Raw genomic sequence first — 84,442 nt, forward strand, 5'->3', positions numbered from 1 at the left:
AAAAGTCAACAAACATAGTCCAGCACAGTGAGGAGTGAAAGGGGATAGCTGAGTTGGGAAACCGCCGGAGAGAGGACCTAGGGCGGGGATCCAGGAGGTCTCCCTCCCCCTTGTGGCTGCATCCTCTGCTGAAAAAGCACCTCATCGACAATCGGGGCACCATCGCGGATTTTCTGCAGGCCGCTCAGCACAATTGGCTCATTGGCCTCCAAACCCTCCAGCACCTCATAGCTGTTTCCGTAGATGGATCCCAGCTGCACCGGCCTTTGCACCGCCACCGCCCCCGGGGGCATGCCCTCTGCTGGCGGCTCCGTTGTCTGCACCGTGTAGACAAAGGTTTGCGCCCCCAAGCGGGCCACCGCCGTCACCGGCACCAGCAAGGCCGGCCGCTCCTCCCAGATGACCCGAGTCCGCACAAACTGGGCCGAGCGCAACTGGCCGGCAGGGTTCTCCAGAAGAGCCTTGGCCAGCACCGATTGCGTGGCGGCGTTGGCTTCGGGAGCAATGAAAGAGATTTGGCTGCTGCCGATCACCTCGCCGCGGCTATCCAGGATCTGCACCGGCGTGCCAATGCGCAGCTGGGGGGCCCGCTGCAACGGGATGTTGAGGTTGAGCTCCAGCGCCTGGGTTTGGGTCAAGGTGGTCAAAACCGTCTGAGGCGTCACGTAGTCCCCTTGCCGCACCAAAACATCCCCCACAATGCCGGCAAAGGGAGCTGTAACCTGGAAAAACTGCAGTTGCACCTGTTGCCGCTCCGCCTCGGCCTGGGCTTGCTGCACCTCCCGCTCTGCCCGCAAGATCGCGGCCTCCTGAGCGCGGATCTGCTCCTGTTGCGCCGCCAAAGCCGCCTCCGCCTGGCGCAGGTCGCGGCTGGATTGATCCGCTTGCGCCTGGCTGATGGCCCCCTCGGCCAAGAGGCGCAGGTTGCGCTCGTGCTGCTCCCGGGCAAACTCCGCCGCTGCCTCCAGCCGCAGCCGATCCGCCCGCAACTGGCTGAGCACGGCCCGGCCGCTCTCCAGGTTGGCTTGGGCTGCGGCAATCCCCGCCGTTTGGCCGGCCACCGCCGCCTGTTGCTGCCGGCTGTCGATCTCAAAGAGAGGGGCTCCGGCAGCCACCTGGGATCCCAGCTGCACCAACACCCGAGTCACCTGTCCGCTCACCTGGGGCCGGATACTGGCCACCTGCTGGGATCCGAGGCTGGCCATGAACTCTGAAGTCTCTTCGATTTGCTGTTCCTCTACCCTGCCGACGGCCACTGGTGTGGGTTGGCCTTCTCCGCCCCCTTCACCCCCCATGCTGCGAGGTGGCCCGCCGGACCGGCAAGCAGCTACCAAGAGAGAAAGGCACAACAGCGGCAGAGCTGTTCGCAGTTGCATCGTGAACCTGCCTCCCTAACGGCTATCCCAACAGAGGGATCCCACCTCTGCATTGACTCAATCAACCAGGGTACTGAGACTGTGCCCTGCTGCGCCTGTGCAAAAGCGCTGGCCATCCTTCCCAATCCAGAGCTAGGGTGGATGCGTGACATCCTCCCGGCGCTCGTCCTGTGGATAGAGCGCGGGCCACCCTTCCCGTCAGCAGGACGGAGTCCTTACCTCGCGGTCGGGCATTCCTGCCCCACGCCACTTGTCTGGGTCTACAACCCCCGACAGACCGACTGAACAGGCAGTTTCCCTTCCCCAGCCTCCCTGGCTACTGCCAGCTTGCAAAACAAGTCTAATCCACAGGGAACGGTGCATCGGCAGGCAGGATGGACTCCTGCACCCAGGAACCCCTGTCCACCGGCCAAGAGCAAGATGCTATCCACTCGTTGATTTCCGGCAAAGTGTAGTTGTATACGTCCCGGCCAATCTCCAGCCACGCCAACAGCAAGGCCTCCGTCCCGCTGACGCGAGCGGCTTGTTGGCAGGCATCTGGATCAATCCGGTGCTTGTAGGTTACACCAGCATAAGTAGGTTTTGCTACAGATTTCGCTCAGAGGTATGGCGGGGATCCCTGTATCCCGGTGCTCACCCTGCGGGTAGAGTGCAGGACTGATTGCCCCTGCACCTCCGTTAGTTAGCAGATGCGGGATCCTCACCAGTGCGCCGTTGGCCACAGTCTACGGCCCGCTTTGCGAATAGCCGTTTGGGCCATCCCAATCCCAAAGGATCCCATCTCTGCACCCCAAAGTTGCCAAAGTTGAATGAAGCTTATGATTCAAGCCGAGCCAAAAAGATTCGGCACAATGGGGAGAGCCATTTCACCAAGCTGTTGAGGACATCGCTATGGCCTACAAACTCTGGATCGACGGCCAATGGGTCGATAGCCAAGGGGGGGGCCTGATGACCATCGAGAACCCGGCCACCGGCGAGAAACTGGCAGAGGCGGTGGATGCCAGCCCTGCCGATGTGGATCGGGCGGTGCAGGCCGCCCAAACAGCCTTCTACGATGGCCGTTGGTCGAAACTCACCCCCGGCGAGCGATCCCTGGCCCTCTGGAAATTGGCAGATCTGATCGAGGCTCGTGCCCCAGAACTGGCTCGTGTGGAATCGGAAAACACCGGCAAGCCCTACGAGTTCCTCAGCTTAGGGGGAGATTTGCCGTTTGCGGTGGATAATCTGCGTTTCTTCGCCGCTGCCGCCCGCGACATCCATGGCTTTAGCGCCGGGGAATATGCCAAGGGCTACACCTCCCTCTTTCGCAAAGAGCCGGTGGGGGTGTGCGCTCAAATTACCCCCTGGAACTATCCGCTGATGATGGCCGTCTGGAAGATCGGCCCCGCCCTGGCCGCCGGCTGTACGGTGGTGCTCAAGCCCGCTCCTGCCACCCCCCTGACCACCCTGATGCTGGGAGAACTGATCGCCGAGGCTGGGATCCCGCCCGGGGTAGTCAACATCGTTACCGGAGGCAATGCCACCGGCCAAGCCCTGGTGGAGCACCCCCAGGTGCGCATGGTCAGCCTTACCGGCTCTACCGCCACCGGCAAGCAGGTGATGCGGACAGCGGCAGATACCCTGAAGCGGGTGCATTTGGAACTGGGGGGCAAAGCGCCGTTTATCGTCTTCGAGGATGCGGACGTAGAGACCGTTGCTGCCAAGGCCACATTTGCTGCCACCGTCAATACCGGCCAAGACTGTACGGCAGCCACCCGCGTCTATGTGCACGAGAGCAAGCTGGCGCAGGCGCAAGAGGCCATTGTAGAAGCCATGCGCAAAGTAACGGTGGGATCCCCTTTCGAGGCGGGAGTGGAGATGGGGCCTTTGGTCTCAGCAGCCCAGCGGGAGCGGGTGATGGGATTTGTGGAGCGGGCCAAAGCAGAGGGAGCCAAGGTGCTGACCGGCGGTCGGATCCCTTCCCAGCTTGCCCAGGGCTACTACTATGAACCCACGGTGATTGCCAATGTCGATCAAAAAGCGGAGATCGTACAGAGTGAGGTTTTTGGGCCGGTTCTCACGCTCGGCTCGTTTCGCGAAGAAGCGGAAGCGCTACGCTTGGGCAATGACGTCCTATACGGGCTGGCGGCTTCTGTGTGGACTCAAGACATCGGACGAGCGATGAGGTTGGCCGCCGATCTGGAGTTCGGCACCGTCTGGATCAACGACCATATTCCCATTGCCTCTGAGGCCCCCCATGGCGGCTTTAAGCAATCGGGATTTGGCAAAGATCTCTCGGCAGAAGCGGTGCGCGACTACCAAATCACCAAACACGTGATGATTGCAACCCGCTGAAGTGATGCCCATTTTGAACAGAAGATGACCACCAAACAGCGGCGGCTCACCAGGGGTATTCCCAGTCGCCGTAGGCCATTGGTGGCCTTGATTCCGACCTACCCCTTCCCCTTGGGAGAGGGCTTGGGGAACTGTCTGGAGCCGGTTTGGAACCTCCCCAGAAAATCTCAGTTGCAAAGGCGGTGCGGAGCACTCAAGCGATAGACTGGGGTGTACAGCTCCCGCTCCGCTGCGAATCTGCTCGATTGAACCGTTGCTCGCCAAGCCTACCCGCCAACCATGGGATCCGCAACTCTATCCGCTCCTTGTACCTTTCCCCTCACCGCTGTAGTGGGGCAACAGGCGGCCAAGCTGGCTCTGCTGCTGGCAGCAGTGGATCCCAGCCTAAGGGGTGTGGTGCTGGTGGGGCCTCGCGGCACCGCCAAGTCGGTTTTGGCCAGAGGGATCCACGCCTTGCTACCGCCCATCGAGGTGATTGCGGGATCCTATTGCAACGACGATCCAGCGCAGCCGGATACCTGGTCCGACTGGGCCAAGGCTCGCTACCCAGCCGGAGAGGTGCCGCCCACCCAAGTGATATCGCCCCCCTTTGTCCAGGTTCCCCTGGGCGTCACCGAAGATCGGCTGCTGGGATCCGTCGATGTGGAGGCCTCCATCAGGCAGGGGGAAACGGTCTTCCAGCCAGGGCTCTTGGCTGCTGCCCACCGGGGCGTGCTCTATGTGGATGACATCAACCTCTTGGACGACGCCATCGTCAACTTGTTGCTGACGGTGGTGGGGGATGGGGTCAACCGCCTGGAACGGGAGGGGCTGAGTCTGCAACACCCCTGCCGGCCTCTCTTGGTGGCCACCTACAACCCCGAAGAGGGATCCCTGCGCCCCCACCTGCTGGATCGCCTGGCACTGGTGGTGCCGGTGGGGCAGGAGCTGAGCCTAGAAGAGCGAGGGGAAATTGTCCAACGGGCAACGCAATTTGTCGATGCTCCCGAGCCCTTCCTGGCCGAGCACCAGGCGGAACTGGAGGAAATCCGCACCCGCATCCTCCTGGCGCGGGAGTGGCTGCCCCAGGTCAAGCCGCAGCGGGAACAGCTCCTCTACCTGGTGCAGGAGGCCATCCGCGGCAACGTCCAAGGGCACCGGGGAGAACAATTTGCCCTGCGAGCCGCCTGTGCCCTGGCGGCGCTGGAGGGGCGGGATCGCCTCCTGGCCGAGGATCTGCAGCAGGCCGTGCAGCTGGTGCTGCTGCCCCGCGCCCGTTACGACCCCGACCAGCCCCCGCCTCCCCCCCCATCCCAATCCCAACAGCCCGATCCTTCCCCAAGCAATTCCGACGACACCGGCGAGGACCAGGAGGAGACGGATCCCCAGCCGGAAAGCCTCAGCCTGCCGCAGGAGTTTTTTTTCGATCCTGAGCAGGTGGCCCTGGACCCGCGCCTGCTGGCCTTTGCCCAGTCCCTCAACCAGCAGGGAAAAACGGGATCCCGCAGCCTGGTGTTCAGCGCCGACCGAGGCCGCTACGTCAAGCCCATCCTGCCCCAGGGATCCAACCCCCGCGTTGCCGTCGATGCCACCTTGCGAGCTGCTGCCCCCTATCAGAAAAGCCGCCGCCAGCGGCAACCGGGACGTAGCGTGATTGTGGAGCCGAGCGATATCCGCGCCAAAAAGCTGGTTCGCAAGGCCGGAGCCCTGGTGATCTTTGTGGTGGACGCCTCCGGCTCCATGGCCCTCAACCGCATGCAAGCGGCCAAAGGTGCCGCCCTGCGCCTGCTCACCGAGGCTTACCAAAACCGTGACAAGGTGGCCCTCATCGCCTTTCGTGGGGAAACTGCCGAAGTGTTGCTGCCCCCCACCCGCTCCATCGAGCTGGCCCGCCGCCGTCTGGAATCCCTGCCCTGTGGCGGGGGATCCCCTCTTGCCCATGCCCTCACCCAAGCCGTGCGCATGGGAGTCAATGCCCGCACCGCTGGCGATGTAGGTCAGGTGATGCTGGTGGCCCTCACCGATGGCCGGGCCAACATTCCCCTCAGCCGCTCCTTGGGACGGAGCGACAGCAAAAGCCAGTTGGGAGCGGATCCCATCGACCTCAAGCAAGAGCTGCGGGAGATCGCCCTGCGCATCCGCGCCCTGGGGTTGAAGCTGCTTTTGATCGATTCCCAAAGCCGCTTTGTAACCACCGGCTTCAGCGCCGAGCTGGCGGAATTGGCGGGCGGACGGTACTTTCATCTGCCCCGTGCCACCGACCAGGGGATCGCAGCCGTGGCCCGCTCGGCCATGCAGGAAGGACGCACCTACTCCTGAGAGAACAGCCTCTCTGTCGGCGGAGGTTGTAACTTTTCTTAATGGTTGGTTATGATCCCTGTAGGCGAACTTCACCTTGTCCCATGGCTACAGGACTCCTGCCCCAACTTTCCCTCCAGAATCCCATGGCTGTCGATTGGGTTAGCCGAGGGGTAGGTGCAGCCATTCGTGCCCTCTTTAAGCAGGCAGAGCGACTAGAAGCGCGCGTGCGAGTGGAGCCTGTTGCCAAATTGTTGCAGGGTCGTATCGACAGCTTTGAACTGTTGGGCCAGCATCTGCAGATGTACAACGGCCTGAGGCTTTCGGCTCTGGAGCTATTCTGCAATGCGGTGGCCATCGATTTCAGCCAAATTTGGCAGGGGAAGATCAAGCTGCGCCAGCCAGTACAGGCCACAATGCGCGTGGTGCTGAGCGAAGACGATCTGGTGCAATCGTTTAACACACCTTTTGTGCTGAACAGGCTGGCCCTGGTGGGACAGGATGGCAGCCCCCTATCCTTCCATCACGTCCATATCAGCATCACCCCGGCGCGGCGACTGCAATTCCAGGCAAATGTACAGCAGGGAGAAGCCAGGGCTTTCCGCGTCGGTTTTTCCGCCCAGGTTGAGGTGCTGGAGCGGCGTCGCATCCGCTTTACAGATCCAGTGTTTGAAAGCGGTACAGAAGAGGAGCTAGCCTTGAGCCAAGCTTTGGTACGCTGCCTGAATGAGCTTCTGGATTTGGATCGGCTGGCCTTGCGCGGCACTGAGCTGCGGGTCGATCGGGTGAACTTACAGCCCCAGCAGATGATCCTGTACGGCAGTGCCACCCTAGCGCAATTTCCCACACGCCAACCCCAATGGGAAAGTGCTTGACAGCCTTTGGAAGGGCGGCTACGCTCAATAGTGGTGAGGAGTGAAGAGAAGAAGCCTCTGGGGTCGAAACACGGACAGACGCCCAGGGGTTTTTTCATGTCCTAGGAGCTTAAGTGCTCTGCATTATAGTCATCTTGAATAGGAATAAAACATTTTCGTTCATTGCTCTCTAACTCCCCTCTCCCAAAAAGAGAGGGGCTTGGGGTGGTCGCGGAAGCGGCGCAGAGCGCTTGGGGAGTGTCTCAATCTAGTTTGAAATGGCTATAAGATGGCCATAATTGCTCGACGTTGGTCATGCCCGGGGATCAAGCTGCCTTTGCTGTGATGTCCGCAGCTTTGCCAACCGGAATACGGCGCGGCTTCTCTAGCTCTAAAGAGTGGGGCAGTTGGGTATCCTAAAAGCTGGGGCTACAGCATCCCTCCTGTTCAGAAGGATGAAGTGGCTCAAAACACAAGGGTCGTTCTGGGATCAAAGAACTCTTCAGCCTTGACCGTGAGGGGATGTTCATTCTTCCGTACCATTGGTTCATTATTTAAGCAGGTCTTGTCAAAGCGAGCGCACCGAGTTTGAAACAGCAACCACTCCGCGTACTTGAGTTTTGGCGCCGCCGCTTTCCCCACAGCTTGCGCACCCAGGTGGCATTGGTCATTGCCAGCCTTTCGTTCGTCCCCAACTTGGTTTTCATCCTGTCGGTGCAGTGGATCTGGCCCGACACGCAGTTCAGCACTGAAGGGATCCTCCTGCTGCTGCTGTGGATCCCGTTGCTGGCGGTGCTATCGGCGGTGGTGGGCTATGCTCTGTCCTCCATGATTTTGCGCCCCCTCACCCTGCTGGCCCGCGAGTTGGCTCATTTGGAAACCTTGATTAACCAGCCCGCCCGTTGGAATCTGCTGCTCCGCCCCGGGGATCCCCAGGAAGCCCTGATCTTGCGGCAGGCTTTTGCCCAGTTGCTGCGCCAGATCCAGATCGATCAAATGCGGCGAGAAGCCTTTACCGCTACCCTCGTTCACGACCTCAAAACCCCCCTCATCGCCTTTGGGCACCTGCTGAGCGCCTTTAAACAGGATCAACAGCTCGAGCCGGAGCAACGTCGCGCTCTGCTGGATCGCATCCTGCAGGAAAATCAACACAATCTCTCTCTGGTGCAGAAAATGGTGGAGGCTCACCGCCTGGAGCGGGGAGAGATCGAGTTGCATCCTCGGCCTTGTGATCTGGGATCCCTGGCCAGAAAGGTGGCCGAGCGCATGGGATCCCTGGCCCAGGAGCGGGGGATCGATCTGCGAGTCGAAGGAGAAGGGTGGGGCAACGCCGATGAGGCAGAGCTGGAGCGGGCGCTGGTGAATCTGGTGGACAACGCCTTGCGCTACGCACGCCATGCGGTGGTGTTAATCGTCAGCCCCCACCAGATCCAGGTGCAGGATGATGGCCCCGGCTTGCCGGCTCCCCTAGAAGAGTTGGCCCAACCCTACGTGACCCAGCCCATTCACATTGCCGGCCACCACTACCCAACCGGCTCAGGAGGTCTGGGGCTATATATCGCCAGGCGCATCCTGCAGGCCCACGGGGGGGACTTGCGGTTGGTCGAGACGGGATCCCAAGGGACTGCTCTAGCCCTGGTGTTGCGCTAACCCAATAGATTGGTGCTGAACAAGACTGGTGTAGTCATTTTAAGTGACATACTCCCGCACTCATGTTGATGCAAAGCGCTCCGCGCCGCTAAAGCGAGAGAGTGCGGGCTTCCCAGTGACTCCGGTTAGCGCTCCGCGCCGCTAGCGCGAAAAGGACATTTCCTGGGCTTAAGGACTACGTCCCGCTAACGCGAAAAGGACGGGATGCCCCGCCCCTGTACTTGATGTCTATAGCGGCAGTGTATAAAACCCCGCTACTTTTTATGGCACCAGTAAGGACAAAACATCATGTCCCCGCCTTTCATCCCGACCCTCACCCTGGATAGTGAATAGTGGATAGTGGTTAGTGGATAGTGACTATTCACTATTCACTAGCCACTAACTAATAGAGGGCGGGGCTTCCCGGCGGTGTAGCTAGCGGTAACTAACGGGGGTGCAGGGGCAATCAGTCCTGCACTCTACCCGCAGGGTAAGCACCGGGATACAGGGATCCCCGCCATACCTCTGAGCGAAATCTGTTGAGCGAAATCTGTAGTAAAACCTACTTATGCTGGCGGTAACCTACAAGTACCGGATTGATCCAGATGCCTCTTGCTCTTGTCCGGTGGACAGGGGTTCCTGGGTGCAGGAGTCCATCCTGCCTGCCGATGCACCGTTCCCTGTGGATTAGACTTGTTTTGCAAGCTGGCAGTAGCCAGGGAGGCTGGGGAAGGGGAACCACCTGTCCAGTCGTTTTGTCGGGGGTTGTAGACCCAGACAAGTGGCGTGGGGCAGGAATGCCCAGCCGCGAGGTAAGGACTCCGTCCTGCTGACGGGAAGGGTGGCCCGCGCTCTGTCCGTAGGACGAGCGCCGGGAGGATGTCACGGTGCATGAAGGGTGGGATCCTCTGCACAAGCGTTCGTGAGGTTGGGTTCATGTCTTCCGTGCTGTGGCAAGCGATTGGGTATGCCTGTGGGATCTCGCTGGGGCTCCTAGGCTTGGTTGCCCTGGTCAACGTTCTTGTGGGGTGGCTGGATCGGCAGACCTCAGAGACTCCGGAGGAGCCGACCGAGTCGCCAGAACCCTGCAGCACAACGGAGGGATCCCCGTCGGCATGAGTGACAGGGTTCGCGTTCACGTCTGGGTACGGGGGCGGGTTCAGGGGGTGGGGTTTCGCGCCCACACCGAAGCCATGGCCCGCAATGCCGGTGTTGGCGGCTGGGTGCGCAACTTGCGGGATGGTCGCGTCGAGGCCGTTTTTGAAGGATCCCCTGCTGCGGTGGAGGCCATGCTGCGCTGGTGCCAACAGGGCAGCCCCGGTTCGGTTGTGGAGGCCATTGAGCAACGTTCCGAGCCGCCGGAAGGTCTACCCACTTTTGAGATTCGCCCTACCGTTTGAGGAAGTTTCGCTGTTCTGAGGATCTGCTTCAAGCTGGGCTGCTCCGGCCTCGTCCTGGGTTCTGGGCTGCCGTCCCCAGAAACTGTCTGTGAGCTGGGATCCCCAAGGTCGCACTAGAATGGTTACACCGCCAGTTTTTCCTATCCCATGACTGTTGCTGCCCCCGCCAAAGTGCAATACGAAGCTGTGATTGGGCTGGAAGTTCACTGCCAGCTCAGCACTCGCTCCAAGATCTTCTCCAGCAGCGCGACAGCCTTTGGCGCTCCCCCCAACACCCAGATTGACCCCATCTGCATGGGCCTGCCCGGCACCCTGCCGGTGCTCAACGAAAAGGTGCTGGAGTACGCGGTCAAAGCGGGTTTGGCCTTGAATTGCACCATTGCCCCCTACAGCAAGTTCGACCGCAAGCAGTACTTTTACCCCGACTTGCCCAAAAACTACCAAATCTCCCAATACGACCTGCCGATTGCTACCCACGGCTGGATTGAGATCCAGCTCAGCGACGGTCGTACCAAGCGCATCGGCATCACCCGTCTGCACATGGAAGAAGATGCGGGCAAGCTGGTCCACGCTGGCAGCGACCGCCTATCGGGATCCAGCTACTCTTTGGTGGATTTCAACCGGGCGGGGGTTCCCCTCATCGAGATCGTCAGCGAGCCGGACATCCGCAGCGGGGAAGAGGCAGCCGAGTATGTGCAAGAGCTGCGCCGCATCCTGCGCTATGCCGGGCTGTGCGATGGCAACCTGCAGGAGGGATCCCTGCGCTGTGATGTGAACATCTCGGTGCGTCCGCTGGGATCCCAGACCTTTGGCACGAAGGTGGAAATTAAAAACATGAACTCCTTCAACGCCATCCAACGGGCCATCGAGTACGAGTTCAACCGCCAAGTCAAGGCTGTGGAGGCAGGCGAGCGGATCGTGCAAGAGACCCGCCTCTGGGAAGAAAACAGCCAGCGCACCATCAGCATGCGCAAGAAAGAGGGATCCAGCGACTATCGCTATTTCCCCGAGCCCGATCTGCCGCCCATTCGCGTTACCGAAGCGCAGAAAACCCGCTGGCAGGCAGAGCTGCCGGAATTGCCCGGTGTGAAGCGGCGACGTTATCAGGAGGTGTACGGCCTCTCGGTGTACGATGCCCGCTACCTCAGCGATGAACGCAACACCGCCGAATACTTTGAAGCCGTGATCGCCGCCGGTGCCGACCCGAAAGCAGCCGCCAACTGGATGATGAGCGACATCGCCAGCTACCTCAACACCCACAAGCTGGACTATCCCGACATTGCCCTGAAGCCGGAAACCCTGGCCGAGCTGATTGGCCTCATCGAGCAGGGCACCATCTCCAGCAAAATCGCCAAGGAGATCCTGCCGGAACTGCTGGAAAAAGGGGGATCGGCCCGCGCCCTGGTGGAAGCTAAGGGCATGACCCAAATCTCGGATAGCGCTCTGCTGGGGCAGATGATCGCCGAGGTGCTGGCAGAAAACCCCGAGCAACTGCAGCAGTATCGGGGGGGCAAAACCAAGCTCTTCGGCTACTTTGTCGGGCAATTGATGAAAAAAACTCAGGGACGGGCAGATCCAAAGCTGGCCAACGACCTGCTCAAGCAACACCTCGACGGCTAGCTCCAAGCATCGGTGAGGGAATAGCCCAACTCCTGCATCATGCGCCGCAGCAGGGGCAAGCTCAGCCCGATAACATTGCCGGGGCACCCCTCGATCCGCTCCACAAACAGGCTGCCGCGGCCATCGATGGCAAAACAGCCAGCACAATTGAGCGGCTCACCGGTGGCCACATAGGCGCGGATTTCCTCGTCGCTGGGCTTGGCAAAAAACACCCGCGTCACCGCATAGTGGGTGAGGCGGCGGTTCTGCTTCGTGTCAATCAAGGCATGGCCTGTGTAGAGCTCTCCCACTTCGCCCCGCATTTGCCGCAGGCGCCGTTCCGCCTCCAGAGCATTGGCCGGCTTGCCCAGGATCTCGCCATCTAGGTAGAGCACGGAGTCGGCCCCCACGACCAAGACGGGCTCCCGTTGCTGGGCCGCCACCACTTCTGCTTTTGCCGAGGCCAGCTTCTGGACCAGCTCCACGGGATCTGAGCTTTTGATTTGGCTTTCGTCAAAATAGCTGGGCTGAACGCGAAAAGGGATCCCGGCAGCCTTTAACAATTGGCGGCGGGCAGGGGATTGCGAGGCCAGTACGATAGGAGGCAACATCGACTCAACACCTAATTAACACCCAAAGCCTGGACGTTTGCTTAGGGGAAGTTCGCTCTGTGAGCTAGTTTCCATTAGCTTAGTTAGTATGCGCCTGATGGGCGTTGAAAGGAAACTCTCTCGATATCTTCCCAGCTGGATCCCGTTTGTGACCACTCTCCCCACCCAAGCTGATCTCGATCTTGCCCGTTCCGGGATCCTCCAGCGCTATTGGGGGGATCAAGACACTCCGGAAAGCCGCTGGGTGAACTTGCTGGTGGCGGCGCTGGTTTTCTGTTCGTCCACCTTCTTTGTGGTGGAAACCTATCCCATTCCCCCTGAGGTGCGTCTTGGGCTGGAGCGGGTGGATCGCCTCATTCTCGGCTTGTTTGTGGTGGAATATCTGCTCCGCCTGGCGGCGGCCCCGCAAAAGCTGCGCTACGTCTTCAGCCTCTATTCACTCATCGATTTGCTGGCCATTTTGCCCTTTTTTGCCGGGCTAACCGATATTCGCTTCATCCGCCTCTTGCGCTGGTTTCGCATCCTGCGGCTGCTGCGCTTGGTGGAGGGCAAAACCCTGTTTGGGCAAGTGATCTCCGCCGATAGCCGCATTTTGCTGCGCATTTTCTTCACCCTCTTTGCCATTGTTTTCGTCTACTCTGGGCTGATCTACCAGGTAGAACATCCAGTGAATCCTGGCGCTTTTGCCACCTTTTTGGATGCTTTCTACTTTTCCGTCGTTACCATGACCACGGTGGGGTTTGGGGATCTCACCCCCACTTCTGAGCTGGGCCGGCTGCTGACAGTGTTGATGATCTTGACGGGCATAGCCCTGATCCCTTGGCAAGTGGGGGAGTTGATCAAGCAACTGGTAAAAAGCGGCAACTCGGTACAGTGGGCCTGCCCAGGCTGTGGCCTCTCCCAGCACGATGGGGATGCCCAATTCTGCAAGCGCTGCGGCACACTGCTCTATCCAAGGGATTGAGGCTGTTGGCCAATTTGGGGCAAAGACAGGATAGGCTAGGACGGGTTGCAGGAGGATCTGCGATGTTGGCCCACCCCGAGCTAACCATCCCCGGCAAGCTGAACGTGAAGGCGGGCGTGGCGATGCTGGTTGCCGCCATTGTCCTCGGCTGGATCCTCAGCCAAGTTCAGCCGTTGCCGCTCGCCCCCCAGGAGGCTTCGGGGATCCCTGCCGAGCCCCTCCTCTGGCAGGAGGTGCCCAAACAAAAGTACGCCTGGCACATTTGCTACGCCTTTTTGGGCAACATGGGGTTGATCAACATCGGCGGCGGACTGGCCCTGGTGGTGCTGGGATCCCGCTTTACGGCTGGGCAAATGCTCTCGCAAATTCTCCTGTTGGGGGGAATGCTGCACCCGGCTTCTTGGGCTTTGGTGGCCCTGACGGGGCTGGAAGGGTGGGGCTGGCTGGGTAATGCCGGAGCCGCAGCGGTGGCGGTGGTGGTGATGGTGTTGTTTGTTTACCTGGTCTTGGCCACCTGCCGTTCCCTACAAGCCGTCCGAAGGCTGACCCAATCCCGAACCTGCCGTTAGCCCCAGTTGGGGAAAGCTGAGAAATCGTTTAAGATCGTTAACGGCAACACTCTAAACAACCGGACGGTGCTCTGCATGGCGGTGCAAGAGGAGGTTTTTTTTGAGGGCGGCCCCCACAGTGGCGATTTGGTGTTGAACTCCTTCATTGGGGCTACACTTGTCGGCTTGCCTCTGTTTGTGGGGGCACTGGTGCGTAAGCTGTGGGTACACTATCGGATTACCAATCGTCGCATCACCGTGATTGGGGGATGGGGCGGCAAGGAGCGCTCAGATGTAATCTACGGCGAGATTGCCAAGGTGGTTATGGTGCCCCGTGGCTTGGGCGTGTGGGGAGACATGGTGCTCACCCTCAAGGACGGCAGTCGCCTGGAGATGCGGGCCCTGCCTCGCTTCCGCGAGATCTACAACTACATCAATGAGCGGATCGACGAGAAAGCCAAGCAGGTGAGCGGCCCAATTGGCAAAAAGCGCCGCTCTGCCAAGTCCTGACAGTGCCTGAGCCTTGGGGATCCCTTCCTGTGGCCTTTCCCCCTCTCCCGGGCCAGCATTCGCTTGGCCTGGGTGCCTGGCGTTGGTGCATGAGTACCTGATCTGGCCGGGGGGATCGGAAAAGGTTCTGCAGGAGCTGGTGGCCTTTGCCCCCCAGGCCCCCCTTTACGTCAGTCTCTTCTCCGCTCACACCCTGCCGCCGAGCTGGCAGGAGCTGACAATTCACACCTCCTTTTTGCAAGGCTGGGCCAAGTGGCTGGGGGTGCTGCGCCCTGATTACCATGCCCGCCTCAAGTATCTGCTGCCCTGGATGCCGTTGGCCTATGAGAGCTTCGACCTCTCCGGCTATGACTGTGTGATCTCCAGCAGCCACGCCTTTGCCAAAGGGATCCTGACGGGAGCCTCTACCCTGCACCTGAGCTACATCCACAGCCCCACCCGTTACCTCTGGGAGAACCGGGAGCTGTATCTGCAGCGAGAAGGGCTGGGGAGAAGCGGGCCTGTTGGCGCAATTGGCCAATGGCTGCTGCACCGCTTGCGCCAATGGGATTTTCTGGCAGCTCAACGTCCAGATCTGTTGATCGCCAACTCCCAGCACATTCGCCGCCGCATTGCCAAGCTCTATCGCCGCGAGGCTGTGGTCATTTATCCGCCCGTTCCGCTGCAGGGGTTGGAGCCGGTGGCGGATCCCAGCGCCGATTATGACCTGGTGGCAGGCCGACTGGTGCCCTACAAACGGGTGGATCTGGCGATTGCCGCCTGTGAACGGCTGGGTCGTCGGCTGCTGGTTGTGGGCGAAGGGCCGGAGCTGGCTCGGCTCAAGCGACTGGCGGGGCCGCAGGTGGAGTTTTTGCCCCATCAGCCCCCCGATCGTTTCCGGGAACTGCTAGCCAATTGCCGGCTGCTGCTGTTCCCCTGGGAGGAGGATTTTGGCCTAGTGGCAGTGGAGGCCCAGGCCTGCGGCCGCCCCGTGGTTGCCCTCAACCGGGGAGGTGCCCAAGAGACGGTCATCCACGGCCAAACCGGCATCCTCATTCCCGAGGCCAGTGTGGAAGCGCTGGTGGAAGCGCTGCGGCAGGCGGATCGACAGGAATGGGATCCGCAGCGGATTCGGGCCCATGCTCTGCAATTTGCCCCAGAGCGGTTTCATGCCCAGCTGGGAGCCCTGTTGCGCTGGGCTTGGCCTCGTTTTCAAGCTGGAGAACGGTTGGATCCCCGAGAATGGAGCGCTCAGTAGGGCCGCCGCTGCACAAAAGTCGGCAACTCAATCCGGTTGCGACTGCCCGTTTCCCCTCCTGCCCGTGAAGCGGCCAAAGCGGAGCGTTTCAGGAGCCTTTCTGTCCGTTGGCGCCAGCCGAGCGGGGCACTTTCTTCCCGCTCGTCCAGGGTGAGCGGCGGGATCCCTGGGGTGGGTGTTCTCCAGGTGGTGGCCGGGGAAGGAGCAGACTCGTCAGCCGCGGCAGGAATCCGTTCCTGGGCCCGATGATTCGACCTGGGCTCGACAACCGCTGGCTGAGGGGAAGCGGAGGCCGACTGACGCAGTGTGGCCAGTTGCTCTTCCAGTTCTTGATTGCGCTGCTGCAGCAGGGCCACTTCCTTTTCTTGGGTTTGCGCGTAGGCGTGGGCCTGCACACACTCGGTTTTCAAAGCCATCACCTGCTGCTGCAACTTCTCGATCTGCTTTTGGCTGACCAGATGATGGGCCTCGGCCAGTTCTCGCCCCCGCCGGGCTGCTTCCAGGCTTTCTCGGGTGTCCTGCACCTGCTGCTGAACTTCCTGCCACTGGGCAAGGGTGGGACGCTGGGCCAACTCTTGCATGAGCTGATCCCGCTCGGCTCGCAAAGCACCAAGCTCGCGGGTCAAAGCCTGCACCTGCTCCTCCAGGGCAAGGATTCGCTGCGCCTGTGAGGACTCTGTTTCCCTGAGGTGGGCGGCCTGGGCTGCTTCCGCTTCCAGCTTGGCAATCTGTTGGGCTTGCTCGGCCTGCTGCCGCTGACTCTGCTGCAGCTCTTCCAGCAAGGTGGCCCGCTCGGCCTTGGCAAAAGAGGCCTGTTGGCGCAGATGATCCAGCTCCGCCTGCAAGCGTGCCCATTGCTCTGGGGTAGGACGCTCTTCCAGTTCGCGAATACGTTGCCGGGCGGTGTTCAGGTCAGCTTCCATGTGTGCCTTTTCGGTTTCCAGATGGGTCTTCAAACGCTGCCATTCGGCTTCCGCTTGGCGGTGGGCAGCCTCTAGCTCCGCCCGTAGGGTTTCCAGTTCTTGGGCAGAAGGTCGAGCAGCCAACTCTTGGATTTGCGCTTGCAATTGTGCTTTTTCCTCCTCTAGCTGCTGTACACGGAGCTGCAGTTGGGCTTGCAAAAGCTGCACCTGCGGCAACTTGACGGCGTATTCTCCCAATTGGTTGGCCTGCTGTTTCAGCTCCAGGAGCTCCTGCTGCAGTTGGTAAAATCGGGCCGGATCGACGCGCCGCTGCAATTCCGCCTTGAGGGTTTCAATTTCCGTCTGACTGGTTTGCAACTGCTGCTGCAGAATGTGGTAGTGCTCCAGCGTTGGACGGCGCTCCATTTCCCACAGGAGATTCTGCAGTTCTTCGATGTGCTGTTGCTGAAGCTGAAAAGCCTCTGGGGTAGGGCGCTGGGCCAGCCGCGCTTTCTCCTCTTGACACGCTTGCAAAGCTTGATCCCGCTCTTGAATCTGGGCCTGTGCTTCCAGCAGTTGATGTTCCAGGCGATGGATGCACTCAATCTGCTGCAATGACAGCGCTTCCGATTCGGCGAGGGATCGCTCTAGGTTGCGCACCCGCGCCCGCAAGGCTTTTAGCTCCTCTTCCCCTTCCATATCCAGGCTGCTCGACAGGTTATGGGCCTTACTGTAGCAGATGGTTTGGGCAAAAATCCAGCTTGCCACTATATGTGGCGTGAATTTTTAGTTTTTCTCGAAAAGGACGCTAAGCCTGTTATCCCCACCCTCTATACTGAGAAGGTGAGTTTTCAGATTGAACCCTGTGATGAAGCTGGGATCCAAACCTTGGGGATGGGTGCTGGGCCTGCTGGGTGTGGCCTTGGTCGGTTGTGGTGCCGATGCGCTGACGGCCAGTACTCCGCTGCCGCCTTTGATCACCAGCAGCGATATTCCTTCTGTGGTGAATCGGAACGGCTTTTTGGAGCTGGGGGTCTCGGTATCGGTGCCGGGGCGGATCCCGGCGGAGCTGGCGTTTCAGGTGTCGTGGTCGGGGATTGAGGTGCAGACGCTATCGGCAGCCCAGGTGAATTGTGTGTCTGGAGAGGTGTTCTGTACAACCCGCTTCCGCATTCGTCCTCCCCTGAGCTTGGTGCCCGGCTCCTACCTAGTCAGTTTGCGGGTCTTCGACCGGTTGGGCCAAAGCGCTGTGGTGACCGGGACGGTGCTGGTGAGGGATCCCTGAGGTCGCCCTATCCTTGCCCAGCCTTGAGAAAGCGGTGCGGTTCCCGTTCCCATAAGCATTGCGTAGTAGTAGGTAGCAGTATGAGGTGCCGTAGGCATAGCACCTGATACATTTACGCTGAACACTGCTGAACATCACTGTTCAACTATGCAGCGATAGCATTCTGTTTGTTTCCAAACAGAATGGCGGTATCCCGCGAAGCTTTGAGTAGAATACCCAAAGCGCAGTTTCCGTGTCGTCTTACTACCAATTTTCTGCTTTGCTTTGGCTACCATGTTGGCAGACTCGAAAGTAAACAGAAAGATCAACTGGTAGTAATCCGTACTGAACATATTATACATTATTTTCAGTATAGTTGAGCTTATTATTGACTAGAGTCATGCTCTGCCCAAGCTTTGAATGGGTAAGGGATCCCTTCAGCGCGGGGGAAATACTTTTTGGCGAACATCGTCGGCGAAAGCTTCCACTGCTTCTCGGATCGCCTGTCTCAAATTGGTATAGGCCTTGGCAAAAGGGGGGAGCCGCTCGCTCAGCCCCAGCAGATCGTGGGTGACCAAAATCTGACCATCGCAAGCCGGGCCGGCCCCAATGCCCAAGGTTGGGATCCCCACCTGGGCTGAGATTTGGGCAGCCAATTCCGCCGGCATGTGCTCCAGAACCAGGGCAAATGCCCCTGCTTGTTCCAGGCTGAGGGCCTCTTGTCGCAGACGCTCCGCCTCCGGAGTGGTTTTTCCCTGCTGGCGATAGCCTCCCAGTTGATGTTTGGCCTGCGGAGTAAGGCCGATATGACCCAAAACCGGGATCCCCCGCTGCACCAGAAAGGCCACCGTTTCCACCATGTCGGGGTAGCCCCCCTCCAGCTTGACCCCGTTGACTCCTGCCTCCTTCATCAACCGCCCTGCTGAGAGGAGAGCTTGTTCTTTGTGGACTTGATAAGTCAAGAAGGGCAAGTCGGCCACCAAAAAGGCCCGTTCTACCCCGCGGCGCACCGCCTGGGCGTGATGGAGCATCTGTTCCAGCGTCAGGGGCAGGGTGCTGGTATACCCCAAGTGGGTCATGGCCAAGCTGTCGCCCACCAGGATCAAGTCGATCCCAGCCTGATCCAAAATCTGAGCGGTGGCGTAGTCGGCAGCCGTGAGGGCCACCAAAGGTTGACCCGCCTGTTTGGCCTGGCGAAAGTGGTGAATGGATAGAGCAGCCATATCCCTATGATCTCATCTGGGCGTTCCCGCCAGCGGTGCGGAGCACTTTCCCATCAACCGCATCCCGTGGGGGAAGCAAGCTTGGCTTTGAGGCTGGGAAGAAGCAGGAGACTCGGTTTGCCGTTAAGATAGTAAAGCCCTACAGCAGACTGGAAGGGTGACAGAGTGGTTGATTGTGACGCTCTCGAAAAGCGTTGTGACTGCAAGGTCACCGTGGGTTCGAATCCCACCCCTTCCGTCTTCAGGCATACAGTTTTAGAACGCCTTGCCCAGCTAGGGCCTCTGGGATTTTTGGGGATCCCACCCAAGCCCTTCGCATCAGCGGTGCGGTTCCCCCATAACACTTTGGCATGGAGCCAAGGTCAAGGTTGGATGGGGTTCTTGGCCTTTCTTCTAGAGTCTTATGTTCACCGCTCCTGCTCTCTCTGCCCAACTGCATCCGCTCATTCAGGGCTTATCTGAGGCAATCCTGAACGTTTGGGGATCTACCCTCACCCTAGCCCCCTATCCTCTGCCTGAAGATCTGGGCTACGTGGAAGGCCGCCTAGAGGGTGAGAAATTGCAAATTGAAAACCGCTGCTACCAAGGGGATCCCTTTCGCAAACTGCACCTGGAGCTGGCCCAGGCCGGGCAGAGCCTGGATATCCTCCATTGCGTTATGTTTCCGCAGCCGCAGTACCCGCTGCCGCTGTTCGGTTGCGACATTGTGGTCGGTCGCGGACAGGTGAGCGCCGCCATTGTCGATCTCTCGCCGGTGACCCCCAGCTTGCCCGATCTCTATATCCAGGAGCTGGAAGCGTTGGGATCCCATCTCGTCCCTTTCCAACACCGGCGCCGGTTGCCGGAGTGGGGCACGATTTTTTCTCCCTACTGTCTGTTCGTGCGTCCTGCCGACGAAGCAGAGGCCGAGCGCTTTTTACACTTTGCCTGCCGTTTCCTGGAAATTCACTGCCGGCTGGCGCAGCAGATCCCCCCACAGACGGATCCCGGCCAGATTTTGGCCCACTACCAGGGGCAGCAGCGCTATTGCAGCCAGCAACAGCAGAACGACCGCACCCGCCGCGTTTTGGAAAAAGCTTTTGGCCCCGCCTGGGCAGAGCGCTACATGAACACCGTCCTTTTTGACTTGCCTCCCAGTCCCGTGCAGATCTAGGCGGGATCCCCTTGCAGCCGCTGCTGGATGCTCAACGCCAATTTTTGCCCTAAGAACTCCGGCATGGTTGGAGTTGAATCCGGCCCTAGCAAGTAAAAAATGAAGCGCGTTTGCTTGCGGCGGAGCATCAAATTGAGGTTAACAACGGTCAAATCCTCCTGCGCGAGGGCCGTCATCACCCGGTAGAACACGCCCGGCTGGTTGTCCACATCCACCAAAAGTGTGGGCAAATGAAACACTGGGTCAAAGTAAAAAGAAACCTGCGCCTCTTTCAGGCCGGCCTTGAGATCAAACTCCAGTGCCAAGGTTTCGTGAACGCGAAACACACCCGCCAGGCATTCGTGAATGGCCCGTTCTAGGCTGAGCTTGGTTTGGGAAGAAAGGCTGTGGCCATCGCGGGAGACGATGGTGCGGATAAACACCAGGTGCGGTGAGTAGATCTGCCCATAGAGATGGATGCCGTGCACCGAGAGATTAAAAGCGGTGAACACCCCAAACAGATCGCTGAGCAGAGAAGGTCGGTTGCGGTAGGCCAGACAGACCACCGTCTTGCGACCTTCGTCCTGCATCTGTACCACCGCCTTGCGGGTTTGGTAGAGGGCGTAGGCCAAGCGCAGATTTTGGGCCTGCACCTCGCTGCTGACAAACTGGCTGTAAAAAGGCGGAAAGCTCTGGTTAAAACGCCGCATCAGAGCGGATCGCGTCAGCGGGACGGAGTCCTTGCGGGTGCTGACTTTGAGCGGCTGAAGATCTTCATGGGCAGCCCTCTTCCGCGCTTCCCGATCCCCGGCAACTCCTAGAGAAGCCACCTTGGGCTGGGGAGTGCCCTGCTGTGCTGATTGCTCATCAGTTGACATCGACCTCGCCACCTGCGTTGCTCCTTCTCCATCGTTGCTCAGTACGCCCCAGCCAAACCTCATTTATCCGCAAAATCACTGAGGCTCGAAACGAATGTTGACGCTGTATCCAATTCTTGTCCAATGCTTTTCAGTTCAATTTATCTCATAGGGCTAAGCTGGGCATCTGAGGAGCCAGTGGGGGCATCCCCCAATTGGGGGGATCCTTCCCTTCTTCGCTGCTGAACCGACGCTGTGAGCCTTTCAATCCCAGAATAGCCAGAATAAGCCTAAACTATGAATTGAGCAGAGCGCTGCAATTTTTGATATAAAGTGCCGCATTGAGTGCTGGCCGGCTGGGTGACATGAAGCGCTATCTTGTTGGCCATCACTTTGGTTTTTCCCTAGGTTTGTGAAGAGATCCCTGTGAGCAGGACTGTTGCCGATCCCACCCCATTTTCGCCCGCACAAGCGCCGGATCCCGGTGGAGCCTGGTGGGATCTCAGTCTCATCACTTCCCCTGCCCAAGAAGACCTGATCTTTTGGCGGCTGGAGAGTTTTGGCTGTCGGGGCATGACCAGCCAAGCCTATGGCGAAGATCAGATTTGCATTCACGCCTATTTGCCTTGGCCTCACGTCAGCCTCCTGGATTTGGCAGCCCTCTCCCTGCGCCTGCAGCAAGATGCCCTCATTGCCGGTCAGCGGGTTCCGAAGCTGCGCTGGGAACGCATAGAGGCGGAAGATTGGAGCAGCAGTTGGAAGCAGCACTGGCAGCCCCAATGGGTCGGGGATAAGTTGCTCATTTGTCCGGCCTGGCTGGATCCGCCCCCTCACCCCGGTCGGCACCTGTTGCGGCTGGATCCCGGTATGGCCTTCGGCACGGGCACTCACCCCACCACGCAGCTCTGTCTGGAGTCGCTGGAGATGCGCCTGGAGGGCGGCGGGGGTGCCGAGGGAGTGACTGTGGCCGATGTGGGCTGTGGATCCGGGATTCTGTCGTTGGCGGCGGCCCTGTTGGGGGTGAAGCGGGTGTTTGCGGTGGACATCGACCCCCTGGCGGTGCAAGCCACGATGCACAACCGCGATCTCAACGGCCTGACGGATCGCATTGTGGTCGCTCAGGGCAGCCTGGAGCAGATTCCCGAAATGGTGGATGGGTTGGTGTGCAACATCCTGGCAGATGTGATCCTGGATATGATCCCGGAGTTTCGGCTGGTGGTAAAGGAGGGGGGATGGCTGATCCTCAGCGGCATCCTCATCGAGCAGGCCAAGTTGGTGGCGGAGATGCTGGAGGCCAACGAATGGGTGGTGGCAGCCCTCTGGCGACGGGGGGAGTGGTGTTGTCTGAACGCACGCATGACCTGAGCGCTTTGCCCCGATTGGCGATTGACCCAGCGCAGCGGGATCCCAGCGGTGTTCTCCATTTAACTGGTCTGCAACAGCACTACTTGCAGCGGGTGCGCCGCCTCAGGCCAGGGGATCTCTTTTTGGTTTTGGACGGCTCAGGCAAGCTGTGGGCGGCCCGTTGGCAAGCCCAGGGATCCCAAATTGTGGGCGAGGTGGAGACGCTGCCGCGGGAATTGCCTGTTTTTTTGCATCTGGGCTTGGCGGTGGTCAAAGGGCAGGGGTTTGACGAGGTGCTCCGCCAGGTTACCGAGCTGGGGGCGGCGCGCATTACTCCCCTGCTGACGGAGCGCACCGTGTTGGAACCGGGATCTGGGCGGCAGGAACGCTGGCAAAAAATTGTGCGGGAGGCCGCAGAACAATGTGAGCGGTTGCGCTGGCCTCAGGTCGATCCCCCCACCCCTTGGACAAGTTGGCTGGCGGAGCTGCAAGCCGTTCGCGCTACTCGGACGGAGTCCTTCTGGTGGGGTATAGCCGTGGCGCGCGAGAACGCCCCCCTGCTGGTGCAGGCCCTGCCAAAGCTGCAGATCCCGGCCTTGGCCATAGCCATTGGCCCAGAAGGGGGCTGGACGGTTGCCGAACGTCGGCAGGCTGAGGAATATGGGGGAGTGTCCGTCTCCCTTGGCCCTACCATCTTGCGAGCCACCACCGCCGCTGTTGTTGCCACCAGCCAAATTGCCGCCACCTACTCCTGGTTGGACTCGAGCTTGGATCGGGGTCATTTGGCTCCGCTAGCGACGGGGAGTGTTGTCGCCGATAATCAATAACTAGGCCGTTTGCGTCAGCGGGACGGAGTCCTTTGACGAGAACAGCCATTGGCATAGCAGGCGGCCAGGCCCACCCCAGGGAGGGAGAACGAGAATGGAGATGATCCAGGCGGTGCGGGGCACCCGAGATATTCTGCCGCAGGAGGTGCGGCTCTGGCAGCAGGTGGAAGCCAGCGCCCGAGAGATCCTGGGACGGGCCAACTACCAAGAAATTCGCACCCCCATCCTGGAGTTGACGGAGCTCTTTGCCCGCAGCATTGGCAGTGCCACTGACGTGGTGGGCAAGGAGATGTACTCCTTCAGCACCCGTGGCGAGCAAGAGGTGAGCCTGCGCCCAGAGAACACAGCAGGTGTGGTGCGGGCCTACATCCAGCACGGGCTGCAAACGGCTGGAGATGTGCAACGCCTCTGGTATTGTGGGCCGATGTTTCGCTATGAGCGTCCCCAGGCGGGGCGGCAACGCCAGTTCCACCAGTTGGGGGTAGAGCTGCTGGGCAGCCGGGATCCCCGCGCCGATGCGGAAGTCATCGCCTTGGCCTGGGAGCTGTTGCAAGCGGTGGGGGCGGAGAACCTGAGCTTGCGGCTCAATTCCCTGGGGGATCTGCAGGATCGGCGGGCCTATCGCCAGGCCCTGGTGGACTACCTCACTCCCTTGCGGGAGAAGCTGGATCCTGACTCCCAAGAGCGTCTCACCCGCAACCCGCTGCGCATTCTGGATAGCAAGGATCCCCGCACCCGCGAGATTGCCGAGGGGGCCCCCAAGCTGCCGGATTACCTCGGCCCAGAATCGCGGGCTTTCTTCGAGCAGGTGCAAGCTCACCTGCAGATGTTGGATATTCCCTACCAGTTGGATCCCTACTTGGTGCGGGGCCTGGACTACTACACCGACACCGCCTTTGAGATCGTCTCACCTGACTTGGGATCCCAGAGTACCGTCTGTGGGGGTGGTCGCTACGACGGCTTGGTGGAAGAGCTGGGCGGACCTTCTACCCCAGCGGTGGGCTGGGCCGTCGGCATGGAGCGGCTGGTGCTGCTGTTGCAAAAGAAACAAGGGGAGGCTCCGCCAGCACCGGTCGAGGTTTACGTGATCTCCCGTGGGGCGAAGGCTGAGGCCCAATCCCTCCGGATCGCTCAAGCGCTGCGCCGAGCCGGTTTCTGCACCGAGCTGGATCTGAGCGGCAGCGCCTTTGGCAAGCAGTTCAAACGGGCCAGCCGCAGCGGCGCAACTTGGGCTGTTGTGCTAGGGGATGCGGAAGCTGCAGCCGGAGAGGTACAGCTTAAGCACCTGCCTACAGGGCAACAGCAAACCCTTTTGCAAGCCGATCTGGTTAAGTATCTGGCATCCCATTCGGGTCAGCAGTGCGGAGCACCTAAGGTGATGGAGCTATGTTAAATTTCTGGGTTCGGCGGGACGGCCAGGAAGACTGGCAGCCAGTACCAGCCGAGGGAGCAGTTCTGGAAGAAGATACCTACACCATTGTTGCCCGTTCGCCCCAGCCCCACTTCACCATCACGGTGGAAGTCCGGCAGCGTCCTCTAGGGCCACAGAATCAGGGCCCCAACACCGGCACGACTCCTCCACAGGTCCAAACCCGTTCTGTGCGCACCAACGATGAAGGGATCGGCATTATTTTGCCTGCCAGCCGCCTCACCCCTGGGTTTTGGGAATTGCACTGCCGAGATGCCGACTTGATCGCAGAACTGTTCGGTGAAACCGAGTTGGACAATTGTCTCCGTTTTCAGGTTGTGCCTGCCCCTCTGGAGCCGGAACGAGGGATCCCTGCCCCGGTGGCTGAAGAGGCCGGGTTTGAGCCCCCCCAGAAAAAAGAGGTCGCCATCCCGCCAGAGCTGTTTTCCCTAATGCACAGTGAATTGGAGGGATCCCCGGAGGAGGTGCTGGTGTTGACGGGGCGGATCGGCTGCAGCGGCGAGCTGCGGGTACAGGTTTGGCCAGAAGGGGAGGAGAGGCCGCTTTTCCAGGGACAACGGCAAATTCAACTCCCGGCGGGGGCGCGGACGGCGGTGTTCAGCATCCCCATCACCCTGCCCAGCCAAGTGTGGGCCCGTCCTTTACGGGGAGAACTGGCCCTTACTCCCTCCTCCTGGTGGGATCCAGAGCCGTCGCCTCAGACCCTGACCATCCCCTTTTCCATTCGCTGTCGCAGCCAAGAGGCAGGACTTCTTGGCGCAGGGATCCCCCTCCCGCAGCAGCAAGAGGAAGAGAGGCTGGCCGATGCTGCCAGTCCTGCCTCGACCGCAACCCTGCTCTCTCCCGAACGAACCTTGCAAAAGCTGCTGCGCATCTGGCAGCACAGTGCTCCTGCTGGAGGGGATCCCGGCTCGACTCAGCCGGCAGAGCCCTCTGCTAAGGCCGCACCCGAACCTAACCCCCAGCCTGCGGCGCCGATTTCCCCTCTTCCCTCACCCCCCCAAGCTGAGCCAATGGGCGAGGATGCCGCCCTGCCAGCCCCAGCAGGGAGCCCGGCCACCCCACCTCCGCCTGCATTCGCCCTGCCTGCCACCAGCAAGGACACCAAAAACTCGCCCCCGCCGCCAGAAGTGTGCCCGGCGCCACAACTGCTGGTGCCTGAGCAATTGCGAGCGGGCGACAATTTCGATGTGGTGCTGCGTTTGCCGGCCTTGGCCCCTGCCTCCGCCGCCGGCGCCGCCTCCCAGCCACCTTATTGGATCAAGTTTTGGGTCAAGCATGGCCGCACTCGCTCTTTGGTGGATGGCCCCCGTTGGTTGCTGGACTTCTCCCGTGACGAGCAGGGGCAGTGGCAAGCCCTCACCCGCATGACCATCCCTCCCGGAGTCCCTGAGCTGATCTTTGAAGCTTGGGCCGTCAGCCCGGATCGTCAGCAGCAGAGTGACCGAGTTACAGAGCGCCGCTCCATACTGCCTTGAAGCCTGGCTCAGTCGCTGTCTTGGACGGAACGCACCATCAGCACGGGGCAGCCGATGTGAACCCGCACATAGTCAGAGATGGAACGCCCCAACAGCCGATCCAAATCGGGAATGCTGCGGGCAATGGTAGGTCGGCGGTCAGGGGATCCCATCACCAGCAGATCGGCCTTGCTTTCTTCAGCCAGGCGGACAATCTCCGTAGCCGGATCCCCGACGGCAGTTAACACTTGGTGGCCGATTTGCCGGTTTTTGAGGATGTCGATTGCCCGATCTAGAGCCTCATCTCTACCTGGGTTGTCGGCATCCAACTGCACAGAGGCCAGGAAGATCTGGGCCCCTTGAATGCCGGAGATCAAGTCAAGGGCCGTGGCAAAGGCGGCCTGGGCAGCGGGGGAGTTGTTGAGGGCCACCATGACATGGCTGGGGTATTTGACGTAGGCGTCGTCTTTGACCAGCAGCATTGGGCAGGAGGCGAGCTGGAACACATATTGGCTCACCGAGTTCTGCAAAATGGCCATGATGCGGTTGCGCCCCCGGGATCCCATCACAATCAGCGGATTGGGCAGGGACTCGGCCACCTGCAGCACCACCACCTTGGGATCCCCTTCCACCAGTTGCGTGCTGATCTTTAGCCCTGGGCGGGGGGGGAAAGTCTGCAGGGTTTGGGCCAGCAGTTCCTGCCCCTTTTGCCAGGCAGCCCGCATCTCCTCGGCAGAGGTCTGGGAAGGCACCGCATGCAGCAATGTCACGTGGCACTGGGCAAAGGCCGGCAGAGACAGAAGGGTATGCACCATTTGCTCAGTGGGGCCGCTGCCGTCGATAGCGGCAATGAGGTTCTCAAATCGAGGCATGGGATCCGTTCTCCGGGCCGTAGTTTGCCAAGACTCATCCTAGATCTGCCCCTGCGGATCCCTGTTACCGTAGGGGATGTCCTGCAACATTTTGTTGGGTTTCAGTAACTTAGCCACACATAGCCGGTGAAGCCGCCGCCGGCATTGGTGTTGCGACCGGCCAGGAACTGAAACCCTCCCAAGCCCAGCGTTAACCCTCCCTCCAACCGCCAGTTGAGCTGGCCCGAAAGCTTGAGGTTGTCGTAGTCGGGATCCTGAACCGCCAAATCTCCAAACAGCAAAGGTGCACCGTTGCCCAAGGTAAAATCTCCATCCAAAGCCAGGATGGCCTGCAGCTCAGGAGTCAAATCGGCCCCAAGGGTTAAGTTGGCCTTGAGGCGATCGCCGGGATAGCCCAAGTAATCTCGGAACGTGAGGCAGGAGTCGAAAAAGGCGGGCAGGGATCCCAACTGGGTATTGGCCGCCACCCCAACTTTGAGATCGTAGCCGAAAACACCGTACCCCAAGGGCAGGGGGATGTCTCGGGTGGCGTATCCCGGCGGGATCAAGGCCGTCAATTGGGCCGAAAGGAAGGGATCCCCGTTCCCCCAAGTATGGCGCAGGCCCAGTTCCAGATCCCGCAGGCCCTGGTTGCGCTGGGTAACGGTGTCAGCCCCGCTGGCAAAGCGATTTTCGATGAAAACGTAGCTGGTGTTGAGGTTGAGAGTGAGCTGATCGCTAAGGCCAGTCTCGGCGAAAAGGTTGAGGCGGGTTTCTCCGTACTCCGAAAGGGCCGGCTGCAGGCGTCCCCCCTGATCAAAGCGGGTGCGAGGCCGATAGACCTCCGGCTGCAGCGAAAAAAAAGTCTTGCCGGCACCGCGGGGAAAACCGCATCCTGCCCAGGCCGGCAGCTCCGGCGGCATTGCACTAACCACTAGACTCGCCAGCAGGCTTGCCCTTAGAAATCTCAGCTTCTCCATGGCAGGGATCCCGGCAGTTTCAGGGGGATTGTATCCCCAGGATCAAGCTCTGGGCCAAGATCCGGGACAAAACCGGCTTTGGAACGACTGCTAACTATGAGGTGGCAGCCGGTAGGCCCACCTGTGCCCGGAATTGGCGAGCGGCGGTCAGCGCTCCGAAGGGATCCCCCTTATACAGGCCGTAGTGCATGAGAGAAAAGCGCCGCAGCCCCAGTTGAGACACTTCCTGCAGCCACTCCGGCTGGCTCATGAGCTGAAAGTCTGTATGGACGGTGTCGGCCCGTCCGCCGCTGGGGTGCTTGTCCTTAATCGATGGCTCGTAGTGGGCCAACATCAGGTTGGAGTGGATGGGGGAAAACAGGCGGCAACAGAGGCGGATCTGCTCCGGGTTACCGGGATCCGGGCCGTTCAACTCTGGATTAAACTCTCCGGGCCGCCGCTGGCGCATCGACTGGAAGGCGATCCCGTCCATTTGGCTCATAGTCTCGGCAAAGGGCTCCACCATGCTGCGGCCTGCCCCCTGGGAAGGGTCGTCAAAGGTGGCAATCCAGCCCCCCCAGCACAGGGCTACTTCGGCTGCCGGCAGCCGCTCCTTGATGGCTTGGCGGGCTGTGAGGACATTGCGCATTAGGGCTTGGTAGTAGAAAGCAGTGTCGGCGTTGTAGGTATCTGCTGGGATCCGCCAATAGGAAAACTCAGTAGCCAAGCTCCAGTAGGTGGGGCGGCCCTGAGGATTGGCTTGGGCAATATAGCCCGCCAGCTCGGCCACGTCCTCCACAAATTGCGGGGAGATGTGATAGTCGCCGCAGGGGCGGTGGGTGTCGTCTTCCCAGGTGATGATGTGGAGGGTATAGCCCCGCTCAAACCACTGCCGCAAAAGCCCGGCCTGGTGCCAGTTGCGCCAAAAGGAGAGATCCCCCTGGCGGTGATCAAAGCTGTTCAGCCAGCCGCTCAGGAAATGGGGATCCCACCCCTGCGCCACTGCCGCCACCTGCGGATCCGACTCGATTTCCCAGAGGAAGCGACCGGGATCCTCGCCAATGCCCACCTGCCAGCGGGCCAGCAGCTCTGACAAGTTCATGCTTCCCGTCTCGGCATTTTCCGGGCTGCGACTCCCCTGCTGACTCAAAAACTCCTGGCCACAGCCGGCAACCCCATAGGCAGCCAGCAGCGCTCCGCCCGCTTGCAGCACCTGTCGCCGCTGCCAGGATCGTCTCCTTTTCATCTCCTCTCCTCCTGCGGTTCCTCTTGGTGTTGGCGAGCCCACAGCCGCACTTGGGGGGAGCTATAAACCTCCCTGAAGCCCGGCAGCCCCTCAAAATTGAGCTCAGGCCAAAATTGCAGGATGCGATCGGCGCTCTGCAAGGGATCCGCCAGCCCCGCTACCAAGAGGTAGTCCACCCTTTCCTGGGGATGCTGAAGGGCCAGGGCAAACTCGTACTGGTGAGGAGTAAGGAAAGAGCGGGGATCCCTTGCCCAAAAGATAGCCTCAAAGTGGATGTCGTCGTCCACCAGCACTTTTTGTCCGGGCAACAGGTGGCGATAGAGATACTGCCCAACCTGGCGCTTTTCCTGCCGCAGCCTCCGCCAGTCTTCTAGGGCTTGCCCAGCAGAGGTTACTTCATACAGGTTTTGGGCAGCTTCCAACTCGCCACTAAGGGGCACTACCCCTGCCACCAGCCGCTCCCAGAGATCCCGCTCCTCGGCCACCAGGGGCATGAAGAAACCCGGCTCTTGGCTCACCCCATAACCGGCAGTGAGGCAGTTCAACCCCAAGAGGGCAGTGATCAACAGGCGCTTAGCCCAGCCGGGGCCGGCTCCGCGACACAAGTAGGCGCCCATCAGCAAAGGCAGCGGCACCCAGAAAAGGCCAAAGCGGCTCAGCTCCCGCAAAAACAGCCCCTGCCCTAGAGAAGCCAGCAGGATGACCAGCGGCATCCCCCAGACCAGAGCCCATACCCAGCGACCCGGGCCTCGGCCCAGCAGGGATCCCAGCCCCAACAGCAGATAGGCAGGGGCCAGCACCGCCAGCCATTTCCCAGCCTCCAGCACCCCCCGCCAGCCACCCGCCTGCTGCAAGTCTTCCCGCAATTGCGGCAGCCGCAGACCGCTGCCCACCTGGTAGGTGAAAGCCCAGGGATCCCCTACCGACAGCCAATTCACATACAGCCAGCTCAGGATCAAGGCTAGGCTGACAAAGCCGGCCACCAACAGCGAGGCCCAGCGAAACCCCCAGACTTCTCGGCGAAAGGCCACCAGCAGCAGCATCCCCGCCCAGGGCAGCAGCCATCCGCTTTCCCAGCGCAGCACCATCAGGGGCCCCAGCGCCAGCCCAACGAGCAGCAGCCTCAGGGTAATAGGCAGCTCATCCCCTGCCGCCACTGACTTCCCCGCTGCTCGTTTCTCGTCAGCCAGGGGAAACAACAAGGCCATGTTTACCCCCAGCAAAAGCGAGGTGGCCGTCCAAGCGGGGCTGCGCAGCAGCATCAAGATCAAAGTCGGCTGCACCACCATCAACAAACCCCACAGCCAGCACCATCCCACCTCCACCGGCAAACGGCGTAACTGCCGCCACACCCAGCCCAGCAGCAAAGAGCCCAAGATGGTCTGCAGCAACAGCGGGGATCGTCCCAGAATGGCCGTAGCCAGCACCAGCAAGGGAGGAAAGGTGGTGCCCACAATGGGCAGGCGCGGATCCGGCCCCAAAACCGCCACGGATCCCTTATAGCCAAGAAACTGCATCTCCAAGCTCACCCAGCTCCAGCCTTCCTTCAAACCCCACAGAAGGCTAGCCAGCAGCAGAAACAGGATCCCGGTAGACCCGAAGAGCCGCAAGAAAGCCCTGAGCCTGTTGAGAAACATGGGTTACTTCAGTAGCTTCAAGAATTTAGAATTAATTGGAGATTAATTGGAGGGTAACTGGTTAAATCGCCAATCGAGCCTCAAGAGCTATTTAGTGTTAATGAGAACATGTCTCAAGTAGGGCGTGGGGATGGGCTGACGTGTCTAGGCACTGGACACAGGGCTAGATTAGCATTCCCTGGCCTGAGAGACTTTATCTACGAGTTTTGGCGTAGGCCAATTCAGCCATATTGTCGATGAGGTGTTCTCGGATTCTGAGAGAGGATGGGGACGACTTTGCAAGGACATGATCTTATGTTGCAGGCTGTGCGGGACGTGAATGATGCAGCAGTTCCAGCGCTTGAGCTGGTACCCTCTCAAGCAGAGACCCGTCCCTGGGGATCCTTCTGGGTTTTGGATGAAGGCCCGATGTACAAGATCAAGCGCATCGAGGTGAAGCCTGGCCATCGGCTCAGCCTGCAGATGCACTACCACCGCAGCGAGCACTGGATCGTGGTCAGGGGCACAGCGAAAGTGACCCGTGGAGAAGAGGTGATGCTGCTGAGCTCCAACGAGTCCACTTACATTCCCCCCTGCACCAAGCACCGCCTGGAAAACCCCGGCACCCTTCCCTTGGTGTTGATCGAGGTGCAAAACGGGGAATATCTCGGGGAGGACGACATTGTGCGCTTTGAGGATGACTACGCCCGCCAGTAAAGGGATCCCCTGGGCATCCGAATCTACGGTTTGTGCGTAAAGACCCCCGAAAGCTTACAGATTTCTGCATGTCGGGCAAACTTGGGTCAGGTGGGCCAAGGGGCTTGCCTGCACTAGACAAGTGAGGGATAAGCAAGAGGGGGTCAAGGTGACGCAGAAGGCAAGGCAGTGGGCTTTGTGGGTTGCCGGTTTGCTTTGGTGTTGCGGGCCAACGGCTGCCCAGGCAGCGGAAGTCATTTCTCTGCAAAGGCTGGGCTACGACCGCTCGGTGCTGCTGCAAGGAGCTAACCCGCGTCTAGATATCGGGATCCCTGCCCCCCTGAACGGTGTTGACCCTGAGGCCAGCTTTGTGCAGTTGCGCCTGGATCCCTCGCCGGTGTTGAAACCTACGTCCACGGTGCGGGTGCTGATCAATGACGAGCTGGCGGGTATCTTCCTGGTGCAAGATCTGCGGCAGGAGCCGGTGGTGCGAGTGCCCATCCCCAGCTTGGCCGCTGGCGAGCGCTTTATCACCTTGTCGGTGCAGCCTTTCCTGAGCATTACCGACGACATCTGTGCCGACTTGAATACCGGCAACCTGCTGCTGACGGTGGGGCGGGATAGTTTCTTTGAGCTGGCGCCCCTCGTTCCTGATGCCACGGTGGCCGGTTTTCTGGGCCGGCTGTATCCTCAGGTTACTTTGGTAGTGCCGGCCAATCCTTCCTCTGAGACGGCGGAAGCAGCTCTGTGGCTGTACAGCCTCCTTTCTCACCTGTTTCCGCAAACGCCCATCCTGTGGAGCAACCGTCCGAAGCAGGGGGCACAGGTGATCTTAGAGCCGGCCAATTTCACCCCCCACTTGCAGCATCAAATTACCCCAGAGGGATCCCGACTGCGAGTGGCCGCCCGCCGGGAAGCTATTCTTGCTCTCTATGAAGAATGGAAGCGGGCGGGGCTGGTCAGCCGCGGCATCCAGGTGACAAGGGTGGCGGATCTGGAGAGAGCGCTCAGGGCCAACCGCCTCAGCCTGCGAGAGCTGGGGATCGTGGATCCCATGTTGCGGGGGTTTGGCAGCCAGTCTTTGGTCTTCAACTTCAGCCTGTCCCAATTAGGGGGACGACCGCGGGATCTGGCGGCGCAACTGGATGTGATCATGAACCCGGTCGATGGCCGAGTGGGGGATCGCCTCACCAGCTACGTGTTCTTGAATGGCGTTCTGTTGCGCACCTACAACCTAACGGGCCGCACCCAGCTCAACGAGACCATCCCCCTCCCCACCCGCCTGCTGCGCCGCTTCAACCAACTGGAGCTGCGCTTTGATTACGGGGCCAGCCCCGGTAATTGCCAGGGATCCCTGACCCCGCTGACTTTGCAAGTGCGTTCCGATAGCTCTGGCCTTCTCTGGAGCGGCTACCAAGCCCCTAGCGGCGAGCTGCAGGAGATCCCGGCGGTGCTGCAGGGATCCGGACGGGTTGGGCTGGGGGATCCCCAACTGCTGCCGGCTGCCGCCTACCTGGTCGGTGCCCTCAGCCGGCTGGCTGCCCGACCCCTGCTGCCCACCCTTGAGGTTTTGCCCAAAGAGGAAGCCAACCTGGAGACGGGGAACTTTGCCTGGCAGGTGATCGTGGCTGGGCCAGATCAGGTGGAGCTTAATAGCCCCATCCGGCTGGGATCCCAGTTTGAAATCATCAATCCCCTCAACCAGCAGGTGGCCTTGGCCGCTCAGCCTCAAGAAAACCTCGGCCTTTTGCAGTACTTTCTCCTGAAAGGTAAGCCGAACCTTTGGCTTTCCTGGTGGGGATCTGACCCGGCTTTGGCAGAGCGCCTCAGCCGCGGCCTTGCCGATCCGCGCACCCGCCTGGCCAACCAGCTACAGGGAAACGTGCTCACCGCCTATGCCGCTGCCCCCGATCTCACCCAAGTGCAAAGCTGGGATCTCACGCCGGCAGGCTATCGAGTGCGCTACCCCGGTCGCTTCAGTTGGCAGCTTTTGTTGTGGCAATACCGCTATTGGTTAGTGCTGCTGCTGGCCCTTTTGCTGGCAGTAGGAGCCTGGAATACCTACCAACGCTTGGCCCGCCGCCCTGAGTCGCCCACCCTTTCCTAGGGGGGTTGGCAGAGGACTTCCGGTTAAACCAGACTTGAGTCAAGCAAGGACTCCGTCCCACTTGCGCGAATAGGGTTTCCAGCCACGCTCCATGCTCCAGTCCCTCAAATCCTCGCTTTTGCGCACGGGCTACCTTACCCGGCAGCAATTGGCTGAGGCTGAGGAGTATCGCGAAGCAGCTAGTTGCTCCTTGCCTAGGGCTCTTTGGAGCTTGCGAGTCATGCACCCGGGCAAGTTTGTCAACTTGTGTCGCCAGATTCTGGACCGGCCTAGGCTGAGAGACTGGCTGCTCAAGCACTCCCTAGATCCAGAGCTGCCTTGGCTGATTGAGCCTATTGATTTGGTGCCGGTGCGCTTTTTGCCCTGTGGCTGGCTCGACCCGCAAACTGTTGTGGTGGCCACAGAAGAGCCGGGCTTCCCCGCCATTTGGCAGTCTGTGAAACACCTGTGCCCGGAAGCAGAAAAACTCTGGGAGATCCCAGCCACTGAAAAGCAGATCCTGACGGTCATCCTTGAGCGCAAGCTGGCCGCCGAGCTGCTGGGCAGCCGTCTTACCTTAGAGCAGTGGCAGCAGGCTTTGGAGATCCGCCGCCGCACCGGCTCCAGCCTGGGGCAGGTGCTGACCCGGCTGAGCTACCTCTCCACCCCCGAGTATCTCAGCATCCTAGCCCATTTGCTGGGCTACCCCGCTGTCTCAGAACTAATGGGGACAGGGCTGCTCCACCGCGACGAGAGCCTGAGCCGGCAGTTTGATCCCGAGGTGATGATGCGCCACCTCTTCTACCCCTTGAGCTGGACGGATGAGCACACCCTTACAGTGATGGTCAATGACCCCCTGGACTGGGCGGTGGATGAGCTGCTCTACAGCTGGCGGCCAGGCTTGCGGATTGAAAAGGTGCTGGGCACCGAGCAGGATATCACGCAACTGCTCAGCCAAGACCAGGGATCCCGCTTCAGCCAAGAGGCGGTGTACAAGCTCATGGCCCGCCTGCCGGAGGAATCGGCCTCGCGGGTGTTTACTCCTTCTCAGATTGCAGTGGGCTACGGCCTGCTGCTGCTATTTCTATTGGGGTTGGCCACTGCTCCCTGGACGACTCTGACCATTTTGGTGCTGCTGATCAATCTTTTTTACGTCGCTTCGATCCTGTTCAAACTGCTGCTCAGCCTAGTGGGATCCGCCGATCGCTTCCACCAGATTACCGATGAGGAAGTAGCCGCTTTGGATGATCGCGACTTGCCTATCTATACCATCCTGGTGCCGGTCTACAAAGAACCGGAAGTAATGCCGATTTTGATCAAGTCTCTCTCCAAGCTGGATTACCCCCATGAGCGCTTAGATGTGCTCATCTTGCTAGAAGAAAACGACCGCGCCACCATTGAGGCGGCCCGGGCTGCCAAGCCCCCCCGCTACGTGCGCCTGCTCATCGTGCCAGATAGCAAGCCCAAGACCAAACCCAAAGCCTGCAACTACGGCCTGGCCTTTGCCCGTGGCGAATACCTCACCATCTACGACGCTGAAGACATTCCGGATCCAGACCAACTCAAAAAAGCAGTCATTGCCTTCCGAAAAGGGGATCCCAGCTTGGTCTGCGTCCAGGCCGCCCTCAACTATTTCAACCGCAACGAGAACTTCCTCACCCGCATGTTTACCTTGGAGTATTCCTATTGGTTCGACTATCTGCTGCCGGGTTTGGAAACTCTCAGAATGCCCATCCCCCTGGGTGGCACCAGCAACCACTTTCGCACTGACCGCCTGCGGGAGCTGCAGGGATGGGATCCCTTTAACGTCACCGAAGACGCAGATCTAGGCATCCGCGCCAGCCAGCACGGCTATACGGTGGGGGTGATCAACTCCACCACTTATGAAGAGGCCAACTGCGCTGTTAAAAACTGGATCCGGCAGCGCTCCCGCTGGATCAAGGGCTACATGCAAACTTGGCTGGTGCACAACCGCAACCCCCTGCGCTCGTTGCGCAAGCTGGGCCTGAAGAACTGGCTGTCTTACCAGTTTTTTATTGGCGGCAGCTTCTTTACCTTTCTCACCAGCCCCATCATGTGGCTGCTGTTTATTTACTGGCTGCTCACCCGCGCCCATTGGCTGCAAAACCTATTTCCCAGTTGGCTGGTTTATCTGGGCTTGTTTAACCTCCTGGTGGGCAATGCCATTGGGATTTACCTCAACTTGGTGGCCGTTTTCCGGCGAGGGTACTACGATCTGGCCTTCTATGCCCTGCTCAACCCCATCTACTGGCAACTGCACTCTATGGCAGCTTACATGGCCCTGTGGCAGCTCTTTACCAAGCCCTTCTACTGGGAAAAGACCATCCACGGCCTGAGCAAGTTTACCCACGCCAAAGTCCAGGAAGCTGCTCACAAAGCAGCCTAGGCTACGGACTGAGTTCCTAAGCAGTAGCAGCGAAGTGAGGACAGCCAGCACCCTTCTAGAAGCTGTAGTCCGAGTCTACGATCACAGCACAACCACTGGGGTGGAGACAGCTAGCCATGATCACCTTGACAGAAAAGTTGCCCTCGTAGGGCGCCTGCACGATGGGGAAATCGTCCAACAGTTCGTCTGCAGCCACCACCTGACCGCTGGCATCGTAAAGCACCAGATCCACATCGAAGCAATCCTGGTCGCACTGCGCCCAGATGTTTTCACCTCGGTAGAAATAGCCTGTAACTACGGTCGATTGTCCATTAAGAAGCCACAAACTACGGCTCTGAGCCCAGGCGGCAGCGCCCCCGATAACTGTGGCCGCTCCTATTAAGCTTGCCACCAACCAGCCCCGCACCGAAGCCATAAGACTGCCCTCCTACTGAAAAACGGAGATAGATTTTCTACAGGGATCCACCTCAACGCCCACACTCTAGCACCCGGATCCGTCTTTCCCGAATGATCCAGATCACGTTAAGGATCCCACGTTAAAAATCGCGAAAAAGGGATACAAAAAAGGGATCCCAACCGAAGCAGGGATCCCTTAATTCTGATTGACAATCCGGCGCAGCTGGCTCATCGGTTGAGCCGACTTCTTTATTGTGGTTTTATTGTGGCAAGCTCAGTTCCCCGCGTCGCCCCAAGGGATCCGTCAAGACATTGCCGGCGGGGCCTTTGATTTGAATGGTGCAGCGGCTGCCGGACACTTCAATAACGTTGTAGTTGGGCACCGCCAGCTCCAAAAAGCGCAGGTTGCCTGTGGTTACCCCTGGGATCCCGCTCACTTGCGGATTGGTCGGGTTCACCGGTGCCAAAAAGCCGTTCACAATTAGGAAAGGGAGGCTCGTTGGCACAACTGATGTGTAAGAAGCGAATGGGTCGTCCATCCCCAGGAGCTGGCAGGGTGCGAAACTGGCCTACAGGGCTGGTAAACCCCTCGCTGACAAACCGGTAGAAGTAGCGCTGCGCTGGCCTCAAGCCGGTGACGACGGCACGAGCAATGTAGTCGCCTGGCTCAGTGCGGTAGTTGCGGCCCGCCACACGGCGAGCAGTAAGCGAAACTTGTTGCGAAATGGGGTTGAACTCGGAATTCTCAGCCACCTGCAACGTCACCGCAACCGTGTCTGTTGCACTGGCCGGGATCACCCGCGTGGAAAGCACCGCCCCTTCCGAGGTGGGATCCCCGGCAAATACCCCTTGAGGGAACCCGGGCTCTCCCAGGGGGGGAATGGAGGAACTGGAGGTGCCCCCACAGGCAGCCAGGGCAGCTGCCCCACCTCCAAACATCAGCAACTGCAGGAAAAAGCGACGGGAACTCAGGGAACTCATAGGGCCCACCTCAGGGACGCAGGCAAATGTAAAGGGATCCGCAACAAAGGCCAATCGCCTTTTTAGTCAAGCACTTTTGCCCCCAAGCTGAGGTTGTGGGCAGGTGAAGGCTGGGTTAGGGTTGGTTTAACGGCTCTGACCCCTGCGCCCAGGTTCCCCACGGCCTTTTCACAGAGCTTGCTGAGAAGGCTAAAATTTCATTACAGTTTTTCCTGCTTTTGCCCCATTTTTGCGGTTTTGCGTTCCTTAGACTTCTTTTGACCCTGCCGAAGGAGGGATCGTTGTGGCTACAGAGACCCTGGTCAAGCCTTCTGTAACCCCAAAGCACATGCCCATGTACCGGGTGTTGCTGCACAACGACGATGTCAACACCATGGAGTACGTGGTGCAGGTGCTGGTGAAGGTGATCCCGGCGATGATGCCGCCGCAAGCCACTGAGATCATGCTAGAGGCCCACAACAACGGTGTTGCTGTGGTGATCGTGGTGCCGCGGGAGCACGCGGAGTTTTACTGCGAACAGTTGCGTCAGCACGGCCTCACCAGCTCCATTGAGCCGGAACGCTAAGCAGGAGCGGTTGGGGTGGGCCTGCTGATTGCAAAACTCAAGGCTTTGCCCTTGCCGCTGCGGCTGTTGCTGTTTTTGGGGATCCCCCTCCTAGCCTGGCTGCCGTTGCTCGGGCTGGGGAGTTGGCTTCTTCCTGAACGACGGGAGTACCTGTGGCTGCTCCTGTATGCCCTGCTGCTAGCCTGGCTATGGGTGTGGGGATCCGGGTTTGCCGCCTATGGACTGGATGGCAGTTGGCCTTGCCGAGGCGGGATCCTGTGGGGCCTGGGGATCGGGGTCGGGGGGCTTTTCTTGCTTTTGGGCCTGGAGGGATCCCTGGGTTGGCTGAGTTGGAGGGCGGTAGGAGGGGGATCCCTGCTGGTCTATGGGTTGCTGGGGTTGCTTTTGGGCTTGGGGGTGGCGCTGGCGGAGGAGCTGTTTTTTCGCGGCTGGCTGCTGCAGGAGATGCTGCTGGACTACGGTTGCAGCACTGCGGTGTGGGGATCCAGCTTCCTGTTTGCTATGGCCCATTTCCTGAAGCCTTTGCCTGAGATTCTCGCCACCTGGCCGCAATTTCCCGGACTGTGGCTGATGGGGCTGCTGCTGGTGCAGGCGAGGGTCTGGAACCAAAACAAGCTGGGCCTTAGCCTAGGGCTGCACGCGGGTTGGGTATGGGGCATGGCCTGGGTCAACAACTTGGCCTGGATAGACTACACCGGCAGGGCGCCAGCGTGGCTAACGGGGATTGGTGGCAACCCCTTGGCGGGCCTGATGGGCTTGCTGTTCCTGGGAGGGACTTTCGCATTTCTCAACGGCCTGGCTCAAGCTGGCTGGCTACCGGCAGACCTGGAAAAGCGTTGATTGAGCTGATCGATAAAGAATAACCTACTCTCCCCAAGGCCCTTCCTCGTAGTAGGCGGTCACCTGCTCCTTGGGCGGCTGGGTAAGCAAGCTTACGCCAATTAACACCCCACTGCCGATCACCACTGCCGGGATTACGGGTAACCAGCCTCCTGTCCAAGCCCGCGGCAACAGGCCCGCTAGCCACCCTAGGGTAAGGCCGCTGGAGACGAGGGCCCCGGCTACTGCCCCGGCGCGGGTAGCCCGCTTCCAGTACAGGCCGGCAATTAAGACAGGGAACAGCATGGCGTTGCCCTGAAAGCTCCAGGTGGCAATCTCCACAATCAGCCCCGGCGGGTTAAGAGCAATCACAAAGGAAGCTAGGCCGATCCCCAGCACCACCCAGCGGCCTAGCAACTCTTCTTGGTGGGGGGAAAGCTGGCGCCTGAAGAAGGTAACCACCAGATCCCGCGTCACTAGGGAGCTGGCGGTGAGAAGCTGGGAGTCAGCTGTAGACATGAGAGCAGCCAGGGCCGCCGTAATCACCACCGCTGCTACGCCGCTGGGCAGGGTTTGCAACATCAGGGGCATAATCTGATCCGTTTTCTCCAGGCTGGGAAAAGCCAGGCGGCCCCAAACCCCAAGAAGAGCTGCTGGGAAAAAGACCAGCAGAATCAGCAGCGGCCAGACTACCATCAGGGTCTGGAAGGGCCGGGCACTTTTGGCCATGTAGAAGCGCTGGAAAAATTGCGGGAAAAGGGGCGTGGCCATGAAAAACAGCAACTGGTTGCCAAATAGCCCCTGCCAGCTCCAGCGCCCATTGGGGCCGGGCAAGCTCAGCCAGGGATCCAACTGCCCGGCAGCCTCCTGGCCCACCCCCAAGGCTAGGGCAACAAAGGCCACCCCCATCCCCAAAATCAGGATGATCCCCTGCACCACGTCCGTCCAGACCACCGCCTGGGATCCGCCAAAGAGCACATACCCCAAGATCACCAGCGCCACCACCACCGCCAAGGGCCAGTAGGGGATCCCCTCCCCCAACACCGCCGCCAGGGTGCGGGCTCCGCCAATGATCTGGATGCTGATGTAGGGGGCTGTAAACACCAAAGCGCTCAGGCAATACAACAACGCCAACAGGGGGCTTTGAAAACGATGGCCGAAGAACTCCGAAGGGGTGATGAAGCCAAAGTGTTGGGCTGCTAGCCATACCCGGTAGCCCACCCACAAAAACAGCCCCGAAATGAGGGCGGTGGTCACTCCCACCCCCAGGAAGATCCCTAGGCCGTGGGTATAGGCATCTGCCGGCACCCCAATGAAGGTAAAGGCGCTGAGCAAGGTGGCCAGCGTCGTCAAAGTTAGAGCCAGGGATCCCAACCCCCGCCCTGCCAAAAAATAGCTCACCGGATCCCGGCCGCTGTGGCGATAGCTCCAGAAGCCAATGGCCGCCAGCAGCAGCAAGTATGCCCCCACCACACCCAGACTCAAAACCGTGTTACTCATCTCCGCCTCTCGGCCAGCAAACGCGCACAATGTAGAAGTTAAGAGGTACCAACAGCAGGACAGCCAATCCCGCCAGCCAATGCCAGGCCGGGATCCCCAAAAACTGGGGCTGGGCCGAGCGGGATCCCACCCAGGTCAACAGCCACAGCAGGGGATAGGCCCCCCACACCCAAGCTTGGCGCATCCGCCCAAACCGCAGCTGCCTTGATCCTTGAAGGTTACCGGCGGGATCCAACCCTGACATCTACCCATCTCCTGCTTTTTTGCCAAGCGTTCCTTTTGCCAATCATTTAAGTAAGATACGGCCACTACTGCGCAGAGCTAAATTGTCTTTTCCCCTTTCCCCTTCAGATCCTGTTGGCAAGAGGGAGCCTTCCCGTGGGCCAGGCCATGAAGAACGGGAGCGGCCCTACTGGCTAGCTTGGGCCCGCATCAAAGGGATTGGCCCCCACCGGCTCAAGCGGCTGGCGGAGTTTTTTGGATCCCTGGAGCGGGCTTGGCAAGCGGATGCCCCGGCCCTGCGGCAGGTGGAAGGCATTGGCCCCACCCTGGCCCAGGCTATTGTCTCTGCCCGTCCTGGCCTTGATCCCGAGCAGATCCTGGAGGAAACCCTCAAAGCGGGGATCCCCTTTCTCACGCCTGCAGATCCGGACTATCCGCCGCTGCTGTGGGAGGTGCCAGATCCCCCGCCCATTCTCTATGTCCTAGGAGAATGTCCCAATTGGCAACAGCCGGCTATTGCCATCGTCGGCACCCGCGCCCCTACGGCCTACGGTCGACAGTGGACCCAGAAAGTCAGCGCTGCCCTGGCGGAAGCTGGCTGTGTGGTGGTCTCGGGGCTGGCAACGGGGATCGACGGCATTGCCCACCAGGCCTGTCTGGATGCCGGCGGCAAGACGGTGGCCGTGGTGGGAACGGGGGTGGACAAAGTTTACCCAGCTCACCATCAAGCTCTCTACCGGCGCATCCTGGCCCAAGGGGCCATCCTCAGCGAATATCCCCCCGGCACGCCACCGGCCAAGGAGCATTTTCCCCAGCGCAACCGCATCATTGCCGGCCTCTGCCGCGCCACTTTGGTGATGGAGGCTCCGGAAACCTCGGGAGCGCTAATTACTGCTCACCTGGCCAACCACTACGGTCGGGAAGTGTATGCCCTGCCGGGGAACATCGACACGGCGGCGGCCCGTGGCTGCCTGCAGCTCATCCGCAGTGGCGCGGGCATGATCCTGGGGATCGAGGAGCTGTTGAAAGACTTGGGCCTCCTCCAGGGATCCCCTGTGCTAAAGCAGCCCTCATCCACTGGCCCCAGCGATCCCCAACAGCAACTGCTCTGGCAGCTGCTAGGGGAGGGCATCCTCAGCCTCGATGCCCTGGCCCAGGCTAGCCAGATGGATATTGCCACCCTTTCCAGTACCCTGCTGCTTATGGAATTGGAAGGCTGGCTGGTACAACTGCCGGGGATGCGCTACCAGCGGGCTCGCTGAGGCTGGATCCCTGCACTGCTTCTCCGATAGGAGCACGGCAAGCGGGATCCTCGTGGCGGGGGTTGTTCACATAGGTGCTGACCGGATAAGCCGCCATGGCTTCTGCTGGGTAGGGGCGGAGCAAGGGCAACAGCAGCTTGGGATCCTGCACCTGGGGATCCAGCCAGAGGTCGTAGTCGTTTTCCGTCAAAATCACGGGCATCCGCTCGTGAAAAAGCTGCATCAGACGGTTGGCGGCAGTGTTGAGGATGGCACAGGTTTCCACCTGATACATTCACGCTGAACTCTCCTGAACATGGTTCAGGAAAGAAGCGATCGCATCCTGCCTATCTCTGAGCAGGAAGGCGGTATCCCGCAAAGCCCTGAGGAATACCCCCCGAGCGCTTTCCCCCTTCACTTCCCGGCAACCGTTGCGGTGGACTCAAGGATCAGGGGGAAACTTGGTCTACTATATCCCTCTCAATGACTTTTGCCAAACCGCCTAAAGCTCAGTAAATTCAGCAAAGTTCAGGGTTTTGGGGGTTAGAGGCATGCTCCACCCCCTCTGGACTGCGCCAGCGTTCCCAAATGCCGGCAAAGGCAAATACCGGTCGATCCAGCAGGTGAAACCAGTAGGGTTGTCTGCCCTTCTTGGCCGTACCTGAGTCGGCCCACTCGTAGAAACCATCGGCCGGGATCAAGCAGCGACGACGGCGGAAAGCTTCGCGGAAAGAAGGCTTCTCAGCTACTGTCTCAGCTCGGGCATTGATCCAGCCGGCCTGAGGAGCTCGGCTCCAAGCGGGGATCAAGCCCCAGCGAAAATGGGTTGCCTCGCGCTGAAGGGATCCCGCCACCACCGCCAGCACCGGCTGAGAAGGAGCGATGTTATACCGGGGGACAGCTGCCCTTTCTTGGGCTGCCGCCGGCAAGCCGAAATGCTGCATCAGCACTTCTGGGGCCACTGCCAGGCTAAACCGTCCACACATGTTTGTCCCCCAGTCGCTCACCCCAAATGGCCTGCCGACAGGATCCCCTAAACCTTGGTGGAAATGCCCAGCAGTTGCAAGATCCCGCGCAGGGGAATCTCCACCCACTCGGGGCGGTGGTTCAACTCATAGCCCAGCTCGTAAATGGCTTTTTCCAGCAGATAGGCGTCCAACAACACCTCTATCTCTTGCAGGCTGCGGGGCAAAAAAGCCGCTTGGGAAGCCACCTGCAGATATTCGGCCAAAAAGCCCGCGCAGACCCAGCGGTGCCAAAACTGGGCCCACCGCATCATGTCGGGGCAGTGGTCGGCGCAGACCAAGCCGCTCTCCAGTTGCTGGCGCAAAGCTGTGTGGACAGCATAGTGGAAGGATCGCAGCATCCCCGCCACATCCCGTAAGGGGCAACGCTTGAGACGCCGTTCGCCCAAAGAGCGGGCCGGCTCCCCTTCAAAGTCGATGATGACAAAGTCTTTGCCGGTAAACAGCACCTGGCCCAGGTGATAATCCCCGTGGCAGCGGGTACGCAGGGCGGTGATCTTCCGCTCCAGGATCAGGCGGAAGCGGCTCATGATTTCCCCTTCTTGGTCGCAAACAGCCCGAGCCAAGTTGGCCTCTGCTTCCGGCAGCTTGGGGAGCTGCTTATAAGGACTCCGTCCCGCTGACGCGAACAGCAGCGGAAACACCTGCCCCACCAAGTTGCGCATGGACTGGTAAACGGAGCGCTGGTACAGGCTGGAGAAAGGCTCTGGGGCAAAGTCTTTGTTCTCCGTAAAGGACTCCGTCCCGCTGACGCGAGCGGCAGCCAGGGCGATGTGCAGCTCGGCGGTGCGCTTGGCCAAGATCCGCACCGATTCTAGGTAGCTGCCGATGGTGGCGTAGGCCAGCTCCGGCAAGGGCTGTTGGGAAAGCTCCAAGAAGGATCCCTGCGGCACGGGCACGGGATCCACCTCTTGGTAGTGAACCAGCACCGCCTCAAAAAATTGCCCCAGGCTGTCCAGGGTGTAGTGCCAGGCATCTCCCTCGTTGGGGATGTACTCCTGCAAAATGGCCAGGGTAATGGGCTGATCGGCGGGATCAAACCCACGGGCCCCGCGACGACGGCGATACTCCAGGGATCCCAGCAGCCGCGGCACGCGCACCTGGGGATGGTGCTCCAGCAGGTAGCGGCCTATCTCCAGCTCTGGGTTTACCCCCTCGGCCACCCGGTGGTAGAGCTTGAGGAGGTAGTGGTTGCCATAGACAACGGAGGTGTAGCTCTGCTCCGCCTTGAGGAGGCGGGGTTCCAGGTCATGCTCAAGGGCAGCAAAGCTAGTGGCCCAGAGCTCTCCCTGACGGTGACGCAGGCGGCCCTGCTGGGCAATTAGCTGCAGCAGCCGCAGCAAGAAGCTTTTGTCAGCCAGAGCGTTGAAAATTACTCCCGCCGGCCCTCCGACCACTTGCACAGGGAGGATGACCGCCTGGGGCATCTCTAGGCGCAGGTGTACGGCTGCTTCTTGGGTGGCATAGCCCACAAGGAGAGAGTAGAGCTGCGTATCGCCCTCGATAAACTCGGCCTGGAGAAGCAAGATCTGGCTGCCCAGCAAGGACTCCTCTTCTCGGCGGCAGGGGATAGCCTGCAGGATATGGATCGCCTGGAGCTGGCGGTTTTGGGAGCCAAACCAACGACAGCGGTAGAGGTAGTCCGCCAAGACTGCCTCCAGCTGCTTTTGGCTTTCCCCTTGCAAGAGACTGTCCCAACTACCACTTTGAACAACCAGAGGACTACCACTTTGAACAACCAGAGGGACCAGGCGTTCCTGCTCCTCCGCTTTGCTGGGGCTGAGGTGGATGGTCTCCGTTTTGGGCTCAAGGGAAAACCAGTAAAAGGAATGGGGGCCTAGCGTTAGGAAATAGGGCAGTCGCCCAATAGGGGGAAACTCGGTGTGGCCAAAGATCTCCACCGGGATCAATCCTTCCCACGGCGATAGATCCAGCCCCACCCACTGGGCGTAGCGGGAGAGATTGGCCACCACCAAGATGCGCTCGCCGCGGTAGGCTCGCACAAAGGCAAGCACCTTGCGGTTTTCTGGGTGGAGCAGCTCAAAGGAGCCGCGGCCAAAAGCTTGGAATCGCTTGCGCACGGCGATGAGCCGCTTCATGGTCCACCACAGGGAATGGGGGTTGTTTCGCTGCGCCTCCACATTGACAGCTTCGTAGTGGTACTCGGCGTCGATGACGATGGGCAGGTAGAGCTTCTGAGGGTTGGCCCGCGAAAAGCCGGCGTTGCGGTCGGCGCTCCACTGCATGGGGGTGCGCACGCTATTGCGATCCCCCAGGTAGATGTTGTCCCCCATGCCGATCTCGTCCCCGTAGTAGATGACCGGCGTGCCGGGCAGAGAAAACAGCAGGCTGTTCATCAGCTCGATGCGGCGGCGGCTGTTGCCCAGCAGGGGGGCCAAGCGGCGGCGGATCCCCAGGTTCACCCGCGCGTTGGGATCCTTGGCGTACACCTGGTACATGTAGTCCCGCTCCTCGTCAGTGACCATCTCCAGGGTGAGCTCGTCGTGGTTGCGCAGGAAGAGGGCCCACTGGCAGGTTTCAGGAATGGGAGGGGTTTGTTGCAGGATGTCAATGATGGGGAAGCGATCCTCCATCTGGATGGCCATAAACAGCCGTGGCATGAGGGGAAAGTGGAACTCCATGTGGCACTCGTCCCCATCGCCGAAGTAGGCCACAGCATCTTCTGGCCACTGGTTGGCCTCCGCCAGCAGCATGCGGCCAGGATACCTTTGGTCAATGTGTCGGCGCAGAGCCTTGAGAAAGGCATGGGTCTCCGGTAGGCTCTCGCAGGTGGTGCCCTCCCGCTCGTAGAGATAAGGCACCGCGTCCAGCCGCATGCCATCTACCCCCAAGCTCAGCCAAAAGTCCACCACCTCGAACATGGCTTTTTGTACGGCGGGGTTGTCGTAGTTGAGATCTGGCTGGTGGGAGTAAAAGCGGTGCCAGTAGTAGGCCTTGGCCGCTGAATCCCAGGTCCAGTTGGAGGCTTCAAAGTCTTGAAAGATAATGCGGGCCTCTTTGTACTTTTCGGGGGTATCGCTCCAAACGTAAAAGTCCCGCTCGGGGGTGCCGGGGGCAGCTCGTCTGGCCCGCTGAAACCAGGGGTGCTGATCCGAAGTGTGGTTGAGGATGAGCTCAATGATGACGCGGATCCCCCGCTTATGGGCAGCCTCCAGAAAGATCTTGAAGTCCTCTAGGGTGCCCAAGTCAGGGTGAACACTGGTAAAGTCAGAAACGTCGTAGCCGTCATCTTTTAAAGGCGAGGGGAAAAACGGCAGCAGCCAGACGGCTGTAATCCCCAGTTCTTGCAAGTAGTCCAGCTTTTCGGTCAGGCCCTGGAAGTCGCCCACGCCATCGCCGTCGCTGTCGAAAAAGGCCCGTGCCGGCAGCTCGTAGATGATTGCATCTTTGTACCAAAGGGGGTCGTGGGTGAGGGGGGAGATGAGGCTGCGCAGAGGGGCTCGGATCATCATGTCGGTCATGTCGGCAACAGAGACAGGATTGGGACACCTTGGCAACCCTAGCCGTTGAATGGGGATCCCCTCAATAGGCTACAGCCTTCTCTTGGGTGCCAGGGATCCCCGGCGTCGGTTCAGGCAATGCCACTCCGCTTCTGGGCTTCCTTGCGGGAGACGGCCACGTGGCGCAGGCCGGCCCGGAGCAGCTCCTGCTCGATCAAGGCAAAAAACCGCTGCCGATCCCCGCTTCTCACCACCGCCAAATGATGGGCTTCCGCCAAGGCGATGGGGTAGCCAAAGCCCTTGTGCACTTGGCTCAGCACCCCTGCCAGAGCCCGCTGCAGCAACTCCGCATCCTGGACCACCCAAGCGGGAAACTCCAGGCGAGCAATTTCGGCTTGGCCCAGGGATCCCTCGCCAACATTGAGGTAACAACAGTGGACGTGGTGTTCCCCGAAGGCGTCCAACACGCTGGCGCCGCTGCGCCAAAGGGGGCTGCGCTCTCCCGGCTGCAGCAGGGATCCCCAAAAGACGCGGTCTGCCAGGGGGGCGAAGGGATGGCAGGGAGGAGACTTCTCGCCGGGACAGTAGCGGTAGCAGTCACAGCCCAGGTACGGGCACAGCCCCAAGCGCAGGTAGTTGAGGGTTTCGCTGCTGCGGGAGGCGCTGATGTAGCCCACGAGAGGAATGCGGGCCGCCCGCAACTGCTCCAAGGTCGCCAGAATGGGATCCAACCAGGGGCGCCGGGCCGACTGGGGCAGAGGCTCCAGTCCCCAAGGGATTAGGGATCCATCCAGGAGCGCCAGCGTGGTGCGGCGACGGGGCACCGACAGGGCCAAACGAGCCAGCTCCTCCAGTTCCGCTTGGGAGCGTCGTAAGGCCAGTATCTCTTCCAGCCCCAACGAGGACTCCGTGCCGCTGGTAGGATTGCGTTCACCTGGAGCGCGCTGCGGGCGAGAGTCTCGCCGGTTAAGGGGGGCCCTCGGCAACCCTTCTGCCCGCGGTTCCGAGAGAGGGGAGTCTGAGCGGTTTTGCTGGGCAAGGGGCCCATCTCCATACAGCAGCAGGGGCTGGCTGTCCAGGAGCGGCCACTCCTGGGTGCCGTAGTGGAGAACCACGCGCCCAACATTGATCAGCGAGCAGTAGGCAATCTCGTGGTGACTGGGCAAAATCTGGGATCCATCCGTGGCCACCACCGTGTGTCGCCCCTGCAGAGGCTCGACCTTGGGCAGGGATCCCCAGGCTTCCGGCGGCTCGGCGGGGCTGGCGCAAACAAACGACAGATGGGATCCCCACTCCACCCAGCGGGACTGCCAAACCTGCGGCTCCTGCTGCCAGCGCTCGAAAACTTGCCAGGCTTGGCGGAGGCGTTCTTGGCTGGCTTTCGACTCCTGTTGCAGGTGCCGGGTGAACGCAGGAATTTGCCCGCTCAGCTTAACCAGATCCAACATGATGGCCGCATCAGCCCTGCATGGCAATACGGCTGCCAGAAGCGGAAGAAGCCACATCTTGTCCTTCTGAGGAGTTGAGCAGCTCTTCCAGCGGAAACTCCCCGTAGACCTCGCTGCTGTTGTTGGGACTCTCCTGCAGGCGAACCCGATGCAACTGCACCCCCAGCTCCCGCAGGGGCAGAGTCAGCAGCCGCTGGATGTAGAGGGCAATGTTTTCGGCGGTGGGCACCACCTGGGCAAAGTAGGGAATGTCTTTGTTCAAAAAGGTGTGATCCAGCGGCTTCACCACCTGCTCCTCGATCAGCCGCTGCAGGGCCGCCAAGTCCACGATCATCCCCGTGCGCGGGTCGATGGATCCCTTGACGGTGATCTCCAGGCCGTAGTTGTGGCCGTGGCCGTGGGGACGGGCACAGAGGCCGTAGATGGCGCTGTTTTCTTCAAAACTCAGGTGATCCAGAGCCAAGCGGTGGGCGGCGCTGAAATGGGTGGCAACAGTCAAGTAGGCTTGCATGGCTTCTCCTCGGTATTCGGCCCAAAGCTCAGGATCTTCGTACAGACGGACGCTGGTTAGGGGCAAGGCATCGGCCAGGCGTTGCCAAATCACGTAAGCGATAAACTCGGTAGTGGGCAAGGTTTGGGCAAACTCCGGCCAAGCTTGATTTAGATAAGCAAAGTTGAGATCTTGAATCACCCGCTGCCGGATCACCTGCTTCACCTCCGAGAGGTTGAGCACCATCCCATAGTCATCCACCTCACCACTCATGCCCACCTCCAGCACATAGTTGTGGCCATGGCCGGGAAAACGGGCATTGGGGCCAAAGCGGGCTAAGTTCTCGGCTTCTGAGAGTTCGGGCAACCAGTACCGATGGCTGGCGGCAAATTGCGCACGGCGGTAGATTGTACAGATTCTGGACATGAGTGGAGAGGAGAGCATCTGCCGGGGGATCCACCCTTTAGCTTGACACACTCCCCGGCCCAGAGGGTGGAAATTCTCAGCGGCCCTCAGCCTACCCTCCCAGTGGTCTTGCCGTCATCTCTGTCCTGCGCCAGGTCAGGCACTTGCCCTGCCGACCGGGTCGGCCTGTGCATACCCTCATTTCCCAGAAAGCATTTCGAGCAAGGTTTTGGCGGCATTGTGTCCTGAGAGCCAAGCCCCCTCTACGCGCCCTCCGGCGCACCAATCGCCGGCACAAACCAAAGGCAATCCCTCAGCAGCGGAAACCGGCACACGGGTGCTTAAGCTGGCCAATCCCGTGGTTTCCAAAGGCAAAGCGTAGCGCCAACGGTGCACCTGCATCCATTGTGGCGAAGCCAACCAGGGATCCAGCCGTTGGGCTGCGTGGGCCAGCAATTCTCGACCGGCCTTTTCCAGCTCAGAGGGGCCGGCCTCCAAGTACAGAGATGACCACTCCGCCCCCCCATGCAAGACCACCACAGGCGGGAGCGGCTGCAGGCGCTTGCTGCTGTCCAGTCCCAGCCAGGCCAACATCGGATCCTCCAAGCACTTGATCCCCTTCCAAGGCGGCGTATGCTCAGAGTAGCCCGCCAAAACCGCAAGGCAGGGTTGATACTGGGCGGATTCCAGCAGAGGCAACAGGTTTTCAGCCAAAGGGATCCCTTCCCGGAGCAGGGGCAGCAACTGGGGGGCCGGAATTGTCGCCACCAGGGCAGCAGCCTCGTAGCATTGGCCGTTCTCCGCCCTCAATTGCCAGCTTGTTGCCAAAGGTTTGAGGCTGACCACACGAGTTTGGGTGTGTACCGACAGCGGGGCAGCCAAGTGTTTGGCCAGCATTGTCATGCCCTGGGGGCAAGCGTAGCGTGGTTTCTCGTCGTTGGGATCCTCTGGGCGCAGCCCTTCTCGATCCAGCACATGCAGCGAGCGCGTCCATTCCGCCAGCAGCCCCAGGCCCAGCAGCTCCTTCACCCAGCGATAAAAGCCATCCGAGTCGGCGGTCAGGTATTGAGCCCCATGATCCACTGGCACCGTTTGTCCAGCATGTTCAACTCGACGGGTGGCCATGCGCCCGCCCAAGCCTGCCGATTTTTCCAGCACCAGAACCCGCAGCCCCGCCCGCAGCAGTTGCCTTGCACACACCAAGCCGGCCACTCCGGCCCCGATGACAATCACATCGGCGGATGTTGAGCGGGCTCCCTCGGAAGGGGTTACCGCTGCCTGGGTCTCCTCACCTAGCATACTGAGCCTGCCAGCTGTGACCGGATCCGCACGTTCAGCTCCCGCCTTTGCCGAAGGGGTTGTTGCCCTTCTCTCCGAAGAGCTTGGCTTCTCCCTTGATGGCAGCCTTGATGATGTTGTAGGCAGCCCAGGCAACCACCAAAACAATGGGCGACAGAACGATCAGCGGACGAAGATCAATGTCCATGGTTTTCATCCCCCCCTAACATAGATTGATTTACCGACTGCTTGGAACAAGAGCCTCCAGGGTTGGCCACCGCCAGAATCCCGATGGGGTGAAACCGTTTTCGACTCTGGATCCCGCATAAGCTGAGGTGCAACTCTGGAAAGATGGCTAAGTCCAGAATAAACCTAAATGGGGATCCCTACCGGACAGACTTTGCCCCATCTGGACTGCTGAGGCGGGAGCCAACAGGCCCACACTGAGAATTGCACCCCCCATCTGGCCCAGACCGAAGAAAACTGTCCCCAATCCCAGAGCCAAGGCCAACAGTCTCCGTGGCCAGTTCATGCCTAGAGTACTCCCTTCGAACTAGGGATCCCTTCTTGTCGGCGGGGATCCCGTTCTACAGCCATGCGCAGGGCACGGGCAAACGCCTTAAAACTGGCCTCGACAATGTGGTGGGCGTTGAGACCGGCAGCTTGGCGAATGTGCAAGGTAAGCTGGGCGTGGTTGACCACCGCCTGATAAAACTCCCGCACCAACTGGGTTTCGTAGCGGCCAATGCGCTCTGTGGGCAGCTCCAGGCCATAGCTGAGGTGAGGGCGACCCGAAAAATCCAGCACCACCTGCACTAGGGCTTCATCCAAAGGCGCCCAAAAATGGCCGAAGCGATGAATGCCCCGCCGATCCTGCAAAGCCTGCGCCAGAGCCTGTCCCAGCGTGATGCCCACATCTTCGTTGGTGTGGTGATCGTCGATGTGCAGATCCCCTATGGCCTTGATCTGCAAATCGATCAACCCGTGGGTGCTGAGCTGGGCCAGCATGTGATCCAAAAAGGGGATCCCAGTATCGATCTCATGGCGCCCGCTGCCATCCAGGTTCAGATGAATTTGGACATCCGTTTCTCCAGTGCGACGGTGAACAGAGGCCGTTCTGGGCTGGAGCAGGCGCGAGGAGTCGAGGGCAGTCATGGGAAAAGTATCGAAGCAGGCGGGAAGTCCCAGCTCTAGGATCGCACAAGCCCGCCGCCATCGACACCTTCACCCATGCAGCAGGTGAGAATCCCTTCTCTGCCGGGGATCCTGATCCCAGCCCCCTGGACACGGGGATAGGTGTGACAGGGATCCCCTACAGGCAAGCCGGTGGGGCCGATCCTCTGCGCCCTCACCCCTTGGGAGAGGGGAGCTAGCAGGTTCAGCGGGATTTGAAATAGCCTATAAGACAGCTTCTCCCGAAATCGCTGTAGATTGCTGAAGGAAATTGTTGAAAAGGGGGTTGCCGTTTGCAAGATTGGCAGCAGATTCAGCGCGCCCTCAAGCAACACTGGGGTTACGAGAGGCTGCGCCCACCCCAGGATCAGGTGATCCGCGCTCTGCTGGACAAGCGCGACGCGCTGGTGGTGTTGCCGACGGGGTTTGGCAAATCCCTGTGCTTTCAGCTAGTAGCCCTGCTGCAAACAGGGGTGACGCTGGTGGTCTCGCCCCTGATCGCCCTGATGGAAGACCAAGTTCAGGATCTCTGGAAACGCAAGCTGCCGGCAGCCTGTCTCCACAGCGAACTGGATCCAGCCCTGCGCAAGCGGGTGTTGAAGGCCCTTGAGGAAAACCGACTGCGCCTGCTCTATCTGGGGCCGGAGACCCTATTCAGCCCCCCCGTTTGGCAACGGCTGCAACAGCCTCAGGTGCACATCAACGGCCTGATCGTGGATGAGGCCCATACGTTGGTGCATTGGGGGGGATCCTTCCGGCCCGACTACCGCCGTCTGGGATTGCTGCGCCCGGCTCTGGCCCCGGTGAAGCCCTCTTTTCCCATCGCCGCTTTTACCGCCACGGCTGACCCCCAAACCTGCAGCCGCCTCAGCCAAATCCTGGGGCTGCGGGATCCGGAGCACATTCGCGCCGATCCCCTGCGGGCCAATATCTCCCTCAATGTCGCGATAGCCTGGAGCCCGGCGGATCGCCGTCGTCGTCTGCTGCGATTCCTGGGCGAGAATCCCGGGTCGGGTCTGGTCTATGTGCGCACCCGACGGGATGGGGAAGAGCTGGCCGAGTGGCTGGGCCGACAGAACTTGAAAACCGCCACCTATCACGGGGGGCTGGAAGCGCGATCCCGCCGCCGGCTAGAACGATCCTGGCTGCAGGGGGAACTGCGCTTTCTGGTCTGCACCAACGCCTTTGGCATGGGGATCAACAAGCCGGACGTGCGTTGGGTGCTGCACTTTCATCCCCCGCCCACCTTGATGGATTATTTGCAAGAGGTGGGACGAGGCGGTCGGGATGGTGGCCCTTGCCGGGCCCTGATGCTGGTCTCGGAGCCGACGGGCCTGCTGGATCCCAGCGATCGCCGGCGCCAAGCCTATTTCTATTCCCAGCAGGAGCGCCTTCAGGCCCGAGCACGCCACCTGCTGCAAACCTTGCCTCAGCAGGGATCCTACGCCGACCTGCCGCCTGGAGAGGCACGGGTGGCCTTGGGTCTGCTGCAGGAGATGGGCTGTTTGCGGTGGCCGGATCCCTTTCACTTTCAGGTGTTGCACCGCCGTTGGCAGCCTTTAAGACGAGAGGATCCCTGGCAAGGGATGGAAGCCCTCATCCACGCCCGCGGCTGTCGGTGGCAGGCGATCTTGCCCTATTTTGGCTACCCTGGGGAGCAGCCCGGCCTGCCCTGTGGCACCTGTGACCGTTGTCGGCTTTCTCGTTAGCCCTCAACAGCCCGCTGCGAGCCGCAACCGGCAGGAGTGGTTATCATGATCTGCGTTTTCTGCAAAGGGAGCAGTTCCCCTTGCTGACGAACTTTCGGCTGTGCCTATGAGTGTTTCCGGATCTCCGCTTGAGGAACTGGATCGACCCTTATCCCTAGCTCGGCAGGTGGCGCAACTGTTGGTGGTGCCGGTCTCGGCCCGTCTGGGATCCCAGTCTCCTCCCCGAGAGATCCTCAAACGGCTTATCCAGGAGGTGGGGATCGGGGGCATCTGGCTCACGGATGGCCACGTGGCCGAGGCCCTGCTGCTGATCGAGGAGGCCCAGTCTTGGGCGGCTCTGCCCCTTTTGGTGGCAGCCGAGGTCGGGCGGGGGCTGGCCCTGCAGGGGGCGACCCCTTTCCCCCATCCTCTAGGGTTGAGCCGCCTGGGGGCGGAAGCCGAGCGCTGGGCCGAGCAGTGGGGGCGGATCACGGCGCGGGAGGCGGCGGCCATCGGCATCAATTGGTTGCTCAGCCCGGTGGCAGAGCCGCTGGGGGAAGGGGCGCTGGCGGAGGATCCCCTGTCTGCTTTGCAACTGGCGCGAGCTTTTGTGCGCGGATGTGAGCAAGCCACCCCGGGCAGCACAGGCGGGATCCTAACCACAGCCAGCTCTTTTCCGGGCAAAGGCTGGAGGGATCCGGTTCAGGCCGGACTGAAGCCATCCCCAAAGACAACAGACACCCCCTGGTGCCCCCGATTAACCCTGACCCTAGCCCAGCTCCAAGAGGGACCTTGGCTGCCTTTTCGAGGTTTGGTGGAGCAGGTGGGGGCGATCTTGGTTTCCCACGTGGTGCTGCCGGAGTGGGATGAGCGCTGGCCTATCACCCTGCTGCCGGGGCGGCTGACCCAACTGCTGCGCCAGGAATGGGGGTTTGGTGGGCTTATCGTCGTGGATAGCCTCGATCAAGGCTGCTTGGCAGAGCTGGCCAATGCTAACGGGCCCAACTCATTGGCCGTGCGGGCTTTCCAGGCCGGTGCCGATCTGATTCTGGCCCCCCCCGATCCAACGGCATCCTTGGCAGCCGTTTTGGAAGCGGTGCAACAGGGATCCCTCAGCACAGACCAGCTTGCCCAGTCGGTGACGCGGGTGCTGCGGGCCAAACAGCGACTCCTACCTGCCGCCTCAGCTCTCCTCAAACAGGTGTGGCCGGCCTTGGCGGAAACGGATTTCAGCACCGTTGGCGGATGGATGGGAGCCAAGGATCCCACAGATCCAGCCCTCAACCGTGGCTCTCCAGCCGAGCAACTGAAGCCTTTGCTGTTGGGGGATCCCATCTCCAAGGACAAGGACTCCGTTCCGCGGACGCGAACGGCGTTGGGAAAGTTGTTCAACAGGCGCTCCCACCTGACCTCTGCTCTGCACAGAGCCGCACAGCTAGGATCCCTCTTGGCCGAGAAGGATATCGCCCCCTGTCAAGCGGCTATGGCCCGCGGTGGCGTGGAAGGAGGCCGGCCCCTCAGCCCGCCCGCAGAGCCCGGATGGTTGAACTGGATCTGGCAGGATCCCCCCTTGGGTGCTGCCGATGTGCAGTTGCAGTCTCCCGCCCTCCATGTTCCGGCTGCCCTGGGCATGCTTCCTGTGCTCAGCGATGCCCTTACCCCCCTGCCTTGGTTGGAAGCCGCTCTAGACAACGCCCCAGGGTTGATTTTCCAAGGTTTCCTTGGGAATCCCTTGCCCAACTATGTGCTGGATTGGCTGCAACAGCATCGGGAGCGGGTGGCAGCCGTCGTCATTTATGGTAATTTATCTCTCTACCGCCGCCTGCAGGCGCACTTTCCATGGGCCAATGCCATCCACAGCCTCAACCGGGATCCCTGGGCCCAAGCGGAGGTGATGGGGCGGCTCTTTCCCAACCGTTCCCCCTCAGAGGGATCAAAGTCTCACGTGGCCCAGCCAACCATTAAGAAAAAGTAAATACCTTTACAGATTATTGGCAGGGAAAGGCTCCTGAGTTATCGTGTTGGTTGAAATGTAAAAGATTGAAACGGTTTCTCTCAGCGTTGTCTGTGCCTCCCTCCCTCTCAGACACTCCTCAATCCTGCAGCAGCCAGTCGTCAACTGGCAGTTGGGTTGAGTTTGAGCAAAAGCGACTTCAACCTCCATCCCAACGACGTTTACAACCCTTCCTCAAATCCTTGCAGCAGTTCTTTACAAGTGTCTGGTCTCAGAAAACTCGGCTGGGTCTTGCCCTCCTCGGCCTAGGGCTGGCGATATTGACCTGGGCTTGGCTAAGTGCTGAGGCTCGTCTGGATCCCTACACGGAAGCCGTCCTCAGCTTACAGGGGCAGGTTAGCCATGGTGCATCCTTGTTTGCCCTCAACTGTGCAGCCTGCCACGGAGAAGAAGCGGATGGGCGAGTGGGGCCCAGTCTGCGGGGGGTGAGCAGCCGCCGCTCGGATCGGTTTATTATTCAGCAGGTGACCGGTGGCAAAACGCCTCCCATGCCCCAGTTCCAGCCGGATCCCCAGGAGATGGCGGATTTGCTCAGCTACTTGAAAACCCTCTGAGGCCGTTTCATGGGCCTGGCCCAGCAGCTTGCTTGCTATGCTCTCTGGCTGGCCGCCGTATTTGCTTTTGCGGAATGGCTGCGCTCCCGGCAGGTGGACGGGGAATGGGTGCGCAAGGCCATTCACATTGGTGTGGGCAATATCATTTTGTTGGCTTGGGCTTTGCAAGTGCCTCGCTGGCTAGGGGTGGGATTCTCTCTGGTGTTTGCCGGCTTGGCGCTGCTCTCCTACCGGGTGGCCATCTTGCCCAGCTTGAATGGAGTCGGTCGCCGCAGCTTTGGCACCTGTTTCTACGCCGTCAGCATTGGCCTGCTGCTGTTTTGGTTTTGGCGTCCCCAGCGACAGGTCTTCGCGGTGATCGGCATATTGGTGATGACGTGGGCCGACGCCTTGGCAGGGTTGGTGGGCAAAACTTGGGGCAAACACCCCTACCAACTGGGATCCATTCAAAAAAGCTGGGAGGGATCCCTGACCATGTGGGCGGTGAGCAGCTTGGTGATTGCAGCTCTGCTGCTGGGGTACTTTGGCTTCTCCCCCCCTTTGCTGGCCATCAGCCTCTTGGTGGGGGGGATAACCATGGGGTTGGAGGTGTTCTCTTGGTGGGGGTTGGATAACCTGACCGTGCCCCTGGCCAGTGCCGGCCTCTGTTTTGTTCTGCTGCAGATCCTCAACTATTTGTAACGCTTGCTACGGAACGTTCCTCTCCGGTTCCCGGCGGTATAGTGTGGAAACAGCCCTTGCTTCTCTTCGCCATGGCTGCAAGTCCTGCGCTGGCCTCTTCTGCCCCTCCCTCTCCCGCCCATATCTGTCCCCTTGCCCAGGCCTGCAGCTACCTAGATTGGGCAGCTGGCGAGCTGAAACTGGATCCCGGCTGGGTGGCGATCCTCAGCTAGAAATTGCAGGAGCCCCACACTGTACCCGTAGGGTCGGTGTCGGGAGGAATGCTATAATAATACTGCGGACACCAGAAACGGTTGTTTAAGGCACTGGTAACGGTCGATTGGGGGTGCTGTAAACCACCCCAGAGGCTCGTGGTTGGCTTGCTAACTGCAGGGCTACTAAAAGCCCGCTCCGTACCGCCTAGCGGTTGGTGTCGGGTAGTTTACGACCTGGAAATGCGCCCTTATGGGCATTCCCTACGGTGGGGCCAAAGGGGAGATCCCTATCGATCCGAGGCGTTATTCGGTCTCGGAGCTGGAGCGCATTACCCGCCGTTACACCAGCGAGCTGATCAAGGATATCGGCCCTGCAGAGGATATCCCCGCTCCAGACATGGGAACTTCTGCCCGTGAGATGGCCTGGGTGATGGATACCTATTCTATGAATGTCGGGCATGCGGTGCCGGGAGTGGTGACGGGCAAACCTCTCTCGATTGGGGGATCCCGAGGGCGAGAACTGGCCACCGGACGGGGGGTGATGATCACGGTACGGGAAGCCTTGGCCCGACGCGGTGGATCCCTGGCAGGGGCAACGGTGTTAATCCAAGGTTTTGGCAATGTGGGCGGGGCAGCGGCCAGCTTGCTGCATGAGGCGGGAGCTAAGATTGTGGCGGTTTCCGGCAGTTCTGGGGGCCTTTATAACCCCAAAGGACTGGATATCCCCGCCCTCAAAGCTTACATGAAGGAACGGGGAGGCCGCATGGCGGGCTTTCCACAGGCTGAGCCCATCAGCAACGCCGACCTGCTGGTGCAAAAAGCGGATGTGTTGATCCCTGCCGCTCTGGAAAATCAAATTACCGAAGCCAATGCCCACCAAATTCAAGCCCGGATTGTGGCAGAAGCTGCCAACGGGCCAACCACCCTTGCCGCCGACCGGATTTTGGAATCGCGAGGGATCCAGGTATTGCCGGATATCCTAACCAATGCCGGTGGAGTGGTGGTGAGCTATCTGGAGTGGGTGCAGGGACTCTCTTACGTCTTCTGGGATGAAGAGCGAGTTTATCAAGAAATGGAAGGTCTGATGGTACGTGCCTTTGAACGGGTGGTGCAGGAGGCAGAACGGCGGCAAGTGTCGCTGCGACTGGCTGCCTACACCCTAGGGGTAGGCCGAGTGGCCCAAGCCCTACAGGATCGCGGCCTTTACCCGTAGACGCTCCCCCACCTGGAGACCGGGAACTCTTGGCTCAACAAGCCCACTTGCCAGGGTTCGGCTGCCCAAACTCTGCTGGAGGTAGTCCTTTTCTCAAGCCCGACGGCGTTCTTGCTCTTCCTGCTGCTGCCATTGCTTGAGCAGCTCTTTTGCCGCCTGCGGGGTAAAGTAGTCCAGCTCCATCAGCTTACGGTAGGTCAGAATTTGCCGCATCTCCAGGGGCATGTCTGCTTTTTGGTAGAAGTAGCGAATGCGATTGATGTTTTGCTCCATTTCTGTAAACTCTTGCTCCCGCTTGATCTGCCTTTCCTGCTTGAGCACTTCATGGGGAGCAGAAAGGCGGTTGTAGTTAGGGATCCGTTGCGTGCCTGTGGTTTTGCTGGCAGCAGGCACACGGTGGCCTCCGGTTTGTCGGTTGTTGGCCTTGTTGGAATTGAAGAAGAAAGAGAGCATCGGCAAACCTCACACAAACAGATAAACGGCCAGATAGACGGCGGCAGCTTAACGTCAAGTCAACAATATCAAGTTTAGGTGAAGAAGCCCGTGATCCCGATCCTTGTTGGAAAAACCCGTACTGCTGACGAGGCGCTGTATCTCTCCGCCTCTCCTACCCCCTCGGATGGTTGAGGGAAAGATGAGGTTTGGCCTCAAACCAATCTATTCGTAAATTAAGCCTACCGTACTTACACGGAAATTGACCAAGATCACGCCGAAAAGCGCAGGATACTTACGTATCTTCACGTCTTTTCGTTCGAGATACTTGTATCGGATATATCTTCCCACCAGCCGCTACAGGTGGGATTCATCTCCGCTCAGCAGCCAAGTGACCGATACCCCCAACGCCTTGGCAAAGGCCACCAGTTCTTTGTCAATGACGCGCCGTTTTCCCTTTTCCACCTGGCCAATTTTGACGTAGTCCAACTGCACACCGTACTTGGCCAAGCGACCCGCCAGTTGATCTTGGGTGAGTTGCAGCTTCTCCCGTACCCAGCGCACCCGTTCCCCAATCAAGTTGGCCGATGGATGGTGCCGGTCGTTAGACTCCATAGGAGCAGAAAGCCGTAAATATTCTTTTCCAGACTGAGGAAGTTGAGGGATCCTCACATGGTAGCCTGAGCTGGCAAGGTTCCCTTTTCCTGGGATCCCACCCGGCAGCCGTTGAGCTGACTGGCTCAGGAACAATCTTATCTCAAGGTCTAGATCGAAAATCGCTTACCGCTTTTTGGCGAGCGACCCCTTGCCTGCAAAGACTTGGCGGACGGGACCCCTGCTGTTCCCGCATCCAAGCGGAAAAATCTCCGGACAAAAAAGAGGGGCATGATCGATTTTCGCTCGCAGCAGCAGCAGAAACCTTTTTAGACTGGGAGATGAAGTTCTCTCCTCACCTGGCTGTGGTTTTTTCTCGTCCTCATCCTGAACACTCTGTCTCTTCGCCTCAGGAGTTCGACGATCTCTGGTTCGACCCCGAGTCTGCCCCTCAAGACGACCTCGCAGAAGTTGACTCAGAGCCAGGGGCCGGCGGATCCCGGTTGAACGAGGACGCTGTCGATCACTACCTGAATACCATCGGTCGCGTGCCCCGCATCGATCACGCTGAGGAAATCGAGCTGTCGCGCAAAATTCAGCAAAAGCTCCTCATCGATCAAGCCCGGCAGGAATGGCGGCAACGGCGGGGGGAGGATCCCAGTGACGAGACTTTGGCCGAGGCCCTGCAGATTTCCGTATCCACCCTACGCTCCCGCATCCGACAAGGGGAGCAGGCTCAGCGCAAGCTGATCAACGCCAACCTGCGCCTGGTGGTCAGCGTTGCCAAGAAATACCTCAATCGGGGGGTGCCCTTTTTGGATCTGATCCAAGAGGGCAATATCGGGTTGATCCGGGCCACCGAAAAATTCAATGCGGAGCGGGGGTTTCGCTTCAGCACCTATGCTCATTGGTGGATTCGCCAAGGCATTACCCGTTGCATTGCCAATCAAGCACGGACGATTCGCCTGCCGGTACACATGGTCGACAAAGTGCGCCTGCTCAAGCGCACCAACCGCGAGCTGATGAAGCTGCAGGGGAGGCGGCCCACCGAAGCGGAGCTGGCAGAAGCCTTGGGCATTAAAGTCAAGAAACTGCGCATGATCCAGCAGGCTGCTGCTTTGCCCCTGTCGCTGGATGTGCCGGTCGGCCAGGAAGGAGAAAGCCGCCTTGGAGATTTGCTGCAAGATGAGCGGCAAGAGCAGCCCTTTCAAGGGATCCTCGTGCAATCGATGCAGCAGGATGTGCGTTCTGCCATGCAAACCCTGAAGCCGATTGAGAGGCAAGTGCTGGAGTTGCGCTATGGGTTAGACGGGCAACAGGCAAGAACCCTGCGGGAGGTGGGGGATCACTTCAACCTAACGCGGGAACGGATTCGTCAGATCGAGCGGGATGCCCTGCGCAAGTTGCGGGTGGGATATTCTTCGCGGGCTTTGGCCCAGTACATTCGCTAGTGGCTACAGGCCTGGCAGACCGATTTCCGGGCCAGCTTCTGCCCAGGGATAGCCTTTTTTCAATCTTCTTGGGTTGAACACCATAGCCCCTTGCAGCGGCGATGATAAGGATCCCTTATCCCCTGAGCCTATTGGGGCTGATGACCCCCCGGCTACCTCATCTTCACGACCAGAGCCAGTGGGAAGGACTTTGGCAGCTAACCTCTTTGGTCGTTGAGGAGTTGGCTGATCGGTTTCCTCTGGCGCTCAGCTAGAAATCGCAGGAGCCCCGCACTGTACCCGTAGGGTCAGTGCCGGGAGGAATGCGCTTTGATGAAGTACAATGAACTTATGAGCCAAATCCTGACCATATCCTGCAAGCTCAAGGTGTCCCCGTCGCAAGCCGCTAAATTGGACGCGACGATGGATGCCTTTGTGCAGGCACTGAACTGGGTCAACCAGAACACGCCGGAGAAGATCGTCAATGCGGTCAAACTGCAGTCCCTTTGCTACTACGAGATTCGCGCCCGATTCGGCTTGTCCAGTAACTTGGCCCAGCAGGTCTGCAGACGGGTGGCCGGCGCCCGCAAAGTGGCGAGACAGCGCAACCGTCCAGTTAAAGAGTTCAAGCGTAGGTTCGCTACCTACGACGCTCGTATCTTCTCGTTCCGCGAGAAAGACTGGACAGTGTCGCTGACCACGGTGGAAGGGAGAGAACGCTTTGAACTAGCCATTGGTAACTACCAGAGGGGAATGCTGGCTGGCTCTAACCCCAAATCGGCCACCCTAGTCCAGCGGAAGGACGGCTCCTACTACATCCAGATTTGCGTAGAGAAAAACCCGCCCAAGCAACAAGATACCGACAGGGTGATCGGGGTGGACTTGGGCAGGACGGATATCGCCCATACGTCAGAGGGGGACAATTGGAATGGGCAGCAGTTGAACCGAGTCCGCGACCACTACTCCAAGCTGAGGGCGGCACTCCAACGCAAAGCCAGTAAGGGCACACGCAGTTCGCGGCGCAGATGCCGTCAACTGTTGCAACGGCTGTCTGGCAAGGAGAGACGCTTTCAAACGTGGGTCAATCATCGCATCTCCAAAGTTATTGTCTCCAGGGCAAAAGCTACCAACAGCGCTATCGCCCTGGAAGACCTGACAGGGATCCGAGAAAGGGTCAATCAACAGCCGCGGAGCAAAGCCGAACGGCGCAGGGCCAACGGTTGGGCGTTTTATCAACTCCGTCATTTTCTGGAGTACAAGGCTCTGCGTGCAGGGGTTGCCTTGATTCTGGTACCGCCTGCCTACACGTCGCAGACCTGCCACCGGTGTTTGCACATTCATCCCGACCCTGCGCAATCCTACCGCAGTGGAAAGAAGTTTAAGTGTAGGCACTGTGGATGGGAAGGAGATGCGGATTTGAATGGTGCGAATGTGATTGCGCTTTTGGGGGCTGTCGTAAACCAGCCTAGAGGTTCGGGCCTGTTTTGTTCTCTGGCAGAGCAGAGCAGGCTCAGGGCTACTGAAAGCCCGCTCCGTACCGCTTAGCGGTCGGAGTCGGGTAGTTTACGCATTGTAGTCATTCCAAACGAGATTGAGACACTCCCGTTGCCGCCCAAACGCTTCGCGCCGCTGCCGCGACCCCTCTCCCAGGGGGAAAAGGATTGGTCTGCTGGCTTGACTTCCCAGAGGTGCCTAGGATTCGGAACACCTGTGCGCCGAGAAAGAAATTCTTAAAAAGCCTTCGCCAGCCACAAAACCGCATTTAGGATTGGCTTCGAGGAATAGTCAGCGAGTAACCTGCGTCTTTGTTTCCAGATGGCCCGATACCAAGCCGGCTAGGCTTTTTTAGCCCAGCCTCTTTTTCAGTGCAGATGCTCGAGCCGTCAGCCCAGTCTTTGCTATGCCTTCAACTGCAATGGATTCTTCGATCTTTCATCAATCCCAACCTTCTTCCCAGCGGAATCCTGTGCTCTCAGACAAGCTTTCCCTGCGTATGGGACAAGCCCTACTGGGGTTAGCATTGGCCACTTGGCTGCTGATGGGGTTAGGCAGTGCCACCCGCGTCATGAATGCTGGGCTGTCCTGTCCAGATTGGCCCCTTTGCTACGGGGCAATTGTGCCCAGCCAGCAGATGAACCTACAAGTCTTTTTGGAATGGTTTCACCGCATGGTGGCTTCTGGGGTAGGCTTGGCTACCTTGGTTCTAATGGGGTTTGCTTGGCTGAAGCGTCAGGCATTGCCCACTTGGCTGCCCTGGGGTTTGAGCTGGGCTTTTGTTCTGGTCTTGACGCAAGGGATCCTGGGTGGGCTGACGGTCACGGAGCTGCTGCGCTTTGATATTGTGACGGCCCACTTGGGCACGGGCCTGCTGTTTTTTGCCACTTTGCTCACCCTGGGATTACTGATCTGGACAAAAGCCGGTTCTAAGGACTCCATCCTGCCGCTGCGACTGGGTGAAGGGCCATTTTCCGTCGGCTACTTGCCTTGGCTGGGCTTGGGGGCGGTGCTGCTGGTGTATGTCCAGAGCCTTCTGGGCGCCTTGGTGGCCTCCCAATGGGCTTTGCATCAATGCTTTGCTGCCGGCGAGCTGTGCTGGGTGATGAATAGCCACTTGCTGGGGGTTGCTCCGGCCACCCTTGGGGTGTTGGCGGTAGCGGTGGCCACCGGGCTGCGGCGCAAGCGGATCCCCCGCCTTCTCAAGTTCTTGGGCCATGGGTCTGTTGGCCTGCTGTTGGCCCAGGTGGGGATCGGTGTTTTGACCTATCATTACCGGCTGCAGGTAGAACCCCTAACGGTGGCCCATCAGATGATGGGGGCAGCTTTGCTGGCCTGTCTGCTGGGTTTTACGGTGCTGGCCTGGCGAATGCGAACCCAGGGGGAAGAAGGCCAGTGGATGGCCATGACCGCAGAAATGACCGGTGAGTGAATTTCATGCAAGATAGCGTTTTAGTCGACCGTCAGGCTTCCTACCAGAACCCGATGGGGGGGATCCCCTCTGAGCAGAGCCCATGTGCTCTGGGGTGCGAGCGCCAGGCGCTTGTCCAGGTTTTGCGCAGCTACAGCCAGTTGGTGAAGCCCAAGATCATCGCCCTCTTGCTGATGACGACGGCTGGGGCCATGTGGATGGCAGGCAACACCGACCCGTTCAGGTTTTTCATCACCCTTTTGGGGGGAGGAATGGCGGCGGCGGCAGCCAACGTCATCAACATGGTGTATGACACCGATATCGATCGGATGATGGAGAGAACCCGCCATCGTCCCCTGCCTTCCGGTCGAATCCGGGCGCGGGATGCTCTGATTTTTTCGGGGATCCTGGCTTTGGCTGCCTTTGGGTTGTTGGCTATTTTCACCAACCTGCTGGCTGCCGGTTTGGCCATGTCGGGGATCCTGGTGTATGTGGGGGTCTATACCCACTGGCTGAAGCGTTCCAGCACGCAGAACATCGTCATCGGTGGAGCGGCAGGAGCCATCCCGCCTTTGGTGGGCTGGGCAGCAACCACAGGCGAGCTCAGCTGGGCCGCGTGGGTGATGTTCGCCATCATCTTTTTGTGGACTCCACCCCACTTCTGGGCTTTGGCCATTCTGAAGCGGGAAGACTACGCTCGCGCGGGGGTGCCGATGCTGCCGGTGGTCGCGGGCGAAAGGATCACTGCCGCGCAGATTTTGCTCTACGCGCTGCTGATGGTTCCGGTCAGCCTGTTGCTGGTTTACCCATTGGGAATGCTGGGATCCTTTTATCTGAGCGCGGCGGCGCTGCTGGGATCCCTCTTGGTTTGGAAGGCGGTGCAGTTGCTGCAGGATCCCTGCGACCGAGATCGGGCGGCCTCGCTCTTCACGTTTGCCAACCTGTATCTGCTGCTGTTGTGCGGGGCCATGGGTCTGGATAGGTGGTCGTTAACCCACATCCTCTGGAGCCAGGCCACTGCGTCCCTCCAAGGGATTTACACCACCCTCATAGCGCTGGCCAGCTGACTTGCGCGAATGGGGGATCCCTGGGTTGATAACCCCCGTTGGCCAGCCGGTTTTTCCTCAAAATTGCGGCCCATTCTCAGAGAGTGACACTCCATACCGTGCAGGGTAGAATCAGCTAATCATTAGCCAAGCAAGACACACCCGGCCATGACCAATGAGGAAATTGAGACGCGGTTTGTCCAGTTGGCCGAAGCTGTGACCAGGGTGGCCAATACAGTTGCCCAGGTTACCGATGCTCAGCTTGCCTTGCAGACCCTTTCAGGGCGTCTCGCCGAAGTCGTCCTGGAGTTAAGGCAGGAAGTGCGAGAATTGCGGCAGCGGCAGGCCGAGTCGGATCAACGCTTTGAGGTTCTCCTTCAGGAAATCCGCTTCTTAATCCGCCGTCAGGGAGAGGGGCAAGCGTGAGTTGGGAAATCGCCTGGTGGAAGCCCCTGAGATAGGTCAGGATCCTCTCCGTGGAAAGGGTGAAAACAGCGGAGGATCCCTTGCTGCCTAAGGTTTGCTCCCAAGCAGAATACTTTCATTATTTCAAACAGCAATGAAACGGCTTGCTGCGTCGATCCCTAACTCCCCTCTCCCAGGGGGAGAGAAGCCGGAGGTGAGGGAAGGCCGCCTTACAGGAGAGGAGTTGGGGGTAGATTTTGCCGAGCCTTTGTGGACACTTAAGAAGCCCAGAAGCCTTGCTGGATAGGACTGTCTGGGCTTGGGGAGATGTTGCTGAACCGTTTCGCAACGCATAGTCACTTATCTCACCGTCAAGGTGAAACAAACAACCGCTTGCTTCCTGCTAAGGCCTCCGGCCCGCTAGCGCAAGCAGTAGAAATAGATGGTAATAGAAGCCACGACTGCTATCGGCCCTCTGGGGATGGAGCTTAGCGGACTTGAACCGCTGACCCCTTCAATGCCATTGAAGTGCTCTACCAACTGAGCTAAAGCCCCAATCACTTGGCTTCGAGCCAGAATCCCGCTCAAGGATCCTACCCTCTACTCCAGCTTACACTGGCAACCTGCAGAAGATGCCTCAGCGGTAAAAAACGCTGGAACCTGATCGTAAATAAGTGGAGGATCCTTGTCAATAGCTTGGATGGCTCAACCGAGATGAGGAGTTTGCTTGGTTCTCAGCCTTTTGGTGTCAGACGTTGCGAGAAGCCCGCGGGGTGGTAGAACGGAGTCAGTGGCAATTGAGGGGCCTGTGACACAAGAAACTCAGCTTAACCGCATTTTGGCGGCTTCTTTGCTGGTCGTCTGCCTTATTGCGGCCATTGTCGGGGGCACGCGCCCTGCCCCAGAGCCTACCCGAGGCGGGGTTGGCCTAGAGGCTGCACGGGGGGCGGAGCGCATCGAGGTGGTCACCCTGGAAGGAACGATAGGCGGCCCAGGGGGTTCGACTTTGGTAGGCCTGCCCACTTCTCCTGTGGAACAGTTGCGGGAGGCAGCACGGGATCCCTCTGTCAAGGCTGTATTGCTGCGCATCAACAGTCCCGGCGGAGCTGTGGGATCCAGCCAGGAACTCTACCGTGCCGTAACTGCTCTGCACGAGGCGGACAAGCCGGTGATCGCTATCCTAGAAAACATTGCTGCCAGTGGGGGGTACTACGTGGCCAGCGCTGCCGACAAAATCTATGCCAACCCCGGCACCCTGACCGGCAGCATAGGGGTTATCATCAGCGGCCTCAGCTTTGGTAAGCTGCTGGAGAACTACGGCATAGAGCCGCAGACCTTCAAAACCGGCGAGTACAAAGACCTTCTCTCTCCTTTCCGCAGTGCCACTCCTCAAGAGCAGCGCCTTCTGCAAAACTTGGTGGAGGATACCCTCGAGCAGTTCATTCGCGATGTGGCCCAAGGACGCCAGCACTTGCCAGAGAAGGCAGATGAGGTGCTGGAGGCGGAGATGATCGCGCGGCGGCAGAGCTTGGATGAAGCCCGGGTGCGACAGTTGGCCGATGGGCGCATCTTCACCGGGGCACAGGCTGTGGAGGTGGGCTTGGTGGATGCTTTGGGGGGCTACACCGAAGCGGTGGAGGATCTGCGGCGCATGACCGGGGATCCCTCTTTGTCGCCGGCGGGTGAGGGAGAGGGCTTCCAACGAGTACTGCGACGCCTGTTAAGCCAAGGACTGTCCTCGCAAAGGCAAGCCGCTTGGCTGGGCCGGCTGTTGGAGAGCAACGAGGCTGTTGGGATCCCAGACGTGCCGTTGCTGTGGATGGCGCCGGAGTGGACTTTGCGCTAAACCTAAATCTAATCAGGACGGGTTTTGGGTGTGGGGGGTGAACGGTGAATCGAGAACCGGTCGCGCCGGCGGCGCAGGGCACTTTGAGAGCAGCTGCTCTGGGAGTGCAGGGCAATACTTGGAGAGAGGGATCCCAGAAGGCCAATTCCTTGGCGGAGCTGGATTGGGCCATCGACCTGGAGCTGTTGACCAGTCGGGCTTGGGTGGAAATTGACGCAGCCCAGCTGCGAGAAAACCTGCGGCTGTTGCAGAGGCGCCTAGGCTCAAACGTCGAGATCTGGGCGGTGGTGAAGGCCAATGCCTACGGGCATGGGGCGCAGTTGGTGGCTCCCGTGGCTGTTGCGGCTGGGGCCAAGGGGCTATGTGTGGCCACCCTGGCCGAAGGGATCGAGTTGCGGCAAACGGGGCTGCAGGCTCCGGTTCTGGTGTTGGGAGCTTTGAATACTTGGGCGGAGCTACAGCAGGCCATGGCAGCCCGGCTGGAGGTCAGCCTCACCTGCACAGACCAAATCCCGCTGATGCGCCAGGTAGCCCGTTGGGCCGGGCGCCCCGTCCCGGTGCATGTCAATGTGGATACGGGTATGACCCGTTTGGGGATCCCCTGGAAGGAAGCTGCAGCCGTGTGGGGGCAGATTTGTCGGATCCCGGAGCTGGAAGGCTGTAGCTTGTTTTCCCATTTGGCGACGGCGGACGAGCCCCATTCTCCAGTCATGGAACAGCAGCACGCCCGCTTTGCCCAGGTGGTGGAACAGATCCGCCAAGCCGGGGATCCCTTACCGGCGCTGCATCTGGATAACTCAGCCGGTGCTTTAACCCATCTCCACTACTCCCGTGTGCGTTTGGGGTTGGTCCTCTATGGCCTGTCCCCTGCCCCCCACTTGCCGGTGCCAGGTCTGCAGCCAATTCTGCGGCTCAAGGCGCGGCTGTCCCACATCCAAACTGTGCCTGCTCAAACTGGCGTGAGCTATGGGCATCGCTACATCACCTCTCGCCCCAGTCGCATTGCCACTCTGGCCATCGGCTATGCGGATGGGATCCCACGGCGGCTTTCCGGCTGGCTGCGAGGATGGGTGCGCGGCGGCTTGATCCAACAGGTGGGCACAATCACGATGGATCAATGTATGTGGGATGTAACCGAGAGGCCGGATATCCAGGTGGGGGATGTGGTGGAGCTGCTGGGCCCCAATCTGGCAAATGCGGGTTTATCTGTGCAGGATTGGGCCGATCAGTTGGGTACTATTTCCTATGAGTTGCTGTGTGGACTTTCTGCCCGTCTGCCAAGAGTGTTGGTTAATTCTCTGGGTTTTGATGATGCCTGACACGACAGATTGGATTGCCTCAAGCACGGATAGGAGCGGGCCAGAGGCTGTTCGCGTCGGCAGCAGAGGGCTTGACTTGACGTGTCAACAGAGAGTAGAGCAGCATCGAAGGTAATCGAGGGCACTCCTGATCACTGAAAACAGTGACTTGGCGGCGGATTCGGTTCCCATTGGGAGGTAGCGATGGCGGAGCAACATAAGCCTCTGAAGAGCCTGGAAAATCAAATGGAACGGGCTGTTCTGGAGATGGTCAATGAAATCCTGCTGATGGAGAGTCAACAGCGCTACTGCTTCTGCGAGAAATTCTGTAACGATGCTGCCGCCCTGGCTTTGAACAACCTCCAGCCTCGATACGCCACCAGTTTTCACGGCTCTCTCCGAACTTTAGAAGCCATTCAAGCGGATCAGGAGTTGCAGAGGCTGATCCGGTTGGAGGTGGTGAAGGCCATGGACAAGGTGGCGGCCAATCCCCGTTGCCCAGAACCTGAATGTCCTTTGCTGCCGCGCGACGTCGAGGCGATAGAGTTAGAGCTGGCCCCTAGCGACAATTGAAGGAATGGCTCTGATGGAGCTGCGCTCCGCTGGCGCGAACGTTTCCCCTTCGCCGGTGGCCTTTCTTGGCCCTGCTGGAACCTACACAGAGTTGGCAGCTTTGCTGGCCTGCCCTGAGCAGCCTCACCTGCACAGCCAGGGATCCCACCCCTTAGTGCCTTATCCAACGATCAGCGCCTGTCTAGAGGCGGTAGCTGCCGGCCAGCAACAATGGGCGGTGGTGCCGGTGGAAAACTCGGTGGAGGGGGGGGTCTCGATGACCTTAGACGCCCTCTGGCAACTGGAGGGGCTAGGGATCCGGCAGGCGCTGATCCTGCCCATTCGCCATGCCCTCATCGGACGTGCCTCGCGGTTGGAGCAAATTGAGCAGGTCTACTCCCACCCGCAAGCTTTGGCCCAATGTCAGGCTTGGCTGAGATCCCATCTGCCCCAGGCCACTTTGATCCCAACCCGCTCGACCACCGAAGAATTGGATCGCCTGCAGGAGCAGCCCAGCGCTGCCGTCATCGCCTCAGAACGAGCTGCCACCCTCTACCAACTGCCGGTCTTGGCCTGCCCGATCAACGATCACCCCGACAATTGCACTCGCTTTTGGGTTATTGGCCGTGCGCCGCTCTCGCGTTCCGGTCAACAGGGTGAAACCTCTGCCGATCCTGCTTCTCCGGGGGGATCCCATACTTCCTTGGCCTTCAGCCTCCCCCACAACGTGCCGGGAGCGCTGCTGAAACCTCTGCAAGTGTTTGCGGAGCGAGGCCTGAATATGTCTCGCATTGAGTCGCGCCCCACCAAAAAATCGGCAGGGACTTATGTCTTTTTTGTCGATCTGGAGAATCCTGTTGGCCAGCCCTATCTGGATGCCGAGGTGGTTGCGGCGCTGGAATCAATTGCTGAAACCTTGAAGCTCTTCGGCAGCTACCCTGTGCATGACCTCTGCAAACAAGGGGATCTATCCCAAGTAGCAAAAGCCCTGCCCTCTGAGGGGAAAGCGCGTCCAACGTAGAATCGAAATGACCAAGGACTGCTGTCTTGAGCGCTCAGGCAGACCAGGATCACTTCACAGAGCTCGATAACCTTGCCAGGCTTGCCAAAAAATGTAAAGAGAAAGAATGGCCAGGAAGCCCCGAAACAACAGACTGACGGTTTCATCGGGCAATTTGGGCAGGGTGCGTGTGCTAATCTGTACACCGATTAACCCCCCTGTGCCCAAGATTAAACCTGGGATCCAGAGCACATTCTGGTGGATGGTGCCGTCCCCGAACCCCAGGCCATTCCAGATCCAATCGCTGAGGCCCGCATGGCTGGCAGTGGCAGCAACTGCTGTGATCACAATGGCCCCCAGACTGGTCTGAATCGCCACTTTGATTGTCTCTTTCAGCAGCAGGATCTGCATTGGCACCAGGATCACCCCACCGCCGATGCCAAACAGCCCGGCCAACAAACCGGCAGCGCCACCGGTCAGGGCGCGGGCTAACCAGGGAGACATCTGCCCTGAGGACTCCGTCCCGCTGAGGTGCTCGGCATCGCTGACGTCAGCCCCCAATTCTTGGGCCTGGATAACCACCTTTTTGTTGAGTTGCACCAGGTAAGTGTTGGCCAGCAGCAACACTCCAAACGCTGCCAACAGCAGATAGCTGGGAAGGCGACTGGCGATAATTGCTCCTACTTGAGCCGTAAGCAACGCTGGGATCCCCAGCAGGATCACCCGTTTCAAATCAAGCATGCCCATCCGCCAGTTTTGGATGCTGCCCGCAATCGAGGTCATAACAATGGAAAGATTGCTGGTGGCTGCAGCTTGAACCGGTGGGATCCCCAAGCTGACCTGTAAGGGCACCAGGATCGTTCCACCGCCAATGCCCAGAACCCCGGCTAGGATCCCTGCCACCAGGCCGCCAATTGCCAAGGCCAACTCCATCCCCTACCACTCCCCACCGCTGCTCTATCTTGCTGGCCAAAAAGCCGCCATCATCGTAACATTCTCCAGTCCTGGCAAGACTAGCAGGGATACATCGGTCGAGAAGCCTTGGGTGTGGGGTTGAAAAGAGGCGCATCATAATAATGTTGGACGGTAAATATTGGACAGTCGTACCGCCTTGGTGCAGATCGCGCCAGCATGTCAACTTCATCCATAGGCAAGGAAGCCTTCATGGTTGCCATCCATCCGGCAAATGATCTGGGTGCTCTGAAAAATCCGGGTTCCACGGCAAGAGGATCCCAGCCTGCTTGGTGGCCTCCATCTGGGCGGCAACAGGGAACTGTGGCCCCTCTGCAACCTCTGGGGCTGGTTGCTTTGGAAGGTTTGGCCACCTGGGGAGATCGCCTGTTGGGCTTGGATCGGGTGAGGGGCTATTTGGTGGAAATTCAAGAGCACAACACCCTGCTGCTCAATCCCCATCATGTCCATTCTTTCCAAGGCGCTTACGGTTTGTGGGTAGAGTCAGAAGGGGATCAAGCGTGGATTTGGCTCAGTCGGGAGCAAGAGGGGCAAATCTTGCGCATTCCCATGTCCGCTCTGCAGCAACCGGGATCCCTGGAAGCCTTTCCAGTGTGTAGGTGCCCCTACCCTATCGAAGGGATCGCCCTCTGGAGCGATCCCCACACGGGAAACCGCTACCTCTATGCCACCTGCTACCGACGGGAAAAAATCCTGCAACTGGATCCCAGCCGTGGCCTTATTGTGCAGGAGATGCCTGCCCCTGGGGTTGGCCGAGAACAGATTGCGGTGCAGGGAGACTACCTCTGGGTGAGCGATCGGGTGGAAGAGACGATCTATGTGCTGGAGCGCCAGACCGGGCGAGAACTGGCCCGTATCCTCACCCCTTCTCCTGGGCCAACAGGCTTGGCCCATTGGCGGGGGCAACTCTGGGTGGCCTATGCCCACGAAGAAGCCTACATCCACGACAACCCCAACGCTCCAGATCCCTTGTCGGTGGCCCTGCGCGATAAAACCTGGGTGGCCCCCCTACGCCTGCGGCCTTTGGATCCCCCTAGCTCCCCCAACCCCTCTGGCGGCAGTGGAACCGAGGCCGAGGATTCCCCCATTGCCTGTCCGGTAGTTTTTCAGCCCCAGTGTCTGGGGGAACGCGCCACCTACACCCTCTCCCACGGCTATCGGGTGGAGCTGACCTATGTGGAAGAAATTGCCCAAGAAGAGCCGCGCTTCCTGCCCGATTTGGTCTGGCGAATTGCCTTGCCCTGCAACAGCCTTCGCCAACGGGTGCGCAGCCTGCACTGGGTAGGTCTGCCGTTTGAAGTGGAAGAGCAATCTGGCCAACAGGTGGCAGTGTTTTCGCTGGGATCCCTGGGGGCCCATGAGGTGCGCTTGTTTGGCTGGCGGGCGGTGTTGGATCTCTACAGTATCAAGTACTGCATCGATCCGCTGGATGTAGAAGATGCCGTCGTGCCCCCAGACCTACGGGATCGCTACTTGGTGGACGATGACTACCTGGCCATGGACACCTCGATTGTCCGAGAGGCAGCGCGGCGGGCCGTCGGCAGCGAGACCAACTTGCTGCGCAAAATGCTCAATATCCGGGCCTATGTTTACGACAAGCTCTCCTACCGGGTCACCTCTCGCATCGATCCGCCGGATGAGGTTTTGCGGCGTGGCTCCGGTTCTTGTGGCGAATATGTGGGGGTGCTGTTGGCTTTGGCCCGCCTCAATGGAATCCCTTGCCGCACGGTGGGGCGCTACAAATGTCCTCCCCATCCAGAACTGAAAGGGATCCCGCTGTTTCCCCAGTACAACCACGTGTGGATTGAGTTTTATCTGCCCGGCTGGGGTTGGGTGCCGATGGAGTCGAACCCCGACGATCGGGGGGAGCGCCCCTACTCGCAGCGCTACTTCATGGGCCTGCCCTGGACCCATGCCGAGATCGCCAAAGGGATCCCTTTCGAGACGATCAACACCGACCAAGCCTCAATTGGGGAGCTGGCCATTAACCATGTGCAGTTTCGCATCTTAGAAGAAATTTGAAAGGCGAATAGAGTGAGAAAACGGGCCTGAGATTGGCCAACACTGCTCCGGGAGTGATTTTTGCCGAAGATGACGATGTGGCTCCTGATGTGGTGTGGGTAAGCCGCTCTCGACTGAGAACAGCGTTAGGGGCGGATGGCAAACTCCACAGTGCCCCAGAATCGGCGGTAGAAGTGCTGAGCCCTGGAGCTCGCAATATTGGCCAAGATAAGCAAACTAAGCTCAAGCTTTACAGTCGGCTTGGGCTACAGGAGTATTGAGTGGTGGACTGGCAACAGCAACAAGTGGAAGTCTACCGGCGTCAGCAAAGGCAGTTGGTGTTGATCAAAACTTGCTTGGGAAAGATGAATTGGACTCGAATTGGACTCGCCGTTGCTGCCGGGGCTTGCGTGCCCGATTTCACAGCTGTGGATGCCACCTCTTGCCTGAGTCTGGTGGGAGCCCCATTGCTCGCTCGAAAAGCTGCCACCCGAATGGGGAGCTGTCAATAGAGCTGCACTCCGCGGGCGCGAATGTCGCTTTTTCTTCCCCAGCCTGATGCTGGAATGGCTATGGGCCAACAACAGGGCTCTGCCCCCATCTGGGGCTTGCGTTAAAGACTAGGATAGGAGACTACGGCGGGGCTTGGCTTCGCTCCAGGCACATCCATCCAAAGCAATCCGCTCTACCTCCGAGGCCAGCCTCAATGCTTTCAGGGCCTGTTCCCCACCCACAGAAGGTTGGTTGCCCCCCCGCACGCAATTGATGAAGTGCTCCAGTTCGGCATGCAGCTTGTCGATATTGTCGGTGTGGACTTTCTCAATCAAACAATCCCGCTGGTAGGGCATTTGGCCGTAGTCGCTGGTGCTGCCGACGGATCCCTGGCGGTACACCGAGATCTCATTGTGTAGAAAATCTGCTTCTACCAAGGCATTCTTGCAGTGGACGGCAATTTTGCGCACCTTGCGGTGGGTGACCTTGCTGGCAGTGAGGGTGGCGATGGCACCGTTGGCAAAAGTGAGAGTAGCCGTGACGTAGTCCAGGTAGCCCAGCTTGGAGATGCGGTTGCCGCTGGCGGTAATCTGGGTCACGGGAGATGGGATCAGCTCCAGCAATAGGTCGATGTCGTGGATCATCAAGTCGAATACCACCGACACATCGCTGGCGCGGTCGGAATAGGGGCTGAGACGGTGAGCCTCAAAAGCCAGAGGTTCTTCACTTTGCAAGACTTGGCCCAGCTTTTGGAAAACAGGGCTGAAGCGCTCGATGTGCCCCACCTGCAAAATACAATTGCAATCGGCAGCTCGGTTCACCAGCGATTCTGCTTCGCTGATGCTGGCAGCGATGGGCTTTTCGATCAGCACATGTACCCCGGCCTCCAGGCAGGCCATACCCACCTCGTGGTGCAGAACCGTCGGCACGGCAATGGCCACGGCAGCTACATGGGGCAGCAGATCGCGGTAGTCCTCATAGAAATGAACGCGGTGGCGGCTGGCCACATCCAATCCCCGTTCCACGTTGATATCCGCTACCCCCACGACCCGCACATCCTTCATCAGGCTGAAAACGCGGGTGTGGTGCTGGCCCATGTTGCCTACCCCGATCACCCCAACCGGGACAGCTTGCTCTGAATAAGCCAGTGGACGGCGGGGAGAGTTGGCAGAACTCGGGCAAGATCGGGCCATGACGTTTCCACTACCTCCACCACAAGGGTTTCGCGAACCTCGCTCCATCTTTCGGTAACGGAGCGCCGCATTTCACGAAACAAACTTCACAAAGCTTACCATGCCTCCCTTAGATCCAGTTCAAGCCGGGGATGGGCGGCAGGTGCAGCGGGGGCTGTTGGCAGGATTGGGGGCTGAAACAGAACAGCGGCACCGGGCTAGAGCGAAACCACATGCGGGCGTAGAATCCGCTTGGACTGAGGGGCAGGCCAAGCCAAACGGGGAAAAAGAAGACAAAGGACGCCAAAACCAAGGCCACCGCCGTGATGCTCGCCCCGCGCCAAAAGCGGCGATAGCTCTGCCAGCCCAGCAGCACCAACCAAGCCAGGGCTAGGGTGCTAAACGCCAGAGCGCTCATGTAGTGGTAGATAAAAACGCAGCGGCTGACCCTAAACCAAGGCAGGTAATTGGCCGCATAGCCAATCAAAATGAAGGCTTCGAGACCGTGAAAGTGGCGGATCCCTCGCCAGACGAGCACCAAGATGGATCCCGTCCCCAGCCACCACAGCCAAGGATTGCCCACGCCATGAACAGCTTGCCAGAGGTTGCCCTGACTGCTGAAGTAGTAGGCCACGGGGCGGCCCAGAATTGGCCAGGACCAAGCTCCTGCCGAGGCCAAGGGGGTGGTCAGCCAAGGACGCAAAGCCGGGAACCAAGCCACCAGGGATCGCAAGCTGGTGGAGCAGTAGGGGTGAACAGGGGTCTCTTCGTTCACCACCAGGTGGGCTGCCATGTGGCCGCCGTAGATGGATTGGTTGATGAGTACCAGGGATCGGAAATAATTCTGGATGCCCGTCCAGCTCCAATCCAGAGTTAGTCCCTGTTGGGGATTCAGCTGCAGGTGCGGGATCCACTGAATGGCGTAAAAGGCCAGCGGAGCGAGGATGAAGCAGAACGCATAGTGCCACCAGCGCAGATGACGAATCTGGCTCAAAATGCCCAACCGTGGGATCCACTGCGGGCGCAGCCAGACCACCCCCCAGACGAGGATCCCCAACAGAGCAAACATGAAGGCAAACCAGAGGCCATTCCACTTCACCGAAGCTGCCGCCCCCAACAGGATCCCGGAGCAAGCAAAGTGAGCAGCCCGTCGCCAACCTTGGTCTTCTAGACCTCTGAGCAACAGAATGGTCGCTGCCAGCCCAAAGGCTACCAGATACACGTTGATCAGGCCAAAGCGGGATTCCACCAGAAACACCCCATCGGTCAGCAGCAAAACCCCGCTCAACAGAGCAAAGCCCACGTGGTAGGTGAGGCGGTAGGCTAAACCGGTCAGCAACAGAGGGATCAGGGATCCGCAAAAAGCAGTGGCGAAGCGGAATCCCCACTCGTTGCGGCCAAACACCCGAATGCTGAGGGCAATGAAGTACTTTCCCAGGGGGGGATGCACATCGTAAAAAGGCTTGCCATCCAGGTAGTTCTGGGCAAACTCCGGGAAGTACACCTCATCGAACACAGGTGCCGGGAACTCGTCCAGCCGCCACAGGCGCAACCCCAGACCCACCAGAAAGATCCCCAGCGCTCCCCATACCAGCCACTGTCGGGATCCCACAGCGCTGTGCGGGGATCCGAGGATGGGCACAGACAGCAGCAAGCTGCCCTGAGACCGCTCCGGCCCGGGGTCAATGGGGGTTGGCTCTCCAATCATGGATGGGGCACCTTCAACACATCCGGCCAGGATCCCTAGGGATCCCCAGTGTTACTTTAGCCGACCGTGAAAGCCTAAGCGATTCCAAAGCAAACCACTGCTAGACTGTAGAATTGAATACAAAGTTGGCCAACTTCTGGCCACTACCCTGTCTGCGCTGGCGCTCCTGAGAGCGGGCGTTTGACGTTCGGTCATCTCAGTGGGGAGGAGACACCGTGGCGACTGGTGGATATGCGTTGGTGGACAGCCTGCACCGGCATGGGGTGCAACACATCTTTGGCTATCCGGGGGGAGCCATCCTCCCCATCTACGACGAGCTGTACAAAGCCGAGTCTCAGGGGCTGCTCAAACATTACCTGGTACGCCACGAACAAGCGGCTGCCCACGCCGCCGACGGATATGCTCGCGCCACTGGCAAGGTGGGGGTGTGTTTTGCTACCTCTGGCCCAGGGGCGACCAACCTGGTGACGGGCATCGCCAACGCCATGATGGACTCTGTACCCATGGTGGTCATCACTGGGCAGGTACCTCGCCATCTGATTGGCACCGACGGCTTCCAGGAGACGGACATCTTTGGCATCACCCTGCCCATTGTCAAGCACTCCTACGTGGTACGGGATCCGCGCCAAATGTCTCGGATCGTGGCAGAGGCTTTTCACATTGCCGGGACAGGGCGGCCCGGGCCGGTGCTGATCGACATCCCCAAAGATGTGGGCCTGGAAGAGTTTGACTATCAACCCGTCAGCGAGATCAACATCCCCGGCTACAAGCCCACCGTGCGTGGCAACCCACGGCAAATCCACACAGCGGCCAAGCTGATCCTGCAGGCCAAGCGGCCCTTGCTGTATGTGGGAGGTGGGGCGATCATCTCCGGTGCCCACGCCGAAATTGCCGAGCTGGCCCACACCTATCGGATCCCGGTGACCACCACCCTCATGGGCAAAGGGGCTTTCGATGAGAACGATCCCCTGTCGGTGGGGATGCTGGGCATGCACGGCACGGCCTATGCCAACTTCGCCGTCACCGAGTGCGACCTGCTCATTGCGGTGGGGGCCCGCTTTGACGACCGCGTAACCGGCAAGCTGGACGAATTTGCCAAGCACGCCAAAGTCATTCACATCGACATCGACCCAGCCGAGGTGGGCAAAAACCGTGCGCCGGATGTGCCGATTGTGGGGGATGTGCGCACCGTTCTGGTGGAGATGTTGGCCCAACTGAGCAAAATGCCCTCTACTCCAGGCCTAACTCAGGCTTGGCTGGATCGGATCGAGCGCTGGAAGCGGGACTATCCCCTGCAGGTGCCCAGCTACGAAGGCGTGATTGCCCCCCAACAGGTGATCGATGCCTTTCGTCGTCATGCTCCCCACGCCTACTACACCACCGATGTTGGCCAGCATCAGATGTGGGCGGCGCAGTTTCTGCGCAACGGGCCGCGCCAATGGATCTCCAGTTCTGGGCTGGGCACCATGGGCTACGGGTTCCCCGCGGCGATGGGAGTCAAGGTAGCCCTGCCTCACGAAGAAGTCATCTGCATCAGTGGCGATGCCAGCTTCCAGATGAACATGCAAGAGCTGGGCACAGTGGCTCAGTACGGCATTGCCACCAAAGTGGCCATCATCAACAACGGCTGGCAGGGCATGGTGCGGCAGTGGCAGCAGGCCTTCCACGGCGAGCGCTACTCCCACTCGGATATGTCTCCCGGAATGCCGGATTTTGTCAAGCTAGCCGAGGCTTTTGGGGTAAAAGGGATCCGCGTCGATCACCCCGATCAACTGGAAGATGCCATCCAGGAGATCCTCAAGCACGAGGGGCCGGTAGTGGCCGACTTTGTGGTCAAGCGGGACGAAAACTGCTACCCGATGGTGCCTGCCGGCAAAGCTAACTATCAGATGATCGGGCTGCCGGAGAAGCGGCAACTGGAACAAGCCGCCGAGCTGATCTACTGCCCCAATTGCGGCACCAAAAACCCCACCCTGCACAAGTTTTGCGCCGAGTGCGGCACCAAGCTCTAGAACCGACGGCCTGACCATTCGGCTGGGGAAGGCGGGATCCCAAGCTCTCTCTGCCGACTCCTGACCCTCACCCCCAGCCCTTCTCCCAAAGGGAGAGGAGAGTTGGGATCAACACTGCTTAGCTTGTGGGGGCGTGGGGTAGCTAAGCCCCGCACTGTAACCGTAGCATCAGTGTCGGGATACAGATACCCCCACATGGTGTATGATGGGAGTAGTTGTACAAAACGGCGTTGCCGGAATCTGGTACAACTACGCGGTAGGGCATTCCGTGTCTGCGCGTGGAGGGTTCTTGCGAAGGCTCCCCGATGAAGCGCGAAGCCCACGCTGTACCTGTAGGGTCAGCGATGGGAGTATGTCACAGGGGTCGGTAAACCCGGTAGTTGATATTGGGGAAGATGTTGTCCATATATTCCACCTTGGCCAGCCACTGCTCCTCTTCAGGGGTGGCTTTTTCTCGCCGAAACTGACCCTCTTTGATCTTCTCGTAGAGGTGGTTGAAGCGCAGCAGATGGGACTTGGTGCGGCGCACCGCGTAGGGAACCATCGTCCCCGTGCGCATGATGAAAGCCCAGTCAGACGATTGAGCCAGTAGCAATTCTCGCGCCGCCTGGTTCAAGGCCCGCCATTCTAGGTCATCGGCAGGCTCGCGACGGCTCAGCTCGATCATCCGCTCGGTGGCCTTGTGCAGGTGGGGGTAGATCCAGGCGTTGGTGGGGTTGAGCCAGTACTCGTGGAAGCCGCGCGCCCCCCAACTGGACTGGGCAGGTTTGCACACCTGCTGGGTGGGGTTCTCCCGCAGGTACTCCGCCAGGTGAGTCATGCGGTAGGTGTTTTGGTCGAAGTAGCTCTTGCGGATGAGAAAATCCAAAAACCAAGGGCCCTCGTACCACCAGTGGCCGAACAACTCCGCATCGTAGGGGGCCACCACCAGCGGCGGGCGGCCCATGACGCTGTACAAATATTCGATTTGCCGCTGGCGGTTGAACATAAAGTTGCCCGCATGCTCTGCCGCTTTCTCCCGCGCCCAATAGGGGTCGTAAAGCTGCTTTTGCCCCAGGTCCAGGTTGCGCCCGGTGATGCGGTGGTACTTGATGCCGGTGTTTTTCCGCTGGCCGTTGGGCATGATGTAAGGCTTGATGTACTCGTAGTCGGCCTCATACCCTAGGTCTTTGTAGAACTCGCGGTAAACCGGATCCCCTGGATAGCCCACCTCTGCCGACCACACCTGCTGCGAAGACTCGTGATCCCGCCCGAAAACGGCGACGCCGGTCTCGGTAAAAATGGGGGCGTACATGCCGTAACGAGGCCGGGGCTTGGCGTAGAGAAGACCATGGGCGTCGGTGATCATGTAGCGCAGGCCGGCATCGGCAATCATCCGCTCCAGCCCTTGGTAGTAGGCGCATTCCGGCAGCCAGATCCCCCGCGGCCATTGGCCAAAGTGCTCGTTGTAGTGCTCACAAGCTACAATCAACTGCGCCCAGACTGCCTGCGGGTACATCTGCATCAAGGGCAGGTAGCCGTGGGTAGCCCCACAGGTGATGATCTCCAGGTTGCCGCTGTCTTGAAACTGCTTAAAAGCTCGCACCAGATCCCGGTCGTAGCGCTCCCAGAGATCCCGCACCATGGCAAACTGCTTGATGTAGTGCTCCGCCAGGTAGCGAATGTGGCCGTTGGTGGCGTTTTTGTCGTACTCCAGCTGGGCCAGCTCTTCCAATTTGGTTAGGTAGTGGTCGTAGCGCTCCTGCAGCAAGGGATCCCGCAGCATCGACACCAAGGGCGGCGTCAGGGACATGGTGAAGCGAAAGTCGATGCCATCTCGCTGTAGCCCCTCGAACATGTGCAGCAGCGGCACATAGGTCTCCGTGATGGCTTCGTAGAGCCATTCTTCCTCCAGCACAAAGTCTTGCTCAGGGTGGCGCACAAACGGCAGGTGCGCGTGGAGTACCAAGGCGAGATAACCCATGGCAGCCGGGGATCCTTACAGACAGGGAAAGATAACGGAGCAGACTTGCCCTTCTCAGCAGCAAATCTGTAGAGAAGGTTAAGCCCAAGATTGCTACCTATCGTCCAGCATTTCGTCCTTGGGGTCAAGAGCTGGGATCGCTGGGGATCGCTGTTGGGCTCAGCGGTGACGAATGAAGTCGTAGATCTCCAGATACTCCTTGCCAGGATAGTTCCAGGAGTAGTCGTAGCTCATGCCTTGAATCTGCAGTTGACGGAACTGGTCAGGAGCGGTGTACCAAAGGTCGATGGCCCGATCCAGAGCCGACTCCAAAGCAGCTGGATCTGTGTGATAAAAGACGTAGCCGTTGCGTTGCTCGGGCAATTTGTGGGGATCGTAGTCGCGGTCGAAGACGGTATCCACCAGGCCGCCCACTCCTCTCACCACCGGAACTGTGCCATACTTCAAGCCAATCATCTGAGTGAGTCCACAGGGTTCGTAGTGGCTGGGCACCACGATCACATCCGCGCCGGCATAGATCAGGTGAGAGAGTTCTTCGTTAAAGCCCAGTTCGAGGTGAACATCGGGGTTGTTGTTGAGGTAGCTTTTCTCGTGGGCAAACCAAGCGCCGATCCCTCGCTCCGTAGCGGATCCCAGCAGAACAAATTGGGCATTTTTGAACAGGGAGCGGTAGATGGCATGATGCACCAAATGCACGCCCTTTTGCTCGTCCAATCGCCCGATATAGGCCACGATAGGCTTGTCAACATCCTGCAGTAGCAGCCGATCCCGCAGAGCTTTTTTGTTTTTAGCTTTATTTTCCAGCGTTTGAGCAGTGTAGCGCACGGGGATAAAGCGGTCGATCTCCGGGTTCCAAATGTCGTAATCGATGCCATTCAAAACGCCGCGAAACTTGTGCCGGTGCAAGTAGAGGGTATGGCCAAGTCCATAGCCGTAGTCGCCAAATTGCACCTCCAGCGCGTGATTGGGAGAGACCGTAGTGACAAAGTTGGAAAAAACAATTCCCCCCTTCATAAAGTTGAGAGAAAAGGGGTTGAAGTTATCGCGCAAACGGTCGTAGTGGAAGTAGTAGGGTTCGCGGTTGAGGCCGGTAGCCCAAAGAATCTCTGGGCCGCCAAAGCCTTGGTGTTTGAAGTTGTGAATGGTGTAGCACACCCGCTGATTTGCCATGCCGTGGTACTTGTAAATCTCGAACAGCAGCACCGGTACCAACCCTGTCTGCCAGTCGTGGCAATGGATGATGTCGGGGCGCTTGTTGCTTTGTAGGAGAAACTCTAGAGCCGCCTTGCTGAAAAAAGCAAAACGCATGTTGTCATCCGGGCAGCCGTAATAACACCCGCGATTAAAGAAGTTGTCTCCTGAGTGAGGCTCAATAAAAAAGCAAAGGCGGCCATGCACCCAGCCGCAGTACACCGAGCAGTGAATGGCTCCCCCGTACCAGGGCACCCAGAGATCGCGATAGGCGTCGTGCAAACCCCAGATCTGGTCGTAGCGCATCGTGTCGTACTTGGGCAAAACCAGCTCGACACAGTGGCCCCGCACCTCCAGCTCGCGGCTGAGGCCGTACACCACATCCCCCAGTCCCCCCGCCTTGATAACCGGGGCGCATTCAGACGCAATCTGCACGATGTACATTTCGAGACCTCCCGTAGCACCGCCTTAGCTTTCTTTACAAACGATAATCTTTTTGGCCTCGACAGAACATCCCTCCCAATGGCAAGGGATCCCTGCACTGGGGAACAACCTCTGGGCTGACCGGGTTCGAGCCCCAGCTGCGCCGTTTGCCGGGGAACCTGATCTACGGGAGCAGCCCTCTGGGCAATTATGGGTATTTCGATTCAAACTAGAAACGTTGAATGCACGGGGCTAGAAGGCTTTTCAAGGACTCCGTCCCGCTGGCGCGATCAGTAGCCCAGGCCTCTCACCCTAACCTGAAGCGCGACTATGAACGGCTGATCCCGCTGGGGCGGTACCGTTCTTCGAGCCAAGTGCGCAGCTCATCTTCCGGGAAGGCGGCAGCCAAGGTGCCCGTTCTGGGATCGTGGGCATGCCAAAGAACATGGCCGGATGGATCCTGGCTTTACGGTAACTGCAGCCGGCTGCACCTCCCTTCGTCTCTTGCGAGCAGGCTTACTCTCTCCGGCTAGGGGTAGCCAGGGATCCTTCAAGGTCACGCGAACTCAATACCACTGCTGAGCGTAAAGGCGCTGCACCAAATAAAACACGAATAGGTTGACATCCACGCGCCGCTCGTCGATCATAAAAGACTCGATGGTGCTGGCCGGGGATCCTTCGGTGGTACAGCGGAAGAACTTGCGGCCATTCAAGGATCCCTCAGCAAACAGCACGCTGAACTGCTTCTTGCCTCCTGCAAACGCGCCGACCAGCGTCTTGCCTTCTAGGCGCAGCTCCAGATCGTTGACCCCGCGCTTTTGAAAAGCCGCAATGGCCGCCGGGATCACCTCTTCCGTGATTTGTTGCTCGAAGGGCTTTTCTTCCTTAGCAACTTTTTTCGCAGCGGCTTTGGGGGAATCCTCAGCAGCAGGCTTGGCAGCTTCAGCGGGTTTCTCGGCAGCAGCGGCCTCGGGGGTGGGTTCTCCAGACATGGGGAAACACTCCAACAATCAGATGGGTAAAAGCCTTAGATGCAGAACAATCAAAAACTCTGTCCAGAACCGGCAAAGAGCTAGCCCTTGGGGATATATTGGCCGACAATTTCTTCAGCAGGGATCTGGGGAAAGCCCATGCTGAAGTTGGGGGCACGCCCCTGCAGGTTGTAGGCAATCTCCCCTTGCTTGAGCAGGGATCGGATGAAATGTTCCAGGTCAGACCCAATGCGGCGGATATTGTACTCGGTCAAGTCTCGCCCCCGGTATTCTTCCACCAACTCTTCGAAACGGGCATAGACCTTTTGCAGGGCAGCATCAGTCCAGACCAGCTCGTTGTCCGGATCCACATCGAGGGTAAACAGGTCGTCGCGGGGCACGAAGTTGTTGTCTGCAGTAACTTCACCGGCAAAAATGTGGACGTGGCGAGTGGTGCATTTCAGCATTGCGATGGCTCCGCTCCGGATCTAACCTGATAAACAGCGTATCACTACCTAGCGCTTGTGGGGGATCCGCTATTTGCCCTCGACTTGTTCCGGCCCTCTCTATGTCTGCTGTTAATGTCTGCTGTTATTCCCCAACTGGAACGCCTGCACATAGAGGTGACCAACGTTTGCAACTTTAAGTGCGAGTTTTGTCCAGATGGGATCATGCAACGGCGGCGGGGGCACATGGAGCCCGCTCTGCTGGAGCAGATTTTGGAGGAAGTAGCGGCAACAGGGCTGGCCCGCGTGATGGCTTTTCACCTGATGGGGGAGCCGCTGCTCTACCCATACCTTTTCGAGGGTATTCGCAGGGCCGCTGAGCTTGGCCTTCGCCTGCACCTGACCAGCAACGGCAGCACCTTTGCCCTCTGGCCGGAGCACATTGAAAAGCTGAACCGCAGCCCCTTTGCTAAGCTAACCATTTCCCTGCAAACTCCCGATCCAGTCACCTTCAGCATTCGCAGAGCACCTCCCCGCCTCACGCCGGAGCGCTACTTTGCTGGGATTACCCAATTTCTGCAGGTGCACTTGCGCTCCTCCAGCCCTACGCAGGTGCATCTCAAATTCCTGGATACTAGCCCCCACCCGTTTTTGGTGCCGCATAAGGCTCTTTCGGTGATCGATTCTGCACAGCAGATGCGCGCTCAGCTCTCGGCTTGGGCCAGACGAGCTTTGCAAGGGATCCCGGATGCACCGGCTCTCGATTGGGTAGAAGCCCAGATTGCTACTTACCGACCGGGCCGCTGGCAGCAGATCCGCATCCATCCCCGCTTGGTTTTGGAAACGTTTCCCTTGGACAGTTGGGGCAACGTGGAGACAGACCGGGTAATCCCAGCTCGCTGGGGATACTGCAATGGCGCTTCCGGTCAGGCGGGGATCCTCTACGACGGCACGGTGGTGCCCTGTTGCAAGGACTATGAAGGGCAAATCCCGCTGGGGCAAGTGACGCTGGGGGGATCCCTGGCCGAGATTTTGCGGGGCCAACCGGCCTGTGCGCTGCGGCGGGGGTTCAATCGTCTGCAGGTGAACCATCCCGTTTGCCAGCGCTGTATGGGTGGAGACACTTGCATCAAAGCCTTGGCCAGACAAGTGGGTTCCGTTGTCTACTTCAAGGTGTATCGGCCTTGGAAACAGAGGCTGGATCCCGGTTGGGGACAATTGTAGACAGTTTCGGGAAAAGTCAACGCCCCACAGCAGCGGTTTCCCTGCCCATAGCAACAACGTGACTTTCTTTCGTGATTTCTTCTAAGGGGCTCAAGCCTTGGGAGGGAGTTCCAAGGCCAGCGGCCCCAGCAAGCCCTTGCGGTAGTCGTTGAGAACTTGCCGTGCCGCCCGCTGGGGATCCCCTTGATACCGCCGCTCGGCCAACTCCTGCACTGCGGCACCACCGGGAGGGATCGGATCCGGCCAACCGTAGCGCTTTTGCAAGAGAGATCCGGCTTGGGGCTGCACCCTCAGCACTTGATCCAAAAAGTGGGCCGCCACCCGTTCGGGATCGTAGGCCGCTTCGCCGATGTCATCGCAGATGGCCAATAGAGAGGCCGCCTGTTGATCCGGCAGAGAGGGCGGTAGGATGCCCGGCGAGTCCAACAGATCCAACTCTCCCCCCAGCCGCACCCACCGCAGTTGCCGCGTCACCCCAGGACGTGCTGCGCTCTCAGCTGCCCGCCGCCCCAACAGTCGATTCAGCAAAGCAGATTTGCCCACATTGGGAAAGCCCACCACCACCGCCCGAACGGCCCGCGGTCGCATTCCCCGCTGTTGACGCCGCATATTGACCGATTGCCCCAGTTGCAAGACCGCCTGCTTGAGGCGATTCACCCCTTCTCCTGAGCGGCCATTGGTGGGATAGACAGGGATCCCTTGCCGTAAAAAATACTCCTGCCAAGCTTTCAGATCCCCAGCCTCAATGCAGTCCGCCCTGTTCAGAGCCAGGAGGCGAGGTTTTTCCCCCAGCCACCGGCCCAGCTCAGGATGACGACTGGCCAACGGGATCCGCGCATCCAACACCTCGATGACTGCATCCACCCGCTGCAACTCTTCCCGCAACTGGCCAATTGCCTTGGCAATATGGCCGGGATACCACTGGATGGCCGGAGAACTCATGCCGCCAGAACCCTAGAAGTGGACAGCAGAAATCAACAGTGGGATCCAATCTAGCCCGATTCCCCAAAAGAGGCTCGACCTGCCGGCTGAAGTAGCCAATAATACAACGTGAGTGCCGCTGGGATCCCTTTCCTGGGCAACCTAATGTTTAACCAACGGGGGTGCGGGGGCAACAAGCCCCGCGCTCTACCCGCAGGGTTAGCGTCGGGATACATGGATCCCTGCATGCTATACCATTATCTTTTTAGGTTGTGTTGATCTTTCATTTGAGCCAAAAGAGAGCACTGACGAGATAGAGAAAACTCAAGAAGTTCCTGGCCAATTTGTCAAAACGAGAACATAGATGCCGGTACTGCTTTAACTTATGAAAAAAGCATTCGATTAAATGCCTCTCTTGATACAGATGCTTGTCATAATGCCGCTGCGTCTTTCTA

At 59.4% G+C, this 84,442-nt stretch carries 72 protein-coding genes, 2 tRNA genes and 5 pseudogenes (1 of these 79 only partly in view); 43 read left to right on the forward strand and 36 right to left on the reverse strand.

Going from position 1 to position 84,442, the window contains the following annotated elements; genetic code table 11:
• Positions 1 to 16, reverse strand: partial view of an efflux RND transporter permease subunit gene (locus ACVWXZ_RS01875; protein WP_457402346.1) — the beginning only. 3,194 nt of this gene lie to the left of the window's left edge; the window shows 16 of its 3,210 coding nt (coding positions 1–16); its start codon is at positions 14 to 16; the stop codon falls past the left edge of the window.
• A 61-nt stretch (positions 17 to 77) separates the two neighbouring features.
• Positions 78 to 1,376, reverse strand: a complete 1,299-nt coding sequence (locus ACVWXZ_RS01880; protein WP_457439508.1) for an efflux RND transporter periplasmic adaptor subunit — start codon at positions 1,374 to 1,376, stop codon at positions 78 to 80.
• Between the two features lie 891 nt (positions 1,377 to 2,267).
• Between ACVWXZ_RS01880 and ACVWXZ_RS01885 the strand changes: the two genes are divergently transcribed.
• The 7 genes from ACVWXZ_RS01885 to gatB all read left to right on the forward strand — a co-directional run bounded on the left by ACVWXZ_RS01885 (position 2,268) and on the right by gatB (position 11,490).
• Positions 2,268 to 3,710, forward strand: coding sequence for a gamma-aminobutyraldehyde dehydrogenase (locus tag ACVWXZ_RS01885; RefSeq protein ID WP_011432357.1), 1,443 nt, complete (start codon positions 2,268 to 2,270; stop codon positions 3,708 to 3,710).
• Positions 3,711 to 3,989: 279 nt separating this feature from the next.
• Positions 3,990 to 6,008, forward strand: a complete 2,019-nt coding sequence (gene bchD / locus ACVWXZ_RS01890; RefSeq protein ID WP_457482077.1) for a magnesium chelatase ATPase subunit D — start codon at positions 3,990 to 3,992, stop codon at positions 6,006 to 6,008.
• Between the two features lie 125 nt (positions 6,009 to 6,133).
• Entirely contained in the window at positions 6,134 to 6,862 is a 729-nt protein-coding gene (locus ACVWXZ_RS01895) for an LmeA family phospholipid-binding protein (protein ID WP_457482078.1), read from the forward strand.
• A gap of 567 nt (positions 6,863 to 7,429) precedes the next feature.
• Positions 7,430 to 8,491: a sensor histidine kinase gene (locus ACVWXZ_RS01900; RefSeq protein ID WP_011432354.1), complete on the forward strand. Its 1,062-nt coding sequence runs from the start codon at positions 7,430 to 7,432 to the stop codon at positions 8,489 to 8,491.
• A gap of 915 nt (positions 8,492 to 9,406) precedes the next feature.
• Positions 9,407 to 9,589 (forward strand): hypothetical protein, encoded by a 183-nt coding sequence (locus tag ACVWXZ_RS01905; RefSeq protein ID WP_041436250.1) that lies wholly within the window; start codon positions 9,407 to 9,409, stop codon positions 9,587 to 9,589.
• Positions 9,586 to 9,870 (forward strand): acylphosphatase, encoded by a 285-nt coding sequence (locus tag ACVWXZ_RS01910; protein ID WP_414351467.1) that lies wholly within the window; start codon positions 9,586 to 9,588, stop codon positions 9,868 to 9,870. Before ACVWXZ_RS01905 ends, ACVWXZ_RS01910 begins: the two co-directional genes overlap by 4 nt.
• 147 nt (positions 9,871 to 10,017) lie before the next feature.
• Positions 10,018 to 11,490: an Asp-tRNA(Asn)/Glu-tRNA(Gln) amidotransferase subunit GatB gene (gene gatB, locus ACVWXZ_RS01915; protein ID WP_011432351.1), complete on the forward strand. Its 1,473-nt coding sequence runs from the start codon at positions 10,018 to 10,020 to the stop codon at positions 11,488 to 11,490.
• Here the strand turns inward: gatB and ACVWXZ_RS01920 are convergent.
• Positions 11,487 to 12,080, reverse strand: a complete 594-nt coding sequence (locus ACVWXZ_RS01920; RefSeq protein WP_457402339.1) for a Maf family protein — start codon at positions 12,078 to 12,080, stop codon at positions 11,487 to 11,489. The genes gatB and ACVWXZ_RS01920 overlap by 4 nt on opposite strands.
• A 148-nt stretch (positions 12,081 to 12,228) precedes the next feature.
• On the opposite strand from ACVWXZ_RS01920, the gene ACVWXZ_RS01925 reads away from it, so the two are divergent.
• From ACVWXZ_RS01925 to ACVWXZ_RS01940, 4 genes are all read left to right on the forward strand, one after another.
• The gene (locus ACVWXZ_RS01925) at positions 12,229 to 13,044 is read left to right on the forward strand and encodes an ion transporter (RefSeq protein ID WP_457402337.1); all 816 of its coding nucleotides are present in this window, start codon (positions 12,229 to 12,231) and stop codon (positions 13,042 to 13,044) included.
• Positions 13,045 to 13,106: 62 nt separating this feature from the next.
• Entirely contained in the window at positions 13,107 to 13,613 is a 507-nt protein-coding gene (locus tag ACVWXZ_RS01930) for a hypothetical protein (RefSeq protein WP_011432348.1), read from the forward strand.
• 75 nt (positions 13,614 to 13,688) lie between these two features.
• Positions 13,689 to 14,102, forward strand: coding sequence for a PH domain-containing protein (locus ACVWXZ_RS01935; RefSeq protein ID WP_011432347.1), 414 nt, complete (start codon positions 13,689 to 13,691; stop codon positions 14,100 to 14,102).
• A gap of 85 nt (positions 14,103 to 14,187) precedes the next feature.
• A complete protein-coding gene (locus tag ACVWXZ_RS01940) occupies positions 14,188 to 15,339 on the forward strand; it encodes a glycosyltransferase (RefSeq protein ID WP_457482090.1) in 1,152 nt (383 codons plus the stop codon).
• On the opposite strand, the gene ACVWXZ_RS01945 is transcribed toward ACVWXZ_RS01940, so the two are convergent.
• On the reverse strand, positions 15,333 to 17,009 hold the full coding sequence (locus ACVWXZ_RS01945; protein WP_457482079.1) for a hypothetical protein: 1,677 nt from the start codon (positions 17,007 to 17,009) through the stop codon (positions 15,333 to 15,335). The two genes, ACVWXZ_RS01940 and ACVWXZ_RS01945, sit on opposite strands and share 7 nt — an antisense overlap.
• Before the next feature lie 97 nt (positions 17,010 to 17,106).
• Between ACVWXZ_RS01945 and ACVWXZ_RS01950 the strand changes: the two genes are divergently transcribed.
• Entirely contained in the window at positions 17,107 to 17,526 is a 420-nt protein-coding gene (locus ACVWXZ_RS01950; RefSeq protein WP_457482091.1) for a hypothetical protein, read from the forward strand.
• Between the two features lie 145 nt (positions 17,527 to 17,671).
• Here the strand turns inward: ACVWXZ_RS01950 and ACVWXZ_RS01955 are convergent.
• Both ACVWXZ_RS01955 and panB read right to left on the reverse strand, forming a co-directional pair.
• Positions 17,672 to 17,855 (reverse strand): annotated as a pseudogene (locus ACVWXZ_RS01955) (hypothetical protein); the annotation flags it as partial.
• Positions 17,856 to 17,942: 87 nt separating this feature from the next.
• Positions 17,943 to 18,728 (reverse strand): 3-methyl-2-oxobutanoate hydroxymethyltransferase, encoded by a 786-nt coding sequence (panB, locus tag ACVWXZ_RS01960; protein WP_011432343.1) that lies wholly within the window; start codon positions 18,726 to 18,728, stop codon positions 17,943 to 17,945.
• Positions 18,729 to 18,879: 151 nt separating this feature from the next.
• Here panB and ACVWXZ_RS01965 point away from each other — a divergent pair.
• Positions 18,880 to 18,966 (forward strand) — tRNA-Ser (locus ACVWXZ_RS01965).
• Positions 18,967 to 19,131: 165 nt separating this feature from the next.
• A complete protein-coding gene (locus ACVWXZ_RS01970) occupies positions 19,132 to 19,881 on the forward strand; it encodes a phycocyanobilin:ferredoxin oxidoreductase (RefSeq protein ID WP_414344751.1) in 750 nt (249 codons plus the stop codon).
• Here the strand turns inward: ACVWXZ_RS01970 and ACVWXZ_RS01975 are convergent.
• Positions 19,878 to 20,738 (reverse strand): hypothetical protein, encoded by an 861-nt coding sequence (locus ACVWXZ_RS01975; RefSeq protein ID WP_457402330.1) that lies wholly within the window; start codon positions 20,736 to 20,738, stop codon positions 19,878 to 19,880. The genes ACVWXZ_RS01970 and ACVWXZ_RS01975 overlap by 4 nt on opposite strands.
• A 405-nt stretch (positions 20,739 to 21,143) precedes the next feature.
• On the opposite strand from ACVWXZ_RS01975, the gene prmA reads away from it, so the two are divergent.
• The 4 genes from prmA (at position 21,144) to ACVWXZ_RS01995 (ending at position 25,795) form a co-directional block, all read left to right on the forward strand.
• Complete coding sequence (gene prmA, locus ACVWXZ_RS01980) at positions 21,144 to 22,082, forward strand: 50S ribosomal protein L11 methyltransferase (protein WP_457402328.1); 939 nt, start codon at positions 21,144 to 21,146, stop codon at positions 22,080 to 22,082.
• A complete protein-coding gene (locus ACVWXZ_RS01985; protein WP_414418843.1) occupies positions 22,055 to 22,888 on the forward strand; it encodes a 16S rRNA (uracil(1498)-N(3))-methyltransferase in 834 nt (277 codons plus the stop codon). The genes prmA and ACVWXZ_RS01985 overlap by 28 nt, the downstream gene beginning before the upstream one ends.
• 94 nt (positions 22,889 to 22,982) lie before the next feature.
• Positions 22,983 to 24,281: a histidine--tRNA ligase gene (hisS, locus tag ACVWXZ_RS01990; RefSeq protein WP_011432337.1), complete on the forward strand. Its 1,299-nt coding sequence runs from the start codon at positions 22,983 to 22,985 to the stop codon at positions 24,279 to 24,281.
• Entirely contained in the window at positions 24,275 to 25,795 is a 1,521-nt protein-coding gene (locus ACVWXZ_RS01995) for a hypothetical protein (protein ID WP_011432336.1), read from the forward strand. Before hisS ends, ACVWXZ_RS01995 begins: the two co-directional genes overlap by 7 nt.
• Positions 25,796 to 25,803: 8 nt before the next feature.
• Here the strand turns inward: ACVWXZ_RS01995 and ACVWXZ_RS02000 are convergent, their stop codons facing one another.
• The 4 genes from ACVWXZ_RS02000 to ACVWXZ_RS02015 form a co-directional block, all read right to left on the reverse strand.
• Positions 25,804 to 26,646: a universal stress protein gene (locus ACVWXZ_RS02000; protein ID WP_011432335.1), complete on the reverse strand. Its 843-nt coding sequence runs from the start codon at positions 26,644 to 26,646 to the stop codon at positions 25,804 to 25,806.
• Between the two features lie 101 nt (positions 26,647 to 26,747).
• Positions 26,748 to 27,560, reverse strand: coding sequence for a hypothetical protein (locus tag ACVWXZ_RS02005; protein ID WP_457482080.1), 813 nt, complete (start codon positions 27,558 to 27,560; stop codon positions 26,748 to 26,750).
• A 139-nt stretch (positions 27,561 to 27,699) separates the two neighbouring features.
• Positions 27,700 to 28,830 carry a hypothetical protein gene (locus tag ACVWXZ_RS02010; RefSeq protein WP_457402321.1) on the reverse strand — a complete coding sequence of 377 codons (1,131 nt, stop codon included), beginning with the start codon at positions 28,828 to 28,830 and terminating at the stop codon, positions 27,700 to 27,702.
• Positions 28,827 to 30,467 carry a hypothetical protein gene (locus ACVWXZ_RS02015; RefSeq protein WP_457402320.1) on the reverse strand — a complete coding sequence of 547 codons (1,641 nt, stop codon included), beginning with the start codon at positions 30,465 to 30,467 and terminating at the stop codon, positions 28,827 to 28,829. Before ACVWXZ_RS02015 ends, ACVWXZ_RS02010 begins: the two co-directional genes overlap by 4 nt.
• 294 nt (positions 30,468 to 30,761) lie before the next feature.
• Here ACVWXZ_RS02015 and ACVWXZ_RS02020 point away from each other — a divergent pair, with 294 nt between their 5' ends.
• From ACVWXZ_RS02020 to ACVWXZ_RS02030, 3 genes are all read left to right on the forward strand, one after another.
• Positions 30,762 to 31,163: a cupin domain-containing protein gene (locus tag ACVWXZ_RS02020; protein ID WP_414412749.1), complete on the forward strand. Its 402-nt coding sequence runs from the start codon at positions 30,762 to 30,764 to the stop codon at positions 31,161 to 31,163.
• 148 nt (positions 31,164 to 31,311) lie between these two features.
• A complete protein-coding gene (locus tag ACVWXZ_RS02025; protein ID WP_457402319.1) occupies positions 31,312 to 33,249 on the forward strand; it encodes a cellulose biosynthesis cyclic di-GMP-binding regulatory protein BcsB in 1,938 nt (645 codons plus the stop codon).
• Between the two features lie 220 nt (positions 33,250 to 33,469).
• Positions 33,470 to 35,635: a glycosyltransferase gene (locus ACVWXZ_RS02030; protein ID WP_457402317.1), complete on the forward strand. Its 2,166-nt coding sequence runs from the start codon at positions 33,470 to 33,472 to the stop codon at positions 35,633 to 35,635.
• 55 nt (positions 35,636 to 35,690) lie between these two features.
• Here the strand turns inward: ACVWXZ_RS02030 and ACVWXZ_RS02035 are convergent, their stop codons facing one another.
• The 3 genes from ACVWXZ_RS02035 to ACVWXZ_RS02045 all read right to left on the reverse strand — a co-directional run bounded on the left by ACVWXZ_RS02035 (position 35,691) and on the right by ACVWXZ_RS02045 (position 37,012).
• Positions 35,691 to 36,050: a hypothetical protein gene (locus tag ACVWXZ_RS02035; RefSeq protein WP_099812809.1), complete on the reverse strand. Its 360-nt coding sequence runs from the start codon at positions 36,048 to 36,050 to the stop codon at positions 35,691 to 35,693.
• Between the two features lie 241 nt (positions 36,051 to 36,291).
• Positions 36,292 to 36,414, reverse strand: coding sequence for a hypothetical protein (locus ACVWXZ_RS02040; RefSeq protein WP_457402316.1), 123 nt, complete (start codon positions 36,412 to 36,414; stop codon positions 36,292 to 36,294).
• Positions 36,392 to 37,012, reverse strand: a complete 621-nt coding sequence (locus ACVWXZ_RS02045) for a PhoD-like phosphatase N-terminal domain-containing protein (RefSeq protein WP_457402314.1) — start codon at positions 37,010 to 37,012, stop codon at positions 36,392 to 36,394. The genes ACVWXZ_RS02040 and ACVWXZ_RS02045 overlap by 23 nt, the downstream gene beginning before the upstream one ends.
• Before the next feature lie 283 nt (positions 37,013 to 37,295).
• On the opposite strand from ACVWXZ_RS02045, the gene clpS reads away from it, so the two are divergent.
• Together clpS and ACVWXZ_RS02055 are read left to right on the forward strand one after the other, a co-directional pair.
• On the forward strand, positions 37,296 to 37,577 hold the full coding sequence (clpS, locus tag ACVWXZ_RS02050) for an ATP-dependent Clp protease adapter ClpS (RefSeq protein WP_099812808.1): 282 nt from the start codon (positions 37,296 to 37,298) through the stop codon (positions 37,575 to 37,577).
• A gap of 15 nt (positions 37,578 to 37,592) precedes the next feature.
• Complete coding sequence (locus tag ACVWXZ_RS02055) at positions 37,593 to 38,417, forward strand: CPBP family intramembrane glutamic endopeptidase (protein ID WP_457402311.1); 825 nt, start codon at positions 37,593 to 37,595, stop codon at positions 38,415 to 38,417.
• Between the two features lie 24 nt (positions 38,418 to 38,441).
• Here the strand turns inward: ACVWXZ_RS02055 and ACVWXZ_RS02060 are convergent, their stop codons facing one another.
• Together ACVWXZ_RS02060 and ACVWXZ_RS02065 are read right to left on the reverse strand one after the other, a co-directional pair.
• Positions 38,442 to 39,896, reverse strand: coding sequence for a sodium:solute symporter family protein (locus ACVWXZ_RS02060; RefSeq protein ID WP_457482081.1), 1,455 nt, complete (start codon positions 39,894 to 39,896; stop codon positions 38,442 to 38,444).
• Positions 39,889 to 40,080, reverse strand: coding sequence for a hypothetical protein (locus ACVWXZ_RS02065; protein WP_457402308.1), 192 nt, complete (start codon positions 40,078 to 40,080; stop codon positions 39,889 to 39,891). Before ACVWXZ_RS02065 ends, ACVWXZ_RS02060 begins: the two co-directional genes overlap by 8 nt.
• 142 nt (positions 40,081 to 40,222) lie before the next feature.
• On the opposite strand from ACVWXZ_RS02065, the gene dprA reads away from it, so the two are divergent.
• The gene (gene dprA / locus ACVWXZ_RS02070) at positions 40,223 to 41,380 is read left to right on the forward strand and encodes a DNA-processing protein DprA (protein WP_457482082.1); all 1,158 of its coding nucleotides are present in this window, start codon (positions 40,223 to 40,225) and stop codon (positions 41,378 to 41,380) included.
• Here dprA and ACVWXZ_RS02075 read toward each other — a convergent pair.
• The 8 genes from ACVWXZ_RS02075 to hisB all read right to left on the reverse strand — a co-directional run bounded on the left by ACVWXZ_RS02075 (position 41,319) and on the right by hisB (position 50,621).
• Positions 41,319 to 41,654, reverse strand: a complete 336-nt coding sequence (locus ACVWXZ_RS02075; RefSeq protein ID WP_457402304.1) for an SOS response-associated peptidase family protein — start codon at positions 41,652 to 41,654, stop codon at positions 41,319 to 41,321. The two genes, dprA and ACVWXZ_RS02075, sit on opposite strands and share 62 nt — an antisense overlap.
• Positions 41,655 to 41,877: 223 nt before the next feature.
• Positions 41,878 to 42,345 (reverse strand): SOS response-associated peptidase, encoded by a 468-nt coding sequence (locus ACVWXZ_RS02080; RefSeq protein ID WP_457482083.1) that lies wholly within the window; start codon positions 42,343 to 42,345, stop codon positions 41,878 to 41,880.
• Positions 42,346 to 42,392: 47 nt separating this feature from the next.
• Positions 42,393 to 45,854 (reverse strand): maltose alpha-D-glucosyltransferase, encoded by a 3,462-nt coding sequence (gene treS / locus ACVWXZ_RS02085; RefSeq protein WP_457482092.1) that lies wholly within the window; start codon positions 45,852 to 45,854, stop codon positions 42,393 to 42,395.
• 122 nt (positions 45,855 to 45,976) lie between these two features.
• A complete protein-coding gene (locus tag ACVWXZ_RS02090) occupies positions 45,977 to 47,293 on the reverse strand; it encodes a DNA double-strand break repair nuclease NurA (RefSeq protein ID WP_011432319.1) in 1,317 nt (438 codons plus the stop codon).
• Between the two features lie 10 nt (positions 47,294 to 47,303).
• Entirely contained in the window at positions 47,304 to 48,209 is a 906-nt protein-coding gene (locus ACVWXZ_RS02095; protein WP_011432318.1) for a 6-carboxytetrahydropterin synthase, read from the reverse strand.
• Positions 48,210 to 48,386: 177 nt separating this feature from the next.
• Complete coding sequence (locus ACVWXZ_RS02100; RefSeq protein ID WP_457482084.1) at positions 48,387 to 49,487, reverse strand: NAD(P)/FAD-dependent oxidoreductase; 1,101 nt, start codon at positions 49,485 to 49,487, stop codon at positions 48,387 to 48,389.
• A 34-nt stretch (positions 49,488 to 49,521) separates the two neighbouring features.
• Entirely contained in the window at positions 49,522 to 49,674 is a 153-nt protein-coding gene (locus ACVWXZ_RS02105) for a photosystem II protein Y (RefSeq protein ID WP_011432316.1), read from the reverse strand.
• Between the two features lie 326 nt (positions 49,675 to 50,000).
• On the reverse strand, positions 50,001 to 50,621 hold the full coding sequence (hisB, locus tag ACVWXZ_RS02110; protein ID WP_011432314.1) for an imidazoleglycerol-phosphate dehydratase HisB: 621 nt from the start codon (positions 50,619 to 50,621) through the stop codon (positions 50,001 to 50,003).
• 311 nt (positions 50,622 to 50,932) lie between these two features.
• Here hisB and ACVWXZ_RS02115 point away from each other — a divergent pair, with 311 nt between their 5' ends.
• The 6 genes and pseudogenes from ACVWXZ_RS02115 to ACVWXZ_RS02140 form a co-directional block, all read left to right on the forward strand.
• Positions 50,933 to 52,348, forward strand: coding sequence for a RecQ family ATP-dependent DNA helicase (locus ACVWXZ_RS02115; protein WP_457402294.1), 1,416 nt, complete (start codon positions 50,933 to 50,935; stop codon positions 52,346 to 52,348).
• A gap of 106 nt (positions 52,349 to 52,454) precedes the next feature.
• A complete protein-coding gene (locus tag ACVWXZ_RS02120) occupies positions 52,455 to 54,302 on the forward strand; it encodes a glycoside hydrolase family 3 N-terminal domain-containing protein (protein WP_457402293.1) in 1,848 nt (615 codons plus the stop codon).
• Between the two features lie 263 nt (positions 54,303 to 54,565).
• The gene (locus ACVWXZ_RS02125) at positions 54,566 to 54,895 is read left to right on the forward strand and encodes a c-type cytochrome (protein ID WP_049749615.1); all 330 of its coding nucleotides are present in this window, start codon (positions 54,566 to 54,568) and stop codon (positions 54,893 to 54,895) included.
• A gap of 9 nt (positions 54,896 to 54,904) precedes the next feature.
• Entirely contained in the window at positions 54,905 to 55,576 is a 672-nt protein-coding gene (locus tag ACVWXZ_RS02130; protein ID WP_011432309.1) for a diacylglycerol/polyprenol kinase family protein, read from the forward strand.
• 71 nt (positions 55,577 to 55,647) lie between these two features.
• A pseudogene (locus ACVWXZ_RS02135) lies at positions 55,648 to 55,789 on the forward strand (glutamate dehydrogenase); the annotation flags it as partial.
• A 210-nt stretch (positions 55,790 to 55,999) separates the two neighbouring features.
• A pseudogene (locus ACVWXZ_RS02140) lies at positions 56,000 to 56,983 on the forward strand (Glu/Leu/Phe/Val family dehydrogenase); the annotation flags it as partial.
• A gap of 93 nt (positions 56,984 to 57,076) precedes the next feature.
• Here ACVWXZ_RS02140 and ACVWXZ_RS02145 read toward each other — a convergent pair.
• Positions 57,077 to 57,436 (reverse strand): hypothetical protein, encoded by a 360-nt coding sequence (locus ACVWXZ_RS02145; protein ID WP_457482085.1) that lies wholly within the window; start codon positions 57,434 to 57,436, stop codon positions 57,077 to 57,079.
• Between the two features lie 336 nt (positions 57,437 to 57,772).
• Positions 57,773 to 58,030, reverse strand: a complete 258-nt coding sequence (locus tag ACVWXZ_RS02150) for a helix-turn-helix domain-containing protein (RefSeq protein WP_041436246.1) — start codon at positions 58,028 to 58,030, stop codon at positions 57,773 to 57,775.
• A gap of 320 nt (positions 58,031 to 58,350) precedes the next feature.
• Between ACVWXZ_RS02150 and ACVWXZ_RS02155 the strand changes: the two genes are divergently transcribed.
• The 5 genes from ACVWXZ_RS02155 to ACVWXZ_RS02175 all read left to right on the forward strand — a co-directional run bounded on the left by ACVWXZ_RS02155 (position 58,351) and on the right by ACVWXZ_RS02175 (position 63,816).
• Complete coding sequence (locus ACVWXZ_RS02155) at positions 58,351 to 59,460, forward strand: RpoD/SigA family RNA polymerase sigma factor (protein ID WP_457402291.1); 1,110 nt, start codon at positions 58,351 to 58,353, stop codon at positions 59,458 to 59,460.
• 330 nt (positions 59,461 to 59,790) lie between these two features.
• Complete coding sequence (locus ACVWXZ_RS02160) at positions 59,791 to 60,984, forward strand: RNA-guided endonuclease InsQ/TnpB family protein (RefSeq protein ID WP_457440413.1); 1,194 nt, start codon at positions 59,791 to 59,793, stop codon at positions 60,982 to 60,984.
• Between the two features lie 448 nt (positions 60,985 to 61,432).
• Positions 61,433 to 62,365: a COX15/CtaA family protein gene (locus tag ACVWXZ_RS02165; RefSeq protein WP_457402288.1), complete on the forward strand. Its 933-nt coding sequence runs from the start codon at positions 61,433 to 61,435 to the stop codon at positions 62,363 to 62,365.
• Positions 62,366 to 62,418: 53 nt separating this feature from the next.
• On the forward strand, positions 62,419 to 63,411 hold the full coding sequence (locus ACVWXZ_RS02170; protein ID WP_457406848.1) for a heme o synthase: 993 nt from the start codon (positions 62,419 to 62,421) through the stop codon (positions 63,409 to 63,411).
• Between the two features lie 147 nt (positions 63,412 to 63,558).
• Positions 63,559 to 63,816 carry a hypothetical protein gene (locus tag ACVWXZ_RS02175; RefSeq protein WP_414330173.1) on the forward strand — a complete coding sequence of 86 codons (258 nt, stop codon included), beginning with the start codon at positions 63,559 to 63,561 and terminating at the stop codon, positions 63,814 to 63,816.
• A 461-nt stretch (positions 63,817 to 64,277) separates the two neighbouring features.
• Here ACVWXZ_RS02175 and ACVWXZ_RS02180 read toward each other — a convergent pair.
• Positions 64,278 to 64,350: transfer RNA gene (locus tag ACVWXZ_RS02180), tRNA-Ala, on the reverse strand.
• A gap of 253 nt (positions 64,351 to 64,603) precedes the next feature.
• Here ACVWXZ_RS02180 and sppA point away from each other — a divergent pair.
• From sppA to pheA, 4 genes are all read left to right on the forward strand, one after another.
• Positions 64,604 to 65,641: a signal peptide peptidase SppA gene (gene sppA, locus ACVWXZ_RS02185; RefSeq protein ID WP_457397924.1), complete on the forward strand. Its 1,038-nt coding sequence runs from the start codon at positions 64,604 to 64,606 to the stop codon at positions 65,639 to 65,641.
• Positions 65,642 to 65,685: 44 nt separating this feature from the next.
• Positions 65,686 to 66,960 carry an alanine racemase gene (gene alr, locus ACVWXZ_RS02190; RefSeq protein WP_414417395.1) on the forward strand — a complete coding sequence of 425 codons (1,275 nt, stop codon included), beginning with the start codon at positions 65,686 to 65,688 and terminating at the stop codon, positions 66,958 to 66,960.
• A gap of 183 nt (positions 66,961 to 67,143) precedes the next feature.
• Positions 67,144 to 67,512, forward strand: coding sequence for a late competence development ComFB family protein (locus ACVWXZ_RS02195; protein WP_414400741.1), 369 nt, complete (start codon positions 67,144 to 67,146; stop codon positions 67,510 to 67,512).
• A 13-nt stretch (positions 67,513 to 67,525) separates the two neighbouring features.
• Positions 67,526 to 68,512 (forward strand): prephenate dehydratase, encoded by a 987-nt coding sequence (gene pheA / locus ACVWXZ_RS02200; RefSeq protein WP_457482086.1) that lies wholly within the window; start codon positions 67,526 to 67,528, stop codon positions 68,510 to 68,512.
• Between the two features lie 54 nt (positions 68,513 to 68,566).
• Here pheA and ACVWXZ_RS02205 read toward each other — a convergent pair whose 3' ends face one another.
• The gene (locus tag ACVWXZ_RS02205) at positions 68,567 to 69,424 is read right to left on the reverse strand and encodes a sulfite exporter TauE/SafE family protein (protein ID WP_457482087.1); all 858 of its coding nucleotides are present in this window, start codon (positions 69,422 to 69,424) and stop codon (positions 68,567 to 68,569) included.
• Positions 69,425 to 69,766: 342 nt separating this feature from the next.
• On the opposite strand from ACVWXZ_RS02205, the gene ACVWXZ_RS02210 reads away from it, so the two are divergent.
• Together ACVWXZ_RS02210 and ACVWXZ_RS02215 are read left to right on the forward strand one after the other, a co-directional pair.
• Positions 69,767 to 71,485 carry a transglutaminase domain-containing protein gene (locus tag ACVWXZ_RS02210; RefSeq protein WP_457482088.1) on the forward strand — a complete coding sequence of 573 codons (1,719 nt, stop codon included), beginning with the start codon at positions 69,767 to 69,769 and terminating at the stop codon, positions 71,483 to 71,485.
• Between the two features lie 32 nt (positions 71,486 to 71,517).
• A complete protein-coding gene (locus tag ACVWXZ_RS02215; RefSeq protein WP_457402275.1) occupies positions 71,518 to 71,745 on the forward strand; it encodes a Uma2 family endonuclease in 228 nt (75 codons plus the stop codon).
• A 339-nt stretch (positions 71,746 to 72,084) separates the two neighbouring features.
• Here ACVWXZ_RS02215 and ACVWXZ_RS02220 read toward each other — a convergent pair whose 3' ends face one another.
• Complete coding sequence (locus ACVWXZ_RS02220; protein ID WP_011432295.1) at positions 72,085 to 73,149, reverse strand: Gfo/Idh/MocA family protein; 1,065 nt, start codon at positions 73,147 to 73,149, stop codon at positions 72,085 to 72,087.
• A 109-nt stretch (positions 73,150 to 73,258) separates the two neighbouring features.
• Positions 73,259 to 74,836 (reverse strand): phospholipid carrier-dependent glycosyltransferase, encoded by a 1,578-nt coding sequence (locus ACVWXZ_RS02225; RefSeq protein ID WP_457402273.1) that lies wholly within the window; start codon positions 74,834 to 74,836, stop codon positions 73,259 to 73,261.
• 212 nt (positions 74,837 to 75,048) lie between these two features.
• Here ACVWXZ_RS02225 and ilvB point away from each other — a divergent pair.
• Positions 75,049 to 76,848, forward strand: a pseudogene (gene ilvB / locus ACVWXZ_RS02230) (biosynthetic-type acetolactate synthase large subunit); the annotation flags it as partial.
• 355 nt (positions 76,849 to 77,203) lie between these two features.
• Here the strand turns inward: ilvB and ACVWXZ_RS02235 are convergent.
• The 4 genes from ACVWXZ_RS02235 to ACVWXZ_RS02250 all read right to left on the reverse strand — a co-directional run bounded on the left by ACVWXZ_RS02235 (position 77,204) and on the right by ACVWXZ_RS02250 (position 81,863).
• A complete protein-coding gene (locus tag ACVWXZ_RS02235; protein WP_414330234.1) occupies positions 77,204 to 78,811 on the reverse strand; it encodes a glycoside hydrolase family 57 protein in 1,608 nt (535 codons plus the stop codon).
• 159 nt (positions 78,812 to 78,970) lie between these two features.
• Positions 78,971 to 80,446, reverse strand: coding sequence for a glycogen synthase GlgA (glgA, locus tag ACVWXZ_RS02240; protein WP_457482089.1), 1,476 nt, complete (start codon positions 80,444 to 80,446; stop codon positions 78,971 to 78,973).
• A gap of 545 nt (positions 80,447 to 80,991) precedes the next feature.
• Positions 80,992 to 81,417: a DUF2996 domain-containing protein gene (locus tag ACVWXZ_RS02245; protein ID WP_414330231.1), complete on the reverse strand. Its 426-nt coding sequence runs from the start codon at positions 81,415 to 81,417 to the stop codon at positions 80,992 to 80,994.
• 80 nt (positions 81,418 to 81,497) lie between these two features.
• Positions 81,498 to 81,863: an NAD(P)H-quinone oxidoreductase subunit M gene (locus ACVWXZ_RS02250; protein WP_011432289.1), complete on the reverse strand. Its 366-nt coding sequence runs from the start codon at positions 81,861 to 81,863 to the stop codon at positions 81,498 to 81,500.
• A gap of 114 nt (positions 81,864 to 81,977) precedes the next feature.
• Here ACVWXZ_RS02250 and ACVWXZ_RS02255 point away from each other — a divergent pair, with 114 nt between their 5' ends.
• Positions 81,978 to 83,066: a radical SAM/SPASM domain-containing protein gene (locus tag ACVWXZ_RS02255; RefSeq protein ID WP_457402269.1), complete on the forward strand. Its 1,089-nt coding sequence runs from the start codon at positions 81,978 to 81,980 to the stop codon at positions 83,064 to 83,066.
• Positions 83,067 to 83,156: 90 nt separating this feature from the next.
• Here the strand turns inward: ACVWXZ_RS02255 and ylqF are convergent, their stop codons facing one another.
• Together ylqF and ACVWXZ_RS02265 are read right to left on the reverse strand one after the other, a co-directional pair.
• The gene (ylqF, locus tag ACVWXZ_RS02260) at positions 83,157 to 84,008 is read right to left on the reverse strand and encodes a ribosome biogenesis GTPase YlqF (protein WP_414343260.1); all 852 of its coding nucleotides are present in this window, start codon (positions 84,006 to 84,008) and stop codon (positions 83,157 to 83,159) included.
• 262 nt (positions 84,009 to 84,270) lie between these two features.
• Positions 84,271 to 84,442 (reverse strand): annotated as a pseudogene (locus ACVWXZ_RS02265) (IS5-like element ISSoc13 family transposase); the annotation flags it as partial.

It is taken from the genome of Thermostichus sp. MS-CIW-38 (assembly GCF_054058415.1).

Bases quoted from the DNA above. Each gene is read 5' to 3' on its own strand.
- ACVWXZ_RS01880 (WP_457439508.1), bottom strand. From the start codon at position 1,376: ATGCAACTGCGAACAGCTCTGCCGCTGTTGTGCCTTTCTCTCTTGGTA.
- ACVWXZ_RS01885 (WP_011432357.1), top strand. From the start codon at position 2,268: ATGGCCTACAAACTCTGGATCGACGGCCAATGGGTCGATAGCCAAGGG.
- bchD (WP_457482077.1), top strand. From the start codon at position 3,990: ATGGGATCCGCAACTCTATCCGCTCCTTGTACCTTTCCCCTCACCGCT.
- ACVWXZ_RS01895 (WP_457482078.1), top strand. From the start codon at position 6,134: ATGGCTGTCGATTGGGTTAGCCGAGGGGTAGGTGCAGCCATTCGTGCC.
- ACVWXZ_RS01905 (WP_041436250.1), top strand. From the start codon at position 9,407: ATGTCTTCCGTGCTGTGGCAAGCGATTGGGTATGCCTGTGGGATCTCG.
- ACVWXZ_RS01910 (WP_414351467.1), top strand. From the start codon at position 9,586: ATGAGTGACAGGGTTCGCGTTCACGTCTGGGTACGGGGGCGGGTTCAG.
- gatB (WP_011432351.1), top strand. From the start codon at position 10,018: ATGACTGTTGCTGCCCCCGCCAAAGTGCAATACGAAGCTGTGATTGGG.
- ACVWXZ_RS01920 (WP_457402339.1), bottom strand. From the start codon at position 12,080: ATGTTGCCTCCTATCGTACTGGCCTCGCAATCCCCTGCCCGCCGCCAA.
- ACVWXZ_RS01930 (WP_011432348.1), top strand. From the start codon at position 13,107: ATGTTGGCCCACCCCGAGCTAACCATCCCCGGCAAGCTGAACGTGAAG.
- ACVWXZ_RS01935 (WP_011432347.1), top strand. From the start codon at position 13,689: ATGGCGGTGCAAGAGGAGGTTTTTTTTGAGGGCGGCCCCCACAGTGGC.
- panB (WP_011432343.1), bottom strand. From the start codon at position 18,728: ATGGCTGCTCTATCCATTCACCACTTTCGCCAGGCCAAACAGGCGGGT.
- ACVWXZ_RS01970 (WP_414344751.1), top strand. From the start codon at position 19,132: ATGTTCACCGCTCCTGCTCTCTCTGCCCAACTGCATCCGCTCATTCAG.
- ACVWXZ_RS01975 (WP_457402330.1), bottom strand. From the start codon at position 20,738: ATGTCAACTGATGAGCAATCAGCACAGCAGGGCACTCCCCAGCCCAAG.
- hisS (WP_011432337.1), top strand. From the start codon at position 22,983: ATGGAGATGATCCAGGCGGTGCGGGGCACCCGAGATATTCTGCCGCAG.
- ACVWXZ_RS01995 (WP_011432336.1), top strand. From the start codon at position 24,275: ATGTTAAATTTCTGGGTTCGGCGGGACGGCCAGGAAGACTGGCAGCCA.
- ACVWXZ_RS02000 (WP_011432335.1), bottom strand. From the start codon at position 26,646: ATGCCTCGATTTGAGAACCTCATTGCCGCTATCGACGGCAGCGGCCCC.
- ACVWXZ_RS02010 (WP_457402321.1), bottom strand. From the start codon at position 28,830: ATGAAAAGGAGACGATCCTGGCAGCGGCGACAGGTGCTGCAAGCGGGC.
- ACVWXZ_RS02015 (WP_457402320.1), bottom strand. From the start codon at position 30,467: ATGTTTCTCAACAGGCTCAGGGCTTTCTTGCGGCTCTTCGGGTCTACC.
- ACVWXZ_RS02020 (WP_414412749.1), top strand. From the start codon at position 30,762: ATGTTGCAGGCTGTGCGGGACGTGAATGATGCAGCAGTTCCAGCGCTT.
- ACVWXZ_RS02030 (WP_457402317.1), top strand. From the start codon at position 33,470: ATGCACCCGGGCAAGTTTGTCAACTTGTGTCGCCAGATTCTGGACCGG.
- ACVWXZ_RS02035 (WP_099812809.1), bottom strand. From the start codon at position 36,050: ATGGCTTCGGTGCGGGGCTGGTTGGTGGCAAGCTTAATAGGAGCGGCC.
- ACVWXZ_RS02045 (WP_457402314.1), bottom strand. From the start codon at position 37,012: ATGAGTTCCCTGAGTTCCCGTCGCTTTTTCCTGCAGTTGCTGATGTTT.
- ACVWXZ_RS02060 (WP_457482081.1), bottom strand. From the start codon at position 39,896: ATGAGTAACACGGTTTTGAGTCTGGGTGTGGTGGGGGCATACTTGCTG.
- ACVWXZ_RS02065 (WP_457402308.1), bottom strand. From the start codon at position 40,080: ATGCGCCAAGCTTGGGTGTGGGGGGCCTATCCCCTGCTGTGGCTGTTG.
- ACVWXZ_RS02075 (WP_457402304.1), bottom strand. From the start codon at position 41,654: ATGTATCAGGTGGAAACCTGTGCCATCCTCAACACTGCCGCCAACCGT.
- ACVWXZ_RS02080 (WP_457482083.1), bottom strand. From the start codon at position 42,345: ATGTGTGGACGGTTTAGCCTGGCAGTGGCCCCAGAAGTGCTGATGCAG.
- treS (WP_457482092.1), bottom strand. From the start codon at position 45,854: ATGATCCGAGCCCCTCTGCGCAGCCTCATCTCCCCCCTCACCCACGAC.
- ACVWXZ_RS02090 (WP_011432319.1), bottom strand. From the start codon at position 47,293: ATGTTGGATCTGGTTAAGCTGAGCGGGCAAATTCCTGCGTTCACCCGG.
- ACVWXZ_RS02095 (WP_011432318.1), bottom strand. From the start codon at position 48,209: ATGTCCAGAATCTGTACAATCTACCGCCGTGCGCAATTTGCCGCCAGC.
- ACVWXZ_RS02100 (WP_457482084.1), bottom strand. From the start codon at position 49,487: ATGCTAGGTGAGGAGACCCAGGCAGCGGTAACCCCTTCCGAGGGAGCC.
- ACVWXZ_RS02105 (WP_011432316.1), bottom strand. From the start codon at position 49,674: ATGGACATTGATCTTCGTCCGCTGATCGTTCTGTCGCCCATTGTTTTG.
- hisB (WP_011432314.1), bottom strand. From the start codon at position 50,621: ATGACTGCCCTCGACTCCTCGCGCCTGCTCCAGCCCAGAACGGCCTCT.
- ACVWXZ_RS02120 (WP_457402293.1), top strand. From the start codon at position 52,455: ATGAGTGTTTCCGGATCTCCGCTTGAGGAACTGGATCGACCCTTATCC.
- ACVWXZ_RS02130 (WP_011432309.1), top strand. From the start codon at position 54,905: ATGGGCCTGGCCCAGCAGCTTGCTTGCTATGCTCTCTGGCTGGCCGCC.
- ACVWXZ_RS02145 (WP_457482085.1), bottom strand. From the start codon at position 57,436: ATGCTCTCTTTCTTCTTCAATTCCAACAAGGCCAACAACCGACAAACC.
- ACVWXZ_RS02150 (WP_041436246.1), bottom strand. From the start codon at position 58,030: ATGGAGTCTAACGACCGGCACCATCCATCGGCCAACTTGATTGGGGAA.
- ACVWXZ_RS02155 (WP_457402291.1), top strand. From the start codon at position 58,351: ATGAAGTTCTCTCCTCACCTGGCTGTGGTTTTTTCTCGTCCTCATCCT.
- ACVWXZ_RS02160 (WP_457440413.1), top strand. From the start codon at position 59,791: ATGAGCCAAATCCTGACCATATCCTGCAAGCTCAAGGTGTCCCCGTCG.
- ACVWXZ_RS02165 (WP_457402288.1), top strand. From the start codon at position 61,433: ATGGGACAAGCCCTACTGGGGTTAGCATTGGCCACTTGGCTGCTGATG.
- ACVWXZ_RS02170 (WP_457406848.1), top strand. From the start codon at position 62,419: ATGGGGGGGATCCCCTCTGAGCAGAGCCCATGTGCTCTGGGGTGCGAG.
- ACVWXZ_RS02175 (WP_414330173.1), top strand. From the start codon at position 63,559: ATGACCAATGAGGAAATTGAGACGCGGTTTGTCCAGTTGGCCGAAGCT.
- ACVWXZ_RS02195 (WP_414400741.1), top strand. From the start codon at position 67,144: ATGGCGGAGCAACATAAGCCTCTGAAGAGCCTGGAAAATCAAATGGAA.
- pheA (WP_457482086.1), top strand. From the start codon at position 67,526: ATGGAGCTGCGCTCCGCTGGCGCGAACGTTTCCCCTTCGCCGGTGGCC.
- ACVWXZ_RS02205 (WP_457482087.1), bottom strand. From the start codon at position 69,424: ATGGAGTTGGCCTTGGCAATTGGCGGCCTGGTGGCAGGGATCCTAGCC.
- ACVWXZ_RS02220 (WP_011432295.1), bottom strand. From the start codon at position 73,149: ATGGCCCGATCTTGCCCGAGTTCTGCCAACTCTCCCCGCCGTCCACTG.
- ACVWXZ_RS02225 (WP_457402273.1), bottom strand. From the start codon at position 74,836: ATGATTGGAGAGCCAACCCCCATTGACCCCGGGCCGGAGCGGTCTCAG.
- ACVWXZ_RS02235 (WP_414330234.1), bottom strand. From the start codon at position 78,811: ATGGGTTATCTCGCCTTGGTACTCCACGCGCACCTGCCGTTTGTGCGC.
- glgA (WP_457482089.1), bottom strand. From the start codon at position 80,446: ATGTACATCGTGCAGATTGCGTCTGAATGCGCCCCGGTTATCAAGGCG.
- ACVWXZ_RS02245 (WP_414330231.1), bottom strand. From the start codon at position 81,417: ATGTCTGGAGAACCCACCCCCGAGGCCGCTGCTGCCGAGAAACCCGCT.
- ACVWXZ_RS02250 (WP_011432289.1), bottom strand. From the start codon at position 81,863: ATGCTGAAATGCACCACTCGCCACGTCCACATTTTTGCCGGTGAAGTT.
- ACVWXZ_RS02255 (WP_457402269.1), top strand. From the start codon at position 81,978: ATGTCTGCTGTTATTCCCCAACTGGAACGCCTGCACATAGAGGTGACC.
- ylqF (WP_414343260.1), bottom strand. From the start codon at position 84,008: ATGAGTTCTCCGGCCATCCAGTGGTATCCCGGCCATATTGCCAAGGCA.